Annotated in this window: 106 protein-coding genes and 1 other RNA gene (2 of these 107 cut by a window edge); 32 read left to right on the plus strand and 75 right to left on the minus strand. The window is 64.8% G+C overall.

The genetic code is table 11. The features are described 5' to 3' along the window. Positions 1 to 60, plus strand: the final stretch of a protein-coding gene (locus QN397_RS02880; RefSeq protein ID WP_323500152.1) for a histone H1-like DNA-binding protein. It extends 465 nt beyond the left edge of the window; the window shows 60 of its 525 coding nt (coding positions 466-525); its start codon lies off the left edge, out of view; its stop codon occupies positions 58 to 60. A 90-nt stretch (positions 61 to 150) separates the two neighbouring features. Here QN397_RS02880 and QN397_RS02885 read toward each other — a convergent pair whose 3' ends face one another. The 7 genes from QN397_RS02885 to QN397_RS02915 form a co-directional block, all read right to left on the minus strand. Further along, a complete protein-coding gene (locus QN397_RS02885) occupies positions 151 to 1053 on the minus strand; it encodes a carbohydrate kinase family protein (protein ID WP_323500032.1) in 903 nt (300 codons plus the stop codon). Positions 1054 to 1112: 59 nt separating this feature from the next. Then, positions 1113 to 2546, minus strand: a complete 1434-nt coding sequence (locus tag QN397_RS02890) for a zinc-ribbon and DUF3426 domain-containing protein (protein WP_323500033.1) — start codon at positions 2544 to 2546, stop codon at positions 1113 to 1115. Between the two features lie 40 nt (positions 2547 to 2586). After that, entirely contained in the window at positions 2587 to 3471 is an 885-nt protein-coding gene (gene prmA / locus QN397_RS02895) for a 50S ribosomal protein L11 methyltransferase (protein ID WP_323500034.1), read from the minus strand. A gap of 17 nt (positions 3472 to 3488) precedes the next feature. Then, positions 3489 to 4838 carry an acetyl-CoA carboxylase biotin carboxylase subunit gene (gene accC, locus QN397_RS02900; protein ID WP_187054378.1) on the minus strand — a complete coding sequence of 450 codons (1350 nt, stop codon included), beginning with the start codon at positions 4836 to 4838 and terminating at the stop codon, positions 3489 to 3491. Positions 4839 to 4840: 2 nt separating this feature from the next. After that, on the minus strand, positions 4841 to 5293 hold the full coding sequence (gene accB / locus QN397_RS02905; RefSeq protein ID WP_323500035.1) for an acetyl-CoA carboxylase biotin carboxyl carrier protein: 453 nt from the start codon (positions 5291 to 5293) through the stop codon (positions 4841 to 4843). A 163-nt stretch (positions 5294 to 5456) separates the two neighbouring features. After that, positions 5457 to 6014 carry a TlpA disulfide reductase family protein gene (locus QN397_RS02910; RefSeq protein ID WP_323500036.1) on the minus strand — a complete coding sequence of 186 codons (558 nt, stop codon included), beginning with the start codon at positions 6012 to 6014 and terminating at the stop codon, positions 5457 to 5459. Then, the gene (locus tag QN397_RS02915; protein WP_323500037.1) at positions 6011 to 6604 is read right to left on the minus strand and encodes a hypothetical protein; all 594 of its coding nucleotides are present in this window, start codon (positions 6602 to 6604) and stop codon (positions 6011 to 6013) included. The genes QN397_RS02910 and QN397_RS02915 overlap by 4 nt, the downstream gene beginning before the upstream one ends. Positions 6605 to 6692: 88 nt before the next feature. Here QN397_RS02915 and mpl point away from each other — a divergent pair, with 88 nt between their 5' ends. Together mpl and QN397_RS02925 are read left to right on the plus strand one after the other, a co-directional pair. Beyond that, positions 6693 to 8111 (plus strand): UDP-N-acetylmuramate:L-alanyl-gamma-D-glutamyl-meso-diaminopimelate ligase, encoded by a 1419-nt coding sequence (gene mpl, locus QN397_RS02920; RefSeq protein ID WP_323500038.1) that lies wholly within the window; start codon positions 6693 to 6695, stop codon positions 8109 to 8111. Then, positions 8108 to 8617 (plus strand): cupin domain-containing protein, encoded by a 510-nt coding sequence (locus QN397_RS02925; RefSeq protein ID WP_323500039.1) that lies wholly within the window; start codon positions 8108 to 8110, stop codon positions 8615 to 8617. The genes mpl and QN397_RS02925 overlap by 4 nt, the downstream gene beginning before the upstream one ends. 39 nt (positions 8618 to 8656) lie before the next feature. Here QN397_RS02925 and QN397_RS02930 read toward each other — a convergent pair whose 3' ends face one another. The 5 genes from QN397_RS02930 to QN397_RS02950 form a co-directional block, all read right to left on the minus strand. After that, positions 8657 to 9775 (minus strand): 3-deoxy-7-phosphoheptulonate synthase, encoded by a 1119-nt coding sequence (locus tag QN397_RS02930; RefSeq protein ID WP_323494849.1) that lies wholly within the window; start codon positions 9773 to 9775, stop codon positions 8657 to 8659. A gap of 223 nt (positions 9776 to 9998) precedes the next feature. After that, positions 9999 to 11459: a metalloprotease TldD gene (tldD, locus tag QN397_RS02935; RefSeq protein ID WP_187054371.1), complete on the minus strand. Its 1461-nt coding sequence runs from the start codon at positions 11457 to 11459 to the stop codon at positions 9999 to 10001. A 162-nt stretch (positions 11460 to 11621) separates the two neighbouring features. Then, positions 11622 to 12776, minus strand: coding sequence for a rod shape-determining protein RodA (gene rodA / locus QN397_RS02940; protein ID WP_187054370.1), 1155 nt, complete (start codon positions 12774 to 12776; stop codon positions 11622 to 11624). 39 nt (positions 12777 to 12815) lie between these two features. Further along, entirely contained in the window at positions 12816 to 14678 is a 1863-nt protein-coding gene (locus QN397_RS02945) for a histidine kinase (protein WP_323494850.1), read from the minus strand. Between the two features lie 4 nt (positions 14679 to 14682). Next, on the minus strand, positions 14683 to 15414 hold the full coding sequence (locus tag QN397_RS02950) for a response regulator transcription factor (protein WP_323494851.1): 732 nt from the start codon (positions 15412 to 15414) through the stop codon (positions 14683 to 14685). A 141-nt stretch (positions 15415 to 15555) separates the two neighbouring features. Between QN397_RS02950 and QN397_RS02955 the strand changes: the two genes are divergently transcribed. The 11 genes from QN397_RS02955 (at position 15556) to oxlT (ending at position 27876) form a co-directional block, all read left to right on the plus strand. Next, positions 15556 to 17715, plus strand: a complete 2160-nt coding sequence (locus tag QN397_RS02955) for an Ig-like domain-containing protein (protein WP_323494852.1) — start codon at positions 15556 to 15558, stop codon at positions 17713 to 17715. An 83-nt stretch (positions 17716 to 17798) separates the two neighbouring features. Next, positions 17799 to 18386: a YqiA/YcfP family alpha/beta fold hydrolase gene (locus QN397_RS02960; protein WP_323495012.1), complete on the plus strand. Its 588-nt coding sequence runs from the start codon at positions 17799 to 17801 to the stop codon at positions 18384 to 18386. 59 nt (positions 18387 to 18445) lie between these two features. Beyond that, positions 18446 to 20506: a ribonuclease catalytic domain-containing protein gene (locus tag QN397_RS02965; RefSeq protein WP_323494853.1), complete on the plus strand. Its 2061-nt coding sequence runs from the start codon at positions 18446 to 18448 to the stop codon at positions 20504 to 20506. Between the two features lie 16 nt (positions 20507 to 20522). Beyond that, positions 20523 to 21371: a TonB family protein gene (locus tag QN397_RS02970; RefSeq protein WP_323494854.1), complete on the plus strand. Its 849-nt coding sequence runs from the start codon at positions 20523 to 20525 to the stop codon at positions 21369 to 21371. Between the two features lie 30 nt (positions 21372 to 21401). Continuing rightward, a complete protein-coding gene (gene aroE, locus QN397_RS02975; RefSeq protein ID WP_323494855.1) occupies positions 21402 to 22238 on the plus strand; it encodes a shikimate dehydrogenase in 837 nt (278 codons plus the stop codon). A 12-nt stretch (positions 22239 to 22250) separates the two neighbouring features. Further along, positions 22251 to 23024 (plus strand): transglycosylase domain-containing protein, encoded by a 774-nt coding sequence (locus QN397_RS02980; RefSeq protein ID WP_323494856.1) that lies wholly within the window; start codon positions 22251 to 22253, stop codon positions 23022 to 23024. Between the two features lie 28 nt (positions 23025 to 23052). Then, positions 23053 to 23928 carry a lysophospholipid acyltransferase family protein gene (locus tag QN397_RS02985; protein ID WP_323494857.1) on the plus strand — a complete coding sequence of 292 codons (876 nt, stop codon included), beginning with the start codon at positions 23053 to 23055 and terminating at the stop codon, positions 23926 to 23928. 25 nt (positions 23929 to 23953) lie between these two features. Then, positions 23954 to 24988, plus strand: a complete 1035-nt coding sequence (locus QN397_RS02990) for a phosphatidate cytidylyltransferase (RefSeq protein ID WP_323494858.1) — start codon at positions 23954 to 23956, stop codon at positions 24986 to 24988. Between the two features lie 25 nt (positions 24989 to 25013). Then, positions 25014 to 25559, plus strand: coding sequence for a crossover junction endodeoxyribonuclease RuvC (gene ruvC, locus QN397_RS02995; protein ID WP_323500040.1), 546 nt, complete (start codon positions 25014 to 25016; stop codon positions 25557 to 25559). 46 nt (positions 25560 to 25605) lie between these two features. After that, positions 25606 to 26250, plus strand: coding sequence for a Pr6Pr family membrane protein (locus QN397_RS03000; RefSeq protein ID WP_323500041.1), 645 nt, complete (start codon positions 25606 to 25608; stop codon positions 26248 to 26250). Between the two features lie 342 nt (positions 26251 to 26592). After that, entirely contained in the window at positions 26593 to 27876 is a 1284-nt protein-coding gene (oxlT, locus tag QN397_RS03005; protein ID WP_323500042.1) for an oxalate/formate MFS antiporter, read from the plus strand. Positions 27877 to 27897: 21 nt separating this feature from the next. Here the strand turns inward: oxlT and QN397_RS03010 are convergent, their stop codons facing one another. From QN397_RS03010 to dksA, 21 genes are all read right to left on the minus strand, one after another. Continuing rightward, the gene (locus QN397_RS03010) at positions 27898 to 28074 is read right to left on the minus strand and encodes a hypothetical protein (protein WP_187054359.1); all 177 of its coding nucleotides are present in this window, start codon (positions 28072 to 28074) and stop codon (positions 27898 to 27900) included. A 38-nt stretch (positions 28075 to 28112) separates the two neighbouring features. Continuing rightward, the gene (gene lpxC, locus QN397_RS03015) at positions 28113 to 29036 is read right to left on the minus strand and encodes a UDP-3-O-acyl-N-acetylglucosamine deacetylase (RefSeq protein WP_187054358.1); all 924 of its coding nucleotides are present in this window, start codon (positions 29034 to 29036) and stop codon (positions 28113 to 28115) included. A gap of 104 nt (positions 29037 to 29140) precedes the next feature. Continuing rightward, on the minus strand, positions 29141 to 30358 hold the full coding sequence (gene ftsZ / locus QN397_RS03020) for a cell division protein FtsZ (RefSeq protein ID WP_187054357.1): 1218 nt from the start codon (positions 30356 to 30358) through the stop codon (positions 29141 to 29143). A gap of 168 nt (positions 30359 to 30526) precedes the next feature. After that, positions 30527 to 31756, minus strand: coding sequence for a cell division protein FtsA (gene ftsA / locus QN397_RS03025; protein WP_323500043.1), 1230 nt, complete (start codon positions 31754 to 31756; stop codon positions 30527 to 30529). 21 nt (positions 31757 to 31777) lie between these two features. Further along, complete coding sequence (locus tag QN397_RS03030; protein ID WP_187054355.1) at positions 31778 to 32626, minus strand: cell division protein FtsQ/DivIB; 849 nt, start codon at positions 32624 to 32626, stop codon at positions 31778 to 31780. Further along, positions 32626 to 33597, minus strand: coding sequence for a D-alanine--D-alanine ligase (locus QN397_RS03035; RefSeq protein WP_323494863.1), 972 nt, complete (start codon positions 33595 to 33597; stop codon positions 32626 to 32628). The genes QN397_RS03030 and QN397_RS03035 overlap by 1 nt, the downstream gene beginning before the upstream one ends. Beyond that, entirely contained in the window at positions 33594 to 35069 is a 1476-nt protein-coding gene (murC, locus tag QN397_RS03040) for a UDP-N-acetylmuramate--L-alanine ligase (protein WP_187054353.1), read from the minus strand. The genes QN397_RS03035 and murC overlap by 4 nt, the downstream gene beginning before the upstream one ends. Then, positions 35066 to 36181: an undecaprenyldiphospho-muramoylpentapeptide beta-N-acetylglucosaminyltransferase gene (gene murG / locus QN397_RS03045; protein ID WP_323500044.1), complete on the minus strand. Its 1116-nt coding sequence runs from the start codon at positions 36179 to 36181 to the stop codon at positions 35066 to 35068. The genes murC and murG overlap by 4 nt, the downstream gene beginning before the upstream one ends. Beyond that, positions 36178 to 37479, minus strand: coding sequence for a putative lipid II flippase FtsW (gene ftsW / locus QN397_RS03050; RefSeq protein ID WP_323500045.1), 1302 nt, complete (start codon positions 37477 to 37479; stop codon positions 36178 to 36180). The genes murG and ftsW overlap by 4 nt, the downstream gene beginning before the upstream one ends. Next, complete coding sequence (gene murD, locus QN397_RS03055) at positions 37476 to 39197, minus strand: UDP-N-acetylmuramoyl-L-alanine--D-glutamate ligase (RefSeq protein WP_323500046.1); 1722 nt, start codon at positions 39195 to 39197, stop codon at positions 37476 to 37478. Before murD ends, ftsW begins: the two co-directional genes overlap by 4 nt. A gap of 10 nt (positions 39198 to 39207) precedes the next feature. Further along, positions 39208 to 40386 carry a phospho-N-acetylmuramoyl-pentapeptide-transferase gene (gene mraY / locus QN397_RS03060; RefSeq protein WP_323494867.1) on the minus strand — a complete coding sequence of 393 codons (1179 nt, stop codon included), beginning with the start codon at positions 40384 to 40386 and terminating at the stop codon, positions 39208 to 39210. Positions 40387 to 40404: 18 nt separating this feature from the next. Further along, complete coding sequence (locus tag QN397_RS03065; RefSeq protein WP_323500047.1) at positions 40405 to 41871, minus strand: UDP-N-acetylmuramoyl-tripeptide--D-alanyl-D-alanine ligase; 1467 nt, start codon at positions 41869 to 41871, stop codon at positions 40405 to 40407. Next, complete coding sequence (locus tag QN397_RS03070) at positions 41868 to 43373, minus strand: UDP-N-acetylmuramoyl-L-alanyl-D-glutamate--2,6-diaminopimelate ligase (RefSeq protein ID WP_323500153.1); 1506 nt, start codon at positions 43371 to 43373, stop codon at positions 41868 to 41870. Before QN397_RS03070 ends, QN397_RS03065 begins: the two co-directional genes overlap by 4 nt. Before the next feature lie 5 nt (positions 43374 to 43378). Beyond that, entirely contained in the window at positions 43379 to 45133 is a 1755-nt protein-coding gene (locus QN397_RS03075) for a penicillin-binding protein 2 (protein ID WP_323494869.1), read from the minus strand. After that, a complete protein-coding gene (ftsL, locus tag QN397_RS03080; protein WP_323500048.1) occupies positions 45133 to 45480 on the minus strand; it encodes a cell division protein FtsL in 348 nt (115 codons plus the stop codon). The genes QN397_RS03075 and ftsL overlap by 1 nt, the downstream gene beginning before the upstream one ends. 1 nt (position 45481) lies before the next feature. Then, on the minus strand, positions 45482 to 46408 hold the full coding sequence (gene rsmH / locus QN397_RS03085) for a 16S rRNA (cytosine(1402)-N(4))-methyltransferase RsmH (RefSeq protein WP_323500049.1): 927 nt from the start codon (positions 46406 to 46408) through the stop codon (positions 45482 to 45484). 8 nt (positions 46409 to 46416) lie between these two features. Beyond that, positions 46417 to 46845, minus strand: coding sequence for a division/cell wall cluster transcriptional repressor MraZ (gene mraZ, locus QN397_RS03090; protein WP_187054345.1), 429 nt, complete (start codon positions 46843 to 46845; stop codon positions 46417 to 46419). A gap of 258 nt (positions 46846 to 47103) precedes the next feature. Next, complete coding sequence (gene hslU, locus QN397_RS03095) at positions 47104 to 48426, minus strand: ATP-dependent protease ATPase subunit HslU (protein ID WP_323494872.1); 1323 nt, start codon at positions 48424 to 48426, stop codon at positions 47104 to 47106. 28 nt (positions 48427 to 48454) lie between these two features. Beyond that, the gene (gene hslV, locus QN397_RS03100; protein WP_323494873.1) at positions 48455 to 49000 is read right to left on the minus strand and encodes an ATP-dependent protease subunit HslV; all 546 of its coding nucleotides are present in this window, start codon (positions 48998 to 49000) and stop codon (positions 48455 to 48457) included. Between the two features lie 88 nt (positions 49001 to 49088). Continuing rightward, positions 49089 to 50729 (minus strand): STAS domain-containing protein, encoded by a 1641-nt coding sequence (locus QN397_RS03105; RefSeq protein WP_323500050.1) that lies wholly within the window; start codon positions 50727 to 50729, stop codon positions 49089 to 49091. Positions 50730 to 50787: 58 nt separating this feature from the next. Then, complete coding sequence (dksA, locus tag QN397_RS03110; RefSeq protein ID WP_187054341.1) at positions 50788 to 51417, minus strand: RNA polymerase-binding protein DksA; 630 nt, start codon at positions 51415 to 51417, stop codon at positions 50788 to 50790. On the opposite strand from dksA, the gene QN397_RS03115 reads away from it, so the two are divergent. Beyond that, entirely contained in the window at positions 51407 to 51688 is a 282-nt protein-coding gene (locus QN397_RS03115) for a hypothetical protein (RefSeq protein WP_323500051.1), read from the plus strand. The genes dksA and QN397_RS03115 overlap by 11 nt on opposite strands. 254 nt (positions 51689 to 51942) lie before the next feature. On the opposite strand, the gene QN397_RS03120 is transcribed toward QN397_RS03115, so the two are convergent. The 14 genes from QN397_RS03120 to dapF form a co-directional block, all read right to left on the minus strand. Continuing rightward, positions 51943 to 53001 carry a CobW family GTP-binding protein gene (locus QN397_RS03120; RefSeq protein WP_187054340.1) on the minus strand — a complete coding sequence of 353 codons (1059 nt, stop codon included), beginning with the start codon at positions 52999 to 53001 and terminating at the stop codon, positions 51943 to 51945. A gap of 122 nt (positions 53002 to 53123) precedes the next feature. Next, positions 53124 to 54338, minus strand: coding sequence for a class I SAM-dependent rRNA methyltransferase (locus QN397_RS03125; RefSeq protein WP_323500052.1), 1215 nt, complete (start codon positions 54336 to 54338; stop codon positions 53124 to 53126). A gap of 64 nt (positions 54339 to 54402) precedes the next feature. Beyond that, positions 54403 to 55014 carry an ANTAR domain-containing response regulator gene (locus tag QN397_RS03130; protein WP_323500053.1) on the minus strand — a complete coding sequence of 204 codons (612 nt, stop codon included), beginning with the start codon at positions 55012 to 55014 and terminating at the stop codon, positions 54403 to 54405. Between the two features lie 22 nt (positions 55015 to 55036). After that, positions 55037 to 56245: a transporter substrate-binding domain-containing protein gene (locus QN397_RS03135; RefSeq protein WP_323500054.1), complete on the minus strand. Its 1209-nt coding sequence runs from the start codon at positions 56243 to 56245 to the stop codon at positions 55037 to 55039. Continuing rightward, the gene (locus tag QN397_RS03140) at positions 56242 to 57570 is read right to left on the minus strand and encodes an amidase (RefSeq protein WP_323500055.1); all 1329 of its coding nucleotides are present in this window, start codon (positions 57568 to 57570) and stop codon (positions 56242 to 56244) included. Before QN397_RS03140 ends, QN397_RS03135 begins: the two co-directional genes overlap by 4 nt. A gap of 12 nt (positions 57571 to 57582) precedes the next feature. Continuing rightward, a complete protein-coding gene (locus QN397_RS03145) occupies positions 57583 to 58305 on the minus strand; it encodes an ABC transporter ATP-binding protein (protein ID WP_323494880.1) in 723 nt (240 codons plus the stop codon). After that, positions 58298 to 60064: an ABC transporter permease subunit gene (locus QN397_RS03150; protein ID WP_323500154.1), complete on the minus strand. Its 1767-nt coding sequence runs from the start codon at positions 60062 to 60064 to the stop codon at positions 58298 to 58300. The genes QN397_RS03145 and QN397_RS03150 overlap by 8 nt, the downstream gene beginning before the upstream one ends. 64 nt (positions 60065 to 60128) lie before the next feature. Continuing rightward, on the minus strand, positions 60129 to 60962 hold the full coding sequence (locus QN397_RS03155; protein ID WP_187054334.1) for a branched-chain amino acid ABC transporter permease: 834 nt from the start codon (positions 60960 to 60962) through the stop codon (positions 60129 to 60131). Positions 60963 to 61003: 41 nt separating this feature from the next. Then, a complete protein-coding gene (locus QN397_RS03160) occupies positions 61004 to 62170 on the minus strand; it encodes a substrate-binding protein (RefSeq protein ID WP_323500056.1) in 1167 nt (388 codons plus the stop codon). A 64-nt stretch (positions 62171 to 62234) separates the two neighbouring features. Then, a complete protein-coding gene (locus QN397_RS03165; RefSeq protein ID WP_187054332.1) occupies positions 62235 to 63116 on the minus strand; it encodes a nitrilase family protein in 882 nt (293 codons plus the stop codon). Positions 63117 to 63276: 160 nt separating this feature from the next. Further along, positions 63277 to 64260, minus strand: coding sequence for a tyrosine recombinase XerC (locus tag QN397_RS03170; RefSeq protein WP_323500057.1), 984 nt, complete (start codon positions 64258 to 64260; stop codon positions 63277 to 63279). Continuing rightward, the gene (locus tag QN397_RS03175) at positions 64244 to 64849 is read right to left on the minus strand and encodes a YdcF family protein (protein WP_323500058.1); all 606 of its coding nucleotides are present in this window, start codon (positions 64847 to 64849) and stop codon (positions 64244 to 64246) included. The genes QN397_RS03170 and QN397_RS03175 overlap by 17 nt, the downstream gene beginning before the upstream one ends. Before the next feature lie 47 nt (positions 64850 to 64896). After that, positions 64897 to 65592, minus strand: coding sequence for a DUF484 family protein (locus QN397_RS03180; RefSeq protein ID WP_187054330.1), 696 nt, complete (start codon positions 65590 to 65592; stop codon positions 64897 to 64899). A 39-nt stretch (positions 65593 to 65631) separates the two neighbouring features. Next, positions 65632 to 66507: a diaminopimelate epimerase gene (gene dapF / locus QN397_RS03185; RefSeq protein ID WP_323500059.1), complete on the minus strand. Its 876-nt coding sequence runs from the start codon at positions 66505 to 66507 to the stop codon at positions 65632 to 65634. A 206-nt stretch (positions 66508 to 66713) separates the two neighbouring features. On the opposite strand from dapF, the gene QN397_RS03190 reads away from it, so the two are divergent. The 3 genes from QN397_RS03190 to QN397_RS03200 are packed head-to-tail and all read left to right on the plus strand — an operon-like array spanning position 66714 to position 69478. Beyond that, complete coding sequence (locus QN397_RS03190) at positions 66714 to 67031, plus strand: cell envelope biogenesis protein TolA (protein ID WP_323494886.1); 318 nt, start codon at positions 66714 to 66716, stop codon at positions 67029 to 67031. A gap of 24 nt (positions 67032 to 67055) precedes the next feature. Continuing rightward, on the plus strand, positions 67056 to 68732 hold the full coding sequence (locus QN397_RS03195) for an MBL fold metallo-hydrolase (RefSeq protein WP_323500060.1): 1677 nt from the start codon (positions 67056 to 67058) through the stop codon (positions 68730 to 68732). Then, the gene (locus QN397_RS03200; RefSeq protein ID WP_323500061.1) at positions 68729 to 69478 is read left to right on the plus strand and encodes an RNA pseudouridine synthase; all 750 of its coding nucleotides are present in this window, start codon (positions 68729 to 68731) and stop codon (positions 69476 to 69478) included. Before QN397_RS03195 ends, QN397_RS03200 begins: the two co-directional genes overlap by 4 nt. Positions 69479 to 69500: 22 nt before the next feature. Here QN397_RS03200 and rnpB read toward each other — a convergent pair. Continuing rightward, positions 69501 to 69837, minus strand: an RNA gene (gene rnpB / locus QN397_RS03205) — RNase P RNA component class A. Between the two features lie 64 nt (positions 69838 to 69901). On the opposite strand from rnpB, the gene cysK reads away from it, so the two are divergent. Further along, complete coding sequence (gene cysK / locus QN397_RS03210; RefSeq protein WP_187054325.1) at positions 69902 to 70840, plus strand: cysteine synthase A; 939 nt, start codon at positions 69902 to 69904, stop codon at positions 70838 to 70840. Between the two features lie 66 nt (positions 70841 to 70906). Here cysK and QN397_RS03215 read toward each other — a convergent pair whose 3' ends face one another. Beyond that, complete coding sequence (locus QN397_RS03215) at positions 70907 to 71734, minus strand: hypothetical protein (protein WP_323500062.1); 828 nt, start codon at positions 71732 to 71734, stop codon at positions 70907 to 70909. A 188-nt stretch (positions 71735 to 71922) separates the two neighbouring features. Here QN397_RS03215 and QN397_RS03220 point away from each other — a divergent pair, with 188 nt between their 5' ends. The 3 genes from QN397_RS03220 (at position 71923) to QN397_RS03230 (ending at position 75314) form a co-directional block, all read left to right on the plus strand. Further along, positions 71923 to 73572 (plus strand): NAD(P)/FAD-dependent oxidoreductase, encoded by a 1650-nt coding sequence (locus tag QN397_RS03220; RefSeq protein WP_323500063.1) that lies wholly within the window; start codon positions 71923 to 71925, stop codon positions 73570 to 73572. A gap of 70 nt (positions 73573 to 73642) precedes the next feature. Further along, complete coding sequence (locus QN397_RS03225) at positions 73643 to 74266, plus strand: flavin reductase family protein (RefSeq protein ID WP_323500064.1); 624 nt, start codon at positions 73643 to 73645, stop codon at positions 74264 to 74266. Between the two features lie 34 nt (positions 74267 to 74300). Then, positions 74301 to 75314 carry a ProQ/FINO family protein gene (locus QN397_RS03230; protein WP_323500065.1) on the plus strand — a complete coding sequence of 338 codons (1014 nt, stop codon included), beginning with the start codon at positions 74301 to 74303 and terminating at the stop codon, positions 75312 to 75314. 132 nt (positions 75315 to 75446) lie between these two features. On the opposite strand, the gene htpX is transcribed toward QN397_RS03230, so the two are convergent. From htpX to pyrC, 4 genes are all read right to left on the minus strand, one after another. Beyond that, positions 75447 to 76322 carry a protease HtpX gene (gene htpX / locus QN397_RS03235; RefSeq protein WP_323500066.1) on the minus strand — a complete coding sequence of 292 codons (876 nt, stop codon included), beginning with the start codon at positions 76320 to 76322 and terminating at the stop codon, positions 75447 to 75449. Between the two features lie 109 nt (positions 76323 to 76431). Further along, on the minus strand, positions 76432 to 77265 hold the full coding sequence (locus tag QN397_RS03240) for a DUF3025 domain-containing protein (RefSeq protein WP_323494895.1): 834 nt from the start codon (positions 77263 to 77265) through the stop codon (positions 76432 to 76434). Next, positions 77241 to 78149 (minus strand): NYN domain-containing protein, encoded by a 909-nt coding sequence (locus tag QN397_RS03245; protein WP_323500067.1) that lies wholly within the window; start codon positions 78147 to 78149, stop codon positions 77241 to 77243. The genes QN397_RS03240 and QN397_RS03245 overlap by 25 nt, the downstream gene beginning before the upstream one ends. Next, the gene (pyrC, locus tag QN397_RS03250; RefSeq protein ID WP_323500068.1) at positions 78146 to 79183 is read right to left on the minus strand and encodes a dihydroorotase; all 1038 of its coding nucleotides are present in this window, start codon (positions 79181 to 79183) and stop codon (positions 78146 to 78148) included. The genes QN397_RS03245 and pyrC overlap by 4 nt, the downstream gene beginning before the upstream one ends. A gap of 110 nt (positions 79184 to 79293) precedes the next feature. Between pyrC and QN397_RS03255 the strand changes: the two genes are divergently transcribed. From QN397_RS03255 to QN397_RS03285, 7 genes are all read left to right on the plus strand, one after another. Further along, positions 79294 to 80127, plus strand: a complete 834-nt coding sequence (locus QN397_RS03255; RefSeq protein WP_323500069.1) for an IclR family transcriptional regulator — start codon at positions 79294 to 79296, stop codon at positions 80125 to 80127. 134 nt (positions 80128 to 80261) lie between these two features. Beyond that, the gene (locus tag QN397_RS03260) at positions 80262 to 81962 is read left to right on the plus strand and encodes an ABC transporter substrate-binding protein (RefSeq protein ID WP_323500070.1); all 1701 of its coding nucleotides are present in this window, start codon (positions 80262 to 80264) and stop codon (positions 81960 to 81962) included. Positions 81963 to 81987: 25 nt separating this feature from the next. Then, a complete protein-coding gene (locus QN397_RS03265) occupies positions 81988 to 82941 on the plus strand; it encodes an ABC transporter permease (protein WP_323500071.1) in 954 nt (317 codons plus the stop codon). Positions 82942 to 82945: 4 nt separating this feature from the next. Beyond that, positions 82946 to 83863, plus strand: a complete 918-nt coding sequence (locus QN397_RS03270) for an ABC transporter permease (RefSeq protein WP_323500072.1) — start codon at positions 82946 to 82948, stop codon at positions 83861 to 83863. Next, entirely contained in the window at positions 83860 to 84978 is a 1119-nt protein-coding gene (locus QN397_RS03275; RefSeq protein ID WP_323494902.1) for an ABC transporter ATP-binding protein, read from the plus strand. The genes QN397_RS03270 and QN397_RS03275 overlap by 4 nt, the downstream gene beginning before the upstream one ends. Then, a complete protein-coding gene (locus tag QN397_RS03280) occupies positions 84971 to 85999 on the plus strand; it encodes an ABC transporter ATP-binding protein (RefSeq protein ID WP_323500073.1) in 1029 nt (342 codons plus the stop codon). The genes QN397_RS03275 and QN397_RS03280 overlap by 8 nt, the downstream gene beginning before the upstream one ends. A 20-nt stretch (positions 86000 to 86019) precedes the next feature. After that, entirely contained in the window at positions 86020 to 87198 is a 1179-nt protein-coding gene (locus QN397_RS03285) for an amidase (protein WP_323500074.1), read from the plus strand. A gap of 46 nt (positions 87199 to 87244) precedes the next feature. Here the strand turns inward: QN397_RS03285 and QN397_RS03290 are convergent, their stop codons facing one another. The 9 genes from QN397_RS03290 to QN397_RS03330 all read right to left on the minus strand — a co-directional run bounded on the left by QN397_RS03290 (position 87245) and on the right by QN397_RS03330 (position 96577). Next, the gene (locus QN397_RS03290) at positions 87245 to 87745 is read right to left on the minus strand and encodes an ureidoglycolate lyase (RefSeq protein ID WP_323500075.1); all 501 of its coding nucleotides are present in this window, start codon (positions 87743 to 87745) and stop codon (positions 87245 to 87247) included. After that, a complete protein-coding gene (locus QN397_RS03295; RefSeq protein ID WP_323500076.1) occupies positions 87742 to 89046 on the minus strand; it encodes a Zn-dependent hydrolase in 1305 nt (434 codons plus the stop codon). Before QN397_RS03295 ends, QN397_RS03290 begins: the two co-directional genes overlap by 4 nt. Before the next feature lie 191 nt (positions 89047 to 89237). Continuing rightward, on the minus strand, positions 89238 to 89975 hold the full coding sequence (locus tag QN397_RS03300) for an amino acid ABC transporter ATP-binding protein (RefSeq protein WP_187054872.1): 738 nt from the start codon (positions 89973 to 89975) through the stop codon (positions 89238 to 89240). A gap of 26 nt (positions 89976 to 90001) precedes the next feature. Then, the gene (locus QN397_RS03305) at positions 90002 to 90691 is read right to left on the minus strand and encodes an amino acid ABC transporter permease (protein WP_323500077.1); all 690 of its coding nucleotides are present in this window, start codon (positions 90689 to 90691) and stop codon (positions 90002 to 90004) included. A 1-nt stretch (position 90692) separates the two neighbouring features. Beyond that, positions 90693 to 91424, minus strand: coding sequence for an amino acid ABC transporter permease (locus tag QN397_RS03310; protein ID WP_323500078.1), 732 nt, complete (start codon positions 91422 to 91424; stop codon positions 90693 to 90695). Between the two features lie 97 nt (positions 91425 to 91521). Beyond that, entirely contained in the window at positions 91522 to 92418 is an 897-nt protein-coding gene (locus tag QN397_RS03315; protein WP_323494910.1) for a transporter substrate-binding domain-containing protein, read from the minus strand. Between the two features lie 300 nt (positions 92419 to 92718). Beyond that, positions 92719 to 93696: a LysR substrate-binding domain-containing protein gene (locus QN397_RS03320; protein ID WP_323494911.1), complete on the minus strand. Its 978-nt coding sequence runs from the start codon at positions 93694 to 93696 to the stop codon at positions 92719 to 92721. A gap of 49 nt (positions 93697 to 93745) precedes the next feature. Further along, entirely contained in the window at positions 93746 to 94684 is a 939-nt protein-coding gene (locus QN397_RS03325) for a 2-hydroxyacid dehydrogenase (protein WP_323494912.1), read from the minus strand. A gap of 36 nt (positions 94685 to 94720) precedes the next feature. Continuing rightward, a complete protein-coding gene (locus tag QN397_RS03330) occupies positions 94721 to 96577 on the minus strand; it encodes an ABC transporter ATP-binding protein/permease (protein ID WP_323494913.1) in 1857 nt (618 codons plus the stop codon). A 43-nt stretch (positions 96578 to 96620) separates the two neighbouring features. Here QN397_RS03330 and QN397_RS03335 point away from each other — a divergent pair, with 43 nt between their 5' ends. From QN397_RS03335 to QN397_RS03345, 3 genes are read left to right on the plus strand one after another with little or no spacing between them, the layout of a single operon-like run. Continuing rightward, a complete protein-coding gene (locus QN397_RS03335; RefSeq protein ID WP_323494914.1) occupies positions 96621 to 97049 on the plus strand; it encodes an acyl-CoA thioesterase in 429 nt (142 codons plus the stop codon). Further along, positions 97046 to 98110 (plus strand): NAD(P)-dependent oxidoreductase, encoded by a 1065-nt coding sequence (locus tag QN397_RS03340; protein ID WP_323500079.1) that lies wholly within the window; start codon positions 97046 to 97048, stop codon positions 98108 to 98110. Before QN397_RS03335 ends, QN397_RS03340 begins: the two co-directional genes overlap by 4 nt. A gap of 24 nt (positions 98111 to 98134) precedes the next feature. Beyond that, positions 98135 to 99202, plus strand: coding sequence for a dihydrodipicolinate synthase family protein (locus QN397_RS03345; protein ID WP_323500080.1), 1068 nt, complete (start codon positions 98135 to 98137; stop codon positions 99200 to 99202). A gap of 34 nt (positions 99203 to 99236) precedes the next feature. Here QN397_RS03345 and QN397_RS03350 read toward each other — a convergent pair whose 3' ends face one another. The 13 genes from QN397_RS03350 to QN397_RS03410 form a co-directional block, all read right to left on the minus strand. Then, positions 99237 to 100016 (minus strand): enoyl-CoA hydratase, encoded by a 780-nt coding sequence (locus QN397_RS03350; protein WP_187054299.1) that lies wholly within the window; start codon positions 100014 to 100016, stop codon positions 99237 to 99239. A 30-nt stretch (positions 100017 to 100046) separates the two neighbouring features. After that, positions 100047 to 100640 carry a 2-hydroxychromene-2-carboxylate isomerase gene (locus QN397_RS03355; protein ID WP_323500081.1) on the minus strand — a complete coding sequence of 198 codons (594 nt, stop codon included), beginning with the start codon at positions 100638 to 100640 and terminating at the stop codon, positions 100047 to 100049. Positions 100641 to 100691: 51 nt separating this feature from the next. After that, positions 100692 to 101525 (minus strand): thioesterase family protein, encoded by an 834-nt coding sequence (locus QN397_RS03360; protein ID WP_323500082.1) that lies wholly within the window; start codon positions 101523 to 101525, stop codon positions 100692 to 100694. Between the two features lie 73 nt (positions 101526 to 101598). Then, on the minus strand, positions 101599 to 102795 hold the full coding sequence (locus tag QN397_RS03365) for an acetyl-CoA C-acyltransferase (protein WP_187054296.1): 1197 nt from the start codon (positions 102793 to 102795) through the stop codon (positions 101599 to 101601). A gap of 122 nt (positions 102796 to 102917) precedes the next feature. Then, positions 102918 to 105329 (minus strand): 3-hydroxyacyl-CoA dehydrogenase/enoyl-CoA hydratase family protein, encoded by a 2412-nt coding sequence (locus QN397_RS03370; protein WP_323500083.1) that lies wholly within the window; start codon positions 105327 to 105329, stop codon positions 102918 to 102920. A gap of 17 nt (positions 105330 to 105346) precedes the next feature. After that, the gene (locus tag QN397_RS03375; RefSeq protein ID WP_323494922.1) at positions 105347 to 105781 is read right to left on the minus strand and encodes a DUF2147 domain-containing protein; all 435 of its coding nucleotides are present in this window, start codon (positions 105779 to 105781) and stop codon (positions 105347 to 105349) included. Then, positions 105778 to 107574, minus strand: a complete 1797-nt coding sequence (locus QN397_RS03380) for an acyl-CoA dehydrogenase C-terminal domain-containing protein (protein ID WP_323500084.1) — start codon at positions 107572 to 107574, stop codon at positions 105778 to 105780. Before QN397_RS03380 ends, QN397_RS03375 begins: the two co-directional genes overlap by 4 nt. A gap of 61 nt (positions 107575 to 107635) precedes the next feature. Then, the gene (locus QN397_RS03385; protein ID WP_323494924.1) at positions 107636 to 108313 is read right to left on the minus strand and encodes a TetR/AcrR family transcriptional regulator; all 678 of its coding nucleotides are present in this window, start codon (positions 108311 to 108313) and stop codon (positions 107636 to 107638) included. 120 nt (positions 108314 to 108433) lie between these two features. Further along, positions 108434 to 109297 carry an isocitrate lyase/PEP mutase family protein gene (locus tag QN397_RS03390; protein ID WP_187054289.1) on the minus strand — a complete coding sequence of 288 codons (864 nt, stop codon included), beginning with the start codon at positions 109295 to 109297 and terminating at the stop codon, positions 108434 to 108436. Beyond that, positions 109287 to 110771, minus strand: a complete 1485-nt coding sequence (locus QN397_RS03395) for an FAD-dependent oxidoreductase (protein WP_323494925.1) — start codon at positions 110769 to 110771, stop codon at positions 109287 to 109289. Before QN397_RS03395 ends, QN397_RS03390 begins: the two co-directional genes overlap by 11 nt. After that, positions 110768 to 111382 carry an isochorismatase family cysteine hydrolase gene (locus tag QN397_RS03400; RefSeq protein WP_323494926.1) on the minus strand — a complete coding sequence of 205 codons (615 nt, stop codon included), beginning with the start codon at positions 111380 to 111382 and terminating at the stop codon, positions 110768 to 110770. The genes QN397_RS03395 and QN397_RS03400 overlap by 4 nt, the downstream gene beginning before the upstream one ends. Further along, positions 111379 to 113469, minus strand: coding sequence for a hydantoinase/oxoprolinase family protein (locus QN397_RS03405; RefSeq protein ID WP_323494927.1), 2091 nt, complete (start codon positions 113467 to 113469; stop codon positions 111379 to 111381). The genes QN397_RS03400 and QN397_RS03405 overlap by 4 nt, the downstream gene beginning before the upstream one ends. Continuing rightward, a protein-coding gene (locus QN397_RS03410; RefSeq protein WP_323494928.1) for a hydantoinase B/oxoprolinase family protein crosses the window boundary here: on the minus strand, positions 113466 to 114266 show its end. Its footprint extends 879 nt past the window's final position; only the last 801 of its 1680 coding nucleotides appear in the window; the start codon falls outside the window, past its right edge — the gene reads right to left on this strand; it ends in the stop codon at positions 113466 to 113468. Before QN397_RS03410 ends, QN397_RS03405 begins: the two co-directional genes overlap by 4 nt.

The raw sequence follows: 114266 nt of genomic DNA on the forward strand, positions 1-114266 counted from the left end.
GCGCAGACGACGCTGAACCCTCAGGCTGCATGGCCGTTTCCGACGGCCAGCAAGCCCTGAGTCGGTCAGCGGCCTTAAGGCAAAAAGCCCGACACCTCACGGTGTCGGGCTTTTTTTTCGCTCAGCGAATGGACGCTGACGAATGCGCTTTCAGAGGCCGATCGCCTTCAAGTCGATCTGGTAGTTCTGCGGCCCGCGTTGCGCGATCTTGAGCGCACCGATCTGGTTGCCCAGCGCTGCACACCGCGTGAGATCCCACCCTTGTTCCAGCCCGAACAACAACGCACCGCGCCACGCGTCGCCGCAACCCGTGGGGTCGACAACTGCCTCAGGCTTGACGGCCGGAACATGCATCTTTTGCCCATCGACCCATACATCGCAACCCTCCGCGCCAAGCGTGACCACCAGCCCGCGCGCGCGACGCGAGATGTCCGCCTCGCTCCAGCCGGTGCGGTCGCTCAGCATCTTGCCTTCGTAGTCGTTCACGGTGACCCAGTCGGCCTGCTCGATGAACCGTGCCAGCTCATCTCCATTGAACATCGGCAACCCCTGGCCCGGATCGAACACGAAAGGAATGCCGGCTTGTTTGAACTGCTCTGCATGCTGCAGCATCGCGTCACGTCCATCGGGCGAGATGATGCCGATACGGATGTCATCGCGTGCCGCGATCTTGTTGAGATGGGCTTGCTGCATTGCGCCAGGATGAAAGGCCGTGATCTGGTTGTTGGCCATGTCGGTCGTGATGAAGCATTGCGCGGTGTAAGTGTCGGAAAGTTCGCGAACGAACTCCGTGCCGATGCCCAACCCCTTGAATCGGGCGACGTAGTCAGCGCCGTCGCTGCCCACCGTAGCCATCGGCAATGCCGTGCCGCCCAGTGCGTTGAGGCTATAGGCGATGTTGCCCGCACAGCCGCCGAAATCACGCCGAAGCGCCGGCACCAGGAACGACACGTTGAGGATGTGCAACTGATCAGGAAGGATCTGGTCGGCGAACCGACCTTCGAACGTCATGATGGTGTCGAATGCGAGGGAACCGCAAATCACTGCTGCCATGGGTAAACCGTTGTTGGAAAAGAAAAAAGGAGAAAAGAAGTCGGCGCCGCTCGGCCGCTTCAGGGATAAAAAGCCACCAGACGGTAACCAGCCACCGGCGGCAGACTCGCAGCTTGGGCAGCGTCGAGCGCCAGCGGCATCGACGCCACGCGTTCGCCGCGCGCGGCCAGCTCTGCCGGGGCACCGAAGTCGGCCGGCAGCAACACGCGCCGGATCACCGCCTGCTCCTGCGTATCGAGCAGCGAGAGTTCGATGGCCGGCATCGCGAGCGGCACCGACGCGGCGTTGCGCAAGGTGAAGCTGAGCCGATAGCCGTCGCCGACCTTCTCGCGGGCAAATGCGGCGCCATCGATCGTGACATCCCCGATCTGACGCAGTGCCGACAGTTGGCAACCGGTGATGGCACACACGCCGCTCAACAGCGACCGCATGCCGGGCTGTCTCGCAACGATGGCGTCGCGCTCCTGCCGCAAGACCTGCACCGTCAGCAACAGCACGCCCAGCACGACGCCTGCGACAAGCAATGCGCGTCCCTTGACACCGTGCCAGAAGGTCGGTGCCGAGGCGGCACGAAGAAGCCCGGGCAAGGTGACGCCTTCGGAGCCGGTCACCGGTGCACTCTCTGCGGTCGCCGACATGACGGCCAGCGGCATCGCATCGCTTTCGGACTGAACCAGCGGCATCGGGTTGGAGTCCTGCGCGGCAGCACTCTTTTCGCGCGAACGCGCGATCTTGGCGGCCTTGTCGCGCGCCCGTCGCAACGCCTTCTGAAACTGCACCTGGCTCGCGTTGTCCGCTTGCTCCCTGAGATGCGACGGCACGATCAAGGGAGATTTCGTCGTCGGTGCGTCGCCGTTGTTGTCGGACTGCGGCGTGACGACTTGCGGCCACGGTTCGTCCGCCACCAACCCGATCGACGGCAGACCGGGCAACGTGCGCGGCAGCACGATGGCACCGGCATGCAATGAGGGCTTGAAGGGCGCCGGCTCTGTGCTCCGGGGCGGCTCGGAGAGGTTGAGTTCGTCGGCGGGCATCGGCATGGGCATAGGCCGACGCTCGAACACGGTCTCCGAGCTATACGCCACGACATACGGCTGGCGCTCTTCTTCCGGGGCTTTGCCGGACGGATCCAGTTCGCGCGACAGGTCGGACTCATGTCCTTCATCTGCCTTGACTTCATCCACGTCGTCGTCGTCGAAGTCGGGCTCGGGCATCTCGAGCGGCGCGGGCGCCGATGCGACGGGCTCCGGCAGAGGCTCGTCGTCGAAGAAATCCGCATCGTCTGAAAGCGGCGGCGGCGATGGCACGGACGCCGCCGACGCGGGCACTGCAGGCACAGACACTGCGGGCTCAGGCAACTCTTGCAGATCGAGCGACGCATCGAACACATGGCTGCAACGACCGCAGCGCACCCATCCGTCGGAGATCCGCAATTGATCCTTCACCACCTTGAAGGTGGTCGCGCAGGAGGGGCAACGGGTGACGAGGCTCATGTCGCGCGAATTGTAGGGTCGCACCCCGCGCACCGGAAGCTCAGGTGCGCGCCGTCATCAGGATCCAGCCGTCTTCGCTATCGCTGACCGTGAGTTCGACGTACGGCGCGTAGGCCGCCTTCAGCTCGTCTGCCTGCCGCTCCAGGATGCCTGCGAGCACCAGCGCGCCACCCGGCGCAATCCGCTCGCACAGCAGCGGCGCCAGTACCTTGAGGGGCGTGGCGAGGATGTTGGCGAGCACGGTCTGATAGCGACCATCGACAGCGTCGGGCAATCCGGTCTTCAACTGGACGCCGTTGGCTTCGGCATTGAGCCGGGTCGACGTCACGGCCGCCTCGTCGATGTCGACGGCATCGATGTCTATCGCGCCGTACTTGGCCGCACCGATGGCGAGGATGCCGGAGCCACAGCCGTAGTCGAGGACGCGCTGGCCCTCGAGGCCACCGCGGGTCGCGATCCAGCGCAGACACATGCGCGTGGTCGGGTGCGTGCCGGTGCCGAAAGCCAGGCCCGGATCGAGCCGGATCACTTTGCTCGCTTGCGCCGGAGGTTCGTGCCAAGTCGGCACGATCCAGAAGTCGGGCGTGATCTCGACCGGGGCGAACTGCGATTGCGTGAGGCGCACCCAATCCTGGTCCGGTACTGCGCCGATACCCAGCACCTCGCAACCGTCAAAGAATTCCTGCGGTGTGAGCACAGCGACCGCCTCGTGCGCTATCGCCTCGGTATGGAACAGCGCCATCACGCGGGAGCGCTGCCATCCTTCTTTTGGCGGCGGCATGCCGGGTTCACCGAACAATGCCTGTTCGGCATCGGTCGCCGCGTCTGCATCTTCAACAGACACGCTGAGCGCATCGAGCACGTCGAGCGCATCGCTGACCGACTCGACGCCACTTTCAGGGACCAACAAACGCAGCTCGAACATGGACGTCACCGGCCGGCTCAGCGCTTGTGCGCCGCGAGCCACTCTTCGAGGTAGTGGATGTTGGTGCCGCCCGCCATGAACTTGGCGTCGACCATCAATTCGCGGTGCAGCGGAATGTTGGTGTTGATGCCCTCGACCACCGTCTCGTTGAGGGCCGTGCGCATGCGCGCCATGGCCTGCTCGCGCGTGTCGCCGAACGTGATGATCTTTCCGATCATCGAGTCGTAGTTCGGCGGCACGAAGTAGTTCGTGTACACGTGCGAATCAACCCGCACGCCGGGACCACCGGGCGGGTGCCACATCGTGATCCGGCCTGGCGAAGGCGTGAACTTCCACGCGTCCTCGGCGTTGATGCGGCACTCGATAGCATGACCGCGCATCTGGATCTGACGCTGGGTAAACGGGAGCTTTTCGCCCGCGGCCACCATGATTTGCGTCTTGACGATGTCGATGCCGGTAGTGAACTCGGTTACGGGATGCTCGACCTGCACCCGCGTGTTCATTTCGATGAAATAGAACTCGCCGTTTTCATATAGAAACTCGAAGGTGCCGGCGCCGCGATAGCCGATCTTCTTGCAGGCCGCCGCGCAACGCTCGCCGATCTTCTCGATGAGTTTGCGCGGAATGCCCGGTGCCGGCGACTCTTCAATCACCTTCTGGTGGCGCCGCTGCATCGAACAATCACGCTCACCGAGATAGACCGCGTTTTTGTACTTGTCGGCCAGGATCTGGATCTCGACGTGCCGCGGATTCTGGAGAAACTTCTCCATATAGACCGCCGGATTGCTGAAAGCAGCACCCGCCTCGGCCTTGGTCATCTGAATGGCATTGATGAGCGCGGCTTCGGTATGGACCACGCGCATGCCACGCCCACCGCCACCGCCCGACGCCTTGATGATGACCGGATAGCCCACCGCACGCGCAATGCGCTTGTTCGTGGCCGCGTCGTCCGACAGTTCGCCTTCGGAGCCGGGCACGCAAGGCACCCCAGCTTTGATCATGGACTGCTTGGCCATGACCTTGTCACCCATGGTCCGGATGTTTTCTGGCGTTGGGCCGATGAACTGAAATCCGCTCTGCTCGACGCGTTCGGCAAAGTTGGCGTTCTCGCTCAAAAAGCCGTAGCCCGGATGAATCGCCTCAGCGTCGGTGACTTCGGCCGCCGAAATGATGGCCGGCATATTGAGATAGCTCAGCGCCGATGCCGCCGGGCCGATACACACCGCTTCCTGCGCCAGCTTGACGTACTTGGCCTCGCGATCGGCTTCGGAATAGACCATGACGGCCTTGATGCCCATCTCGCTGCAGGCGCGCTGAATACGCAGCGCGATCTCGCCGCGGTTGGCGACCAGAATCTTCTTGAACATGGTCACTCGATGATGAACAGCGGCTGGCCGTACTCGACTGCCTGGCCGTTTTCCCCAAGGATCTGCGTGACAGTGCCCGACTTGTCGGCTTCGATCTCATTCAGGATCTTCATGGCCTCGATGATGCAGACGGTGTCGCCTTCATTCACTTTGCTGCCGACTTCCACGAAAGCGGCGGCACCCGGGCTGGACGAGCGGTAGAAGGTGCCGACCATCGGAGATTTGATGGCATGGCCAACTGGCGCTGCTTCCGCTGGCGCCGCAGGAATCGCTGCTGCAGGAGGCGCATGAGCAACTGCTGCGGACGGTGCTGCCATGGCCTGCACGTATTGAACCGGTGCGGGTTCACCGCCCTTGACGATGCGAACCTTGCCTTCTGCTTCGGTGATCTCTAATTCGGAAATGTTGGATTCAGACACCAAATCGATCAGTGTCTTCAGTTTGCGCAGGTCCATGGGGCTCCATTGCCGGCGGGGCCGGTCATTCGGGAAATCAACTCGCCTGGAATCGGTGTAGTGCGTGTAATAGCAACTTATTACCGACTACTGGCAGCTACGTCAGTCTATTCCAGCGATTTGCGACGTCAGCGCGTCGGGATCGCCGTCGGCCGCCCGCATTCTAACCGTGAACATATGCACGCCGCCATGCCTCCAGGTCAGCGGGCTCGAGCTTTCCCATTTTCCGCGCGCCGACTTTTCCATCGGCCTGCACTACCAAGGTGAAGGGCAATCCACCGCCCGTGTTGCCCAACTGCTTGACCAGTTCGGTGCCTTCAAGACCAGCCAATCCGACCGGAAAGCTCACCGGCGTCTTTTCGAGAAACTTGCGCACTGAACTTGGCTGATCGATTGCCAATCCGATCACTTGCCACCCCGATGTCGCATGATCGCGAAAAAAACGATCGACCATCGGCAGCTCCTCGACGCAAGGCGGACACCAGGTCGCCCAGAAATTGACCAGCAGCGGCTTGCCCCGAAGGTCGGCCAGTTTGAGTTCTCCGCCTTCAGGCCGCGTGAAGCTGCGAGACCAAAAGGCCGGGTCGCCCTCGTCGACGCTCCCTGCAGTGCTGGCCGCATTGGCATCATGTTTGAGCCATGCGCCACCGACACCCGCGCCGGCAGCCACTACCGCCACGCCACCGTAGAGCCAGCGTCGCCGGCTCAAATCCGTCTTCATCCCGAATCCTTTTCAATGAGGCGCCGCAATCCCGTCACGTCGCCACGCGGCGTACGCCCCTGCGCATCCGGCTTCAGTGCGCCGCGCAAGTCGTCAAGATCGTAGACCAGCAGGTGCACGCCGATGTCTTCGCCAAGTGCAAGGCTCGACGCGTGCACGCTGAGCGCCTCGACTTGCTCGCCGTGAAAGCCGGTAACCGTGCGGGGCTGGTAGTCGACGTGATGATCGATCAGCGCGATCTCGGCCGACTTGGAATCGTCGCAGAAAAGCTGGACATAAATATCCGAAAGGCGCGTTGCCGTGCCGTGCCACACCGCACCACCTACGTGCGGACGGAAAGCCGACATGCGCTCCATCCATTCCAGTGCCAGCATGCGCAACGCATGGAGCTCTTTGGGCTGCGTATCGGCGCAAAAGAGCTGGATGTAGTCACGGACTTCGACCTCGACCTCGTCGTTGTTGGGCAGCGAAGTCCGGTTCGGCAAACCCATCTCGCGCAAGGCACGACGTTTGGCCGGCCCGTACTCCAGCCCCTCCTCGACGACGAGGCGGGCCGCGGTCGCTGCGATTTCGCGCTTGGACATGTCCATCGAATCATTTTGCCCGGAGAGTGCCATTTGAAGAAGCCCCGAAGCAGCCCAGCAGATGCGCTGCCGGCGCCGTCCATAAAATCAGTCGATGCACATTCACATTCTCGGCATCTGCGGCACCTTCATGGGCGGTGTGGCCGCCTTGGCGCGCGAAGCCGGTCACCGCGTGACGGGCTGCGACGCCGGCGTCTATCCGCCAATGAGCGACCAGCTGCGGGCGCTCGACATCGATCTCATCGAAGGATTTTCGGCCGACCAACTGGCGCTGGCGCCCGACATGTTCGTGGTCGGCAATGTCGTTTCACGGGCTCGACTGGCCGACGGCACGCCGAAGTTTCCGTTGATGGAAGCAATCCTCGACGCCGGTTCGCCCTATACGAGCGGCCCGCAATGGCTCGCTGAAAACGTGCTGCAGGGCCGCCATGTGCTGGCGGTGGCGGGCACGCACGGCAAGACCACGACCACGTCGATGCTGGCGTGGATTCTCGATCGCGCAGGCAGGACGCCGGGCTTTCTCGTCGGCGGTGTGCCGCTCGATTTCGGTGTGTCGGCACGCCTGGGCTCGAACTTGCCCTTTGTCATCGAAGCCGATGAATACGACACCGCGTTTTTCGACAAACGCAGCAAGTTCGTTCATTACCGACCGCGCACCGCCATCTTGAACAACCTGGAGTTCGACCACGCCGACATCTTCGATGACCTCGCGGCGATCGAGAGGCAGTTTCATCACCTCGTGCGGACGGTGCCGAGCACTGGCCGCGTGGTGGTGAATGCAACCGAAGACAGCCTGCAGCGCGTGCTGGCGCAGGGCTGCTGGAGCGAGGTCGCACGCTTCGGCGGTGCGATCGGCAGCGCGGGCGCGCGGGCCGAGTGGCAGGCTGACGGCGAGCACAGCGCTTTCGACGTGCGCCGCCATGGCGAAGTCGTCGGGCGCGTCGAATGGGAACTGTCGGGGCTGCACAACCAGATGAATGCGCTGGCCGCCATCGCCGCCGCCGAGCATGTCGGCGTGCCGCCGACCGACGCCGCGGCCGCGCTCGGGACCTTCCACAACGCGCGGCGCCGCATGGAATTGCGCGGCGTGGTCGCGCGCGCGGGTGGCGACATCCATGTCTACGACGACTTCGCGCACCATCCCACCGCCATTCGAACCACTCTCGACGGCCTGCGTCGTCAGCTGGACATTCAGGGCAAGACCGGCGAGCGCATCGTCGCGGCCTTCGAGCCACGCAGCAACACCATGAAGCTGGGGACCATGTCGTCGCAGCTGCCGTGGAGTCTCGAAGCCGCCGATCTTGCTTTCTGCCACACCGCCGGACTCGACTGGGATGCGGCCGCAGCGCTCGCGCCGCTCGGCAACCGAGCTCGCGTGGTCGGCGCGATCGATCCCCTGGTGGCGCAAATCGTCTCTGCCGTACGACCCGGCGATCACATCGTCTGCATGAGCAATGGCGGATTCGGCGGCGTGCACGACAAATTACTGGCCGCGCTGCGGGCCGCCGCATGACGCTGAACCGCGCGCAGCAGCTGATTGAAGCGCTGCATTTGCAGCCGCACCCGGAAGGCGGCTGGTATCGCGAGACGTTTCGCTCCGGCGCAGTGTCGACGCCGGTCGATGGCCGCCCGCCGCGCAGCGCGCTAACGACCATTTATTTCATGCTCGAGGCCCATCAGCATTCGCGTTGGCACCGCGTGCTGTCCGACGAAGTCTGGGTGTTCCTGGAAGGCGTGCCGCTGGCACTGTGGACTTGCGACGCCAACTTGCGAACCGCGCCTGCGCACGTGCGTTTGGGCACCATCGATGTCCACGGCACCCGCCCGCAGCATGTGGTGCCAGCTGGTCAGTGGCAGGCGGCGCGGCCCATCGTGAGCCACGCGGCGGGGGACTACACGCTGGTCGCCTGCACGGTCGCGCCGGGCTTCGACTTCGCCGATTTCTCGTTCATGGCCGGAGACGGCGACGAAGCCGCGGCCATGCGCCACCATTGGCCCGACCTCGCCGACCTGATCTAGCTTGATCCGGTCGAGGTCGGATCGATCTTGAGAGTCCGATCAGCCGCGACGCGACTTGACCGCCTGCGACAGCGTCTCGAGTACGCCAACCGAATCATCCCAGCCGATGCAGGCATCGGTGATGCTTTTGCCGTATTCGAGCCCGGCCAACTCGTCCTTGCCGGGCGTGAACTTCTGGGCGCCGGGCTGCAGATGGCTTTCGATCATCAGACCGAACACCTGGCTGGAACCGCCCGACACCTGGCCCGCGATGTCGGCGGCGACGTCGATTTGTTTCTGGTGCTGCTTGGAACTGTTGGCATGGCTGCAATCGACCATCAAGGTGGGCGGCAGGCCGGCCGCCATGAGGTCGGCGCAGGCCGCCGTCACGCTGGCGGCGTCGTAGTTAGGCGCCTTGCCGCCACGCAAGATCACATGGCAATCGCGATTGCCGTTGGTCTGCACGATCGCGACCTGGCCGTTTTTGTGCACCGACAAAAAGTGATGGCCGCGCGCCGCCGCCTGAATGGCGTCCGTCGCAATACGAATGTTGCCGTCCGTTCCGTTCTTGAAACCGATCGGTGCCGACAAGCCCGATGCCAGCTCGCGATGCACCTGGCTCTCCGTCGTGCGTGCGCCGATCGCGCCCCAGGCGATCAGATCGCCGATGTATTGCGGCGAGATCACGTCGAGAAACTCGCTGCCCGCAGGCAGACCGAGCCGGTTGATGTCGATCAGCAACTGCCGCGCGATCCGCAGGCCTTCGTCGATCCGAAAGCTCTCGTCGAGGTACGGGTCGTTGATGAGCCCTTTCCAGCCGACCGTGGTGCGCGGCTTTTCGAAGTAGACGCGCATCACGATCTCCAGCGTTCCGGCGTACTTCAGACGCTGCGCCTGCAGCCGCTTGGCGTACTCGAGCGCTGCGACCGGATCGTGAATGGAACACGGACCCATGACCACCAGCAGCCGGTCGTCCTTGCCAGCCATGATGTTGTGAATGTTGCGCCGCGTGTCGGCAATGAGCGTTTCGGTCGCGGTGCCGCTGATCGGGAAAAAGCGGATCAGATGTTCTGGAGGGGGCAGCACGTTGATGTCCTTGATGCGTTCGTCGTCGGTCTTGCTGGTCTTTTCGACGGTCGCATACCAGCTGTCGCTGGGTCGGGCGGTAGGAAGGGTCATCGTGGGCTCCTGATCTGAAGTCTTGATTGAAAAACGAGGGGCACAAAAAAACCGCCGGGGCGTGAGCGCCGGCGGTCTTGGAGGGGTGTACGTTTGCTTTACGCGCTCGCCTCTGGGCCGCCGGAGATCCGGAACCAAAAGTACGAAAAATAGAATACGGCGCGCAAAGACATGGAGCCGCAATGTAGCACAGGGTTTTTCAGAACGACGCGACGCTGGCGCGTCAGGCCGTGCCACCGACCGTGAGCCCATCGATGCGCAACGTCGGCTGGCCGACGCCGACCGGCACGCTCTGGCCTTCCTTGCCGCAGGTGCCGACACCCGAGTCCAGCGCCATGTCATCGCCGATCATCGTGACGCGTGTGAGTGCGTCAGGGCCGTTGCCCACGATGGTCGCGCCCTTCACCGGGTACTGGATCTTGCCGTTCTCGACCCAGTAAGCCTCGCTCGCCGAAAAGACGAACTTGCCGCTAGTGATGTCGACCTGGCCGCCGCCGAAGTTGGTGGCGTACAGACCCTTCTTGATGCTGGCAACGATCTCCTTCGGGTCCTTGTCGCCGCCAAGCATGTAGGTGTTGGTCATGCGCGGCATCGGCACATGCGCGTAGCTTTCGCGGCGGCCGTTGCCGGTGGGCTTGACCTTCATCAGGCGCGCGTTCATCGAATCCTGGATGTAACCCTTCAGGATGCCGTCTTCGATCAGCACGTTGCGCTGGCTGGCGTTGCCTTCGTCGTCGACATTGAGCGAGCCGCGGCGATCGGCGATGGTGCCGTCGTCGAGCACGGTCACACCCTTGGCCGCCACGCGCTCGCCGATGCGGCCCGAGAACGCGCTCGATCCCTTGCGGTTGAAGTCGCCTTCGAGCCCGTGGCCAATGGCCTCGTGCAGCAGGATGCCGGGCCAGCCCGGGCCGAGCACGACGGTCATTTCACCGGCCGGTGCGGGCCGAGCTTCGAGATTGGTGAGCGCCGCCTTGACGGCTTGGTCGACATATTCGGCGATGTGTTCGTCGTCGAAGTAAGCGAGCCCGAAGCGCCCGCCACCGCCGCCGGAGCCGATTTCGCGGCGGCCGTTCTGCTCCGCGATCACAGTCACAGAGAGACGCACCAGTGGGCGCACATCGGCCGCCAGCGTGCCGTCGGCGCGTGCCACAAGCACTACGTCGTATTCGCTTGCGAGTCCGGCCATGACCTGCGCAATGCGCGGATCGCGCGAGCGCGCCAGCTTTTCGACTTTGCCGAGCAAGGCCACCTTCGTCGCGCTGTCGAGCGTGGAGATCGGGTCGACGCCAGCGTAGAGCGAGCGGCTCGATGCGACCTTGCGGGAAGGCGTCTTGGCGCGACCCGTACGGCCCGAGGCTGAGATCGAACGCACGGTGCGCGCCGCGTCGAGCAGCGACGCTTCTGAAATGTCGTCCGAGTACGCGAACGCGGTTTTTTCACCGCTGACTGCTCGCACGCCGACGCCCTGGTCGATGCTGAAGCTGCCGGTCTTGACGATGCCTTCTTCCAGGCTCCAACCTTCGCTGCGGGTGTACTGAAAGTAGAGATCGGCGTCGTCGACACCGTAAGAGGTGATTTCGCCGAGCGCTTTGGTCAGGTGCGATTCGTCGAGACCGAAGGGCGTGAGAAGCAACGATTGCGCCGTGGCAAGGCGCTCGATGGTGGGTTCGCGAGAGATCATCGGACATTATTGCTCGCCCCCAGGGGCGGTGCGCACTTCGTGTCGCTTCGCCCTCCCTCTACCGCGGAGTACTTGCCTCGCGCCCTACCGAAGGCGATGCCAGTCGCGCGGCAGAGCCGGTTTCACGGCATCTCACCCACAGACCGCCGCCCTACGGCGCGGTCAGGTCTGCATCAAGCGTTTGGCGCGCGAAATCGACATCAGGATGCCCAGGCCGAGGCCAAGCGTGACCATGGCGGTGCCGCCATAGCTGATGAAAGGGAGCGGGACGCCGACGACGGGCAGGATGCCGCTGACCATGCCCATGTTGACGAAGGCGTAAGTGAAAAAGATGAGCGTGATGGCGCCTGCAAGCAATCGCGAAAACAGGGTGGGTGCGTCCGATGCAATCGCGAGGCCGCGGAAAATCAGGAAGATGAAGGATGCGATCAAAAACAGGTTGCCGGCCAGCCCGAATTCCTCAGAGTACGCGGCAAAGATGAAGTCGGTGGTGCGCTCGGGGATGAACTCCAGGTGCGTCTGAGTGCCCTGCATAAAACCCTTGCCGCCGACGCCACCTGCGCCGATCGCGATCATTCCCTGGATGATGTGAAAGCCTTTGCCGAGCGGGTCTTTGCCCGGATCGAGCAGCGTGCAGATACGCTGCTTCTGGTAGTCGTGCAGCACGCGCCAGTCGAAGCCGTCGGCGCACAGCGTCGACTCGTAGCCGACGATCAGGGCCACGGCGACGAGCCCGATGAGGAACGGCGGCAATATCAATTTCCAGGACAGGCCCGCGAAGAAAATCACCGACAGCCCGGCCGACAGCACCAGCAACGCGGTGCCCAGGTCGGGTTGCTTCACGATAAGGCCGACAGGCACCACCAGGAGGATGGTCGCCACCGCGAAATCGAGCGGTCGCAACTGACCTTCGCGCCGCTGGAACCACCAGGCCAGCATCAACGGCATGGCGATCTTCAGAATCTCGCTCGGCTGTATCACGAAGCCGACATTGAGCCAGCGCTTGGCGCCCTTCTTGGTCAGCCCGAATACCGCCACCGCAATGAGCAGCGCAACGCCCAGGGTGTAGAGCGGCACCGCGCAGCTCATGAGCCGTTGCGGCGGAATTTGCGCCACCACGAACATGATGAAGCCGGCCAGGATCATGTTGCGACCGTGGTCCATGAAGCGGGACCCATGGTCGTAGCCCGACGAATACATCGTCAGCAGTCCAGCGCACGCGAGCAAAAACACGGCAAAGGCCAGAAAACCGTCGAAGCCTTGAAAAATAGGCGCGATGCGGCGCGCGAACGAGGGCTGGTTGAACACGGCTGACATGGCCGCGGATTATCCGCGCCTGCCGGGCACCACCGGCCCCTAACCGATGAATTCAAGCGAGACGACAGTGCGCCCCGGTCGGCTTTCCAGCGACAGCACCACACCGAGGGCCCCTGCGCGCTGGCCGAGCGACCGCGGCACCTGCAGTGCGTCGAAGCCACAGCCGTTGTCGATCACCCGCAAGCGGAGTACGGCGCCGTGCATCGCCGCTTCGAGTCGCAACACGCTGGCGCCCGAATGCTGCAGCACATTGGAGATCGCCTCGAACAACAAAAGCTGAACCTGCCGCATCGCCTGCCCATCGAGCGCGGCCACCGGCGTCACGTCGTCGACCGCCCATTCGAGCGCGATGCCCGATGCAGTGAAGCGTGGCGTCATGCGGTAGCGCATGCCTGCCAGCAGCGCGCCGACATCGCCGGGCGGCAGATGGATCGAGTCGATCGACAACTTGAGCTGGTCGAGCGAATCGCGCAGGGTGCGCAGTACGTCGGCATCGCTCGCCTGCCCCGACTGCAGCTGACGGATCGCGGCGCTGATGTGCGAGCCGACGCCGTCATGCATGTCCCGCAAGATGCGCTCGCGCTCGTGGGTGCGCGCCTGTTCCCGCGCCACCTTTTCTAGCTTGCCGTACGTCGACTCGAGTTCCTGTTCCCGCTCGGCCACGCGCGCCGCCAGCGTCGTCACCCAGCCGCGCGCCTGGGCGCTCGCGGCCCGAAATCGTCGCAGCACGATCAGCAGCAGCGCGATGCCGAAGAACACCGACGAATAGCGAACCCAGGTCGTACCACCATAGGAATCGCTGATCCGGATCACCAACCAGTCGCGCGTGCCGAAGGCGATCGAAACCACCGCGGCGGCCATCACTAGCAGCCGCCCGACGTCGGGCTTGCGCACGGCGGCGACGGCGAAGCCCCCGACGAAGACCACCAGTATCCCGATCTCGATGGCCAACCACCGGGTCAGCCACTGCGGCTCGTCGACGGCCATGGACAGGCAAGACGACACCAGCGTGCCGAACACGATGACCACCATCGGCCAGCGAATCCAGCGCATGCCCGGACGCGTGTCCCAGCCGGCCACGTGATAGCAGAACATCATGGCCGAAGCAATCCAGCCGGCGTAGCACATCGCCATCAGCACGCCCCACGGTCCCCAGGACAACGGAGGTTCGGCGATCACGCCGTCGGCCACCCGGAGGGCCCAGCAGAACTCGGCCAGCGCCGCCCAAAGATAGATACCCTCGCGGCGTTCGCGCGCGCCAGCACTGGTGTCGACCTGCGTCAGCCAGAGCGACAGAGCGATGCCGCCGAGGATGAGACTGAATGCAGTGAGCAGCACCGAGCCGGTAAAGCGCCACGCATAGGCGGCCTCGAAAAGTTGGGTCCGCAGCTCCGCAGCCGGGCCGAGCGTGACCGGCGACAAGCCGCCACGCCGCCCGCTGTCGGCACGAATGCGCACCTGCAGCAAGTTGTCTCCAGCATGCAGCAACCGACCCGGCACGGGCAGGTAGACGGGTGCCTTGGCATAGTCGGCGCCATTGCCGCGATCGACGTCACCGTACACCTGCAACAAGGCGCCGTTGAGCCACACGTCGAAGACGTTCCCGGTGCGCGGAATAAAAATTCCCCAGGGTGTTTCGGGTTCGTCATCGAGCTTGAAGGGCAGCTCGAAAGAGGCGAATCCAGCTTTGCCCCCGTGTTGTCGATCCCAGTTGTAGGGGAGCGTGACGGCACCTTCCTGGGTCACGCCATCGACACTCGTCGCCACCCGGCCGGCGCGCAGTTCGATGGGGTCCACTTCGTCTGCGGACGCGGCAGAAGCCATCGCCGAGGCGCACGCTGCGCACATGACAGCCAGCAAGGCGATCCGTCGCACGGCGAAGAACCACGCGCCGCGCTTCACTGGTTCAGCGCGGATGCGGCAGGAGTCCAAGCCGGGTCGCTTCGAACACCGCCTCGTTCTTGGAGTGCACCGCGAGCTTGCCGTACAGGTTCTTGATGTGCGTTTGCACCGTGTGCACGCTCAGCACCTTCAGTCGCGCAATCTCGGCATATGAAAACCCCCGCGCGACGAGCGTCAGCACCTCCTGCTCGCGGCTCGACAGCAGTTGGCGCACAACGGCCTCGGCCAGGACGGGCACTCCATCGCGCAAGCCTTTCACCGGCATCCCCGAATGCAGCAGGCGGTATTTTTCCAGCACGCGCCGGGCGATCATTGGGGAAATGGGCGATGCGCCGGCCTTCATCTCCACGATGGTCTGCGCAATGTCTTCAGGCGCAGCGTCCTTGTGGATGTAGCCGACCGCACCGGCCTCGATGCTCGACAACACGTTGTCTTCGTCGCCGAATACTGAAACGACCAGCGGATCGCACGCGGCGAACAGCGCCACCGCGATACGGATCACTTCGAGCCCGCTTCCATCCGGCAACCCGAGGTCAACCAGCACCACGTCAGGAGGCTCCGAGGTCCGTTGCATCCATGCAACGGCTTCGGCGACCGTGCCTGCTGAACCGAGCAATCGCAGGTGCTCGCTGCGACGCACGCTGTTCTCGAAAAAACCGCGGGCGCGCGCATCGTCTTCCACCACGTAGACGGTCCAACTGGGTTCCGTGCCCCGCCCGCTTTCCTCTCTTGTCATGTTCCGAGCATAAAGCCCGGAAAGAGTGAGTCGCATCGCCCTACTACCCGATTCATGGGATGGGCAACCAAGGCGCAGCACACCAGACTGGCGCCGCACCCCTGTAACGCTTCGTTAATCACTCGTACATTCGGAGATTCCATGCAACCCCACACCCCGAAAACCAAGGCCGGCCTGACAGCTGCCGTGCTCCTCACACTGACTGCCTGCGGCGGCGGTGGCAGCAGTGGCGGAGGCTTTGCAATTCCGGCGACCGGGTCTACGACAACCGCAGCCGCCACGCCTGCACCGGCCGCAGTCGTAGAGCCGAGCACGCAGGCATCGCTCGCCAAGCTAGACGGGGTCGCCGCCACCGGCGCGGCCTTTGCCGGCGCCGCCGTGACCGTGACCGACCAGACCGGCACCACGGTTTGCAGCACCACGACGGATGCCGCCGGCGCCTTCCGTTGCACCCTGCCCGCTACCACCGTGGCACCGCTGGTCATCAAAGCCAGCCGCGACGACAAAAGTTTCTACAGCACCACGCCGAGCGCCGCCGGTGGCATTGCGAACGTCACGCCGCTCACCACCATTGTTGTTGCGCAGCTGTCGCCGGACGGCAATCCGGCCAGCCTCGCGGGCGCGATCCAGACCGATCCGTCCAGCGTGACCGCCGCCACGATTCAGACGCAGGTCGCCGAACTCGTGGCCGCGCTCAAGCCACTGCTCGATGCATTGGGCCAGAGCGCCATTGACGTCATGGCGGGTGGCTTCACCGCCGACGGCACCGGCCAGGACAAGTTGCTCGACACCATATCGGTCAGCGTGCTGCCCAACGGCAGCTCCGCCAACATCGAGATCACCGTCAAGACGATTCCGACGTCCGACGGTGCAGCACCGATTTCGATCGCTTTCAACACCGCCGACACGGCGGTCACGCCGACCTTGCCACCTATCGCTGCAGCTGCCGTCGCCAGCACGCCGCCGCCGGCAGTTGTCGCCGCGCTGTTTGGTCGCATGACCTCCTGCTACGCCCTGCCGCTCACGCAACGTGTCGGCGGCTCCGGTGCCTTCGCGCAGGGCGGCGGCACGGTCAACGACACGACCAACGCCACCGGGACGGATGTCAACGTGATCGCGTCGGCCTGCAAAACGCTGTTCCTCGGCGACGACCCGTCCACGTTCTATAACAACGGGTACCGCGTCGGCAGGGACGCCGGCAACAACGGCTCGTTCACCGGGATCTTTCGCCAGGGCGCCACCGGAGTGACGTTCGATCGGGGCAATTTCGAGTTCGTGCGCAGCAGCGGGGACTTCGTGCTGAGCTACCGTACGGTCGACCGCTTCGGCGGCACGGACAACGACACGATCATTGCGCGCAACATCGATGGCACGCTCAAACTGGTCGGCAACAACTACGCCTATCGCGCCTCGGTGCGTCCTTATTCTGAAGACCGCGAACTGGTCAATTCGCCCAACTTCAGTTCGTACACCACGGGATACAACGTCTCCATCGACAACAAGACCGTTTCCGGTTCGTCGATCTTCAACAAGGTCGCGGTCACTTCGCCGTTCAGCGCGACGAAGATCGTGTTCTATCCGCAGTCGGGGCTTTCTTTCCTGGCATTGAGCAAGGACGGCACGAACACGGCGGGCCAGGTCATCTCGAGCAGCATCGTCCGTCTGGGTGGCGAGTTCCAGAACAAGGCCAATTCCGCTTCCGTAAGCGCCGCAGAGACAGGGATTTACTTCGTATCGCCCAGCTACACCGAAGCACAAATCAGCGCGATACAGAACCAGAGCGTCTGGCAGCTGGAGTTCTTCCCGACCAGCGGTCCATCCGTGATCCAGACCTACCGCACCGTATCGCGTGCGCAAACCATCGGCGAAATCCGGCAGCTCGCGTTCGTCCAGGCGACGCCTGTTCAAAAGGCGGAGCTGATCGCCGGAACGAGCGCCGCGGGTCGCTACACGTTTGGCGTCCCGAGCGTGGGCGACCCGAACATCATCGACTTCAGCAGCGAAGGGAACCTCGACGCCTGGATGCTGCCAGCGGGTGCGCTGGCACCCACATCGTTCAGCGTGATCGGGCGCGTCGCCGGCCCCGGCAGTGCGTCTTTCAACGACAGCACGAGCCTCTCCAGCACGCAACGCAAGGCCATCATCTATTGCTCCAGCCAAGGCAGCGCGGACCAGCATTGCGACCCCACGCTCACCAGCCAGTATGCGAACGGCAGCTCGTTCAACCTGCTCGAGCTGTGGGCCCGCAATTCACGGCAAGTCGAGGTGAGCAAGAAGCTTGCTCTTTACAAGCTTCAATAAGCGAACCGCTTGGAGCCCCAAGCCCCGCACTTGCGGGGCTTTTTTATTGACAGAATCGACCTGCGAATCACCTCATGCGCCTGATGCCGACGACCCATCTTCTCTACCTCCACGGCTTCCGCTCCTCGCCGCAGTCGGCCAAGGCACGGCTGGTGGCGCAACGAGTGGCAGAAGGCCATCCCAAAATGCACTTTTGGGCGCCGCAATTGCCGCCGTCGCCGCACGATGCGATGGACGTGGTCATGAAAAGCATCGCTGACTGGCCGCGCGAATCCATGGCCGTCATCGGTTCGTCGCTCGGCGGCTTCTACGCGACCTACGTCGCGGGCATGACCGATTGCAAAGTCGTTCTGCTGAACCCGGCGGTGCATCCAGCGCGCGACCTCTCCCGCTATATCGGCGAGCAGACCGGCTGGCACGATCCGTCCGAGCACTTCTATTTCAAGCCCGACTACATCGACGAACTGCGCGCGCTCGAAGTCGGCATGCTGATCCGGCCGGAACGCGCGCTGGCGATCGTCGCCAAAGGCGATGAAGTGCTCGACTGGCGCGAAATGTCCGCGCGTTATCCCGGCAGCCGCATCGAGCTGATCGAAGGCAGCGACCACGCGCTGTCGAATTTCGCCGGGGCCCACCTGGACGAAGTCATGCGCTTCGTCGATCCAATCTAGGCCGGGGCGCAGCGCATATCCGGTGCCAGGCGGCCCCGGACGGCGTTGATAATTGCGCCATGTTTGTATTGTTTGAAGAAGCCGGCAAGTACCTCAGCGGCCGCGTGCTGTCGGAGGCCGAAGCGTCGGCGCAGGTCGAGCTCGACACCGGCAAGCGACTCAAGGTCAAGAGCGCGGCCATCGTGCTGCGCTTCGAGAAACCGTCGCCGGCCGAGCTGATCGCCGAGGCTCGCACGCTGGCCGCCACCATGGACCTCGACCTGGCCTGGGAATTCGCGTCCGAAGGCGAGTTCGGTTTTCCCGACCTGGCGTCCGACTACTTCAGCGACAAGCCGACGCTGGCGCAGCAGGGTGCCGCGCTGTTCGCGCTGTTCGATGCACCGCACTACTTCCGCCGCGCCGGCAAGGGCCGCTTCAAGAAAGCGCCAGCCGACATCGTTCAGGCCGCCCTGGCCGGCATCGAAAAGAAGAAGCTGGTGCTAGCGCAGATCGCCGAATGGGCGGCGCAGCTGGTGGCCGGCGAATGCCCGCAGCCTGTGCGCGAGCAGCTCTACAAGATCCTCTTCAAGCCCGACAAGAACGCGTCCGAGTACAAAGCCGTGGTCGACGCTTCGCGTGCCGCGCAACTGGCGCCGCTCGACCTGCTGGAACGCGCGGGCGCCATCGATTCGCCATACCAGTTTCACTGGCGCCGGTTCCTCTTCGAGAACTTCCCCAAAGGCACGGGCTTCCCGGCGCTGCAGGCACCGGCCATCGTCGACGACTTGCCGGTGGCCACGGTCGAAGCCTTTTCGATCGACGATTCGCAGACGACCGAAATCGACGATGCGCTCTCAGTGCAGGGCATCGGCAGTGGCACCCTCGTTGTCGGCGTGCACATCGCCGCCCCCGGCCTGGCGCTGGTGCCGGGCGGAGCCATCGACCTGGTGGCGCGCAACCGCATGTCGACGGTGTACATGCCGGGCTACAAGATCACGATGCTGCCCGATGCGGTGGTCGATGCGTACACGCTGCTCGAAGGCAGCAACCGGCCGGCCGTGTCGCTCTACGCCACCTTCGACGAAGCCACGCTGGAATTGCGAAGCACCGAGACCAAGCTGGAACGCGTGCCGATCGTCGCCAACCTGCGGCACGATCAACTCGACACGGTGGTCACGCAGCCGTGGCTCGAAGACGCGTCGTCCGTCAGCCCGGACACCCCAGAGGCTGCTGCACGTTTACGCGGTCCGTTGTCGGTACTGTTCCGCCTGGCGAAGCACCTGAAAGCGCAGCGCGAAGTGGTTCGTGGCAAGCCCGAGAACTTCAACCGGCCCGACTACAACTTCCGTCTGATCGGAAACGATGGCGAGCCGCAAGGCAGCGAGCAGGTGACGATCACTACGCGGCAACGCGGCGCGCCGCTCGACCTGATCGTGTCGGAAGCGATGATCCTGGCCAACAGCACCTGGGGCGCCTGGCTGGGCGAACTCGGCGTGCCGGGCCTGTACCGCAGCCAGGCCAGCATGGCGCCGGGCATCAAGGTGCGGATGGGCACGCGCTCGCTGCCGCACGCCGGCCTGGGCGTGAAGAGCTATGCATGGAGCACCTCGCCACTGCGCCGCTACACCGACCTGGTGAACCAGTGGCAGATCATCGCGGCCGCACGCCACGGCAAGACAGCCGCGCTGGCTGCGCCCTTCAAGCCGAAGGACGCCGACCTGTTCTCGATCCTGTCGGGCTTCGACGCCGCCTATGCGACCTACAACGGCTACCAGGGCGGCATGGAGCGCTTCTGGACGCTCAAGTATCTGCAGCAGCAAGGCATCACCGAGCTGACCGTGACCGTCGTCAAGGACATCCAGAACGGCGCCCTGGTTCGGGCCGATTCGCTGCCGCTGGTCTTTCCGGTGGCCGGCCAGCAGGAACGCGGTGCGCACCTGCGCGTCAAGCTCGGCGAGATCGACGAGATCGCCCTCGACGTGAACGGCACCGTGCTCGAGCGGCTCGATGTGGTGGCGGCTGACATGGAAGAAGAATCGGGCGAAGAGGACGACGAAGTAGCCGGCCCGATCGCCATCGCGGTCGACATGAGCGACGGCGAGGCAGCACCAGAAAAGGCAGCGGAGAACGCACCCGCATGAGCATGAGCGCAGCGAAATGAACCTCAAGGACCTGAGCACGCTGCAGATCGCGCTGGGGCTTTCGGTCCTGGCGCACGCTGTACTGCTCACCGTGCGGTTTGTCGACCCTGAAGCCTTCAATCGCGTCTTCAGCGAGACGCCTCTCGAAGTGATTTTGGTCAATGCGCGCAGCAACGAGAAGCCCGACAAAGCCACGGCGATTGCGCAAGCGTCGCTGGCTGGCGGCGGCGACCTCGAAAAAGGGCGTGCCACCAGCCCGTTGCCGCCGAGCGAGTTCCGCGCCATCGGCGACGCCACCGAAGATGCGCAGCGCGACGTCGAGGCCATGCAGGCGCAGCAGATGATGCTGCTCACCCAGATCAAGCAGCAGCTGGCTGCCATGCCGCTGCCCGATCCGCGCCACAGCGGCAACCCGAGCGAGGCCGCGGCGCGCGAAGAGAAGCGCAAGCAGTTGGTCAACCTGCTGGCCGAGATCGAGCGCCGGGTCAACGAAGAAAACGCGCGACCCAAGAAGCGCTACATCAGCCCGGCCACCCGAGAGGCCGCGTACGCCGCGTACGTCGACGCACTGCGACGCCAAATCGAGCAGCGCGGCACCGAGAACTTCCCCGAAGCGGCCGGCAAGAAGATGTACGGCCAGCTGACGATGCTGGTTACCGTCAACTTCGACGGAAGCATCGTGAGCACCGAGATCGTCGAGAGCTCGGGCAACGCGTTGCTCGATCGGCGTGCGCAGGCCATCGTGCGAAGCATCGGCAACTTCGGCCGCTTTACCGACGCGATGCGCAAGCAGACCGACCAGATCGCGTTGCCGTCGCGCTTCAAGTTCACGCGCGACGAGACGACCGAGCTGTCGTCCAAGTAATCGCATCGAGCCAGGCCGCCCGAAACCACCATGGACCTGTACTGCGTGATGGGCAACCCGATCGAGCACAGCCGCTCGCCGTGGATTCATGCGCGCTTTGCGGAACTCACTGGCCAGGCCTTGCGCTATGAGCGCCGGCTGGTGCCGATGGACGGTTTCGATGCAGCGGTGTCGGCGTTTCGTGCCGACACTTCCGGCACAGCACGTGGCTGCAACATCACCGTGCCGTTCAAGTTCGACTCGGCGCGACTCGCGCAGCATGTGACGCCGCGCGCCACGTTGGCGCAAGCGGTCAATGTGTTGAGCTTTCGCAAGGATGGCATGCATGGCGACAACACCGACGGCATCGGCCTGGTGAACGACATTCAACGCAACGCCGACGTGGCGCTCGCAGGTTGCGACGTGCTGCTGATCGGCGCCGGTGGCGGCTCGGCCGGCGTGCTCGGCCCGATCCTCGAAGCCGGTGCGCGCCGCGTCGTCGTCGCCAACCGCACGCTGGCCAAAGCCATCGTGCTGGTCCAGCGGCATGCAGTGTTGGCGCTCCAGCATCACGCGAGCCTCGAAGCGCAAGCGCTGCACACCATCGAGGGCGCTTTCGACGTCGTCGTCAACGCCACGGCGTCTAGCCTGGCGGGTGGCGAGGTGCCCGTTGCGGCCAGCGTATTGAAGCGCGGCACCTTGGCCGTCGACATGATGTACGGGCCCTCGGCCGCCGGCTTCATGGCATGGGCGCGCGCACACGGTGCGGTGCCGCGAGACGGCCTCGGCATGCTGGTCGAACAGGCGGCCGAGGCCTTCGAGATATGGCGTGGCGTGCGGCCGCCGGCAGCGCAAGTGCTCGCTGAATTGCGTGCGCTGGTTGGGTGAGCAGCTCAACCAATGCGCGCTTTCTTCACCTGGCTCATGTGCCTCATCGTCGCGGCCATCGCGCTGCAGTTGTTTTTTGTCGCGCGCATCGCGTTGATGGCCGTGATCGATCCACAGTCGACAGCTTTCCAGCGCTCCGAAGCCTGGCAGATTGCGACACGCGGACGCAGCAACGGGGACGCGAGCGGAAGCCGCGCCGGCGACCGCGCCTGGCAGCAACGCTGGGTGCCGTACGCGCAGATTTCCGACACGCTCAAGCGCGCGGTCATTGCCAGCGAAGACGGTGAGTTCATCTACCACCAGGGCGTCGAATGGGAAGCCATCGAACGAGCCCGCCAGCGCAACGCCAAGGCTGAAGAGATTGCGGCACGGCGCGCCGCCGCCGCCATCGCGCGCGGCAAGTCGCCGCAAACGGCCAAGCTGCGCGGTGGCTCGACCATCACTCAGCAGCTTGCCAAGAACCTCTTTCTGTCGGGCGAACGCACCCTCCTGCGCAAGGGTCAGGAGCTGATGCTCGCGACGGTGCTGGAAACGCTCTTGAGCAAGCAGCGCATCCTGGAGCTGTACCTGAACAGCGTCGAATGGGGCGAAGGCGTGTTCGGCGCTGAAGCGGCATCGCAGCGCTACTTCAGCAAGTCCGCGTCGCGCCTCAGCGCCACCGAGGCCGCACGGCTGGCGGTGATGCTGCCGAGCCCGAAGTTCTTCGAGCGTCGACCCGGCTCGGCCTACATCAGCGGCCGCGCTGCGACGATCGTCGCGCGCATGCCGTCGGCCGACGTGCCCTGAACGGTACCGCCCCCTTATCATCGCGCCCATGCTGGCGAAGTTGACGGGTTGGTTGTTGTTGGGAGTGGTGCGGTTATTGACCGGGGCACAGGCACGCTGGTACGGATGCCCGCCCAAGGCCGAACAGCGCATCTACTTTGCCAACCACCAAAGCCATGCCGACCTCGTGATGATCTGGGCGGCCCTGCCCGAAGAGCTGCGCAGTATCACGCGGCCCATTGCGGCGCGCGACTATTGGGCCAACACACCGTTCAAGCGCTGGATCACGACCGAGGTGTTCAACGCGGTGTACGTGGAGCGCGGCGGAGCACCGTTAGTGCCTTCTGCGCCGGCCGCATCGGCATCCACCAAGCCTGCCGTTCCAACCCTCATACCGACCGCGCGCATCGAACCCTCGATGGACCCGATAGAGCCGTTCATGATCCAGGTGCCGCCACCGGCACCGGCGGCGTTCGCAGTCAAGGCGGTTCAACTGCCTCTGATTGCATTGCCGTCGACAGAGCCCGACGCGTCGGCTTCATCGGCAGCAACTGCAACTGCAACTGCATCCGATGCGATAGCCTCGCCCGCACCGGGAGCCGCCGACCCGCTTGCTCCGCTGATCGAAGCCCTCACCAGCGGCGACTCGATCATCATCTTCCCCGAAGGCACGCGCGGCCATACCGGCGAACCGCAAAAGTTCAAGTCGGGCCTCTTCACGCTGGCGCAGTTGTTCCCCGAGGTGGTGTTGGTGCCGGCCTGGATCGACAACATCCAGCGCGTCATGCCCAAGGGCGAAGTGGTGCCGGTGCCGATCCTGTGCTCGGTCACCTTCGGCGCGCCCATCCGGCTCGAAGAAGGCGAGGAGCGCCGCCCGTTTCTCGATCGCGCGCGTGAGGCCGTCGTCGCGCTGCGCAGCGTTTGACTCCCGCATCGATCCAGCCATCGAGATGAACCATTTCTTGCGCGACCTTTCGCCGGCCCACCAGGTCGCTGCCCTCTTCCTCCTGGTGTTCGGCGTGCTAGCCATCGTCAGCACCGTCACCTTTTTGATCAGCCTGCGCGAACGGCGCAACGCGATGCACAGCGAATCGTGGCGACGCGAGCTCAAGGTCTTTCAGCAACTGCTCAGCACCACCTGGTTCATGGTGGTCGTGTTCTGGGTCGGCTGGGCGCTTGGGGAAGGCGTCGCCACGCTGCTCTTCGCGCTGATCTCGTTCCTGGCGCTGCGAGAGTTCATCACACTGTCGCCGACGCGGCGCGGAGACCATCGCAGTTTGATCCTGGCGTTTTTCGTGGTGCTGCCGATCCAGTTCATTCTGGTCGCGACGGCGCGCTTCGACCTCTTCACCGTGTTCATCCCGGTCTACGTGTTCCTTGCCATTCCGGTGGTGAGCGCGCTGTCGAACGACCCTCACCAGTTTCTCGAACGCAACGCCAAGCTGCAGTGGGGCATCACGGTCTGTGTCTACGGCATGAGCCACGTGCCGGCATTGCTGTTGCTGTCGTTCCCGGGCTTCGAAGGCAAGAGCGCGTTCCTCGTGTTCTTCCTGGTGTTCGTGGTGCAGACCTGCATGGTGGTGCAGCACTTGATCGCGCGCCGCTTCGCCTACTCGCCGCTCGATGCAGGCCCCAAGATGTGGCGCTGGCTGCAGCGCGAACCGTTCGCGCCCAACGTGAGCCAGAGCTTCAACTGGGTCAGCTGGGCGGTCGGCATGGCGATCGCCAGCGTGGTCGGCGCGCTGATGTCTTTCATCACGCCGTTCGGCTACGGCCAGGCGCTGGCGATGTCGTTGATCGCCTGCGTCGCCGGGTCGATGGGGCACCTCGTCATGAAGGCGCTCAAGCGCGATCGCGGCATTCCCAACTGGGGTCCGAAGGGCATGGGCGTGACCGGCGCCAACGGGCTGCTCGACCGCGTCGATGCACTGTGCTTCGCGGCGCCTGTGTTCTTTCATTCGGTGCGCTGGTACTTCGGCGTCTAGCCGCAGCACCCGACACTGTTTTTTCATGCGCATCCTCGGCATCGACCCCGGCCTGCAGACCACAGGCTTCGGCGTGGTCGATGTAGACGGCCACGCGCTAAGGTACGTCGCGAGCGGCACCATCAGCACCAAGCATCTGGAGCGCACCAACCTGCCGGCGCGTCTCAAGGTGCTTTTCGACGGCATCGGCGAAGTCGCGGCGCGCTACCAGCCCGATGCATCGGCGGTCGAGATCGTGTTCGTCAACGTCAATCCGCAGTCGACGCTGTTGCTGGGCCAGGCACGCGGTGCCTGCCTCACGGCGCTGGTCACCTGCAACCTCAGCGTGGCCGAGTACACCGCGCTGCAGATGAAGCAGGCGGTGGCTGGCCATGGCAATGCAGCCAAGACGCAGGTGCAAGAAATGGTCAAGCGCTTGCTCAACTTGCCGGGTTTGCCCGGCAGCGATGCGGCCGATGCACTCGGCATCGCGATCACGCACGCCCACGTCGGGCGATCGCTGGCGCGGCTGGCCGAAGCGACGGGTTCGCAACCGCCCAGCGGCCAATATCGCGCCGGCCGCAGCCGATGAGCAGCAGACAAACCGCCGATCCACGGCCTTCGAACACAACGCACCCATGACGCCCACCGCACGCCAGTCCAGCTTCGCTCTTTGCATCATCGCGTGGTTCGCCCTGCTGTTGCAGCTGAACCTGTCGGTCGGCATGACCGCCGCGAGTGGCAAGCCGGCGCTGATGGGCATCGTGATCTACCTCGGTTACTTCACGGTGCTGACCAATCTCTTCGTCGCGCTGGCACTGCTGCTGCCACTCGTGGCGCCCGACTCCACCATCGGACGCTTCGCGGCGAGGCCCATGGTCCAAGGCTGCGCCGTCGCCAGCATCCTGGTCGTCGGCATCGTCTACCACCTGCTGCTGCGCCACGTCTGGGCGCCGCAAGGCATGCAGTGGATCGCAGACATGCTGCTGCACTACGTGATGCCGATCCTGTTCTTCCTGCACTGGCTGCTGGTGCTTCCGGGCCATCGCCTGCCGTGGTGGGCGCCGCTGGTGTGGTGCCTGTACCCGGTCGGCTACCTCGCTTACGCACTGTTGCGAGGCGAGGTGCTGCAGTCGTATCCGTATCCGTTCATCGACGTGCTGGCCATCGGCTATGGCCAGGCGCTGCTCAATGCGTTAGGGCTGCTGGTGTGCTTCGTGGTGCTGGGCCTGATCCTGGTCGCGATGTCGAACGCGCGGGCGCGACGCAAGCGCTTCGGCTGACGCACGGAGCTGGTGCGGCGTTGCCCCGCGCCTCGTTCTTTTATCGGGAATTCTCATGCCGTAAATAGGCATGAATCGTGCACCGCATCTGCTCGAGATTTATGCGTTCATAAATCAGACGCAATACCCGAGCGACGCAATCGCAATGCATCTTCCTTCTACCCGGAGCAGCCGTGGCACGGCTGCGGCACCCCACACGCTTGATGCACGGAGCGGCGTCAACCGGCAGAGCCGCGGCTGCAGCTTTTCACTCGACCCGGCGGCCCACTCCACCCGCGCAGCGACGGTAGCGTGGCCGCATGGGAACGCTTTTCGCCTCCTCCCTCCCACGATAGAAAGACCATGACCACTTTCGCCAATACCTCGGCGCCTGCCAGTGCGACGGGACTCCTGCACAACCGCTGGTTCCAGTTGCTGATCGGTTTGATCTGCATGATGGCGATCTCCAGTCCGCAATACGTCTGGACGCTCTTTACCAAGCCGCTGTCGACCAAGCTCGGCGTGCCCTTGTCGCAACTTCAGATCACCTTCTCCATGTTGATCGTGTTGCAGACATTCTTCGCCCCGTTCCAGGGTCGGCTGATCGAGCGTTTCGGCGCGCGCCGACTGATCTCTATCGGCACGCTGCTGTCGGGCCTCAGCTGGATGCTGGCCTCGCAGGCCTCCAGCATCGGCATGCTCTACCTTACCTACGGTCTGGTCGGCGGCCTCGGCACCGGCATCGTCTACATCGGCGTGGTCGGCCAGATGGTGCGCTGGTTTCCGGACCGCCGCGGCTTCGCGGTTGGCATGGTGGCTGCGGGCTACGGTATGGGCGCGATCCTGACGACCTTTCCGATTGCCTCGGCGCTGGCCGGCAAAGGCCTGGAAAGCACGCTCTGGCAGTTCGGACTGGTGTTCGCGCTCGTCGGCGTGATCGCCTCACAGGCGCTGCGCTCGCCCGACCCTGCATTGAAGCGTGCTGAACCTCTGCACGCCCAGCAGACCACGGGCACCGACCTCGCGCCGCGTCAGATGCTGCGCAATCCATTGTTCTGGCTGATGTTCTGCATGATGACCATGATGTCGACTTCGGGCCTGATGGTCACCTCGCAGATGGCCAGCTTCTCGCGCGATTTCGGCGTGGCCAGCGTGCTGGTATTCGGCCTGGCGGCGCTGCCGCTGGCGCTCACCATCGACCGCCTCACCAATGGCCTCACCCGCCCCTTCTTCGGCTGGATTTCTGATCGCGTTGGCCGTGAGAACACCATGTTCTTCGCTTTTGCGTTGGAAGCCGTGGCCATGACACTCTGGCTTCTGACGCGAGAGAACGCGGTGCTGTTCGTGCTGCTGTCTGGTGTGGTGTTCTTCGGCTGGGGCGAGATCTTTTCGCTCTTTCCATCGACGCTGACCGATACCTTCGGCACGCAGCATGCCACCGCCAACTATGGTTGGCTTTACATCTCGCAAGGCATCGGCTCGATCCTCGGCGGCCCGATGGCAGCGCTGATGCACGAGAAGACCGGCAGCTGGCATCCGGTGTTCGCTACCGCGATCACGCTCGACATCATCGCCGCCCTGCTGGCGCTGCTGGTGCTCAAACCCTGGCGCCGCCGCTATCTCGCTGACACCGCAACGATCAAGTGACGGCGATGGCGCGTTGGCCGCTCAGGCCACGCGTTCAGCGATCAGCACGGCGAAGAAGCCGAACGCAGCGAGCAATGTCCACTTCAAAACGATCCAGCCGAAGCGGCGGTACTTGACCTGGCCGGTGCCCGCGTAGAACGCAAAGGACACGCCCGCCATCAGCAGGAAAAGCAGGATAGCCCAGCGAAAAAGCAGCATCGATCGTGGCGCTCGAAAAACCGGTCGCGACCCGTCGCCTACCAGGCGCGTTCGACTTCCGCGAAGCCGGCCGGGGCCTTCTTCACGTCGTCGAACGTCACGATCTCCCACGCGTCCTTGTGGGAGATGAGTTCGCGCAGCAGCTTGTTGTTCATGGCGTGGCCTGAACGAAATGCCGTGTAAGACGCCAGCAGCGGATGACCGACGATGTAAAGGTCGCCCATCGCGTCGAGGATCTTGTGCTTGACCAGTTCGTCGTCGTAGCGGAGACCGCCAGCGTTCAGCACCTTGGTGTCGTCCATCACGATGGCGTTGTCGAGACCGCCGCCGAGCGCCAAGCCCTTGCTGCGCATGTATTCGACCTCTTTGGTGAAGCCGAAGGTGCGGGCCCGTGCGATGTCTCGGCTGTAAGAACCGCTGCCCAGATCGAACTCGAAGCGCTGACCCATCAGGTTCACGACCCGGTGATCGAAGTCGATCTGGAAGGCGAGCTTGTAGCCATGAAAGGGTTCGAGCGACGCCCACTTCTCGTTGGCGCCCTCGCCCTCGCGCACTTCGACCTTGCGCGTGACGCGAATGAACTTGCGCGCCGCCTTCTGCAGTTCGATGCCTGCGCTCTGCAGTAGAAAAACGAAAGACGACGCCGAACCGTCGAGGATCGGTACCTCGTCGGCCGTGATGTCGATGTAAAGATTGTCGATGCCCAGCCCGGCACAGGCCGACATCAGGTGCTCGACCGTTTGCACCTTGGCGCCCCCAGTCGAAATGGTCGAGGCCAGCCGCGTGTCGGTCACCGCTTCGGCCGTCATGCGAATCTCTACGGGCTCTGGCAAATCGGTGCGTCTGAAGACGATGCCCGTATCGACCGGCGCCGGCCGCAGCGTCAACTCGACGCGTTGTCCGCTGTGCAGCCCCACGCCGACGGCGCGGCTGATGGTCTTGAGCGTTCGTTGTTGCAACACGACGACGATTTTAGAAGCGCCAGACGCCAGGCGCGCCGTGCGCCTGGCTATGTCCGCAATAGTCACGCGGAAGTCACGTTGAACTCACGCCGCTTTTGCCGTCATCAATCCGCCTGGCGGCGGAGGAAAGCGGGGATTTCGAAGTCGTCCATGCCGCCCGAAGACAACGCATCGACCTTGGCCGCGGCCATGGTGCGGTTGGTGCGCCACACGCTCGGCACTGCCATGCCTTCGTAGTTGGGCTTGCCGTGCGCGCCGGTCTGGCCCATGCCGCCCAGCGTCGGCACGTTGAAAGGACCATCGGTGCCCGTGCCCATGCCGGTGCGGATGACTTCCAGCGTCGGCGCCTGACGGCGCGCGTCTTGCCGCGACAGGCCGGTGGCGACCACGGTCACGCGCATTTCGTCGCCCAGCGTTTCGTCGTACGCCGCGCCGTAGATCACGTGCGCATCAGGCGAGGCGTAGGCGCGAATGGTGTTCATCGCGAGCTTCGATTCGTTCAGCTTGAGCGAGCCCTTGGATGCCGTCACCAGAACCAGCACGCCCTTGGCGCCCGACAGGTCGATGCCTTCGAGCAACGGGCAAGCAACGGCCTGCTCGGCTGCGATGCGCGCACGGTCGGGGCCGGCCGCCGCAGCGGTGCCCATCATGGCCTTGCCCGGCTCGCCCATCACGGTGCGCACGTCTTCGAAGTCGACGTTGACGCCGCCGTACTCGTTGATGATTTCAGAGATGCCGCCGACGGCGTTCTTCAGCACGTCGTTGGCGTGCGCGAAAGCTTCGTCCTGCGTGATGTCGTCGCCCAGCACATCGAGCAGCTTTTCGTTCAGTACGACGATCAACGAATCGACATTGGCTTCGAGCTCGGCCAGGCCGGCATCGGCGTTGGTCATGCGGCGACCGCCTTCCCAGTCGAAGGGCTTGGTGACCACGCCAACGGTCAAGATGCCCATCTCCTTGGCGATGCGCGCGATCACGGGCGCAGCGCCCGTGCCCGTGCCGCCGCCCATGCCGGCGGTAATGAAGAGCATGTGCGCGCCGTCGATGGCCGCGCGGATGTCGTCCACCGCGGCTTCGGCGGCTTCACGGCCCCGGTCGGGCTTGCTGCCGGCGCCGAGGCCGCTGGTGCCGAGCTGGATGATCTTGTGCGCGTTGCTGCGTGTAAGCGCCTGCGCGTCGGTGTTGGCGCAGACGAACTGCACACCCTGAACGCCGCGCTCCATCATGTGGGCGACCGCGTTGCCGCCGCCGCCGCCGACACCGATCACCTTGATCTGCGTGCCCTGGTTGAATTCTTCGACTTCGATCATTTCGATGGCCATTTTTTAACTCCGTGAATTTGCAGTTGCCGTTTGTTTAGGGGATGAATTCTTTTGAGATCTAGCGAGTCACCGGATGACGTCAGGATGGCGGCCCGGTGCGTCGCCATCGCTCGTTGAAATGACGTGGAGGCCCGGCCCGTGCCAGCCAGAGTGTGTGGATCTTCATGGTCAGAAGTTCCCCACGATGAAGTCTTTGAAACGCCCGAAAGCAGTTTTTACCGAACCGTTCTTTTGCGCCACCTTGAAGCCCCGCATGCGTGCGAATCGGGCTTCTTCGAGCAGGCCCATGACGGTTGCGGCGCGCGGCTGAGCGACCATGTCGGACAGCGCACTCGAGTACTTCGGAATGCCGCGCCGGACTGGCTTCAAAAAGATGTCTTCGCCGAGTTCGACCATGCCGGGCATGACCGCGCTGCCGCCCGTGAGCACGATGCCCGACGACAGCACTTCTTCGTAGCCGGATTCACGGATCACCTGCTGCACCAGCTGAAAGATCTCTTCGATGCGCGGCTCGATCACGCCGGCCAGCGCCTGCTTGCTCAACATGCGCGGGCCGCGGTCGCCCAGGCCGGGTACCTCGACTTGCGTATCCGGGTCGGCCAGCAGTTGCTTGGCGTAGCCGTTCTCGACCTTGATGTCCTCCGCGTCCTTCGTCGGGGTACGTAGCGCCATCGCGATGTCGCTGGTGATCAGGTCACCGGCGATCGGGATCACCGCGGTGTGACGGATCGCGCCGTTGGTGAAGATCGCGACGTCGGTCGTCCCGGCGCCGATGTCGATCAGGCACACGCCCAGTTCGCGCTCGTCTTCGGTCAGCACCGCCTGGCTTGACGCCAGTGGATTCAGCATGAGCTGGTCGACTTCCAGGCCACAGCGGCGCACGCACTTGATGATGTTCTCGGCCGCACTCTGGGCACCGGTCACGATGTGCACCTTGGCTTCGAGCCGCATGCCGCTCATGCCGATCGGTTCCTTCACATCCTGGCCGTCGATCACGAATTCCTGCGGCTCGACCAGAAGCAAACGCTGGTCGCTCGAGATGTTGATGGCGCGCGCCGTCTCGACCACGCGGGCCACATCGGCGGGCGTTACTTCCTTGTCCTTGACCGCCACCATGCCGCTGGAGTTGATGCCGCGGATGTGACTGCCGGTGATGCCGGTATAGACCCGGGTGATCTTGCAGTCGGCCATCAGCTCGGCCTCTTTCAGCGCCTGCTGGATGCTCTGCACCGTGGCGTCGATGTTGACGACCACGCCGCGCTTCAGGCCATTGCTGGGCGCGACGCCGAGCCCGGCCAGCTTGAGTTCGCCCCCCGGCAGCACTTCGGCCACCACCACCATCACCTTGGCAGTGCCGATGTCGAGTCCGACGACGAGGTCTTTGTATTCTTTGGGCATGGAAGATGTCCTCGGTGTTCTTTAATTCTTCTTGGGGGCCGGCTTGACCGAAGGCTTGGCTGCAGGTTTGGCCGTTGGCTTGGCCGCTGCAGCAGGCTTCGGTTCGGGCGCGCCCGTGGTGACGCCGCGCAAGCGCAGCGCGTAAGCATCGTTGTGTCGCAGGTCGGCACTCTCGACAGAAGAGAGCGAGCGGCCGTACTGGCCCGCGACCTGCGTCACGGTCTTCAAGAAGCGCTGGGTCCGTGCCGCCACTTCCTCGCTCTGGCCGCGGCCGAGTTCGATCACGGCGCCGGTGTCGAGCGTGGCTTCCCAGCTGCCACGGCTCGACAGCGCGAGCTCGTCGATGACCAGGTCGTAGGGCGCGAACAGCGGCTCGAGTACGCGGTACATGCCGAGGACAGGGCCGGCCTTGTCGCCGGGCCCTTGCAGACGCGGCAGAGAATCGTCGACCTCGGCGACGTTGGCTTCGAACACCTCGCCGAAGCCGTTGACCAGTTTCGAATCGGCTTCTTCGCCCCAGTGCGCGACCGGCACTTGTTCGGTCAACGTGGCACGCAGCTTGTCGGGGAACTCGCGCCGCACCACTGCCTTGCGGACCCATGGCACCGACTCGAATGCCGTCCGGGCCTTGGCCAGATCGACGGTGAAGAAGTTGCCCGCCAGTTGCGGCGCGACATTGGCGCGCAGCGTGATGGCGTTGTTGTGCGTCACCTCGCCGTCGACCTTGATCGCCGCGATCGGGAAGAACGGCTGACGCAGCACCCACCACGCGCCCGCCGCCAGCAACATGACGGCCACCAGCGCGAACATGAGCGTCGCGGTGATGTTCATGATCTTGACGTCGAACGGCACGGGAAGCGCATCTGCCATCAATGCACTCCCTTCGAATCGAGCGAAGCCGACGCCAGGATGCGCAGGCACAAGTCGGGGTAGTCGATGCCTGCGGCGCGCGCCGACATCGGCACCAGCGAATGCGTGGTCATGCCGGGAGACGTATTCATCTCGAGCAGAAACGCCTTGCGGTCGCTGGCGCGGATCATCACGTCGGCACGGCCCCAGCCGCGGCACCCGAGCGTGCGGTAAGCCGCCAGCGCGATCTGCTGAACGTGGCGCTCTTCGGCTTCGGGCAGGCCGCTCGGGCAGTGGTACTTGACGTCGTCGGTGAAGTACTTGTTCTGGTAGTCGTAGGCGCCTTCGGGTGCGGCGATGCGCACCACCGGCAACGCTTCCGCATCGAGGCCGTGGCCGAGCAAGGCGCAGGTCACTTCCTCGCCTTCGATGAATTCCTCGCACAGCACATCGGTGTCGTACTTCGCGGACAACGACACCGCGTCCTGCATTTCCGAATAACCCCTGACCTTGGTCACGCCGATGGACGAGCCTTCGCGTGGCGGCTTGACGATGAGCGGCAGGCCCAACACATCGGGCACGGCGAGAATCTGCTCGCGGCTTTGCTGATCGAACGCCAGGCGCACGTACTTGGGCGTCGGCAGGCCATCTGCTTGCCAGATGCGCTTGGTCATGACCTTGTCCATCGCCACGCTCGAAGCCATCACGCCCGAGCCCGTGTACGGAATGCCGAGCAGTTCCAGCGCGCCCTGCACCGTGCCATCTTCTCCATGGCGACCGTGCAGCGCGATGAAGCAGCGCGTGAAGCCTTCGTGCTTGAGCGCGACCAGCTCACGCACCGACGGATCGAACGCGTGCGCATCGACCCCGCGCGATTGCAGCGCCTGCAGCACGCCGGCGCCCGACAAGTTCGAGATTTCGCGCTCGGCCGAGGTACCGCCGAAGAGCACGGCGACCTTGCCGAAAGCAGCCGGTTCGTGAAAGAGGTTCATAGCGCCCGTCCTTCGCGCGTGAAGCGCTCGTCTTTGGCCGGCACGGCACCCGCTGCGCCACCGCCGAGTTCGACAACCTTGCCCGGCACCGCACCGATCGATCCGGCTCCCATGCAGATCACGACATCGCCTTCGCGCGCATTGTCCAGAATGGCTCGCGGCATCGCGAGGATGTCGTCGACGAACACCGGCTCGACCTTGCCGGCGACGCGCAGTGCGCGCGCCATCGAGCGGCCGTCTGCGGCGACGATCGGCTGCTCGCCCGCGGCATAGACCTCGCCCAGCAGCACCGCATCGGCTTGTCCGATGACCTTGACGAAGTCTTCGAAGCAATCGCGCGTGCGGGTGTAGCGATGCGGCTGAAACGCCAGCATCAAGCGGCGGCCGGGGAAGGCACCGCGCGCCGCGGCGATGGTCGCGGCCATCTCGACCGGGTGGTGCCCGTAGTCGTCGATGACGGTGAAGCTGCCGGTGGCGTGCGTGCCTTGCACGGCCTGCACCGGCACATCGCCGTAGCTCTGGAAGCGGCGGCCCACGCCCTTGAAGTCGGCCAGGCCGCGCTGCACCGCTTCGTCTGGCACGTTGAGCTCGACCGCGACCGCGATGACAGACAACGCGTTCAGCACGTTGTGCTCACCCGGCAGGTTCAGCACGATGTCCAGGTCCGGCAGCGTGATGCCGTTGCGGCGCTGCGCGGTGAAGTGCATCTGGCCGCCGACGGCACGCACGTTCACACCGCGCACTTGCGCGTCTTCGTTGAAGCCGTAGCTGGTCACCGGGCACGACACCTCGGTCACGATGGTGCGCACCGCCTCGTCGTCGGTGCAAAGGATGGCAACGCCGTAGAACGGCATCTTGTGCAGGAAGTCGACAAAGGCTTTTTTCAGCTTCGCGAAATCGTGCCCGTAGGTCTCCATGTGGTCGGCGTCGATGTTCGTGACCACCGCCATGATCGGCAGCAAGTTTAAAAACGAAGCGTCCGACTCGTCTGCCTCGACCACGATGTAGTCGCCGCTGCCGAGCTTGGCGTTGGCGCCCGCGCTGTTCAAGCGACCGCCGATGACGAAGGTCGGGTCGAGCCCCGCGGCGGCGAGCACGCTCGCGACCAGGCTCGTCGTTGTCGTCTTTCCATGCGTGCCGGCGATGGCGATGCCCTGCTTCAGGCGCATCAGTTCGGCCAGCATCAAAGCACGCGGCACGATGGGAATGCGCTTCTCGCGCGCGGCCAGCACTTCGGCGTTGTCGGCCTGCACGGCGGTCGAGGTGACCACCGCATCGGCGCCGGCGATGTTCGACGCGTCGTGCCCGACGAAGGTCGTGATGCCGAGGCTCGCCAGCCGCTTGAGCGTGGCGCTGTCGGACAGGTCGGAGCCCGAAATGCGGTAGCCGAGGTTCAGCAATATCTCTGCGATGCCGCTCATGCCGACACCGCCGACGCCGACGAAATGGATGTGACGAATGGCGTGCTTCATGGGCGAGCCTCCTTCTTCAACGACTTCTTCTCCGCCCGCTTCGCGGCGAGTTCTTCACAGGCGCGCACGACTGCTTCGACAGCCTCGGTCTTCTGCATCGTCTTCGCCCTGGAAGCTTTGTCCAGCAGCGTGGCGCGTTCGGTTTTTTGTAGCAAGTCGGCCAGCAATTCAGGGGTCAGTTCAGATTGTTGAACGATCCATCCGCCGCCCGCGTCGACTAGAAAGTGCGCGTTGGTGGTCTGGTGGTCGTCCACCGCCGAAGGAAATGGCACGAACAGCGCTGCTGCGCCGACGGCCGCGATTTCAGTCACGGTGCTGGCACCGGCTCGCGCGACGATGAGGTCGGCGTCGGCATAGGCACGAGCGGTGTCTTCGATGAAGGGTGTGAGTTCGCCCTGCACGCCGGCGGCCGCGTAGTTGGCACGCAGCTCGTCTATCTGTTTGGCGCCGCTCTGATGTACGACAGTCGGCCGAACGGCCGGCGCGATCATTGCGAGCGCTTTCGGCACGATGGTGTTGAGCGCCTTGGCGCCCAAGCTGCCGCCGACCACCAGCAGCTTGAGCGGCCCGCTGCGGCCGGCAAAACGCAGGGCCGGCGCCGGTTGCCGCACGAAGGCCTCGCGCAGCGGATTGCCGATCCACGTCGCGTTCTTCAACACATTGGGGAACGCGGTGAAAACGCGGTTGGCAACGCTCGCCAGCACCTTGTTGACGAGGCCAGCCACCGAGTTCTGTTCGTGCAGCACCAGCGGCTTGCCGAGCAGCACGCTCATCAGGCCGCCCGGGAAAGTAATGTAGCCACCGAGGCCGACCACCACGTCGGGCCGCACGCGGCGTAGCACCGCGATACTTTGCAGCAAGGCGCGCAACAGGCGCATGGGTAACAGCAGCAAGGTGAGCGGACCTTTGCCGCGGACACCGCCAAACTGCACCGGCTCGAAAACGAAGCCGCGCGGTGGCACGAGCTTTTCTTCCATGCTGCCCGGCGCGCCGAGCCAATGCACGTTCCAGCCGCGCGTGCGCAAGGCTTCGGCCACGGCCAGTCCCGGAAAGATGTGTCCTCCGGTGCCGCCGGCCATCACCAGCGCGGTGCGATGGATGACTGCGCTCATACGCGACCGCCGCGCATCAGCACGCGGTTCTCGTAGTCGATGCGCAGCACCACAGCCAGCGCGATCAGGTTGAACAGAATGGCCGAACCACCGAAGCTCATCAACGGCAGCGTGAGGCCCTTGGTAGGCAATGCGCCCAGGTTCACTCCCATATTGATGAAAGTCTGAAAGCCGATCCAGATACCGATGCCCTGTGCGACCAGGCCGGAGAACACGCGGTCGAGCGCGATGGCCTGGCGGCCGATGTGCATGACCCGGCGCGTCAGCCACAAGAAAAGGCCGATGGCGAGCAGCACGCCGACCAGGCCGAACTCTTCGCCGATGACAGCCAGCAAGAAGTCGGTGTGCGCTTCCGGCAACCAGTGCAGTTTTTCGACGCTGCCGCCCAGACCGACGCCCCAGATCTCGCCGCGGCCGATAGCGATCAGCGAATGCGACAGCTGGTAGCCCTTGCCGAGCGCGTTGTGCTCGCTCCACGGATCGAGGTACGCGAAGATGCGCTCGCGGCGCCATGAACTCGACGCCACGATCGAGGCAAAGGCCACCACCACCAGCATGGCGATCACGAAGAACATGCGTGCGTTGACGCCACCCAGAAACAGGATGCCCATCGCGATGACGGCGATCACCATGAAGGCGCCCATGTCGGGCTCGGCCAGCAGCAGCATGCCGACCACCACGACTGCAACGCCCATCGGCAACACGGCGCGAAAGAAGCGCTCCTTGATCTCCATCTTGCGCACCATGTAGCTGGCGGCATACAAGACCATCGCGACTTTGGCGAGCTCCGACGGCTGGAAGCGCATGAAGCCCAGCGGCAACCAGCGGCGCGCGCCGTTGACGCTGATGCCGACGTGCGGAATGAGTACCGCCACCAGCAGCAGCAGCGAGACGACGAACAGCCAGGGCGCAACGCGCTCCCAGGTCTTCATCGGTATCTGGAAGGTCAGCAATGCGGCGATGAAGGCGACGATCAGCGAGGCGATGTGGCGCGTCAAAAAGAAGTAGGGGCCGTAACCCTGGCGGATGAAGCGCGGGTTGTCGGGCAGCGCGATGGACGCCGAATAGACCATCACCATGCCCCATGCGAGCAGGGCAATCGTGACCCAGACCAGCGCTTGGTCGAAGCCGAGCACGCGCATCGGCGCGGCTTTGGTTTGCGTGGTGCCGGCGCTGCCGAGATGCACCGGCAGATGGATCGGCAACGCATCGATGCTGCGTTTGGCGCGGCCGAACCAGCCGCCGAAACGGCCCGGTGCGGCATCGGAAGTGTGCAACGTCGCGGAACTGGTGTTCATGCCGGCGCTCCCGAAGTTTCGCGCGGCATATCGGCCAGCGCCTGCACCGCGTCGCGGAACACCGCCGCACGGTGGCCGTAGTCGCGGAACATGTCGAAGCTGGCGCACGCCGGCGACAGCAGCACCGCATCGCTCGGCCGCGCGCTACGGGCTGCGAGCAGCACAGCTTCGTCCATCGATGCGGCCTGGACCAAGGGCACGTTGGTAGACGCGAGTGCCTCGGTGATGAGTGGCGCGTCGTGCCCGATCAGCACCACGGCACGCGCGAAGTTACGCACGGGTTCGGCGAGCGGCGAAAAGTCCTGCCCCTTGCCCTCGCCCCCGAGGATCACGACCAGCTTGCGTTCGGCACCCAGGCCATTGAGCGCGGCCACGGTCGCACCGACATTGGTGCCCTTGCTGTCGTCGAAGTACTCGACTTCGTCCACGGTGGCGATCGACTCGACGCGGTGCGGCTCGCCGCGGTACTCGCGCAGGCCGTAGAGCATCGGCGCAAGCTGGCAGCCGGCCGCGGTGGCGAGCGCCAGTGCGGCGAGCGCGTTGAGCGCGTTGTGCTGGCCGCGAATGCGCAGCGCGTTGGCCGGCATCAGGCGCTGCATGAAGATCTCTTCTTCGACCGCCGCACCACGTTTGCGCTTTTGCGTTTCGTCGGCTTCGAGTGCACGCACCAGCCAACCCATGCCGTTGATCTGCTCGATGCCGTAGTCGCCCGGACGCAGTGGCATGGTGCCGCCGAAGGTCACATGCGCGCGCACCTGCGGGCGCTGCAGCTTGGCCCGAACGGGCGGCGGCAACATCGCCATCACCGTGGCGTCGTCGCGATTCAGGATCATCGGGCCACGTGCGCCGAAAACGCGCGCCTTGGCAGCCGCATAGGCCACCATGTCGCCGTGCCAGTCGAGGTGGTCTTGCGTGACGTTAAGCACGACGGCAGCCGTTGGCTCGAAGCCCTGCACGCCGTCGAGCTGGAAACTGGAAAGTTCGAGCACCCACACCTGCGGCAGCGTGTCGGCATCCATGTGCGCAGCCAGCGTGTCGAGCAGTGTCGGGCCGATGTTGCCGGCAACCGCGACCGTCTTGCCGGCGCGCTCGACCAGTTGACCTGTGAGCGCAGTGACGGTCGTCTTGCCGTTGGTGCCGGTGACAGCAAGAACGGCGGGTGTGTAGCCTTTGAGCGCTTCAGGCGGAACGATGACGGGCAACGGCGCTACGGCAGCTTCTTCATCGTCTTCGGCCAACGCGACGGCAACTTCGAGATCGGCCTCTACGTCGTCGTCCGTCTGTTCGCCGGCTTCGGCTTCCGGTTCGACCGGCGTCGGCTCCGCGACGGCTTCCTCGACAGGCACTTCAGGCACTTCAGGCACGTCCGGCGCGATGCGCAGATCGGCGAGCGCCTGCGCGAACAGGTCGAGTTCACCGGCGACCGGCAGGCCTATCGCGCGCGCCGCATCGGCGACCGGCGCGATCGCTTCCGGCGACAGCCCCGGCGAGCGATACACCGCACGCACCGGCGTGCCCTCCACCAGCGCTGCAGTGAACGCGCCGCCGACGAAGGTCGCGCCAGGCACATCTTGCTGCAGCGTCGCAAGTTGCGGCGGCGCTTCACGCGTGTCGGCGACGGTCACATGCGCGCCGTGGCGCGCGCACCAGCGCGCTATCGCCAGGCCCGACGCACCGAGGCCCAGAACGAGCACGTGAAGATCTTGAAGGTGCTTCATCGGTTCTTGTCTAGCGCAACTTCAGTGTCGACAGGCCGACGAGGCACAGCAGCATCGTGATGATCCAGAAACGCACGACGACCTGCGTCTCTTTCCAGCCGCTTTTCTCGAAGTGGTGGTGCAGCGGCGCCATCTTGAGCACGCGCCGCCCGGCGCCATAGCGCTTCTTGGTGTACTTGAAGTACGTGACCTGCGCCATGACCGAGAGCGCTTCGACCACGAAGATGCCGCCCATCACGAAGAAGACGATTTCCTGCCGCACGATGACCGCGATGGTGCCGAGCGCGCCGCCCAAAGCCAGTGCGCCGACGTCGCCCATGAAGACCTGCGCGGGGTGTGTGTTGAACCACAGGAAAGCGAGCCCCGCGCCGGCCATCGCCGAGCAGAACACCAGCAATTCGCCCGAGCCCGGGATGTGCGGAAACAGCAGGTAGCGCGAGTACACCGAGCTGCCCGTGACGTACGCGAACACGCCGAGCGCCGAGCCCACCATGACGACCGGCATGATCGCCAGCCCGTCGAGCCCGTCGGTCAGGTTGACCGCGTTGCTGGAGCCCACGATCACGAGGTAGGTGAGGATGACGAAGCCGATGCCGCCGAGTGGGTAGCTCACCTCTTTGAAGAACGGCACCAGCAGATTGATCTTGGGCGGAAAGCTCAAGTCGAACCCCGAGCGCACCCAGGCGTAGAACAACTCGACCACGCGCCAATTGGAGCTTTCCGAAATGCTGAAGAGCAGATAGAAGCCGGCCACCAGACCGACCACCGACTGCCAGAAATACTTCTCGCGCGAGCGCATGCCTTCGGGGTCTTTGCGCACCACCTTGCGCCAGTCGTCGACCCAGCCGATGGCGCCGAAACCCAGCGTTACCCAGAGCACGATCCAGACGAATCGGTTCGACAGGTCGAACCACAGCAGCGTCGCGAAGGCGATCGAGAAAAGAACCAGCACCCCGCCCATCGTCGGCGTGCCGCTCTTGGTCAAATGCGAGTCCATGCCGTAGCCGCGAATCGGCTGCCCGATCTTGAGTGCGGTCAGGCGCCGAATGGCATACGGGCCCACCGCCAGGCCGATCAGCAACGCAGTGGTCGCGGCCATTAGCGCCCGAAACGTCAGGTACTGGAACACGCGCAAAAACCCGAACTCGGGCGACAGCGTTTGCAGCCATTGGGCCAGGCTCATCAGCATGGTGCGTGCGTGCGCGGTTCATGCGTCATGTCCGGCCTCCTCGTTGTTGCTCGTTGTTTTGGTCGTTGCCTCTATGGCCTGCACTACGCGCTCCATGCGCATGAAGCGCGAGCCCTTGACGAGTACGCTGGCCACGTTCGGCAGCGCGGCGAGCACTGCGGTGTTGAGCGCTGCGATGTCGCTGAAATGCTCGCCGACCAAGCGGCGCGTGACGTCGGTCCGCGCATCGAAGGCGTCGATGCTGTGCCGCGAGTCCTGCCCGAGTGCAAAGAATGTTTCGATGCCGCGCTGGCGCGCCCAGGCGCCGACCTCGGCATGAAAGCCCGCACCCTGATTGCCGACTTCGCCCATGTCGCCCATCACCAGAAGGCGCGGCCCTGGCAATGCCGAGAGCACCTCGATAGCTGCGCGCACGGAGTCGGGGTTGGCGTTGTAGGTGTCGTCGATCAGCGTGATCACCTGTTGATTCGCGAGCCGCAGCGCGCTGGCACGCGAACGCCCCTTCACTGGCTCGAACGCATCGAGCCCTTCGACGATCTTTTCGAGCGAAACGCCACTCGCCAGCGAACAGGCGATAGCCGCCAGGGCATTGATGACGTTGTGCCGACCGGCGATGCGCAGCGTGCATTGCAGCGACCCGATCGGCGTGCGCGCCGCGAGGCGCCAGGCACCGTCTTGCCAGTCGGCGGCAAGCAGCGCGATGTCGGCACCCTCGTGCTCGCCAAATGTCAGGCAGCGGCGCGAAGCACCCGCTCGCGCCAGGTCGCTCCAGAGCGCGGTGAAGACATCGCCAAACGGAAACACGGCCGTACCGTTGGCCGGCAGCGCGGTCAATACGGCACCGTTTTCTTGCGCCACGGCTTCCACCGTCGCCATGAATTCCTGGTGCTCGCGCTGGGCGTTGTTGACCAGTGCGATGGTCGGACGCGCCATCGCGGCAAGGCGCGCGATCTCGCCCGGATGGTTCATGCCGAGTTCGACGACCGCACGCGTGTGGCAACCACGCAAGCGCAGCAGCGTGAGCGGCACGCCGATCTCGTTATTGAAGTTGCCAGCGGTGGCCAGCGCACGATCGTCGCAGGCCGCGAACAGGATCGCCGCGATCATCTGGGTGACGGTGGTCTTGCCGTTGCTACCGGTCACCGCTACCAGCGGCAGCTCGAACTGCGAGCGCCAGCCGGAGGCAAGCTCGCCGAGTGCGGCGAGCGAGTCGGGCACTTCGAATCCCGAGAGGCCTGCGGCTTCTAGCCCACCGTGCGCGATGGCTGCGACCGCGCCGGCTGCCTTGGCATCGGCCAGGAAGTCATTGGCGTCGAAGCGCTCGCCCTTGAGTGCGACGAACAAGTCGCCGACACCCAGCGTGCGGGTGTCGGTGTGCACACGCTGAATCGGCGTGGCGGCGTCACCGATCAGCTTCGACCCAGGCAGCCATTGCTGAACCTGACCCAACGTCATCATCGGCGAGTGCATCGGCGCGGCGCTCATGCGGCACCTCGTCGCGTGAGCGCGTCGACCGCATGCGTGCGATCCGAAAACGCGATGCGTTCGCCAGCGATCTCCTGCCAGGCTTCGTGGCCGCGACCGGCAATCAGCACGACGTCTTCGGGCTTCGCCTGCGCCAGCGTTTCGGCAATGGCAGCGGCACGGTCCACCTCGACTTGTGCGGCATCAGGATTGGCCAGCCCGAGCAGGATCTGACTGATGATCGAGCCTGGCTTTTCGCTGCGCGGGTTGTCGCTGGTCACGACCAGCCGGTCGGCGCGCGTCTCGGCCACGGCGGCCATCAGCGGCCGCTTCAGGGCGTCCCGATCGCCCCCGCAGCCGAACACGCACCACAGCGCGCCGCCACGTTGCTGGGCGAGCGGCTGCAGTCCGGCCAGCGCCTTGTCGAGCGCGTCGGGCGTGTGCGCGTAGTCGATCACCGCGAGTGGATGACCCGGCACGCTGATGCGCTCCATGCGGCCAGGCACGCTGCTCAAGTGGCGGCAGGCATCGACAGCATCGGCCAGGCCCACGCCCAGGGCGCGCAAGGTGCCGAGTACGCCGAGCAGGTTGTCGACGTTGTATTGGCCGATCAGTTGGGTCGCGAGCCGCTGGCTCGGCGCACCCTGCTCGATCACAGAAAACTGCAATCCCGCCGCGTCGTAGCCGATGTCTTTTGCCATCAATCGAGCGGGGGCGCCGGCAGCCGACACGGTCCACACATCGAGCGAACCGACACCGGCCTCGACGAGATTGCCCACCAGGCTCGCGCCGTGCACGTCGTCGAGATTGACCACCGCCGCGCGCAGGCCAGGCCAGAGAAATAGCTCGACCTTGGCCTTCCAGTAGGCGTCCATGTCGCCGTGGTAGTCGAGGTGGTCCTGCGTGAAATTGGTGAACACGGCGACGGCGATGCGCGTGCCGTCCAGACGTCGCTCGGCGATGCCGATAGACGACGCCTCGATAGCGCAGGCGCCAAAACCGCGATCGACGAAGCCGCGCAGTTCACGCTGCAACACGACAGGGTCGGGCGTCGTCAGGCCGGTGTAGTTCAGATCCGGTGGCACGCCGATGCCGAGTGTGCCGACGACACCGCACGGCGCCTTGCGCGCCTGCATCAGCGCCTCCGCCAGCCACCACGCGGTGGATGTCTTGCCGTTGGTGCCGGTCACTGCCAGGATGTCGAGCGCGCGCGATGGCGCCTCGTAGTAGGCGGCGGCAATCGGGCCGGTCGCCGCCTTCAGGCCTGCGTAGCTGGCAATGGCTTCACTGGCACTGGCATCGTCTTCGAATCCGAAAGCCTCGACGCCCTCCTGCTCGACCAGGCAGGCCGCAGCGCCCTGCGCCAGTGCTGCCGCCACATGCTTGCGGCCATCGGTTGCCGCACCTGGCCAGGCGATGAAGCCGTCGCCCGCGCCGACCGGCCGGCTGTCGGCATGCAGCACGCCGCGCACGCGCGACTTGAGCCATGTAGCCGCTTCGGCCGGGTTGGTGAGCATCGTCATCGGCATCAGAAGCTCTCGTCCACGCCATTGGTCGTGACCAGCGGCTTGACTGCGAGATCGGGCGGCACGTTCATCATGCGCAACGTCTGCTGCACCACTTCGCTGAACACCGGCGCAGCGGCCAAGCCGCCGAAGTACACGCCGTCGCTGGGCTCGTCGATCATCACGCCCACGATGATCCGAGTCTTCTCGATCGGTGCCATGCCGGTGAACCATGCGCGGTACTTGTTGCTCGCATAGCCCTTGCCGACCTGCTTGTGAGCGGTGCCCGACTTGCCTCCGACCGAGTAGCCGACCGTCTGCGCGAGCGGGCCAGTGCCGCCGGGCGCAGCGGCCATCTGCAGCATGCGGCGCACGGCGCGCGCGTTCTCTGCGGAGAACACACGCACGCCGACGGCGGGCTGGTCGGACTTCAGCATCGTGGTCGGGATGACCATGCCGTCGTGCGCGAACGAGGTGTACGAGTGCGCCATCTGAAAGAGCGATGCCGACAGGCCGTAGCCATAAGCCATGGTGGCTTGCTCGACCGGCTTCCAGCTCTTCCACGGGCGCAACCTGCCCGTCACCGCGCCGGGAAACTGGATCACCGGCTTCTGGCCGTAGCCGAGCGCGGTGTACGTGTCCCACATTTCATGCGGCTGCATCTTCTGCGCGATCTTCAGCGCGCCCACGTTGCTCGACTTCTGGATCACGCCTTCGACCGTCAACGTGCCGTAGTTGTGCGTGTCGCTGATGGTGAAGCCGCCGATCTGGAACCGGCCCGGCGCGGTTTCGATGATGGTCTTGGGCGTGACACGGCCGGCTTCGAGCGCCATGCCGATGGTGATCGGCTTCATCGTCGAGCCGGGCTCAAAGGTGTCGGTCATGGCGCGGTTGCGCAACTGCTCGCCGGTCAGGTTTTGGCGCTTGTCGGGCACGTAGCTCGGGTAATTCGCAAGCGCCAGCACCTCGCCGGTCACAGAGTCGAGCACCACGACGCTGCCGGCCTTCGCCTTGCGTGCGATCACCGCGTCGCGCAGCTTCTGGTAGGCGAAGAACTGCACCTTGCTGTCGACGCTGAGCTGGATGTCGCGGCCATCGAGCGGTGGCACGGTCTCACCAACGCCTTCGACGATACGACCAAGCCGGTCCTTGATGACGCGGCGCGAACCCGCCTTGCCCGCCAGTTGCTTGTCGAACTCGAGCTCGATGCCTTCCTGCCCGTTGTCCTCGACATTGGTGAAGCCGACAACGTGCGCGGCGGCTTCGCCTTCGGGGTACTGGCGCTTGTATTCCTTGCGCTGGTACAGGCCCTTGATGTTGAGCGCAGCGATCTGCTTGGCGATCGGCATGTCGACCTGCCGCTTGATCCAGACGAACTGCTTGTCTTCGTCTTCGAGCTTCTTGTCGAAGTCCTTCTGCGGCATCTCGAGCAGCTTCGCGGCCAGCTTCAACTTGGCCTTGACGTCCGGATCGTCGCGCTCGATGTCTTCCGGAATCGCCCAGATGCTCGGCGCCTCGACGCTCGATGCCAGGATCAGGCCGTTGCGATCGAGGATGCGGCCGCGACTCGCAGGCAGCTCGAGCGTGCGGGTGAATCGCACCTCGCCCTGGCGCTGAAAAAAGGCGTTGTCGAACACCTGTACGTAAGCAGCGCGGCCGGCCAGCACGACGAAGCCGAAAGCGATGCCGGCCACGATGAACTTGCTGCGCCACACCGGCGTCTTGCTGGCCAGCAAGGGGCTCGATGCGTATTGCACGCTGCGGCTGTTGCGGCGCATCAGTGCTCCTTCTTGCCGGTGTTGGCGGAAGATGCGGACGACGGCACCGGCGGCGGCGCTTGCACCACAGCAGGAATGACCGAACCGTCGGGCCGCACGTACTGCGTGATGGCCGGCGTGGTGGTACGCATCTTCAGCTGCTCCTTGGCCAGCTTTTCGACGCGCAACGGCGTGGCCTGCGCGCGCTTTTCTACCTGCAGGCGCTCGTTGTCGAGCTCGAGGCGACGCGCTTCGTTCTGCACCCGGTCGAACTCGGTGAAGAGCTGGCGCGACAGGTACTGCGTGTGCACCAGGTACAGCGCCGAGGCGAGCACGGCGAGCAGCAGCAAAAAGTTGAGCCGCGCCATGTCAGTTCACCGCCGTGCGTTCGGCCACGCGGAGGATGGCGCTGCGCGAACGCTTGTTGCCAGCCACCTCGATCGCGGACGGCTTGATGCGATCGAGCACGTGCAATTTCATAGGCTGCGGCACGGCAAACGGAGCACGGCGGTCGTACACCTCGCGCGAGTGTTTAGCGATGAACTGCTTCACGATGCGATCTTCCAGCGAATGGAAACTGATCACAGCGAGGCGCCCCTGGGGTTGCAGCACGGTGAGGCTCGCCTCTAACGCCTGTTGCAGCTCTTCAAGCTCGGCGTTGATGAAAATCCGAAGAGCCTGAAATGTGCGCGTTGCAGGGTTCTGGCCCTGCTCGCGGGTTTTGACCGCGCCAGCCACGAGGTCGGCCAGCTCGGTGGTGGTTGAAATTGGGCCCCGTTCTTGTCGGCGAGCATCAATCGCCTTTGCAATCTGAACAGCAAACCGTTCTTCGCCATAGTCACGAATCACCTCTGCAATCTGCTGAGTGTCGGCCGTTGCCAGCCAGTCGGACACGCTCTCGCCGCGCGTGGTGTCCATACGCATGTCGAGCGGACCGTCGAACCGAAATGAGAAACCGCGTGCCGGGTTGTCGATCTGCGGCGAACTCACGCCGAGGTCCAACAGCAGGCCTGCGACACTGCCCGCAGGCAGCTCGCGCAGGTCTTTGAAACCCTGGTGACGGATAGAAAAACGCGCATCGGTGATGCGCGCTGCTTCGGCCACCGCTTCCGCATCTTTGTCGAATGCGATCAGCCTGCCTTCCGGCGCCAGCCGGGCCAGGATGGCCCGGGCATGTCCACCGCGCCCGAACGTCGCGTCGACGTAGGTGCCGCGCGCAAGCGATGTCGTGTCGGCAAAAAGCGCATCGGACGCTTCTTTCAACAGGACTGTGGTGTGGGTCCATGGCTGCTCCACTGCCGGCCTCAGAACGAAAAGTCCTGGAACACGTCGGGCATGTCGCCCTGCGTGGCCTCGGCTTCCTTGGCGTCGTACGTCGCCTTGTCCCACAGCTCGAAGTGGTTGCCCATGCCGAGCAACAGTGCATCGCGCGTGATGCCGGTGGCGGTGCGCAGTTCGGGCGACACCAGCACGCGGCCGGTGCCGTCCATTTCGACATCCATCGCGTTGCCGAGAAAGACGCGCTTCCACCACTGCGCCGACATCGGCAGCGCCGCGATGCGGTCACGAAATTTTTCCCACTCCGGGCGGGGAAACACCATGAGGCAACCGTGCGGGTGCTTGGTGATGGTGAGGTGGCCGGCCGCCGTCGCGCTCAGAACGTCACGATGCCGGGTCGGCACCGCGAGCCTCCCTTTGGCATCCAGACTGAGCGATGAAGCGCCTTGAAACACGAGAACGAAACCTTGGTTGTGAGACGTCACCGACATCCACTACGGATGTCAGGCGACACTTTTTCCCACTTATATGCACTTTTCGCCACTTTATCAGGAAGGAACACCCGCGCAAGAAGGCCCTTGCGGAGAATTTTGTAATGGAATCAACGACTTAGCTGTACTTTTGAACAGTCGAAGTAATGAAAATCGTTGCAAATGAAGCACTTAGCTCACGCACTGCATGTGATGCGTGAAGCGCCGTTGCGGCGCCCTACTTCAAAGAATGAACCGCGAAAGGTCTTCGTCGTGACTTAGTGCCGCAAGTCGGGTGTCGACGTAAGCGGCGTCGATGTGAATCGACTGGCCTTCGAGTTGGGTCGCGCCGAAGCTCACCTCGTCGAGCAGACGCTCCATCACCGTCGACAACCGACGCGCGCCGATGTTCTCGGTGCGCTCGTTGACTTCGAAGGCGATGCTCGCCAACCGCTGGATGCCATCCGGCGTGAACTCGAGCGTGACGCCCTCGGTCGCCAGCAGCGCCTGGTATTGCTTGACCAGCGAGGCACGCGTCTGCGTCAGGATGCTTTCGAAATCGGCGATCGACAACGATTGCAGTTCGACGCGGATCGGAAAGCGCCCCTGCAACTCCGGAATCAGATCGCTCGGCTTGCTCAGATGGAAAGCGCCGCTCGCGATGAACAGGATGTGATCGGTGCGAATCACGCCGTACTTGGTGCTCACCGCAGTGCCTTCAACCAGCGGCAGCAGGTCGCGCTGCACGCCTTGGCGCGACACGTCGGTGCCCTGTGCTTCGCTGCGCGTGGCCACCTTGTCGATCTCGTCGATGAAGACGATGCCGTTCTGCTCGGCGTTGGTGATCGCCTGCGCCCGAATGTCGTCTTCGTTGACCAGTTTGGCGGCCTCTTCGTCGATCAGCAGGCGCATCGCTTCCGCGATCTTCAGCTTGCGCGTCTTGCGTTTGGTCTGGCCCATCTGGCCGAACATGCCCTTGAGCTGCTCGGTCATTTCTTCCATGCCGGCCGGGCCCATGATTTCGAGCGGCGCGCGGGTTTCGGCCAAGTCCAGTTCGATGTCCTTGTCGTCGAGCGCGTGCTCGCGCAGCTTCTTGCGAAAGGCCTGGCGCGTGGTGTTGGCGGTATCGGGCACCGCGCCTTCGGCGGTGCGCGCGGGCGGCAACAGCACGTCCAGAATGCGGTCTTCGGCTGCGTCTTCGGCGCGCGTGCGCACCTTCGCGCTTTCGCTCTCGCGGGTCTGCTTCACGGCAATTTCAGCCAGGTCGCGAATGATCGAATCGACGTCTTTGCCTACATAGCCGACCTCGGTGAACTTGGTGGCTTCGACCTTGATGAACGGCGCGTCGGCAAGGCGTGCGAGCCGGCGCGCGATCTCGGTTTTACCGACGCCTGTCGGGCCGATCATCAGGATGTTCTTGGGCGTAATTTCAGAGCGCAGCGAGCCCTCGACCTGCTGCCGGCGCCAGCGATTGCGCAGCGCGATGGCGACGGCACGCTTGGCTTGCGGCTGGCCGACGATGTGGTTGTCGAGTTCGGAAACGATTTCTTGGGGCGTCATGGACATGGCGTGCTTTTGTCTGTCTGTGCCCGGTTCAGAGCGTCTCGATCGTATGGTTCATGTTCGTGTAAATGCAGAGTTCGCCGGCGATCTCCAGCGATTTCTTGACGATCTGCTCTGCGGTGAGATCGGTGTTGTCGAGCAATGCCTTGGCGGCCGACTGGGCATAGGGGCCGCCGGAACCGATCGCGATCACGCCACTCTCGGGTTCGAGCACGTCGCCGTTGCCGGTGATGATGAGCGAGGTGGTGGCGTCGGCGACCGCCAGCATGGCTTCGAGCTTGCGCAGCACGCGGTCGGTACGCCAGTCCTTGGTGAGTTCGACCGCAGCGCGTGTCAGGTTGCCCTGGTGCTTTTCGAGCTTGGCCTCGAAGCGCTCGAAGAGCGTGAAAGCATCGGCCGTGGCGCCGGCGAACCCAGCAATCACCTTGCCGTGATAGAGCCGCCGCACCTTGCGCGCCGTGCCCTTGATGACGATATTGCCGAGCGTGACCTGCCCATCACCACCGATCGCGACCTGGTCGCCAACGGGGGTCTTGCGGCGCACGCTGACGATGGTGGTGCCGTGAAACTGTTCCATCGGAACAAGATAGGACGACGCAGGGATTTTTCAAGCCCTCTCACAGCGGGGTTATGTCCCGCCGGACTCTGACCGGGCTCAATGCCGATCAGCGCTGGCGTGGCGAAACCGCAGCGTGGTCAGCGATGCCGATGACGCCGAAAAACGCTGTGACGAGCCGGTGCGCATCGACGAACTGCACGCGCTGACCGCGCTCGTCGCGTGCGGTCACCCAGTTCAGAAGCGTACCCGCCGCGGCAAAGTCGATGCGAACCAGCGCCGCGCACGAAATCGTCGGCGCCACCGCGTCGGCCAGTTCGGCATCCAGCCGTTGCCAGACCGCCGCCGACTCACCCGTGAGTTCACCGATGAGCGAGGGCAGCTTCCGGCCGATGTCGACCGGCACTTCGTCGCTCATGCTGGCGAGCGCGAGCGTCGACGCCGCCGGCTTCTGTGGTTTTGGCGCTTCGATGACTACCTCGATTGACGCGAATTCTCCCTTGGGGTCGGTCCATGGCGGTGGCGACACTTCGTAGGTGATGCAGTAGTTGAGCGCAACCAGTTCGAAGTCGTCGGCCGCATGCATCACGCGCAGCGCTTCCATGCGCAACTGCCACCAGATGGCATCGACAGTGCGTTCGTTCGACGGCGTGGCCTGCTCCAGCACCGCGGTCAAGTGGCCCATGCCGACGAACTGAATCTGCACGGTGGAATCGGCCCAATGCGCAAGCAGCGCCTTCAACGGTGCAGCTGCTTCCTCGTCGATGTTGCGAAGGGCACGCCAGTCGAGCGTCCACTTCGGACCGCTCGCTGCGGCAAGTGCACGCGTCAGTTCGCCGAGCGAAGGGCGCGTCAGCACCGCCGGAGCGAACCAGTCGGCCACACCAAGCGGCCGATCGGCGTCGGCGGAATTCTGCGCAACGCTAGCAGCCACTTGCAGGTCACGCGCCAGCGAACGCAGCGAAACCCACTCCGGCCCCTGCCGCTTGAGGCGCTGCGCATAGCGCGTGTTGGCGGCAACGAACTTTTCGGAATCGCCGGTGGCGCGGTACAGGTCGAGCAGTGCGAGCCAGCTGTCGTTGTGCTCGGCCTGCGCGCTATCGGGCGCCAAGGTCTGCAGCAGGATCGCTTCGGCACCGGCGTCATCGCTTTGTGCAAAACGAATGGCCGCTTCCTCGATGCCACTTTCATAAACCTGCCGCCCGGCGTGTAACGCGTCGTCGTCGCTCGACCTGCCCCTCGAAGCCGAATCACCCTGCGCGCTTTCGTGCGGCGTGACACCGGGAACTGTGTCGGCGTACGCACGCACATGTTCCCCAGCCATGTCGGCGGGCACTTCCGGACCGGAACCCGGAACCGCGAGCGCCGCTGCGCTGTCACCCGCGGGCCCGCGGCTTTTCCACCATTGCTGCGACATCTGCTCTTCGATCTCGTCGATCTTCTTGAGCGTGAGCGCGCGGCCCTCGGTCTTACCGGAGGTGCTGCTGACGTTGAACTGCGACGGCGTGCCGCCGTCGTCGCGCCCGCCGGCAGCGTCGCGGCGCCGCAGTTTGCGCAGCATGTCGAATTCACGGCGACGCACGAAGTCGTTGCGCTGCCGCCGTTCGATCATCTCCTTCAGCATCTCGCGGCTGTAGCCGTTGTCAGGTGCAGCCGAATCCTGCGCGTCGAGTTCCGACCAATCCTTCAGCGGATTGCGGACGAACTTGGCCACCTTGGACAAAAGTCGACCGGGTTCTTCCTTGGCCATGGGTGCGCGCGGATTTTGTACGGGGAATCGGGAAGGGGAAGGAGTTTTGTCAGCCGGCTTAGTCGCCGAACATTTTCTGCTTGAGTTCGCGGCGCTGTTGCGCTTCGAGCGACAGCGTGGCGGTCGGGCGGGCCAGCAGCCGGCCGACACCGATTGGCTCGCCGGTTTCATCGCAGTAGCCGTAGTCGCCGGAGTCGATACGCTGGATCGATTGTTCGATTTTCTTCAACAGCTTGCGTTCGCGGTCGCGGGTGCGCAGTTCGAGAGCGTGCTCTTCTTCGATGGTGGCGCGGTCGGCCGGATCGGGTACGACGACGGTGTCTTCGCGCAGATGCTCGGTGGTTTCACCCGCGTTTTCGAGAATGCCGCGCTTGAGTTCCTGCAGCTTCAGGCGAAAAAACGCCATCTGCTTGTCGTTCATGTACTCCGCGTCGGGCATCGCGATGACTTCGGCATCGACCAACTGTTCGGCCGTCTTGGTCTTCCAGTTGTTCAGCAACTTCGGGTCTTTCTTGACCGCGACCGGCGGCGGCGGCACCAGGGCCGTCGACACGATCTGCGAGAAGCTCGACTTGGCAGCCGTCGAGGCGATCGATTGAGGCATCGAAGGCACCGTGAGTTGCGACAACCGCGACACCCGGCCACCGCGCGCCGGCACGGGCGTGGCGGCGATGGTGGTGATCGGCATCACCGGGGTCGGCGTGGTGGGAAGGGAGGCAGCAGCCGTTTTTTTCATGGGAATCGAAGGAGAAGATGAGTCGGCGGGCCGGCCCACCGATTTGGAAGGAGAAGACGCCGCCGCGGTGGTGGTCGTGATCGTGGATTTCGCGGACTTGTCCGAGACAGCGTTTTTTTTGGCTGGCGCGGGAGCCGTTGCCGAAGCTTTTTTAGTCGCCGACGCCGCCGGCTTGGAGACCGCCGGCTTGGACGCGGCGGGCTTTGAAGCTGACTTGGCCTGAACGACAGGTTTCTTCACGGTGGCTGGCTCCTTGGACGAACTGGAACGCGCTTTCACGGGTGTCTCCTCCCATGTAGTCAGGATGCTCGCCCTTGGCGGCTCAGGGGTTATACCTCTGAAAACACGCCAAAAACTCGCTCTCTCCTGTGCCCGAAGCCATGCCTCAGCCCCAAAGGGCCAAAGCACGTCGCCGGAACAGGCGGGCGATTGTATATAGAGAAGCCGAAAGTCAATGCGCTGAAAGCAAAGGTCCGCTCAAACGAGACACTGATCAAGGCCCTGTTCGAGAATTTCACGCGGAAGTTCGATGCCGATGAACACCATCCGGCTCTGGCGCACTTCGTCCGCGCCCCACTCAGGCCCCAGGTCGCTGCCCATCAACTGGTGCACGCCCTGGAAGATCACCTTGCGGTCCGTGCCTTTCATGCTCAGCACGCCTTTGTAGCGCAGCATGCGCGGCCCGTAGATATTGACGATGGCGCCCAGGAAGTCTTCCAGCTTCGCAGCATCGAAGGCGCGATCGGCCCGGTAGACGAAGCTTTTGACGTCATCGTCATGGTGGTGATGGTGGCCGTGACCTTCGTTGGCATGCGACGGGTGATCGCAGCTCTCCCCGTGTGCGTGGTCATGATCGTGGCCTGCGTGCGCGTCGTCTTCCTCTTTCAGGAAATCCGGGTCAATGTCGAGCTTGGCGTTCAAGTTGAAGCCGCGCAGGTCGAACACGCTAGCCAGTGGCACCTCGCCGAAGTGCACTTTCTGCTGCGGCGCCCGCGGGTTCATGTGCTTCAAGCGATGGATCAGCGCCTCGGTTTCTTCGGCCGAGACCAGTTCGCTCTTGCTGATGAAGATCTGGTCGGCAAAGCCCACCTGGCGGCGCGCTTCCTGCCGGTCGTTGAGCTGCTGCGGCGCATGCTTGGCATCGACCAACGTCAGGATCGAGTCGAGCAGATAACTCTCGGCGATCTCGTCGTCCATAAAGAAAGTCTGCGCCACCGGTCCCGGATCGGCCAGACCGGTCGTTTCGATCACCACGCGGTCGAAGTCGAGCAGCCCCTGGCGCTTCTTGGAGGCCAGCAGTTGCAAGGCTTCGCGCAGGTCTTCCCGGATGGTGCAGCAGACGCAGCCGTTGCTCATCTGGATGATCTGCTCTTTCGACTCGGTGACGAGGATGTCGCTGTCGATGTTCTCTTCACCGAATTCGTTCTCGATCACCGCGATCTTCTGGCCGTGCGCCTCGGTCAGGATGCGCTTGAGCAGGGTGGTTTTGCCGGAGCCGAGAAAGCCGGTAAGGATGGTGGCAGGGATAAGGGCCATGAATTGCTCCGGTCAAGGGAAAAGCGGGGGGCTGAAAACGGGAGAGGCAGAAGTTTAGCCAGCACGACAGCGTGGCGCCAAGGAAAGGACATCCACTGCATGCGTCGTGCCGACAGCGACTGCTATTTGCGTACGACGACCAGCCCCTTCAAGTACTCGCCTTCCGGAAACTCGATCGTCATCGGGTGATCCGGCGCCGCGCCCAGACGCTCGCTGATGTAGCCATCGACTGCGGCATCGATACCGGCCCCGGCGACGATCTTGTGGAACAGGTCGGCACCGATACCACCCGAGCAAGAAAACGTCAGCAGCACGCCGCCCGGAACCAGCAGTTTGAGCGCCAACCGGTTGATGTCCTTGTAGGCGCGTGCGGCGCGCTCGGCGTGCGCGATGGTGGGCGCGAATTTCGGCGGGTCGAGCACGATCGCATCGAAAGTCTGGCCCTCTTCGATGAAGCGGCGCAGCGTGGCGTTGACGTCGGCATCCAGAAAGCGGGTGTCTGCAGCTTCGAAACCGTTGAGCGCCACGTTGGCACGCGCCATTTCCAGGGCGGGCAACGACGAATCGATCGACGTCAGCTCGGCGCCTTCGAGCGCACCGGCAGCCTTCAACCCCGCCAGTGCTGCGATGGTGAAACCACCCGTGTAGCAAAAGCAATTGAGCACGCGTCGAAACTTGCGGTGCTGGGCAAGTTCGGCAAAGCGCTGGCGGCTGTCGCGCTGGTCGAGGTAGAAGCCCGTCTTGTGACCGGTCGCGATGTCGAGCGACAGCTTCCAGTCGTGCTCGCGGATGGTTCGGACGGTGTCGACATTACCCTCGGCTTCCCCGCGCAGCCAGCCCGTCACCGGCTTCAGCCCTTCGCGCTCCCGGCCATTGGCGTCGGAACGTTCGTAGAGCCGTGCGAGCCCCGTCGCCTTCAACAGCGCATCCGCCAGCACGTCTTTCCAGCGCTCGACGCCGGCCGACAGAAACTGCGCCACCAGCGTGTCGCCATAACGGTCGACGATCAGTCCCGGCAGCCCGTCGGCCTCGCCATGCACCAGCCGCATGCCTTCGCTGCGGATGTCGAACAGCGCGCGCGCATCGACCGCCTTCTTGCACAGCGACGCCAGAAAGCCAGCGTCGATGCGCTGCGTCTCGACGAAGCTCCAGGCCCGCGCGCGGATTTTCGATATCGGGCTGAAGGCGGCCCATGCCAGAAACTGGCCTTCATGCGATTCGACACGCACGGTTTCGCCTGCATCGGCCGAACCGCGGGCGATCGCCGATTCAAAGATCCAGGGGTGCCGGCGTGCGAGAGAGCGCTCTTTACCGGGCTTGAGGCGAAGTATCTTCATACGCCGATTGTCGACGGCGTGGAAATCGCCTTCGAACGGAAGATTCGATGCCTTCGCTGCGACCTCAGCGGTCCAGCGGCCAGAGTCCGTCCAGCACGGAGCCCGCGCTGTTGACTGCGGCGCATACCTCCACCACCGAAATGCGCTTGTTGCTGGCCTGGCGACGGATTTGCTCGTAGGCCTGTATGTCGGTCAGCCCCTGGCGTTCGGCCAGCAGCTTTACCGCGCGCTCGATCTCGCGCCGCGAGCGCAACGCCTCTTCCAGCTTCGTCACCTTGAGCAGCAGCCGGTCCTGATAGCCCTTGCTCGCGCGGGCAAGAATCAGTGTGCTCAATACCCCGGTCGGGCGAAACGGCTTGTTGATGACTGCCTGTGCATTCAAGTCGAGGATGCCTTTCAGCACCGTCGGATTCTCGTAGTCGACCAGTGCAATCACCACGGCCTCGCAATCGACTCCGCTCCATAAGTGTTCGCTGCCGCGCTCGGCCGCGACAAATACAAAAACCACATCAATGGTGGCCGGCGGCGATGGCGGACATGGCCATAGCGACTTCACGTTGCAGCCGATCCGGCGCAGCTGGTCGACCAGCACGTTGCAATCGGCGCCAGGCGGATGGATCACGGCCACCGACGTGCCGCGCAACTCATCGAATAGACGCTTGATGCCGGAACTCATTCGTGCCCTGTCGTGCGGCGAATCAATCGCCCGCAATGTCGGCCAGACCGTACATCGTCATGTACGGGTCGGGCTTGATGACCGAGGCAGCCTCCCACGCAATGTCGAACTGGCCATCGGCACGGACCCGTCCGATGCGCGGACGCAGCCAGGCATGCTGATTGTCGGAATCGATGCGCAGCTCGCCCGACGGCCCCTCGAAACTCACCTGCATGGCCGCGGCGACAAGCTTCTGCGTGTCGAGCGTGCCGGTCACCTCGAGCGCGCGCGCGAACAGGTGCACCTGGCTGTAGGCGCCTTCGGTGTACTGGCTGATCGGCAAGTCCGCGCCAAAGCGCTCCCGAAACGCGGCGACGAAGCGGGCGTTGCCGGGCGTATCGAGCGAAGCGAAGTACTTGGCCGAAGTGAAGTGGCCCGTGCACAGCTCAGGGCCGACCGCCTTGATTTCGCCCTCGGCCATGGTGAGGCTGGCAATCGGCGTTTGCTGCGGGTCCATGCCGAGTTCACGGTAGAGCCGGTACAACTCCCGGCCGGGCCGTCCCACCAGCGTCGAAAAGACGACATCGGGCTTGGCCGCCTTGATCGATTCGACCAGCCGGCTCACAGCCCCGGTATCGACCTGATAGTCAAGGTAAACCTCGCCCGTGATCTCGCCGCCGTGCTGCTCAACCACGTCGCGCATGATGCGATTCGATTCGCGCGGATAAATGTAGTCGGAGCCGACCAGGTGCCAGCGCTTGCGTCCTTCGCGGAGCAAGAAGCTCGCCAACTGAAGGCTGTTCTGGTTGGGCGCCGCGCCGGTGTAGATCACATTCGGTGAGAACTCGAAGCCCTCGTACAACGAGCAGTACCAGAGCAAACCGTTGCGGCGCTCGATGGCCGGCAGCACCGCCTTGCGCCCTGCCGAGGTGTGGCAGCCGAAGATCACGCTGACGCCTTCGTCCTGCAGCAACTGATCCGCCAGACGGCGGTACTCCGTCGGATCGGAGCCGGGGTCGAGCGCCACCGGCTCGATCTGCCTGCCGAGCACTCCACCGGCACGATTGATCTCTTCGATGGCCAGTACCGTGCCGTAGAAGTGTTCGCTCTCGGAAATGGCCGTGACGCCCGACCGCGAGAACAGCACGCCGACACGCCAGGGATCGCCTGCCGGAGCGGTATCCGGCAACGTAGAGGCATCGCGGCGTGGATCCTGGCGCGGGTCGCTGCGAAAGTCGTCGACTGGCGTCATGTCGTGGTGGGTGAGTGATCAGGGGTGCCAGTGGCAGCCATCGCAAGGGCTTGCTGCAAGGCCGCCGCGGCCCTCAACAATGGGCCATCCTCACCCGGCGCGCCGATCAGTTGAAGCCCCATCGGATGGCCGTTGACCCCAACCGCACCCGGCACGCTCACGCAGGGAGATCCGAGCAGGGTCCATGCCCGGTTGTACGTCGATGGCCCGGTGTTGGCGAACCCGACCGGTGCTTCGTCCGGCGCGCTGGGCGTGAGCAGCAAGTCGCAGGGCGCCAGCCAATCGGCAAAGCGCGCACGGGCAAGGTGTGCTGTGGCCTGCGCAGCGGCATAGGTCGAGTCGTCCACCTGGCGGGCTTCGTTCAAGTAGCTGCGCAACTGCAAGGACATGCCCTGCAGGTGGCTCGACGCCATGTCGAGGTCGCTGGCGAGCGAGCGCCAGGCTTCCCATCCCTGCACTGCCGCGTGTGCGCTGAAAAGTGCCTCGGCCATGGGCGGCAGCTCGACCGTGCGAATCGTCGCACCGGCACGGCGCCACGCCTCGATGCCTTGCGCCATCGCGGCCGCCGCGCTCGGCGACACGTCGCCCCACGGATACGCTGCGGGCACGCCGACGGTCCAGCGCCTTGGCGCCGGCAGCGCGGCAAGCGCCAGCGGCCGGCCGCTCAGCGCCTGCGCCAGCCAAGCCACGTCGCCCATATCGCGCGCGAACAGCCCGACGGTATCGAGCGACCATGAAAAGCATTTGAGTCCGGCAGTCGGCAACAGGCCAAAGCTCGGCTTGAAACCGACGATGCCGCAATACGAGGCCGGGCGGATCGTCGAGCCGCCGGTTTGCGTGCCGATGGCCCACGGCACCAGCCCCGCCGCGACGGCCGCCGCGGACCCGGCCGACGAGCCACCCGGCGTGCGGCCGGGCGCATTCGGATTGCGGGTGGCGGTCGGCTCGAGGTAGGCGAATTCGGTGGTGGTCGTCTTGCCGACGACGACACCGCCGGCGCTGCGAATGACACCGACGATGGCGGCGTCGCTACGCGGCGGCGCGAGACCGGCATACAACGGCGAGCCATAAGCCGTCGGCAGGTCGCGGGTGTCGAAGATGTCCTTGACCGCGACCGGCAGTCCGGCGAGTGGCCCCACAGCGTGCGTTGCCCCGTCGATCGCGAGTCTGGCTTCGGCGAGGCACGAGAAAGCGCCTATCGCGGGATCGTGTTGCGCGATGGCGCTGTACGTCTGCTCCATGGCATCGGCCGCTTTCCGCACGCCCGCGGCCACTTGGGCCAGGGTGGCGAGCGCGGTGGTGGAAGTCCAGATCGTCGATGTCATCGTCGCACCGTATCAGACGCGCAGCTGCGCGCGAATGATTTCAGCAGCGCCAGGCGCACGCGTGTCGCCTTCGACCACGATCTCGCCGCGCTTGAGCACCGCGTACCGGTCGGCGACGGCGAGCGCGAAGCCCACGTTTTGCTCGACCAGCAGCATGGAGGTACCGTTGCGGTCGCGCTCTTGCCGCAGCGCCGCGCCCACCTTGTCGATGACCGAAGGTTGCAACCCTTCGGTGATCTCATCGACCAGCATCAACGACGGCCGCGCGACCAGCGCACGGGCCACCAGCAGCATCTTTTGTTCACCCCCCGACAGCGTGCCCGCGCGCTGCGCCATGCGGCCTTGCATGAAAGGAAAGATCTCGTAGATCGCCGGGAGTCGGTCGTTCAGCAACGCGTCGCGTGCGAGGCCGAGGCGCAGGTTGTCTTTGATGCTGAGGTCGACGAAGAGGGCCTGCTCTTGCGACGTATATGACACGTCGAGGCGAGCGATGCGGTGCGCCGGCAGGGTGGTGATGTCGACGCCCGCCATCGAGATGCGGCCTTGGCGCTTGGGCAAAAAACCCATCGCCGATTTGAGCAGCGTCGTTTTCCCCATGCCGTTCTTGCCCAGCAAAGCGACGATGCTGCCAGCCGGCACCGAGAGGTCGAGGCCGCGCAGCACCATCAGTTCACCGTAGCCCGCGCTCACACCTTTCAGGGTCAGCGCGGCCTCGCTGGAGCGCAACTCAGTCATGGCCGGCGCTCCCCGAGTAGATCGTCTGAACGAGCTCGGAGTCGACCACCTCCTGCACCGTTCCGGACAGCGCCAGCCGCCCTTGGTGCAGCACCACGATGCGTGTCGATATCTCGCGCACGAAGTCCAGGTCGTGCTCGACCAGCAGCAGGCACAGGTTGAAGCGCACGCACAGGTCGGTGAAGACCGCGCCGATGCGGCTGCGCTCTTCCAGTGAAAGGCCCGCCGTGGGCTCGTCGAGCAGTACGACCTGCGGCTCCAGCGCAAGCACCATCGCGAGCTCCAGGGCCTGTTGTTCGCCGTGCGACAAGTGCCGCGCTTCGACGTGCAGTTTGCGGTCGAGCTCGGTCGCCTTCAGCACCGCCAGCGCGTGCGACGGCAAGGCCAGCGTCGTGCTCCGACGCCACAGCGACGGCTTGTCGACGCGCACGCGCGCCATGCGCAGGCATTCGGCCACGGTCAGCGTTTCGAAGACGTTGGCGGTCTGGAACTTGCGCCCGAGGCCGAAGCGCACGCAGGCGTGCGGTGGCGCGTGCGCGATATCGTGTCCATCGATTCGCACGGTGCCGGCGCTGCGCTCGGCACCGTCGCTCATGCAGCGCATCAGCGTGGTCTTGCCGGCGCCGTTGGGGCCGATCAGGCTCACCAGTTCGCCGCGGTGCGCGACGAATTCGATGCCCGACAGCACCTTCAGGCTGCCGAAATGCTTCGACACGCCAGCCAGCTCGATCACCGGTGCCCCGCTGTCCATGACGGGCCGCACGGGCGACTCGGCCAGCATGGCGGTGCCTGCTGCCTGCGCCATATCCGCTGCAGCGGCGCCGCTTCGCCGGCCCAACCGGCGCAGCAGGCGCGCCAGAGGAGGTAGCAAGCCCTGCGGCAACAGCACGATCACCAGCACGAAAGCCACGCCGAGAAACAGCTTCCAGATAAAGGGCAGGCTGCCGCTCAGGTAGGCGCTGCCCCACTCGATCAGAAGAGCGCCGAACACCGGCCCGATCAAGGTGCCGCGCCCGCCGAGCGCGACCCAGATGATCACTTCGGTGCCGAATACGAAGCCGGCCAACTCCGGCGCGACCACGCCGCTGAAACTTGCATAGCCGAAACCTGCGAGGCCGGCGATGGCGGCGGTGGCGACCAGCAACACGATCTTCAGGCGAGCCGTGTCGATGCCCAGGTAAGAGCAGCGCGTTTCGTTGTCGCGAATCGCTGCCAGCAAGCGCCCGCCATCGCTCCGCACGAAGAGCCAGGCACCGGCAGTCAGGAACACGAGCACACAGCCAGCGATGCGAAACCAGGCCTCCAGACTCAGGTCGGGCACGGTGTAGCCGGTGAGGCCGGAACTCGAGCCCGTAAAAGTGCCGCCAGAGAACAGCAATTGCGTCACCACGATGGGCAGCACCAGCGAAATGACCGAGGCATATAGCGCTGTGGAGCCGTGATAGAACGACAGCCAGCCCGTGATCAGCGCGAGGACGGCAGCAGCCGACACCGCAAGACCCAACGCCACCCACACCATGCCGGGGCTGAAGCCGAGGTGCGTGAATACCAACCCGGCCGCGTACGCGCCAGCCCCAAAAAAAGCCGACTGCCCGAAAGTCAGGAAGCCGGTGTAGCCCCACAGCACATCGACCGTCAACGCCAACATCGCAAAGAAGATCGCTCGAATCAGGATATTGAGCGTGTAGGTGTCCAGCAGCGACGGCGCGACCAGCGCCACGCCAGCGCATGCGGCAGCCACAGCGACCACCCGACGCATCGAACGCACCGATCGAACGTCTGCCAACGGCGCAACCGCAACGGCAACCGAGCCCAGTACGGGGTCAGTCACGGGAAAATCCTTTCGGCCGGATACGCAGCGTGACGGCTGCGAGCACAGCGATCGCCAAGCCGCCCAGAACCGGACTCACATAGGTCGAGAGCAGCACCTGCGCCGCGCCGAAGACCAGCGTGGCGACCAGCAAGCTACCCATCGACACGCCCGACACCATGACCAGCATGAAGGCGTTGACCAGCCACGGCACGCCCATGTTGGGATCGACGCTCGACAGCGGCGTGATCAGCGCACCGGCGAGGCTCCCTATGCCAGCGCCCGCCGCAAAGGTGCAAAAGCGCACCATGCCGGCATGAATACCGAGACCGCGCGCCAGCTGCTCGTTCATGATCACCGCACGCGTGACAAGGCCGATGCGGGTCCGCGTCAGGATCAGCGCGAGGGCTGTGCCGAGCACGGCGGCGGCGGCGACCAGCAGCAAGCGGTACGCCGAGTACTCGCCGCCAGACCAGGCGAAGGTGCCGTTGACCGGGCTCGGCACCAGTTGCACCTCGCGCCCGAACACCAGGGTAATGACCTGCCCGATGACGATCGCCAGGCCCCAGGTCGCGAGGATGGCGTCGAGCGGCCGTGCGTAGAGCGGCCTCACGACGACGCGCTCGATGAACATGCCGACCAGCGCGCCCACCAGCAGCGCGAACGCGAGGCCGAGCAGCGGCGACAGGCCGATGCGTGAGGCCACCAAGCTGGCATAGGCACCGACCGTGAGGAAGGCGCCATGCGCGAAGTTGATGATCTTCATGACGCCGAAGATCAGCAACAGCCCGGCAGAGACGATGTACAAAATCGCCGCCGTCGTGACGATGTCCAGCAACAAGTCCATTGGCGATCTACGTCATTTGAAGCGAAGTTGCAGCCGTCGTTTTATTTGAGATTGGGGCACTGCGTGCCGACAGCGACATCCTTGAAGCTGTCGATCACCTTCACACCGCCATCGGCTTGCACTTGCGCAAGATACATCGTGAGCGGCGCGTGGTGCTGCTGGTTCATCGTGATGCGGCCGCGCGGGCCTTCGACTGCCACTTCACCCAACGCCTTCAGGACCTTGTCGGCGTCGGTGCTCTTCGCCTTTTCGACCGCCGCCTTGTAGGCGTAGACAGCTTCGTATTCGGGCACCGACAGATCGTTGGGCGTCTTCAGGTCGGCACCGAATTTCTTGGTCAGCGCGTCGAGGAATTTCTTGTTGGCGGGGCTGTCGATGCCGGTCACGTAGGACGCCGAGATGTAGATGCCTGCGGCATCGGCGCCCATGCTCTTTGCCGTGCCTTCGTCGACCGCCAGGTTGCCGTACGGAATGTTGATGCCGGCCGCGCGCAGCTGCTTTGTGAGCGTCACGTTGGGGGCGCCGCCCGCGGTCGAGGTGATCAACGCGTCGGGCTTGGCCGCGCGGATCTTGCTGATGACGGCGGTCCAGTCGCTGCCGTCCATCGGCAGGTATTCCTCGCCGACGATCTTGGCGCCCTTGCCTTCGGCGTACTTCTTGGTGAACTCGAGCATGCCGCGACCGAAGGAGTAGTCGCTGCCGACCAGGAAGATCGTCTTGGCGTTCTTGGTCTTCATGAAGTAGTCGACCACCGGCGGCACCTGCTGCTCCGGCACCCAGGCGTTGACGAACATCCACGGGCTGCACGAGCGGCCTTCATAGAACGATGTGTAGATGTAGGGCACCTTGCCGCGTGCCACGATGGGCAGGCCGGCATTGCGCGCAGCGCTGGTTTCCATCGAGATCAGCACGTCGACTTTCTTCTGGAACACGAGCGAATCGAAAGCCTTCTGCGCACCGACCGCGCCCGACGCATCGTCGGCCACTTCGAGTGCGAGCTTGCGACCCAGCACGCCGCCCGCAGCGTTGATCTCTTCGATGGCCAGCTCTGCCGATTGCACCACCGATGGCGCGACCACGCTGTTGGCGCCGGACAGGCCGACCGGCAGGCCGATGCGGATCGGCGCATCGCCTTGCGCGGCGGCCAGCAACGGAAAGGCGACCAGCGTCAAAGCGGCGGTGAGGATGCGGATTTTCGGTTTGAACATGAGAAGACTCCTGCGGGTTGAATGAATGGATGAACGGAAAAGGGAACGAAGAATCCGAGGGCGCTCAGTACCAGCCGGGCGCCTGCCCACTGCCAAGCATTTCGCTGTAAACGTCGGTGCGTCGGTCGCGCAGAACCTGATTGAAAGCGTTCCAGTTGCGCGAGCGCCGGGCCTCACCCAGGTCGACATCGGCGATGACGATTTCTTCCGCCACGCGGCTCGCGGGGCCGGCCACCGGCCAGCCCGTGCAACCGACGACCAGGCTCTGTCCTTCGAACAGCTGGCCGCGCTCGGTGCCGACGCGGTCAGCACAGGCGATGAACATCGAGTTGCTGTGTGCCGCCGCCATCGTGAGGATCGTGGCCATCGCTTCGCGCCCCGGCGCCTGGCCCGGAATCGGCACCCAGTTGGTCGGCACGCAGACGATGTCGGCGCCCTTCAATGCCTGGATGCGAAAGGTCTCGGGGAACCAGATGTCGTAGCAGATCGCCACGCCGATTCGCCCGTGCGGCGTGTTGAAAACCGGAAAGCCCAGGTTTCCCGGTTCGAAGAAAAGGTTCTCGGCGTTCCAGAGGTGCACCTTGCGAAAAGTGCCGATGTAGCCGTCAGGGCCGATCACCACTGCCGCGTTGTAGAGCGCGTTGCCGTCGCGCTCGGCGATGCCCGCGACCAGGGTGACGCCGAGCCGTTGGGCAACGGCGATCCACGTCGCGCAGCTCGGTCCGCCGGGCACCGCTTCAGCCAGTGAGAAGGCCTCTTCACGTGTCTCGAAAACATAGCCTGAATTGCACAGCTCCGGCAGCACCATCAGTCGCGCACCCTCTGCGGCGGCAGCTTCGATCAGGCGCACGCTGGCGTCGAGGTTGCGCTGCTTCTCGCCGACGAGCGGCTCGAACTGAAGGCATGCCACGCGGGTCTGCTGCGCGGTCGAAGGCGAGAGGGCCATTTCGAAAATCCAAAAAAAAAGCCCCCTGCTGCGCGTAAGCGCCAAGCAGAGGGCAGTGTTGCCGGTGATGAGTGCGGCGATGTTGCCGCGGCTGGCATTGTTGCCAGCGAACGCCCGACTCTAATGAGCGTCAGCGCGCATTGTCAAGAAGGCTCGACGGTTATTTTTTTGAGCCGCTTTCCGGCGTCGGGCGCGCCCTGGCACGCGGATGAAATTCGTCGTAGGTCTTCGCCAGATGCTGGAAGTCCAGCCGCGTATAGACCTGCGTCGTGGTGATGTTGGCGTGGCCCAGCAGCTCTTGCACCGCACGCAAATCGCTGCTCGACTGCAGCACGTGGCTGGCGAACGAATGGCGCAGCATGTGCGGATGCACGGGCGCTGCAAGGCCGGCTTTGAGGCTGCGCGCGCGCAACTGCTTCCACACCGCATGAGGGGACAGTCGCGTGCCCTTGGCGCCGAGGAACAAGGCCGCGCCATCGGCCGGATCGCGCTGCGCGGCGGCATCGAGCGCGGCGCAATCGGCACGTACGGCCAACCACGCGAGTAGCGCTTCGCCGGCCTTCGAGCCGACCGGCACGCTGCGCCGTTTGCCGCCCTTGCCGAGCACGCTGGCTTCCATGGCATCGAGGTCGACCCAGCCGCGCGCGGTCGCGCTGGCGTAAACATCGAGCCCCGTCAGTTCGCTCACGCGCAGGCCGCAGCCATAGAGCAACTCGACGACGGCGCGGTCGCGCGCTTCGGTCCACGGGTCGGCTTCGGTGTCGTGCAGGTCGGCCAGCCGCACCGCGTCGTCGACGGCCAACGCCTTGGGCAGCGGCCGCGCCGCCTTGGGCGCCTTCACGTCCTGCACCGGATTGCCCGCAACCAGCCCTTCGTTGCCGAGCCAGCGAAAGAAGCTGCGCCAGCAAGAAAGAATGAGCGCAATGCCACGCGGCGCATGGCCGGCACTGTGCAACTGCGCCATCCAGCGGCGGACGTGGGTCGTTTGGACCTTGTCGAACGCCAGCCGGGCTTCGGCCGCCTTCTCCGACAACGTCGTCAGATGAATGGCGTACAGCTCGACCGTGCGCGCCGCCAGCCGGCGCTCCACGCGCACATGGTCCAGGTATCTTTCGACCAGGGCGAGATCAGCGCAGATAGCCATGAGCCGCATTGTTGATGATGGCCAGCGGCTCGCGCAACGCACCCTTGAACGCCATGCCCCAGCGCAACCAGCAACGCGTCGGCGCGGCGGCGTACTGGACGTCGAAAAGCCGATCGAATCCACCGGCATGCGCGAGACGCTGCGCGCGCCACAGGTGATAGGGCTCCGTCACGACGATCACGCTCTTGACGCCTGCGGCCTGTAACACCGCAGTCGACAACGCCAGGTTTTCACGCGTCGATTGGGAAGCCGGTTCGAGCAGCATCGGCCCGGCATAGCCCGACTGGACAGCATGGGCACGCATGACCTCGGCTTCGATGCGGCCGTCTTCGCTGTCGACGCCGCCCGAGAACACCAGGCGCTGCACACGGCCCGCTGAAGCCAGCGCCAGAGCGGCGTCGACACGGCCGGTCAGGCACGGGTTTGGTTTGCCGCGCAAGTACGCTCGGTTGCCCAGCACAAGCGCCGCGTCGGCGGTGCGTTCAGGCGGGTGGGCCAACCGATCGAGCGCATCGCGCCAGACCGTGATGCCGATGGCGACGCAGACGAACACCAGCGCCGCCAGCAACAGGGCCGCAATGCCTGCCACGGGCGCGACCCAAGGTGCGGTCCGCGTTGCGCGTCGCAGCCAGCCGATCAAGGCCGCAGTCGCGACAGCGCGCCCGACGCCAGCTCGGCGATACGCTCCAGAAACTCCGTGCCCATGTCTGAATTGAAGCGATGCGCATCGGGCGACGAGAGGATCAACATGCCGAAGGCTGGCGACTCGGGCTCGGCCCGCAGCGGGATCATTGCGATCGACACGGCGGCACGCGGCTCGGCCAGCCATTGGGTCGCCTCGAAGCCGGAATTGAGGCCGCAATACGGCTCGGTCAGTGACGTGGCGAGCGCCTTCACGTCATCGCTCACCCATTGCGCGTAAGGCTCGTTGAGGTAGCTGGTTTCGCAGTCCCACACCTTGATGGCCGCCTGCGGCACCAGAAAGAGCGACTGCAACTCGTCGACGATGCGATAAGGCACGCCACGCGGGTCGCGGGTGGTCAGGAGCCCCGCGGTCCAGCGCTGAAGCCGGTCGGACGCGACCACGTTTTCGGTGCCGTGCCGGATCATGTCCATGACGCGGTGCTCCAGCGCCTTGATTTTTTCGCGCAGCATTTCAGCCTGGCGTTCCTGCAGGCTGACTGCCCGGTTGCCGTGCGGGCTGGTGAGCTGTACCTGGCCCAGCAACTGCGCATGCCGCTCGAAAAAGTCGGGCGTGTTGACCAGGTAGTTGGCGATGTCGTCCTCGGTGATCGGGTTCATGGCGGCGTTGTCGTGGATGTTGTGGGGCATGTCGGATCAGTCGATCAGGTCAGAAGAGTTCAGGAGCCATCAGGCGAAGTCGGGAACTTCGATGTCGCCTTCGAAGACGGTGGTTGCGGGGCCGGTCATCAGCACGGGCCGACCTTCGCCGGCCCATTCGATCGTGAGCACGCCGCCGTGAGTCTGCACGTCGACCTGCGCATCGAGCAGGCCGAGACGGATGCCTGCAACCACAGCCGCGCAGGCGCCCGTGCCGCAGGCCAGCGTCTCGCCGGCACCTCGCTCGAACACGCGCAGCGCAATGTTGGCGCGATCCACCACCTGCATGAAGCCGGCGTTGACGCGTTGCGGAAAGCGCGGGTGGTGCTCGATGAGCGGGCCTTGCACAGCGACCGGCGTGGCTTCGACATCGTCCACCACCTGCACCGCATGCGGGTTGCCCATCGACAACACTGCGACGGAAACGATCGCGCTGTGGGCGTGGGTGCCGAGCGCCAGACGCCATCGCTCCCAGCCACCTTCGACCACCGGTGTGAGGCCGGCCGTATCGAAAGGCACGCGCGGCAGCTCGAAGATCGGGGCGCCCATGTCGACCGTCACGCGGCCGTCGGCATTCATGCGTGGCTCGATCACGCCAGAGAGCGTTTGCACCCGCACTGCAGCTTTGGTCGTCAGCCCGTGTTCGCGCACGTAGCGCATGAAGCAACGCGCGCCGTTGCCGCATTGCTCGACCTCTCCGCCATCGGCGTTGTGGATCACGTACTGAAAGTCGATGCCCGCACCGGGCGACGGCCGCACGGTCAGGATCTGGTCCGCGCCAACGCCGAAGTGACGGTCGGCCAGGAAGCGGTACTGGGCCCTCTTCAGCGCCAAGGCGCCTCGCGTCTCGTCGATCACGACGAAGTCGTTGCCGGCGCCCTGCATCTTGGTGAAACGGATTCGCATCTGCGGATTATCGGCGGCGGGCCGGCACCCCCAAGCGACTGGCGTGAAAGCCTTATGACAGCCGAAAGCGCCATCGTCCTACCGTTACGGCCGGCATCAATCGCGATTTCGCAAATCCTTCTGGGGCCAGCATCCGTATAAAGGTTGCAGCGGCGGCGCTTTGACGCTGCATCTTTCATTCTCAAACCATTTCTGGAGCTTCTCTCATGACGAAAACACTTTCCATTCTTCTCGCGGGTCTGTTTGCCGCAGGTGCTTATGCACAACCCACCCCGCCCGGCGTGCCAGTGCCACCCAATACGCCCGGCTACGCCACCGACAAATCGACGCAGGCGGGCGAGATGCGCAAAGACCGGCGACCAGCCGGCATGTTGAAGGCGCCCGGCGGTGACGAGCCCAAGGCCCCTGAAGGCGGCGCCATCGGGACCGACAAAGCGGCGGTTGCCGGCGAGGCCCGCGCCGAAACCCGTGACCAGCGCCGGCCCGGCAAGCGCCCGAGCACGCAAGGCGGCACGCCCAAGTAATAAACCGCCGCAGATAATGCGGCGATGGTTCGTTCAACCCAACAACTCCATCCTCCGCGTGAGTCGGCGCCGTTGCGCGCAGCCGCGACGGTGCTCCTGCTGCGCGACACACTCGACGGCCTCGAAGTCCTGATGACTCGGCGGTCGTCGAGCGCCAGTTTCGCGCCCGGGGCCTACGTGTTTCCGGGCGGTCGAATCGACGAGGCCGACACGTCGGCACGACGCATCGCGACACGACGCCGCACCCAAAGCCGTTTGCAGTTGACACAGGCGATCGCGGCCATCCGCGAAAGCTTCGAAGAACTGGGCGTGCTGCTTGCGCACCACGCCGATGGCAGCCCGGTCACGGCTGCCGAGATCGACGACATGGATCGCAGCACCGCATCGACGACGGTCGCCTTCGCCGAGCAATGCGCCGCACGCGGTTTGCTGCTGTCCACCGACAAGGTTTTCACTTTCGCCCACTGGATTACCGACCGCGATTTGCCGAAGCGATTCGACGTGCCGTTCCTGATCGCGCGCATGCCCGAAGGCCAGACGCCGGTCGCGGACGAAACCGAGCAGTTCGAGCCTTGCTGGGTGCGACCTGCCGATGCGCTGGAGCGCCACAAGTCCGGCAGCTTCTTCATGATCTTCCCGACGGTACGGACGCTCGAGCGGCTCGCCGCCTACGGCAACGTCGATGCAGTGCTCGGCACCTGCGCCAATCGCTCGGAAGGGGAAGGCCCGCTCTGGACCAGTTGCCCGCGCGCCGGCCTGCTCGACGGCGTCGACGCGCGCTACATGGAGACCGATTCGCCGTACGGCGAGCTCGCGATGGTGTGCCCCGATGGCCAGATCCTGCATACGCTCGACTGGCAAAACGAAGTTCCCGTGCCGCTGCTGAAAAACCTGCAACGGCTCACCGCACCCAATCCGAGCGCCATGACCGGCCCGGGCACCAACAGCTACATCGTGGGCGACGCGACGACCGGCTACATCGTGATCGATCCGGGTCCGAACGACTTCGATCACATCGGCCGGCTATGGCGCGCGACGCAGGGCGACATCCGCATGATCGTGTGCACGCATTCGCACGCCGACCACTCGCCGGGCGCTGCGCCGCTGCAGGCGCTGTGCAAGACGCGGCCGCCGATCCTCGGGCTGCCCTCTGCGACAACTTCACGTCCGACCGCGCGTTTCACGCCGGATCGCGCGCTGCACGACAACGAGCGCCTCACGCTGGCGGCGCCAGCGCGAACCGACACGTCCGCTCACAGGCACACGCTGCGCGTCATCCACACGCCCGGCCATGCCGCCAACCACCTGTGCTTGCTGCTCGAAGAAGACGCCCTGCTCTTCTCGGGCGATCACATCCTGAACGGCAGTACGACAGTCGTCGATCCGCCGGACGGCGACATGACGGCTTATCTGAACTCCCTCGACACGCTCGACATCGCCTGCACCAACGACAACGTCGGGTTCATCCTGCCCGCGCACGGCTACGCGATCGGCAGTCCGCGCGAGGCCATCGCGATGTTGAAGGCGCACCGCCTGCGGCGCGAGGCCAAGGTGGCCGCCGCCATGCGCCACCTGCCGGAGGGCAGCGTTGAAGACTGGGTGCCGATTGCCTACGACGATGTGCCGGAGCGCATGTGGCCGGTGGCGGCTCGCTCGCTGGCAGCGCATGTCGAACGGCTGCAGCGACTGGCGGCGCAATGAGCGCCCTGGACGACAAACGCAACAGCCGCGAGAGCCGCAGCGGCTCTGTAGACGAAGGCGTCCGCCTGGCCAAGCGCGTGGCCGCCGCCGCAGGCTGCTCGCGACGCGAAGCCGAGCTGCTGATCGAAAGCGGCGCAGTGCGGGTCGACGGCGAGCCCGCGCTGGTCCCGCAATCGCGCGTACGCGAAGGCCAGCGCGTCGACATCGAACCCGGTGCGCGACCGCAGCCGGTGATGGCGGTGACCCTGCTGCTGCACAAGCCGGCCGGTACCGAAACCGATGCGGCGCATCGCCTGCTGTTCGCGGCCAACCACCACGAGCCGGAGCGCGCCGGCCTGCGCTTTCTGCCGCACCACGTGAAAGCCCAGCGCGTGATGACGCCGCTCGAAACCGGCGCCAGCGGGCTGATCGTATTCACGCAGGAGTTCCGCATCGAACGCAAGCTGCAGGAAGACGCCGGCGTGATGGAACACGAGGTCATCGTCGACGTCGAAGGTCCGGTCGGTCCTGAAATATTGGATCGCCTGGAGCGCACGCCGGCACGCGTCAGCGTCGGCCAGCAGGGTGAGGGCCACACCGGTTTGCGCTTTGCGCTGAAGGGTGCGCGACCAGGGCAGATCGCTCACATCTGCGATGGCGTGGGCCTGCGCATCCTGTCGATGAAGCGCATCCGCATCGGCCGTGTGCCGCTGGCCGGGCTGCTGCCAGGCCAATGGCGCTACCTGCTGCCGAGCGAGCGGTTCTGAACACGGCTCGTCGGCTGAATTAGTGTGAAGCGCGCCTGTACGCCGGATTCTGTGTACCGGCGTTCTTGCGAACCCCGGCATGACCGCCATTACTCTGGGCCGTTTGTCGCCAAACAGCTCGATGCCACCTACCCGCCAGCTCAGCGGAACCACCTCGATACTGGCCTACTTGGTGTTGCTGCGCGCAGAGATTGCCCGTTTCACCCGGATCGGGGTTGCCCCTTCACCGACTCGTCTCTGTTGCTCTGATCCTCACCTCGCGGTGGAGAGCCGTTAGCTCCTGCGCTGTCCTGTGCAGTCCGGACGTTCCTCCAGTGCCTGGTTTCCCAGATTGCACCAGCGGCGGTCCAGCGTGCTTCACGCCGCGATTATCGCCACAATGATCTTCCACCCCATATCGCCCAGATCAACGAAGGAGACTCCATGAAAGCCGACACCATCCTCGCCACCATCGGCAACACGCCGCACATCCGCATCCAGCGCTTGTTCGGCAACCTCGCAAAGCCGGGGCAGCAGGTCTGGATCAAATCGGAGCGCGCCAATCCCGGTGGCTCCATCAAGGACCGCATCGCCCTCGCGATGGTCGAGGACGCGGAGAAATCGGGTGCGCTCAAGCCCGGCGGCACCATCATCGAACCGACCTCCGGCAATACCGGCATCGGCCTTGCCATGGTCGCAGCGGTCAAGGGCTACAAGCTGATCCTGGTGATGCCCGATTCGATGTCCGTCGAGCGGCGTCGCCTCATGCTGGCCTATGGTGCGACTTTCGATCTGACGCCACGCGCCGGCGGCATGAAGGCCGCCATCGCCCGCGCCGAAGAGCTGGTCGCCGGCACCCCGAATTCGTGGATGCCGCAGCAGTTCAACAACCCGGCCAACGTCGAGGTCCATGTGCGCACCACGGCCGAAGAAATCGCCGCCGACTTTCCCGGTGGTATCGACGTGTTGATCACCGGCGTCGGCACTGGCGGCCACATCACCGGCGTCGCCAAAGTGCTGAAGGCGAAGTGGCCGAAGCTGAAGGTGTTTGCAGTCGAGCCCGTCGCATCGCCAGTGCTCTCCGGCGGCAGTCCGGCGCCGCATCCGATCCAGGGCATCGGTGCCGGCTTCGTGCCGAAAATAATGGACATGGCGTTGATGGATGGCGTGATCCAGGTCGACGCCGAACCGGCCCGCGAGATGGCGCGCCGCAGCGCCGCAGAAGAAGGCACGCTGGTGGGCATTTCGTCCGGCGCCACGCTCGCCGCCATCGCGCAAAAGCTGCCCGAACTGGCAGCCGATGCCGTGGTGCTGGGATTCAACTACGACACGGGCGAGCGGTATCTGTCGGTGGAAGGCTTCCTGCCCGCGCTTCCGGGTTGAAGTTCAACGTCGCTGGCGCGCTCACGGCGGGGGTGCCGCCCGCCCTGCGTCGATCTCAGACAGCCGCTACCAGTTGGCGGCGATATAGGCACCCAGGTCGGTGGTGCACCGTGTCACCGCCTTGGCCCGCTCCTCGCGCAAGTGCTGCCAGCCATCGACCTGCCAGGCGGCCCACCCCAGCGGTTCCGACACGTAGCCGCACACCACCGGGCCCTTGAAGGTTCGGCCCAGTTGGGCGCCGAACTTGAGACGATAGAGATCGTCGCCGGAGGCAATGTTCTCGTACACCAGCTGCCAGCCGGTCGGGTTCAGCGCGGTCCCCAAGTCCTTGGGTATCTGCGAGGCGTCTGCAATTTCTTCGGGAGTCGATCCATCGGTCTTGGCCACTGCGACCGCCTCGATCGCGCGACGTGCGTAGAAACGCGTCGCCATTCGGCCGAGGCCGTTCGCGACGTCCTGGCTCGCGGGATTCGCGGAGACGGGATCATTCGCGAGTTCCGGCATCGCATCCCCGGCCAGCTCGTCCTTGGAGAAGCCCTGCACGGCGGCGCCGCGTGTCAGTGCGATCAAGGCGATATTGAGCGCGACCTGCGCCGCTACATTGTTGACGGTGTTTTGCCGGCGCACGACACGCAGCCGCTCGATGCCCGGTTTGTACATGCCGCGGTTGAACACCACGCGGGTCACGATGGGCGAATCGTCCGAGGTGTCGCTGGCCAGGACGGCCAGCCGCTGCTCCTGGACTGCGAGCGCCGTGGCCATCGCAGCAAGCCGATCGGCCGATGGAGGCGGTGCGGGCTTGCGCGTGCCGCAGGCCGCGAGCGTCAAGACAATGGCGACGACAAGGGCGCAGCGAGGAGCAGCGCAAGAGGGAAAGGAGCGTGTGTGTGACATGGGCAGGAATTGTCCGAGGCCCCGGTCCCTGCGCTCAGCGTGCGCCTGCGCAGTCGGTCACGCTTCCCCAAGGTTTGTTCGGCACCCGGTCGAGTGCACGCCTCCACACGCTCGCACGACTCGTCGTGCGCACCTCGCATGAGACTGGCCTATATTCACGCCCTGCTTGATGAACACGAGCCTTTACGATGATCCGACTTTCAGAACTCAAATTGCCGCTCGGGCACGCCGAAGAGGCGCTACCGGAACTGGTGTTCCGCACCCTAGGTGTCGCGTCCACCGACATCGCCACTTTCAACGTCTTTAAACGCAGCTTCGATGCTCGCAAGGTCGACCTGCTCACGGTCTACATCGTCGACGTCGCACTGGCCGACCCGCAACGCGAAGCGGCTCTGATTGCGCAGCACGGGTCCAATCCGCACATCCAGCCTGCGCCCGACATGGTGTGGCGCGCGCCGTCTCATGCGCCGGCCGACATGCCGCTGCGCCCGGTGGTCGTCGGCTTTGGGCCGTGCGGCATCTTCTGTGCACTGGTGCTGGCGCAGATGGGCTTTAAACCCATCGTGCTGGAGCGCGGCAAGTCGGTGCGACAGCGCACCCTCGACACATGGAAACTGTGGCGCAAGGGCGTGCTCGATCCGGAGTCGAACGTGCAGTTCGGCGAAGGCGGTGCCGGTACGTTTTCGGACGGCAAGCTCTACAGCCAGATCAAGGACCCGCGCTTTCTCGGCCGCAAGGTAATGGAGGAATTCGTCAAGGCAGGTGCGCCGCCCGAGATCCTCTATGTCGCGCATCCGCACATCGGCACCTTCAAGCTCGTGAAGGTGGTCGAGACGATGCGCGCAGAAATCGTCGCGTTGGGCGGCGAGATCCGCTTCGAGCAACGCGTGACGGACGTGCGCATCGAAGACGGCCACATTCGAGGCCTGTCGGTGCTCGATCGGGCCACCGGTGCGACCAATGAGCTGCGTGCCGACCACGTCGTGCTGGCGCTCGGCCACAGCGCGCGCGACACCTTCGAGATGCTGCATGCGCGCGGCGTGCACATCGATGCCAAGCCGTTCTCGATCGGCTTCCGCGTCGAGCATCCGCAAGGGCTGATCGATCGTGCACGCTGGGGGCGGCACGCCGGTCATCCGCTGCTCGGTGCTGCGGATTACAAGGTGGTGCACCACGCGAGCAACGGACGTGCGGTCTACAGCTTTTGCATGTGCCCGGGCGGCACGGTGGTCGCGGCAACCAGCGAGCCTGGGCGCGTGGTCACCAACGGCATGAGCCAGTACTCGCGCAACGAGCGCAATGCCAATGCGGGCATCGTGGTCGGCATCGAGCCGCGTGATTTCCCGGGTTGGACTGCCACTGAAAAGGGCGACGCGTTGGCCGGCATGGTGCTGCAACGCGAGCTCGAATCCAACGCCTTCGTGCTCGGCGGCAGCGACTACCGCGCACCCGGTCAACTGGTCGGCGATTTCGTCGCGGGCAAGCCATCGAGCGCGCTCGGCAGCGTGACGCCTTCGTACCAGCCGGGCGTGACGCCGACCGATTTGCGCGGAGCCCTGCCCGCTTATGCCATCGAGGCGATGCGCGAGGCGTTTCCGGCATTCGGCCGCAAGATCAAAGGCTTCGACCTGCACGACGCGGTGTTGACCGGCGTCGAGACACGCACCTCGTCGCCCATCCGCATGACGCGCGGCGACGACTATCAGAGCCTCAACGTGCGCGGGCTGTATCCAGCCGGCGAAGGGGCTAGTTATGCGGGCGGGATTCTGTCGGCGGGGGTGGACGGCATCAAGGTTGCCGAGGCAGTCGCGCGTGGCGTGCTCGCGACCTCGAACTGAACCCACGTCACTGAAATTGCAGCCGAAGCCTTCAAGGCCAACGAACAAAAGACCTCACGAAAGCGAAAAGATGATCGAAGACGACTTTCACTACTACGAGCCTGCCAACGGTCACGGCCTGCCGCACGATCCGTTCAACGCCATGGTCGGTCCGCGACCGATCGGCTGGATCTCGTCGAAAAGCGCGGCGGGCGTGTTGAACCTCGCGCCCTACAGCTTCTTCAACGGCTTCAACTACACGCCGCCGATCATCGGCTTCTCGAGCATCACCGCGAAGGACAGCCTGCACAACATCCGCGAAACCGGAGAGTTCGGGTGGAACCTGGTAACACGGCCGCTGGCGGAGCAGATGAACCTGTCGTGCGCTTCGGTGCCTGCCGATGTCGACGAGTTCCAGCTTGCCGGCCTGACACCCGTGGCATCGCGAAAGATCGACGTGCCCCGCGTGGCTGAAAGTCCGGTGTCTTTCGAGTGCAAACTGACACAGATCGTGCAACTGCAAGCCGCCGATGGCACCGCCATTTCGAGCTGGCTGGTGCTGGGCGAAGTGGTCGCGGTGCACATCGCGCGGCGGCTGTTGAACGATGGCATCTACGACACCGCGGCGGCCGAGCCGATACTGCGTGGCGGCGGTCCGGCGGACTACTTTGCAGTGACCGCCGACAATCGCTTCCTGATGCGCCGTCCGCGCTGATCCGAGACAACCGATTTTTCTTGCAAGCGACCCCATGACCGAAGACGCCATCCAGACCGAACCCACCGCGGTGAACACGCCCGTTGCGCCGGCCCAAGACACGACCGCCGCATCCGAGGGCGCCCCTTCGAACGCAGCGACGGAACCCAACGAGCCACGCCGCAACTCGCGGCGGCCGCGCTCTGGTCGAGGTGGGGGCCAAAGGCCGACCGCCGGCCAGGAACAGCAACAGCCAGGGCGGCAACAGGGACCGCAAGGGCAACGCGGTCAGCAGCCACACCAGGGCCAGCGCGACCAGCGCGCGCCCCGTCCGGCGCGCCAGGTGCATCCGGTTTTGGAGCAGCTGTTCGAACTGCACCCCAAGCTGTTCGGCGCCCGCTTCCTGCCGCTGAAGCTCGGCACGTACGAAGACCTGATAGCGCGCCATCCCGACACCTTCAAGACCGAAGAGCTGAAGGTCGCGATGGGTCTGCATGCCCGCTCGACCCGCTACCTGGAGAGCGTCGCTGCCGGCCATGCGCGCCACGACCTCGACGGCAATGCGGTCGAGCCAGTTGCGCCAGAGCATGTGCACCACGCGATCCTCGAAGTGTTCAAGCGCCGTCAAGCCCGCTCGAAAGACGATCTGCGTCCGCAACTGCAGGAACGGATCATCGCGGCGATCGAAGCTTCGGGGATGCCGCGCGAGGTCTATGCCGAGCGAGTGCGAGCACGTGACGCGGGCGCCAATGCGGCGCTCGATGAAGCGCTGGCCGAGCTCGGTCGTCAGGCCGCCAAGCGTGAAGCGCTGCTGCGCGCGTTCGAAGCCAGCGGCAAGGACGAAGCAGGGTTCGCCGACATGTACGGCATGGACCCAGTCGAAGTAAAGCGAATCCTCCAACGCGCTCGCAGCGACAAGGCTGCGGAGGCGGAGCGTGCTGCGGCTGCGGCTGCGGCTGCTGCTGCTGAAGCTGAAGCTGTTTCAGCTGCTGAAGCAGAAGCAGAAGCAGAAGCAACGACGAATGCTGTGCCGTCCGACGATGCGAAAGATGCTGGCCACGCCGAATAGAGATCCGGCGATCCAGTAAAAAAAGCCGGCAAGAGGTTGCCGGCTTTTTTCGTTTTGCAGAGGAGACAGCGGGGCGTGTTCGGGGACATGAGCGGAAGGGGTGCGCCAGACGCTATCCCCGCACTCAAAGTCTCAAGCCTTGGCGTTCTGCAGCGCAGCGATGCGCTCTTCGATCGGCGGATGCGTGGCAAACAGCTTGCCGATGCTGCCGGTGATGCCCATTGCCTCGACCGACTTGGGCAACTGGCCCGGAGGCAACCCACCCAGCCGTGCCAACGCATTCATCATGGGTTGCTTCCTGCCCATCAAGCTGGCTGATCCTGCATCCGCGCGAAATTCTCGGTGGCGCGAAAACCACGCGACGACGATCTGCGCGGCGAAGCCCAGCACGATGTCGAGCACCAGCGTCGTGATCATGTAGCCGATGCCGGGCCCGGAATTGCGGTCATCGCCGCGTCGCAGAAAGCTGTCGACGGCGTAGCCGATGACCCGCGACAGGAACACGACGAAGGTGTTCATCACGCCCTGGATCAACGCCATCGTGACCATGTCGCCATTGGCCACGTGTGCGATCTCATGGCCGATGACGGCCTCGACCTCTTCGCGCGTCATGTTCGTCAGCAGGCCGGTCGACACCGCGACCAGCGACGAATTCTTGAACGCGCCCGTCGCGAAGGCGTTGGGCTCGCCCTCGAAGATGCCGACCTCGGGCATGCCGATCTTGGCGGTGTCGGCGAACTTGCGCACCGTCTCCACGATCCATGCTTCATCGGCCGACTGTGGGTTGTTGATGATGCGGATGCCAGCCGTCCACTTGGCCATCGGCTTGCTGATGAGCAGCGAAATGATCGCCCCGCCAAAGCCCATCACCAGCGCGAAGCCGAGCAGTGCAGGCAGGTTGAGCCCGCTGGATGTCAGGTAGCGGTTGAAGCCGAGCAGGCTCGACACGACGCCAAGCACCGCGACGACCAGCACGTTGGTGAGCACGAACAGAAGAATGCGTTTCAAGTTGATTTCTCCGTGGGGAAAGAAGGCGACAACAGACCGCGACAACAAACCGGAAGATGGGAGCCGAAACGTCCCGCTTCAAGCTTCACGCCCTGCGAGCGCAATGGTTTTAAAGGCGCCGGCCCTGTTTGTTGGTTGCTTCTTCTCGGGGTCGGAAGGGACGAAAGATGTCCGGGTCATCATAGAAGGAAAAGTTCTCGTTATCGACCCACCAGCCCGGTATCCCGAGCACCGGCAAAGGCACGAAAGGCTTGGTGGCCAGGTGCGCCGGATCGAGCGCACGCGCTATCGCGGCATCGTCGGCTCCGATCGATCGGGTCGAGTCGAAAGCGCCGGGCGCGAGCAACACGTGGGCCGTCATTCCCTTGCGCGGTCGACACAGCTTGTCTAGCAGCGCATGACCAAACACGAGCAACCGCGCCTCTTGCCACGCCGCACGTTCGGTGACAAAAAGTCGTTGCCAGTCGCGCGCCAGCAGCGCTTCCCACACCGCAGGCGGCGCATCGAGTACCGCGCCGTTCTCATCGAACAGCGTGAGCGCATCGCGCAATGGACCGCGCGCTGCGCCGACGCCGGCGCGTTCGATTTCAGCCGCCTGCAATGCGTTGAGACGCTTCTTTGTCAGCGGGAATGCGAGCCAGATGAGCCCATTGAAGAAATCGTGCAGGTTGTTGCGCGTCGGCACGGTACCGGTCTCGAAGATGTGCGCTTCGTAGGCACGATCGGGTGGCAGATGGCTTTGCGGCACGAAGGCCGGAGCGCAGAGCCCGCCCATACCGCCAGTATCGATCGGCATACCGAACGAGACCGCTTGCAACGCCTGCGCCACGGAGGTTTTCTGCGATGACTGGGCCACTGCCTGACCGATGTCGCGACAGTGCGCCAGCCAGGGCCGGGCCCAGTCGACCCCGGACAGGTTCAGCGGGTCGGGCCGCCGGTCCATCGAATCCTGTCCGGGTGCTGCAGCACGGCGAACTCGTCGGTGAGCTTGTCGAAGAGCTTGAGCGAGCTGCCGTGCTTGCCGAGCAGTCCTGCCGTGCGCAGTGCCTTCGCGACATCGTTGAGCGGCACGTCGGTGCCATTGCGCAACGCAGGCGCGGCGTTCAGGATGAACTCCGCCGCCTCGGAAGGTGCGGACACTTTCACGGGCGCGTTCTTGCGGGCGGCGGAGCGGCTCGCAGTTTTGCGGGGCGCTGCGGGCGCACGTGGAGCGACTGGTGTGCTCTGTGCGTTCGGTGCAGGCGACGTAGCTCGGGCAACCGGGAGTTCTTCGGCCTGCGATGCCTCGTCGGAAAACTTGGCAGCCGAACGGTTCGACGCTGCCTTTCGCGCTGGTTGACGCGGAGCTGCAGCCGCGCGTGGAGCCGCGGCCGACGCCACACGCGTTGTCGCCAACGACGCACTCTTGTGCGCCAGGTCGATGAACTCGTCGTACACGCCAATCGTCTCTTCGCCCGTCTTGCCCTGCTGTCCGATGCCACACACGCGGCAGCCTTTTTCGCGCAGGCGGATCACTAGCGGCGCGAAGTCGGAGTCGGACGACACCAGCACGACGACGTGCGGGCGTTCGGCGATGACCAGGTCGATGGCATCGACCGCGAGTGCGATGTCGGTGCTGTTCTTGCCGGCCGAGATGTTGACCATCGGCCGCACCGACAAGCGCTTGAACAGCGCCTGCTGCTTCAGCGCGGTCTCGGCGTTGCAATAGGCGCGGCGCACGTGAATGGCGCCGTACACGGCCATCGTGCGTTGCGCGGCCTGCTCGATGACATCGGACGAAACGTTGTCGGCGTCGATCAGCAGCATGACGCGGGGAGTGGGGGTCATGCCAGCTTCCAGTTGAGGGTTTCGCCGCCGCGCAGTGGCTTCACCGTGGCCTCGCCGTACGGTACTTCTTCCGGCACGGTCCAGGGCTCGCGCTTCAGCGTGATGGTGCCGGCGTTGCGCGGCAGGCCATAGAAATCCGCGCCGTGAAAGCTGGCGAAGCCTTCGAGCTTGTCGATGGCGCCGACGGCGTCGAAGGCTTCGGCGTACAACTCGATCGCAGTGAGCGCGGTGTAGCAGCCGGCGCAGCCGAAGGCGTTTTCTTTCAGGGCCGCAGCGTGCGGTGCGCTGTCGGTGCCGAGAAAGAAGCGGTCGCTCCCGCTGGTCGCTGCTTCGACCAGTGCCACGCGATGCGTTTCGCGCTTGAGCACCGGAAGGCAGTAGTAGTGCGGGCGAATGCCACCGGTGAAGATGGCGTTGCGGTTGTAGAGCAGGTGATGGGCGGTGATGGTGGCGGCGGTGAATCGATCGGCATCGCGAACGTAATGCGCGCCCTCTTTCGTCGTCAGGTGCTCGAATACGACCTTGAGCTCGGGCATGTCGCGCCGCAACGGGATCATCACGCGATCGATGAAGACCGCCTCGCGGTCGAACAGATCGATGGCGGGGTCGGTCACTTCGCCGTGGATCAGCAAGAGCAAGCCGTGCTTCTGCATGGCCTCGAGCGTCTTGTAGGTGTGGCGGATGTCGGTCACGCCTGCATCGCTGTTGGTGGTGGCGCCGGCCGGGTACAGCTTCAGCGCGCGCACGCCGGCTTCGGCGGCGCGGGCGATTTCGTCGGGCGGCAGTTTGTCGGTGAGGTAGAGCGACATCACCGGCTCGAAGTCGACGCCGGCCGGCACGGCCGCGCGGATGCGGTCGCGGTACGCGAGCGCCTGCTCTGCAGTGGTCACGGGAGGACGCAGGTTGGGCATGATGAGCGCGCGGCCGAACTGGCGTGCCGAGTGCGGCACCACGGCTTCGAGCGCGGCGCCGTCGCGCACATGGAGGTGCCAGTCGTCGGGGCGCGTGATCGTGAGGGAGGAGATGCTGGTCATGGTCCGGCATTGTCGTCTGGCCTTGTCCCGGAGCGAGGTACACCCGGCACGGAACCTGCTCGAGCGATGCACCTTCAAATCGATTACCGATTCAGCGGTATCCAGATTCAATGACAACCAAGCCCACACGTCGGGCAGCACCACCCGCATCGCCGCCGCCTGCCGCGGCGCCCGCGCCGGACTCCGACCCACTCTTCAACCAGTCGCTGGAAAAAGGTCTCGCGGTGCTGCGCGCTTTCGACGATGCGCATCGCACCATGACGCTGGCCGAACTCGCCGAGCGCACCGACATGAGCAAGGGCTCGGCGCAGCGCACGGTGCACACCCTGCAGGTGCTGGGCTACATCGGCAAGCATCCGCAGACGCGGCGTTTTCAGCTGCTGCCGCGCACCATCGAGCTCGGCTTCAATTACCTGGCAGGCAATGCGCTCATCAAGAGCGCGCACCCGTACCTGTCGCAGCTGGCGAACGCGAGCGGAGAGACCGCAAGCGTGACCGAGCCTGTCGGCGCGGAGATGGTCTACGTCGCGCAGCTCATGACATCGAAGTTCATTCCGGTGCTGACGCCCGTCGGCATGCGCATTCCGATGTACTGCACCAGCTCGGGCCGGGCGTGGCTCAGCAGCTTGCCCGACGACCAGGTGCTGGCGCTGTTGCAAATGGCGCCGCGCCCGGCTCGCACCCCGTCCACGTTGACCGACATCAAACCCATCATGGCGCGCATCGCCGAATGCCGTCGCGTCGGCTACGCGACCAACGCCGAAGAACTCTTCCTCGGCGACATGGGCATCGGCGCACCGATCCTCAACCGACAAGGCGACGCGCTGGGCGCGGTGCACCTGTCGCCGCCGACCAGCCGCTGGACCATGGAAGACGCACGCAAGAAGCTCGCGCCGATGGTCATCGAATGCGCCCGTGCCATCGCGAGCGCTATCGCGCACTGAGTCGCCGCACCGCACCCATTCGCATCGCGCACCAAATTGATTCTTCAATATCGACTATCGATTTCATCAGGGCGATTCGATTGGCATGTCGCTTGCTTGAACAAAGGCATTCCGAAACTCAAAGGTCGCTCTTCATGAACACCCCTACTTCGCCGACCCGCATTGCCGCACCACGCCGTGGCCTCGGCCATGGCTTCGGCGTCCGCTCGGGCGCGCTGCTGGTAGCCGCGCTGTCGCTCATCAGCACTGCAGTGCTCGCCCAGGAAAAAGTCATGCGCATCGCCATGACGGCGGGCGATATTCCGCGCACCTCGGGCCAGCCCGATCAAGGTTACGAAGGCAATCGCTTCACCGGCATTCCGATGTACGACAGCCTCACGCAATGGGACCTGACGTCGGCCACCAAGGCCAGCGTCGTGATTCCCGACCTGGCGCTTTCGTGGGCCGTCGATGCCTCCGACCGCACCAAGTGGGTGTTCAAGCTGCGCCCGGGCGTCAAGTTCCACGACGGCTCGCCCTTCAATGCCGACGCCGTGGTGTGGAACGTCGACAAGGTACTTCGCAAGGACGCACCCCAGTTCGACCCCGCGCAGATCGGCGTGACCGCATCGCGCATGCCGACGCTGCGCACTGCCCGCAAGATCGACGACCTGACGGTCGAGCTCACCACGTCGGAGCCCGATTCGTTCTTGCCGATCAACCTCACCAACCTCTTCATGGCCTCGCCCGTGCAGTGGGAAAAGAAGCTGGCCGCCCTGCCCGCCACCGTGACCGACAAGGCCGAGCGAAGCAAGGCCGCTTGGACCGCTTTTGCCGTCGATTTCTCCGGCACCGGCCCGTTCAAGGCATCGAAGTTCGTGCCGCGCGAACGCCTTGAAATCGTGAAGAACCCGGACTACTGGGACGCCGCCCGTCGCCCCAAGATCGACCGCGTCGTGATGCTCCCGTTGCCTGAGGCGAGCTCGCGCACCGCAGCGTTGTTGTCGGGCCAGGTCGACTGGATCGAAGCCCCCGCACCGGATGCGCTCGAAGCCATCAAGGGCCGCGGCTTCAAGCTGTACTCCAACCTGCAGCCGCACCTCTGGCCATGGCAGTTCTCGATGCTCCCGGACTCGCCCTTCGCCGACAAGAAGGTGCGCTACGCCGCCAACCTGTGCCTGAACCGCACCGCCATGAAAGAGCTGCTCGGTGGCCTGATGGTCGAGGCCACCGGCGTGGCCGAGCCCGGCAATCCGTGGCGCGGCAACCCGACCTTCCAGATCAAGTACGACCCCTCCGCCGCCAAGAAGCTGATGACCGAAGCGGGCTACTCTGCAAGCAAGCCGGTCAAGGTCAAGGTGCAGACCTCGGCATCGGGCTCGGGCCAGATGCAGCCGCTGCCGATGAATGAATTCATCCAGCAAAGCCTGAAGGAGTGCTACTTCGACGTGCAGTTCGACGTCGTCGAATGGAACACGTTGTTCTCCAGCTGGCGCCTCGGCGCGAAGGACCCGGGCGCCCACGGTGCGCACGCCACCAACGTGAGCGCTGCGACCATGGACCCGTTCTTCGCGATGGTCCGCTTCGTCAGCACCAAGGCCTTCCCGCCGGTGTCGAACAACTGGGGCTACTTCAGCAACCCGGAAGTCGATGCACTGGTCGACAAGGCCCGCACCACCTTCGACGAGAAGCAGCGCGACGTCGCACTGGCCAACCTGCACGCGAAGATCGTCGACGAGGCCCCGTTCCTGTTCGTCGCTCACGACGTCGGACCGCGCGCGCTGTCGCCGAAAATCAAGGGCGTGGTACAGCCGCAGAGCTGGTTCATCGACCTGGCAACGATGAGCATGGATTGAGCTCGCCCCCAGCTCGCGGCGCCCCATGATTTCTTATCTCTTGCGCCGCATCGGCTACGCCCTGCCCATCATGCTGGGCGTGTCGTTCCTTTGCTTCATGCTGGTGCACATCGCGCCGGGCGATCCTCTGGTGTCGATCCTGCCGGCCGATGCCTCGGCCGACCTGCAGCAGCAGATGATGAAGATCTACGGCTTCGACAAGCCGTGGCCCGTGCAGTTCGGCCTGTGGATCTGGCGGGCCTTGCACGGCGACCTCGGCACCTCCATCGCGACGGCGCGTCCGGTCACGCAGGAGGTTTTCAAGGCTGTTGGCAACACCTTCATGATCGCCGCGCTGGCGACGCTCATCGGCTTTGCCTTCGGTTCGCTGTTCGGCTTCGTCGCGGGTTACTTTCGCAACTCGTGGATGGACCGCGCGGCCTCTTTCATCTCGGTGATCGGCGTCAGCCTGCCGCACTACTGGCTCGGCATGGTGCTCGTCATCATCTTCTCGGCCAAGCTCATGTGGCTGCCGGCCACCGGCGCCGGACCTGACGGTTCTGCGCTGTGGAAGTGGGACGTTGAACACATCAAGTTCCTCATCCTTCCCGCCGTCACCATGTCGTTCATTCCGATGGGCATCGTCGCGCGCACCGTGCGTGCGCTGGTGGCGGACATCCTGTCGCAGGAGTTCGTGATCGGCCTGCGTGCGCGCGGGCTGAGCGAATTCGGCGTGTTCAGGCACGTCGTCAAGAACTGCGCACCAACGGCCCTCGCGGTCATGGGCCTGCAGCTCGGCTACCTGCTCGGCGGATCGATATTGATCGAGACCGTGTTCGCCTGGCCGGGCACCGGCTTTCTGCTGAACCAGGCGATCTTCCAGCGCGACCTGCCGCTGCTGCAGGGAACCATCCTCGTGCTCGCACTGTTCTTCGTTGCACTCAATCTGCTGGTCGACGTGTTGCAGACCTTGTTCGATCCTCGCATCGAGAGGGCCTGAAGCCATGTCGACGACTTCTGTCACCGCACCTGGCTCCCCGACGGCCGGCACACTGCCGGTCCAACTCACCCACGCCGTGCGCTCCGCCAGCCACGGCGCCAATGTCTTGCGCCGCCTCGTGCGCAATCCGATCGCGATGACCGCCGCCGGCATCATCGCGCTGCTGATCCTCGTCGCACTGCTGGCGCCGTGGATCATGCCGAGCGACCCGTTCGCGACCTCGATGTTCAAGCGCTTGCGGTCGGTCGGCACGTCGGGCTTTCCGCTGGGCACCGACGAGCTGGGGCGCGACATGCTGTCGCGCCTGATGCTCGGTGGCCGACTCTCGCTCTTCATGGGGATCGCGCCGGTGATCATGGCTTTCGTCATCGGCAGCGGCGTCGGAATCCTGGCCGGCTATGCGGGCGGCAAGGTCAACACCGTCATCATGCGGTGCATCGACGTGCTGTATGCCTTTCCGTCGGTGCTGCTGGCCATCGCGCTCTCGGGCGCGCTCGGCGCCGGCATCACCAACGCGCTCATTTCGCTGACCGTCGTGTTCGTGCCGCAGATCGCGCGCATCGCAGAAAGCGTGACGACGCAGGTGCGGCGCAGTGACTACGTCGATGCGGCGCGCGCATCCGGTGCGCCGGCCTTCACGATCGTGCGGCGGCATGTTTTCGGCAACGTGATTGGGCCGATCTTCGTGTACTCGACCAGTCTCATTTCAGTGTCGATGATCCTGGCTTCAGGCCTGTCGTTTCTCGGCCTCGGCGTGAAACCGCCGCAACCCGAATGGGGCCTGATGCTCAACACCCTGCGCACTGCCATCTACAGCCAGCCGCTCATCGCTGCACTTCCCGGCGTGCTGATCTTCATCACCTCGGTGTCGTTCAACATGCTGGCCGATGGCCTGCGCGCGGCTATGGAGGTGAAGCAATGACTAAGGCCGGCAGCAATGCCGACGTCGGCGGGCCGCGCCAGCCGCTCATGCGCGTGCAGGACCTGAAGAAGCACTTTCCGCTGAAGCGCAGCGGGTTCGGGTTCGGCCGCGGTCCCAAGCCGGCCGTGCGTGCGGTCGATGGCGTGAGCTTCGAAATTCTCAAAGGCGAAACGCTGGGCGTGGTCGGCGAATCCGGCTGCGGCAAGTCGACCACCGCACGCATCCTGATGCAGCTCATCGTGCAGGACAGCGGCGAGCTGGTCTTCGATGGCGCGACGGTCGGCGCACGCGATCTGCCGTTGCGCGACTTCCGGCGCCAGACGCAGATGGTGTTCCAGGACAGCTACTCGTCGCTGAACCCGCGCATGACGATCGAGGACTCGGTCGCCTTCGGGCCGACGGTGCACGGCGTGTCGGGCCGCGATGCGCTCAACCGCGCGCACGACCTGCTGGCGCGCGTCGGGCTCGACCCGGCGCGTTTCGCGGGGCGCTATCCACACGAGCTGTCGGGCGGTCAGCGACAGCGAGTGAACATCGCGCGTGCGCTGGCGCTGGAGCCGCGGCTGGTGATCCTCGACGAGGCGGTGTCCGCCCTCGACAAATCCGTCGAAGCGCAGGTGCTCAACCTGCTCGAAGACCTGAAGCGCGACTTCGGCCTGACCTATCTCTTCATCAGCCACGACCTGCACGTGGTGCGCTACATGTCGGACCGCGTGCTGGTGATGTACCTCGGCCAGGTGGTCGAGATCGGCACATCGGCGCAGGTGTTCGATGCGCCGCGCCATCCGTACACACGGGCGCTGCTGCGCTCGATGCCGAGCGGCGATCCGATGCAGCGCACGACGGAGGCGCCTTTGTCGGGCGATCCACCGAACCCGATCGATCCACCATCGGGTTGCCGCTTTCACACGCGATGTGCGTTCGCGCAGGCGGTGTGCAGCCAGAAGATGCCGGCCTTTGCGGAGACGGCGCCGGGCCATGGCGTGGCGTGCTTGCGCTGGCAGCCGGGCTCGGGCTATGTGCCGACGGCGGACTTTCCGGACATGCCAGAACCCGCGGCGCTGCATGCTGCGACAGCCGCGACAGCCGCAACAGCGGAGCCGGCGCATGTCTGACGCATCGACCAAGGTCGCCGGCCTCGCCGTCGAACTCAAAGACCTGCGCGTCAACTTCATCGCACCCGGCAAGAAGATCGAGGCCGTCAACGGCGTCGACCTGCAGCTGCAGCAAGGCGAAGTCGTCGCGCTCATCGGCGAGTCGGGCTCCGGCAAAAGCGTCACGCTGCGCACCGTGATGCGGCTGCACAACGAGCGCAGCACACGCATCACCGGCAAGCTCGAAGTCAACGGGCAAGACGTGCTCGGCATGAGCCCACGCGCGCTGCCGGACATGCGCGGCAAAGAAGTCGCGATGATCTTCCAGGAGCCGTTGCTCGCGCTCGACCCGGTCTACACGGTCGGTGCACAGATCATCGAAACGATTCGCCGACACGACGGTGCGAGCCGGTCCGAAGCGGCGGCACGTGCGCTGGCGCTGTTCGATAAGGTGCGCATCCCGAGTCCGCAACGGCGCCTCTCGGCCTACCCGCACGAGATGTCCGGCGGTATGCGCCAGCGCGCGATGATCGCGCTGGCGCTCGCCTGCAACCCGAAGGTGCTGCTGGCCGACGAGCCCACCACTGCACTCGATGCCACGGTGCAGATCCAGATTCTTTTGCTGTTGCGCGACCTGCAGCGCGACCTGGGCCTGTCGGTCATCTTCGTCACGCACGACATCGGCGCGGCGGTCGAAGTGGCCGACCGCATCGCGGTGATGTACGCCGGCCGCATCGTCGAAGAAGGCACTGCACGCGACCTCATCCGGACGCCGCGGCATCCGTACACGATCGCTTTGCTGAAGAGCCGCGCCGAAGGTGCGATGGCGCGGGGCGTGAGGCTGGAGACGATCGGCGGTGCGCCGCCCGACCTGTCCGATTTGCCACCCGGCTGCGCGTTCGCCGCGCGGTGTGCGCTGGCGACCGATGCCTGCCGCGCCGCGCAGCCGCCGTCGATCGAAGTCGCACCGGGGCATCATGCGCGGTGCATCCACACGGATCAGGCGGCGGCGATTGCGCCTGTTGCGCCTGTTGCCGTGTGATTTCCAAAGGAGCCTAGACCATGCCACTGCACGACCCTGCCCACGCCTTCGTTCCCTATCCCGATGTCGCCGTGCCGCGCGCAGCCACCGGCTCGCTCGCCGATCTCAGCTTCGCGGTCAAAGACCTGTACGACGTGGCCGGCTACCCGACCGGCGGCGGCAGTCCGATCGTGCTGGCGATGTCCGGCATCAAGACGCGCACTGCGCCGTCGGTGCAGAAACTGCTCGATGCCGGTGCACGCTTCGTCGGCAAGACCGTGACCGACGAACTCGCGTTTTCGATGAACGGCAACAACGCGCACTTCGGTGCACCGATCAACGGTGCCGCGAAGGCCCGCATCACTGGCGGCTCGTCGTCCGGCTCGGCCTCGGCGGTGTCGTCGAGCCTGTGCGACTTCGCCCTCGGCAGCGACACCGGCGGCTCGGTGCGCGCGCCGGCGAATCATTGCAACCTGTACGGCATCCGACCGACGCACGGCCGCATCAGCCTCGAGGCGGTACTCGATCTTTCGCCGAGCCTCGACACGGTGGGCTGGTTCGCGCGCGACGTCGGCACCTTCGCGCGAGTGGGTGAGGTGCTGTTGGGTGACGATGCACACCCGCTGCCCGACACCGTTCGCATGCTGTGGCCCGAAGACATCTGGGCAATGCTCGACGCGCCGGTGGTCGAGGCGCTCGACGAGGTGACGAAGCAGGTTCAGTCGGTGCTCGGGCAAGCCGAGCCCGTGGAGATCGCGCTCGAGTCATGGGACGCGATGTACTGGAACTTTCGCTACGTGCAAGCGCGCGAAGCATGGCTCACCGATGGCCCGTTGATCGAGCGCTACGCGCCGCCACTCGGTCCCGGCGTCGCCGAGCGCTTCGCCTGGTCACGCGATGTCACGGACGAACAAGTCAGCAAGGCCCGCGTCTTCCGTACCGCCTTCAAGACCAAGCTGACCGAGCTGCTCGGCAATGACGGCGTGCTGCTGATGCCGACGATGCCCGACATTGCACCGCTGCGCGCGGCCACCGACGCAAGCCTCGAGGACTACCGCAACAAGGCGATCCGCATGCTGTGCGTTGCAGGGCTCAGCGGCTTTCCTCAGTTGTCGATGCCGCTGGCAAAACGCGATGGCGCACCGCTGGGTATTTCGTTGCTTGGACCGGCGGGCTCGGACCGGTCGTTGATTGCACTGGCTGAGCGCATCGCGACATAGCGAGCACTTGACGGGAAGGTCGTCAGCGCCAGGACGCCTCACGAACTTAACCAGCCCACGTCACGCTAACGGTCGGGTTCACATCGGATACATCGCAATCGACCGTGGCAGCGACTCGCTCCACCACGACGAAATCCCCCGCGTCCACAGCCAACAGCGCGTGATGCCATGTGCCCGGCGCGAGCATGACCCCTTGACGACCATCGGTGACGAAGGCGGTCAACGCATTGGCACTCGGCGCCGCACCCGCCCGAGCGACCACGATCACGAAGCGTCTCTGACCACCCATCGGCACGAAGGTCTGGCTGCCGAGTGCGTGCCGTTCCATCTCCGTCACCGCATGTGGAAAGCTGCGGGCCTGTGCTCGGAACAATGCGAGCACGGGCCGCCCGCCGTCGGCACCCAAGTGCAGATCGTCGATCAGATCGAAGCGGCGCGTCGTACCGCCGTTGATGAGCCGACCACCCTCGAAATCGTCATGCACCGCGATCATCGTGCCGTAGGGCGCAAAGCCGTCGGCGGTGAGCGGCTGCGCGATCAGTTTCATGCAGCGATGCCGGCCTGGTCGAGCATCGCGTGCAGCAGCACGTTGCAACCCGCGGCCAGATGCTCGGGCTTGGCGTCTTCGATCTCGTTGTGCGAGATGCCGTCCTTGCACGGCACGAAGATCATCGCCGCCGGCGCGACGCGGGCGACGTACACAGCGTCGTGGCCGGCGCCGCTCACGATGTCCTGATGCGCGAGCCCTGCGCGCGCGGCGCCGTCGCGTACCGCGCGCACCAGCTGCTCGGCGAACTTGACGGGCGGAAAGTACACCGTCTGCGCCACGGTCACCTCGAGTCGGCCATCGACTCCGAGAGCAGCGCAGGCTTTGCGCAAGGCGGCGTCCATTCGGCTCAACCCTGCGTCGTCCGGATGACGAAAATCGACAGTGAAGGTCACACGCCCCGGAATCACGTTGCGCGAGTTGGGGTGTACCTGAACGTAGCCGACGGTGCCGCGGCCGTTGGGTTGCTCGTTCATCGCGATGTTGTTGACGGTCTGCATCAATCCGGTGGCGCCCTGCAGCGCATCGCGGCGCAAGCCCATCGGCGTCGGGCCCGCATGGGCTTCCTGGCCGGTCACGACCACGTCGTACCAGCGCTGGCCGAGCGCACCCGTCACCACGCCAAGCGGAATGTCGGCGTCTTCGAGCACCGGCCCTTGTTCGATGTGGGCCTCGAAGTACGCGCCGAAGCGCGGTGCGCCGGCCTCCACCGATGCCGCATCCTTGCCGTCGAAACCGATGCTTTTCAACGCGTCGGCCACGGTGACGCCTTCGCGGTCCGCGGCGGTCAAGGCGTGGTCGAGCGTGAAGGCGCTGGCATAGACACCCGAGCCCATCATCACCGGCACGAAGCGCGAGCCCTCTTCGTTGGTCCAGACGCAGATCTCCAGCGGCGCCACGGTGCGTATGCCAGCGTCGTTCAGCGTGCGCAACACCTCGAGCCCCGCCAGCACGCCGTAGTTGCCATCGAACTTGCCGCCGGTCGGCTGCGTGTCGATGTGGCTGCCAGTGGCCACCGCCGGAAGCGATGCGTCTTGCCCCGCACGGCGCGCGAAGATGTTGCCGATGGCGTCGACGCGCACCGTGCAACCGGCCTCGGTCGCCCACTGCACGAACAGCTCGCGCCCCTGCCGGTCGAGATCGGTCAGCGCAAGACGGCACACGCCGCCCTTGTCCGTCGCACCGATTTGCGCGAGCGTCATCAGCGATTGCCAAAGCCGCTCCGAGTCGATGGCGATGGAGGCAGCGGGGGTAGCAGAAGTGGCGGAGGCAGCGAGCGTCGGAAAAAGTGTTTCGGTCATAAAGATTAAGCAGCAGAAACCGTGCCGACAATTGGCATCGAAAGCAACCATGATCCCGCAAAACAGAAGCCCCGCACAGCGGGGCTTTTTGTTGGTGAGACACCGCGGAACCGGCTCCGCCGGGCCGCTGGTGTCGCCCCCGGCAGGGGGTGGGAGCAGCGACACGAAGTGCGCAGCGACCTGGGGGCGAGCTAGTGCTGCAGGATCTTGTTCAAGAAATCCTTCGTCCGCGGCTGACGGTTCTCAGGATGGCTGAAGAACTCGTCCTTGGCGCAGTCTTCCAGGATGCGGCCGCCTACGTCGATGAAGATCACGCGGCTCGCAACCTTGCGGGCGAACGCCATTTCATGCGTCACGACCATCATGGTCATGCCTTCCTTGGCGAGCGTCACCATCACGTCGAGCACCTCACCGACCATCTCGGGGTCGAGGGCGGACGTCGGCTCGTCGAACAGCATCACGATCGGGTCCATGCTCAGCGCGCGGGCGATCGCCACGCGTTGCTGCTGTCCACCGGAGAGCTGGCCCGGGAACTTGTCCTTGTGGACCATCAAACCCACGCGGTCGAGCATCTTCATGCCGCGCGTCTTGGCTTCGGCAGGGCTGCGGCCCAGCACCTTGATCTGCGCGATCGTCAGGTTCTCGGTCACCGACAGATGGGGGAACAGTTCGAAGTGCTGGAACACCATGCCGACCTTGGAGCGAAGCTTGGGAAGGTTCGTCTTGGGGTCGTGAAGGGCAATACCGTTGACGGTGATCTCGCCCTTTTGAAAAGGCTCGAGTGCGTTCACCGTCTTGATAAGCGTCGACTTGCCGGAACCCGACGGGCCGCATACCACCACCACGTCGCCCTTGGCGATGTTGACGGAGCATTCGTTCAGCACCTGAACCGGGCCGTACCACTTGGATACGTTCTTGATTTCGATCATGTTTTCAGACATCTTTTATCTCCAGGTCAGCGAATGATGGCGATCTTCTTGTGCAGCTGCTTGACGCAGAAGGAGAGCGCATAGCACATGGCAAAGTACACGACGGCGGCGAGGAGGTAAGCCTCGATAGGCCGGCCAAAATTCTTGCCGGCCGTCTCGAAGCCCTTGAGCATGTCGTAGGCGCCAATGGCGTACACCAGCGAGGTGTCCTGAAACAGGATGATGGTCTGCGTCAGCAGCACCGGCAGCATGTTGCGGAACGCTTGCGGCAGCACGACCAGCTTCATGTTCTGGCCGTAGGTCATACCGACCGCCTGGCCCGCATGCACCTGGCCGCGCGGAATCGACTGGATGCCCGCCCGCATGATTTCACTGAAGTACGCCGCCTCGAAAGCGATGAAGGTAATGACCGCCGAGATTTCCGAGCGGTAGTTGGCGCCCCAGCCACCGAAGGTGGAATAGAACGCGGCCGGTACAAGAAGGAAGAACCAAAGGATCACCATCACCAGCGGAATACTGCGCATGCCGTTGACGTAGAGCGTGGCGGGTAAGTCGAGAAATTTCTTGCCCGAGAGCCGCATCAGCGCCAGCACGGTGCCGAACAGCACGCCGCCGATGGTGGCCACGATGGTCAGCATGATGCTGAAGTAGAAGCCCTTCAGGACGAACTTGCTGATGATGTCCCAGTTGTAGAAGGACAGGTCGAGATTCATCATGCTAGTGACCTCCGCCAGCGCTGGCCGACACGATGAAGCCCGGTACACGCGTCTTCTTTTCGATGAACGCCATGATGCGGTTGATCGCAAAAGCCGAGATCACATAGAGCACCGTCACGGCAAGATAGACCTCGATGCCGCGCGATGTTTCTTCCTGCGCCTGCATCGCGAACATGGTGAGTTCGGTCACAGACACCGCGAACGCCACCGATGAATTCTTGAAGATGTTCATCGTCTCGCTGGTGAGCGGCGGCAGGATGATCCGGTAGGCCATTGGCAGCAGAACGTAGCGGTAGTACTGCGGCGTCGTGAAGCCGACCGCCATGCCCGCGTAACGCTGTCCCTTGGGCAACGCCTGAACGCCGGAGCGAACCTGCTCGGCGATGCGGGCCGAGGTGAAGAAGCCCAGTGCCAGCACCACCAGCACGAAGGGTGGCACGCCCTTCATGACAGGAATCAAAGCCGGGATGACGTGATACCAGAGAAAGATCTGCACCAGCAGCGGAATGTTGCGAAAGAGCTCGACCCACGCGTTGCCCAGTCGAACCAGCCAGGGGCTGTCGGGCAAGGTGCGGATGATGCCGATCAGCGAGCCCATGACGAGCGCGACGATCAACGCCAATATGGAGACGGACACGGTCCAGCCCCAAGCGGAGAGCATCCATTGCAAGTAAGTTGGGTACTTGCCACCCGGGTCCGTCAAGAAGACCTGCCAATCCCAGTTCGATCCCATCGAAGCGCTCCTGTTCCTCGTTCATTGTTCTGACGCGCCGTATTGAAAAACGCCCACCGAAAGGGTGGGCGTGGCGCGATGTTTCAGGGGAGGCGAATTACTTCTTCGCGTAGTCTTCCATTGGCTTGTCGTTCGGGTTGGCCCACGCTGCCTTGGTCGCGTCGGAAAGCGGCAGGCCGATCTTCACGTTGGCGGGCGGAATGGCCTGAATGAACCACTTGTCCCACAGCTTGGCGAGCTCGCCGCTCTTGATCTGCGCCTTGATGCTGTCGTCCACTGCCTTCTTGAACGCAGGGTCGTCCTTGCGGATCATGATCGCGATGGGTTCGACGCTCAGCACTTCGCCGACGATCTTGTAATCGGAAGGCGTCTTGGCCTTGGCGATGTTCGACGCCAGGATGGACCCGTCCATCACGAAAGCATCTGCGCGGCCCGATTCGAGCAGCAGGAAGCTGTCGGAATGGTCCTTGCCGTAGAGCTCCTTGAAGTCGATGCCGCCAGCGCGTTCGTTCTTGCGCAAGGTCTGAACCGAGGTCGTGCCCGTGGTCGTCGCGACGGTCTTGCCGTTCAGGTCCTTGATGGACGTGATGCCCGAATTTGCCTTGACCGCGATGCGCACTTCTTCGACGTACGTGGTGACGGCAAATGACACATCCTTGGCGCGCGTGGCGTTGTTGGTGGTCGAGCCGCACTCGATGTCGACGGTGCCGTTTTGCACCAGCGGCACACGGTTCTGCGAAGTGACCGGCTGGTACTTGGTTTCGAGCTTCTTGCCCATCGTCTTTTCGAGGTCTTTGATGATGTTGGCGCAGACGTCGTAATGGAAGCCCGTGTACTGCCCGTTGCCCAGCGTGTACGAGAGGCCCGACGATTCGCGAACACCTTCCGTGATGCTGCCTGCTGCCTTGATCTTGGCCAGCGTGTCGTTGGCCTGTGCAAATGCCCCACCTGCGAGCAGCATCGAGATTGCCGTCACCACTATTTGCTTTTTCATTTAATCCACTCCTGAAAGAAAACCGAAAGAAAACCAACTAAATTTTAGGCATTCACGTTTTCGGGAACACCCGGGCCAACCCGGTGCACAGTGCACCACCGCCAGCCTTGCCCATCGCCGTTCGCATCGCCTTGGTGCGGTCAGGCGGTACTCAGTTGATCACAAACAACTAAGCAGTCTTTGTGCCTGCACACACGCTGAAGGAAATTGGCACCACTGTAGGACGAGACGCAACCAGGGCCAATGCCATTTGCGGGCCTCGTTATGCGCATCCCTCATGATTTCTGCGCGCCCTGAACATCACGGCGCCGGCTGCCGCGACACCAGATACGCCCAGAGCGCGTCGGCCGCCGTCTTGGGTTGCACGCTCGCCTCGGCAGCGGCTTTGCCCCGGCCGGTCTTCGCCGCTGACGGTGCGGTCGGCGTTTCGCGGTAGGCCCGGATTTCCATCGTGACTTCGAGCGTGTCGATCTCGGGCGGCAAGGCGCTGACCAGCTTGCGCGCGCGCACTTCTTTTCTTACCGCGCTGTAAGGCAAGAAGGCGATGCCATGGCCTTCGAGCGCCATCGCCTTCAAACCTTCGGCCATGTCGGTTTCATACACACGGTCGAGATGGATCGGCGTCGCCGAACTCTTCAGCAACTGGTCGACCATGCTCCCCAGATAGGCCCCCGGCGCGTAACCCAGATACGGCAACGGCTGCCCAGGCCGGCCCGGCAGGCGCCAGCGCGGCGCGCCATCGGCGTCGGGCTTGACCCACGGCGCCATGACCTCTTCCCCCAGGCTCACCTGCTCATACCGATTGGCATCGAGTTGCAGCGGCAGCGACGGATGTTGATAGGCGATGAGCAAGTCGCAACTGCCTTCGACCAGCCGAAGCACCGCGTCATGCACGTTGAGCGCGATCAGCCGGCTCTTGAGCGGCCCGAACTCCGAGCGCAGGCTGGTCACCCAGGCCGGAAAAAAAGTGAACGCCAGCGTGTGCGGCACGGCGAATTCGATGACGTCGTGCGCCGCCGCCGAATGGCCGCGCAGCATGGCGCGGGTGCTCTGCAGGCCCTGCAGCATTTCGATGGCCTGGCCATACAAAGTCTGCCCCGCAGGTGTCAGCCGCGTGGGGTACGAGGTGCGGTCGACGAGATCGGTACCGGCCCATCCCTCCAGCGCCTGGATGCGGCGCGAAAACGCCGGTTGCGTCACGTGCCGCAGTTGGGCGGAGCGGCTGAAGCTGCGGGTTTCAGCCAAGCTGACGAAGTCTTCGAGCCACTTGGTTTCCATGGAAGCGGATTATGTTCTTTGGGCATGAGCGCCCAAAGCGGCGCGCCCCTCAAATGGGCGTGACCACGCCGCGCCCGGCGAAATGCCCTTCGACGTTTTCCAGGAAGCGCTTGAACGACGCCTCGGTGGCCTCCGGCGACCAGCCCGCCAGATGCGGTGTGAGGATCAGGTTATCGAGCCCGATCAATGCTTCAGGACGCTTCGGTTCGCTTTCGTACACATCGATGCCGGCGCCTCCGAGGCGGCCATCGCGCAGCGCCGTCGCCAGCGCCTCGGTGTCAACGATGCTGCCGCGGCCGATGTTGACCAGGAAGCCCTTCGGCCCCAGCGCGTCGAGCACTTCGGCATCGACGATGTGCTTCGTCGCCGCGCCGCCCGGTGCCGCGCAGACCAACATGTCGGACCATTCGGCCAGTGCTTTCAGGTTGTCGAAGTAGCGGTGCGGCGAGCCCTCTTTCGGCTTGCGGTTGTGATAGCCGATGGTCATGTCGAAGCCGGCGGCGCGTTTGGCAATCTTCTCGCCGATGGTGCCCATGCCGAGGATGCCGAGCCGCTTGCCCGACACGTTGGGCGGCTGCGGGATCGCCAGACGCCAGACGCCTTCGCGGCACAACCGGTCGAGCATGTGAAAGCCACGCACCGCGCCGATCAGGAGCCCGAAGGCGTGGTCGGCCACGCAATCGTCGTTGGTGCCCTGGCCGTTGGCCAGCGCGATGCCCCGCGCACGCGCCGCGTCGACGTCGACCAGCTCGTAGCCCGCGCCCATGCAGCACACCACTTCGAGCGCCGGCATCGCGTTCATCTCGGCGGCCGTCAGCCCGAGCACGCCGATGGTGAGCACGGCGCGAAACTTCGGCCCGTGTGCCGCGATGGCGGCTGCGCGCTCTTCGTTCGTCGGCGCGTAGGTCAAGTCGTAAAGCTCGGCGATGCGACCCTGATGCTCGCTCGACAGCGTGTTGAGCGACAACACGGAAATCTTCTCGGACATTGTTGATTCAGCTCCTGGAAGGATGGCGAAAAATATTCAAAGCACCACCGGTGCCGCTTCGATCTTTTGCAAGGTCCACATCTGGGCGTACTTGCCCTTGCGCTCCAGCAGATCGGCATGCGTGCCGCGTTCGACGATGACACCGCTTTCGAGCACGAGGATCTCGTGCGCATCGACCACCGTCGACAGTCTGTGCGCGATGACCAGCGTGGTCTTGTTCTGCGCAGCGCTTTTCAATTCGCTCTGGATGGCGCGCTCGTTGGCCGAATCGAGCGCCGAGGTGGCCTCGTCGAAGATCACGATCGGCGGGTTCTTGAGCAGCGTGCGCGCGATGGCCACGCGCTGCTTTTCACCGCCCGACAACTTGAGCCCGCGCTCGCCCACCGGCGTGTCGTAGCCCTTCGGCGTGGCGACGATGAAGTCGTGAATGCGTGCGGCCCTGGCTGCCGCCTCGACCTCTTCGCGCGTCGAGCCCGGTCGACCGTAGGCAATGTTGTATTCGACGCTGTCATTGAAGAGCACCGTGTCTTGCGGCACGATGCCGATCGCCTGCCGCACGCTCGATTGCGTGACCTCGCGAATGTCTTCGCCGCCGATGCTGATGCGCCCTTGCTGCACGTCATAGAAGCGATAGAGCAGCCGCGCCAAGGTCGACTTGCCCGAGCCCGAAGGGCCGACGACGGCGACCGTCTTGCCGGCAGGGATCTCGAAGGTGACGTGCTTCAAGATGGGCCGCTCCGGCTCGTAGGCAAAGCTGACGTCTTCGAAACGGACGGTCGCGTCGCGCCCTGCCAACGGGCGCGAACCCGGAGAATCCTGGATCTCGCGGTCTTTCTCCATCAGCACGAACATCTTGTCGAGGTCGGTCAGGCTCTGCTTGATCTCGCGGTAGATCACGCCCAGAAAGTTGAGCGGAATGTAGAGCTGGATCATGAAGGCGTTGACCATCACCAGGTCGCCCAGCGTCATGCGCCCTTCGACCACGCCCGACGTCGCGCGCCACAGCATCAGCACCAGGCTCACCGCGATCAGCAGTTGCTGGCCGGTGTTGAGCATCGACAGCGTGCGCTGGCTCTTGATCGCGGCCTTGCGGTAGCGGTCGAGACTGGCGTCGTAACGCCTGGCCTCGAACTCCTCGTTGTTGAAGTACTTGACCGTCTCGTAGTTGAGCAACGAATCGACCGCACGGCTTTGCGCGACCGAATCCAGCTCGTTCATCTGCTTGCGAAACTGCGTGCGCCACTCGGTCACCGTCACGGTGAAGCTGATGTAGATGACCAGCGCGACGCCGGTGATCCAGACGAAGAGCGAATCGAACTTGACGCCCAGGATGCTCAGCACCAGCACCAGCTCGATGATGGTCGGCACGATGCTGTAGAGCGACATCGAGATCAGCGAGTGCACGCCACGTGTGCCGCGCTCGATGTCGCGCGTCATGCCGCCGGTCTGGCGCTCGAGGTGAAAGCGCAGGCTCAGCGCATGCAGATGCCGAAAGACCTCCAGCGAGATGCGACGCGCTGCACCTTCCGTCGCCTTGGCGAACACCAGCTCGCGCAACTCACCGAACAGCGATGTCGAAAAGCGCAGCAGTCCGTACGCCAGCAAAAGGGAAATCGGCACGATCAGCAGCGCCTGCGCCATGTCGGGCTTCGGCGTCATGGTGTCGACCAAATTCTTCAGCAGCACCGGTACGCCGACGTTGGCGACCTTGGCGCCGATCATGAATGTCAGCGCGGCAATCACCCGCCATTTGTATTCCCAGAGGTACGGGAAGAGACGGCGCAGCGTGGCCCAGTCGGATCGGTCGCTGCGGGCGGGAGGGTGCCCGACCACGCCGGAGGCATCGGTAACCGGCATGGAAGGGGGGGGCATGGTTTCGCCGCTTCGACGCATGGGTAGACAATCGTGTTTGTAGTTATTGCCTCAGATTGTGCCCATGTCCGAATCTCCAAGTGCCAACGCGGTCGCCACCCTGAAGAGCCTGCCGCTCGACCAGGAACTGGTGCTCAAGGTCATCCCGATGCCAGCCGACGTCAACGCCAACGGCGACATCTTCGGCGGCTGGGTCATGGCCCAGTGCGACCTGGCCGGATCGGTGATTCCCGCGCGCTATTCCAAGGGGCGCATGGCTACCGTGGCGGTCAACGAATTCGTCTTCAAGCAGCCCGTGCGGCTCGGCGACATCCTGTCGTTCTATTCGAAGCTGGTGAAGATCGGCCGCACCTCGATCACGGTCACTGTCGAGGTGTTCGCCGAGCGGTTCACCGCGCAGGGCGACTATCTCAAGGTGACGCAGGCCACGTTCACTTATGTGGCGATCGACGACAACGGACGGCCCCGGGTGATCGAGCGGGACAACGCATGACCGCCACCACACCGCCCACCGCGTTGCTCCATGCGCGCGACTTCCCCACGCACTTCGAAACCGAACAGGCGCTCGAAGACTTCCTGGCCACACCATCGCGTGACCTGATCGACGACCTCGCCAAAGTCGACGGCGACCTGATCATCCTCGGCGTTGGCGGCAAGATGGGGCCGACGCTGGCACGGCTCGCGCGCAACGCGCTGCCACTTTCGCGCCGTGTGATCGCTGTCGCCCGCTTCAGCGAAACCGAGGTGCGCACGATGCTCGAAGCGCACGGTATCGAAACCATTGCCTGCGATCTGCTCGACGCCGTGGCCATCGCCGCGTTGCCCAAGTGCCCCAACGTGATCTTCATGGCCGGCCGCAAGTTCGGCGCCGACGCCAACAACCCGCTGACCTGGGCCATGAACACGCACGTTCCGGCCCTCGTCGCCGATGCCTTCAGGGCCTCGCGCATCGTGGCGTTCTCGACGGCCTGCGTGTACCCGTTCGTGCCGGTCATCGGGCAGGGCGCAGCGGAAGATCTGCCGCCGAATCCGCCCGGTGAATACGCCAACTCGTGCGTCGGGCGTGAGCGCATGTTCGAGTATTTTTCGCAAACGCATGGCACACCCGGCCGACTGCTCCGGCTCAGCTACGCCATCGACATGCGCTACGGCGTGCTGGCCGATGTGGCGCTCAAGGTGTGGCGCGGCGAGCCGGTGGACGTCACGATGGGCCACGTCAACGTGATCTGGCAGGGCGACGCTAACGCGCAGGCGTTGCGATGCCTCGCGGTCGCCACGGTGCCGACCTCGCCGATCAACGTGAGCGGGCCCGAGACGACTTCGATCCGCTGGCTTGCCGCCGAGTTCGGACGCCGCTTCGACAAGCCGGTGCAGATCAAGGGCGTGGAAGCGCCGACCGCCTGGCTCATGAACACCAGCGAAGCCGAGCGGCTCTTCGGCTACCCCAAGGTGCCGTTGTCGCAGCTCATCGGTTGGGTGGCCGACTGGATCGCACGCGAGCAACGCTTGTATGGCAAGCCGACCAAGTTCGAGGCGCGCGATGGCAAGTATTGAACGCCGATTCTTGGAGGTCGATCCATGCCGCTGAACCGATCCGATCTGCCCGCCGATGTACTCGCGCTTTTGGCGCAAGGCACGGTGATTCCCGCCCACCCGCTCGCGCTCGACGCGCAGCGCCAGTTCGACCGCCGTCGCCAGCGCGGACTCACGCGCTACTACGTCGATGCCGGTGCCGGTGGTCTTGCGGTAGGCGTGCACACCACGCAATTCAGCATTCGCGAGCGCGGCTTGTATGAACCCGTGTTGCGCGCGGCGATCGAAGACCAGCGCGCCTGGACCTCACGGCCGATGGCGATGGTGGCCGGCCTGTGCGGTGGCACGGCGCAGGCACGCGCCGAAGCGCAGACGGCCGTCGGTCTCGGCTACCACGCCGGCCTGCTGAGCCTGGCCGCACTGGCATCGTCGTCAGAAGACGAATTGATCGCGCATTGCGAGTCGGTGAGCCAGGAGATTCCGCTGGTCGGCTTCTATCTTCAGACTGCGGTCGGCGGGCCGATCTTGTCCAGCGACTTCTGGCGCCGCTTCGCTTCGATCCCCAATGTGCTGGCGATCAAGGTCGCGCCGTTCGATCGCTATCGCACGATCGACGTGGTGCGCGGCGTGGTCGATGCGCGGGCCGAAGACCGCGTGTTTCTCTACACCGGCAACGACGACCACATCGTGCTCGACCTGGCGTTGCCTTTCACGGCGATGCGCGACGGCGAGCCGGTGACGGTGCGGTTTCGCGGCGGGTTGCTCGGCCATTGGTCGGTGTGGACATCGAGTGCGGTCAAGCAGCTGGCGCGCATCAAGGCGGAGCTGGCTGCGAACGGCGGCATGCTCAGCCCCGAACTGCTGGCGCTCGACTCGCGTGTGACCGACAGCAACGCGGCGTTCTTCGACGTGCGCAACAACTTTGCGGGCTGCATTGCCGGCTGCCATGAAGTGCTGCGGCGTCAAGGCTTGCTTGAAGGCATCTGGTGCCTCAACTCCGCAGAAGGGCTCGGTGCGGGCCAGGCCGAAGAAATCGACCGGGTCTACCGCCTGCATGGTGATCTGGGGGACGATGCCTTCGTGCGTGCCAACCTCGCGCGCTGGCTGGACTGAACAGCGCAGCGCCACGCCACATGGCGCAGGCGCCTCAGACGTTCGAGAAGTCCGGCTTGCGCTTTTCCATGAAGGCGGTGAACGCTTCCTTTGCCGCCGGCGAACGCATGGCCGTCGCGAAGCTCTTGCCCTCGACACCGATGCGCTCCTGGACGGCAGCCTGCTGCGACAGCTTGAGCAGGCGCTTGGTCTCGACCAGCGCTGTCAGCGGTTTGGCCGCCAGCTTGCGTGCCTGCGACTGCGCGATGCCGTTGCATTCCATCGGCGGAACGACACGGTTGACCAGCCCGACTTCGAGCGCGGCCTCGGCCATGAAAGGCTCGCCCAGCAGCAGCGCTTCGGCCGCGCGGTGGTAGCCGAACATCTGCGGCACCAGCATGCTCGACGCTGCTTCCGGCACCAGGCCGAGGTTGACGAAGGGCAGTGAAAACGCCGCGTTGTCACCCGCGTAGACCAAGTCGCAATGGAACAGCAATGTGGTGCCGATGCCGACGGCGGGGCCGCAGACGCTGGCGACCAGCGGCTTGGGGAACGCCGCGATCACACGCAGGAAACGAATCGCAGGCGAGTCGGCTTCGGTCTGCTGCGCCGGTGCGGCGGCGGCCGCCATGAAGTCGGCGATGTCGTTGCCGGCGCTGAAGATGGTCGGGTCGCCCTGGATCAGCACGGTGCGCACGGCGTTGTCGTCCGCCGCTTTTTCGAGCGCGGTGGCGAGCGTGTCGTACATGGCCCCGGTGATGGAGTTCTTGCGCGCGACGCGGTTGAAGGTGAGCGTCAAGACGCCGGCTTCGGTGTGGCTGAGGATGTCGGTCATGTCAGTGTTTCGATGGGGAATTGATTAGGGTCAGGCCAGGGCTTCGCGCACGAAATCCAGGCGGTCCTGGCCCCAGAACATGTCGTCGCCGACGAACATCGTCGGGGCGCCGAACACGCCGCGCGTCACGGCTTCTTGCGTCGTGGCCTTGAGCTGGTCTTTGGTCGCTTGTGCGTTGGCCAGCGCGACCACTTCGGCCGCGTCGAAACCAGCGGCCTGCAACACGCCGCCTACCGTGGCGGGGTCGTTCATGTTCAGGCCGTCGACCCATATCGCCTGGAACACCGCGTCGGCATAGCTGGCGAAGCGTTCGGGATGCTGCATCTGCACGCCGGTCGCGCCGCGCATCAGCAGCAGCGTGTTGATGGGGAAGTGCGGGTTGTGCGCGAACGGCACGCCGTAGCGCTTGGCAAAGCGCTTCAGGTCGGCGTTCATGTACGGCCCTTTGGGCTTGATGTCGGCTGGCGAGTGATTGCCGGTGGCCTGGAACACGCCTCCCAACAGCATCGGCTTCCATACCAGCGTCGCGCCGGTGTCGGCCGCGAGATGTGGCAGCTGGGTTGCCGCGAGGTAAGCAGCCGGGCTGCCGAAGTCGAAGTAGAACTCGATGGTCTTGTCTGTCATGGTGTTTCCTCTTTTGCCGTTCGTTCCGACATTCTTGCCGTCATTCTTCGATCACTCTTTGTAGTAAACGAGCTGGTTTGAAGTCACCAGTAGCGCACCGGTTTCTTCGCTCCAGAGTTCGGCCGTCTGATCGAAAAAGCCGTTGCGAAACTGCTGTGCGCTCGCGCGGCCCAGCAGATAGCCGGAGCCGACCTCGGCCAGTTGCGCTGCGCTGGTGTGGAAGTAGGTCGTGATCGACACCGTGCCGGCCGGCACGACCTTGGCGCGACGCAGCCAGACGCGCGGATAGAACATGTCGCTCATGGCCGTGAGCGAGGCGAAATCGAGCGCGCGCGGTTGGGCGTCGCGCAGCCACAAAACAGTTTCGCTGTGCTCGCCGCTGCCGTCCCACATCGTCGGCACCGCACCGCTGACCGGACGCATGTCGTACAGCTGAATCCACGCGACGCCTGCCGGGCCGATGCTCATGCGCGACACCTTGTCGGGCGGCGGCACGTCGGGCATGGGCAAATCGTTCTGACTCCAGGTCTCGCGCCGCACGGCGGTGACGACCGTCGCGGTGGTGTTCACTTGCGGTGTACCGTCGGCGTCGGGCTGGCTGATTTGCACCGTCCAGTGCTGCGTCGACCGATTGGTGCGCACTGCGATGGCTTGCACTTCGAACGGCCCAGCCGAGATGGCCGCTGCGAAGTTGACCGTCAACGCGATCGGCGAGCCCAACAGGTCCGGATGCTGGAGCACGGACTGCAGCACGAGCGCCGCGGTCATGCCGCCGAACGGGCCGACCATGTTCCAGTAATCCGGGCTGGTGGCGCCAGCGAACTGGCCAACGCGCAGATCGCTGTGCTTCAGCGCCAATGCCTTGTCGAAGGAGTGCTCTGTCATCGGTGTCCGTCTCTTGGTTGTTTTCGTTGTTTGCAGCGCCGTCGTTTTCCGATGTGGCCGATGGCCTCGAGGCTCAGACTCTTTCGAAAATTCCCGCGGCGCCCTGCCCCATGCCCACGCACATCGTGACCATGCCGTATTTCAGATTCTTGCGCCGTAGCGCATGAACGACTGTCGCCGAACGGATAGCGCCCGTCGCGCCCAGCGGATGACCGAGCGCGATCGCGCCGCCCATCGGATTCACCTTGCTCGGGTCGAGTCCGAGCGTGTTGATGACCGCCAGCGATTGCGCCGCGAAAGCTTCGTTCAGCTCAAACCAGTCGATGTCTTCGTGCTTCAGTCCGGCATATCGCAATGCAGCTGGAATCGCCTCGATCGGTCCGATGCCCATGATGTGCGGTGGCACGCCCTTGCTGGCGAAGCTGACGAAGCGCGCGAGCGGCGTCAGGTCATATTGCTTGCAGGCTTTTTCGCTGGCGAGGATGAGCGCGCCGGCGCCGTCGGAGGTCTGTGAGCTGTTGCCGGCCGTGACCGTGCCGCGGGCGGCGAACACGGTGCGCAGCTTGGCCAGGCCTTCGATCGACGTGTCAGGGCGCGCGCCTTCGTCGAGGCTGACGATGCGGCTCTTCGCGATCGACTCGCCGGTTTCCAGATCGGGCGCACGATCGGTCACTTCGATCGGCGTGATCTCGTCGGCGAACTCCCCGGCCTTCTGCGCGGCCAGTGCCTTCTGGTGCGATGCGAGCGCGAACGCATCCTGCGCGTCGCGGCTCACCTTCCATTGCTGCGCGACCTTCTCTGCCGTCAGGCCCATGCCGTAGGCGATGCCGACGTCGCCCTCGCGTTCGAAGATCGATGGCGACAGCGACGGTGCGTTGCCCATCATCGGCACCATGCTCATGCTCTCGACGCCGGCCGCGATCATCACGTCGGCCTCGCCCACGCGAATGCGGTCGGCCGCCATCTGCACCGCAGAGAGGCCCGACGCGCAAAAACGATTCACCGTGATGCCGCCGATGCTGTTCGGCAACCCTGCCAATACCGCGCCGATGCGCGCGATGTTCAAGCCTTGCTGCGACTCCGGAATGGCACAACCGCAGATGATGTCTTCGATGGCCTTAGGGTCGAGCCGCGGCACCTGCGCGAGTGCGGCGCGCAAGGTGGTCGCGAGCAGGTCGTCGGGGCGGTAGTTGCGGAAGAAACCACGGTGCGATTTGCCGATGGGCGTGCGCGTGGCGGAGACGATGTAGGCGTCCTGGAGTTGTTTCATGGCGTTGATTCCTTTGTATGGGTCCCCTCTCCCGCAAGCGGGAGAGGCATCAGATTTGTCCCCTCTCCCGCTTGCGGGAGAGGGGATTCGACAAGGACGTGCGCGCGGTCATGCTCTCTTGCTCAGTTCCGCACCGGCTTCCCGGTGCTCAGCATCCCCATGATCCGTTCCTGCGTCTTCGGATGGACGATCAGCGAGCAGAAGGCCTTGCGTTCCAGCGTCATCAGATACGCCTCGGTCACCAATGAGCCGGCATCGATGTCGCCGCCCGTGACCACGCCGGCGATCAGGCTGGCGATATGGAAGTCGTGCGCGCTGATGAAGCCGCCGTCGCGCATGTTGACCAGCTGCCCCTTGATCGTCGCAGCGCCGCTTCGGCCGGCCACGCGGAATGTGCGGCGCAACGGCGCGCGGTAGCCGGCATCGGCCATCGCCTTCGTCTGCTGCAGCGCGACGTAGAGAAGCTCGTCCTTGTTCGGCACGATCACGTCGCTGTCGAGCAGGTAGCCGAGCTTCTTCGAATCGAGCGCGCCGGTGCCGACCTTGGCCATCGCGGCGGCCGTGAAGCCTTCGGTCAGGAACGGCAGCAGGTCGCTGCCAGTCGATGCTTCGGCGTTCTCGGCCGCACGGCGCGCGATGTACGTCAGGCCACCGGCGCCGGGGATGAGGCCTACGCCGACCTCGACCAGGCCGATGTAGCTTTCCATCGCGACGACACGCTTTGCCGAATACACCGCCAGCTCGCAACCGCCGCCCAGTGCCAGGCCGCGAACGGCCGAGACCACCGGCACGCTCGCATAGCGGATCTTCAGCATGACGTTTTGCAACTCGGCCTCTGCCCCTTCGACCGCGCCGATGCCGGCGACCACGAAGGCCGGCAGCATCGCCTGCAGATCGGCGCCGACCGAGAACATCTCGTCGGGCGACCAGATCACCAGGCCCTTGTATTCGGCTTCGGCCAGCTCGACCGCGGCGCCCAGCGCCTCCGCCACGTCGGGGCTGATGGCGTGCATCTTCGAGTGGATGCTCGCAATGAGCACGTCGCCATCGAGCGTCCACACGCGCACATCGCCTTCGTCGCTGATCGTGGTGCCGGCCTGGTTGGCGTCCAACGCGTTCGAACCCAGCACACTCTCGGGGAACAGCTGGCGCGCATGCACCGGCAGCTTGCGTTGCGGCACGAACTGACCTTGCGACGCGCTCCACGAACCTTCGGGTGTGTGCACGCCGCCGGCCTTGGCAACGGCACCTTCGAACACCCACTTCGGCAGCGCCACCGTGCTCAGCGCCTTGCCGGCATCGATGTCTTCCTGAATCCACTTGGCGACTTGCAGCCATCCCGCCTCTTGCCACAGCTCGAACGGACCCTGCTTCATGCCGAAGCCCCATCGCATCGCGAAGTCGACATCGCGCGCGCTCTCGGCGATGGTCGCCAGATGCACCGCGGCGTAGTGAAAGCTGTCGCGCAAGATCGCCCACAGGAACTGGCCTTGCGGGCCCTCGCTTTCGCGCAGCAGCTTCAGCCGCTCCGCCGGCGGGCGTTTCAACATGCGGCCGTAGACCTCGTCCGCCTTCTCGCCGGAAGGCACGTAACCACCCTGGCCTTCATTGGCCTTCAGGTCGAAGCGCAGGATGTCGCGACCGACTTTCTTGAAGAAACCCGCTTTGGTCTTTTGCCCCAGGTTGCCCAAATCCAGCAACTTGGCGAGCACCGGCGGCGTCGTGAAGTTGGCATAGAACGGATCGCTCTCGGCGTTCAGGTTGTCCTGCAAGGTCTTGACCACGTGCGCCAACGTGTCGAGGCCCACCACGTCGGCCGTGCGGAAGGTACCGGAACTCGCGCGGCCCAACTTCTTGCCCGTCAGGTCGTCGACGATGTCCGGCGTGAGGCCGAACTTCTCGACCTCCTTCAGCGTCGCCAGCATCCCGGCGATGCCCACGCGATTCGCGATGAAGTTGGGCGTGTCGTGTGCGCGCACCACGCCCTTGCCGAGCGTACTGGTGACGAAAGTTTCAAGCTGATCGAGCACCACGGGCTGCGTGGTCGGCGTGTTGATCAGCTCGACCAGGAACATGTAGCGCGGCGGGTTGAAGAAGTGAATCCCGCAGAAGCGTGGCTTCAATTGTTCGGGCAACGCCTCGCTCAACTTGGTGATCGAGAGGCCCGAGGTGTTCGACGCCAGGATCGCGTGCTTGGCGACGTGCGGCGCGATCTTCTTGTACAGGTCGAGCTTCCAGTCCATGCGCTCGGCGATCGCTTCGATCACCAGGTCGCAATCGCCAAGCTTGGCCAGGTCGTCTTCGTAGTTGGCGATTTCAATCAACGCCGCATCGGCCACGTCGCCGAGCGGGGCCGGCTTGAGCTTCTTCAGGTTGTCGATGGCGCGCGTGACGATGCCGTTCTTAGACCCTTCTTTCGCGGCGAGGTCGAACAGCACGACCGGCACGCGCACGTTGACGAGGTGCGCCGCGATCTGCGCGCCCATGACGCCGGCACCGAGCACCGCGACTTTTTTTACATTGAATGTGGACATGATTTGTTCGGCGTGGGTCACTGGGCTCTCACCCATGTTTGCGTGCGCCAGAAGGGGCCGAGGTAGCCGCGCACTTCCAGCTTCCTGCCGCCGTCGATCGGCGTGAAGGCAGCGCGGTATTCCTTGCCGTTTTCAGGGTCGAGGATCTTGCCGCCTTCCCAGACGTCCTTGCCTTCGACCTTCTTGCCGCCGCGGATGATGTCGAGCCCGACGATGGGCTTGCCCTTGCGCTCATCGGTGCATTCGTCGCACACCGAATCGGCGGCCGCGTCCTTCTTGAGCGTCTTCTCGATGCGGCCGTCGAGTGCGCCTCGCGTCTCGACGATGCGGATCTCGGCGTGGACTTCGCCGGTCTTGTCGTCGACGTTGCGCCAGAGGCCGACAGGTGAGCTTTGTGCCAGCGCGGCGCTGGCGCCAGCGAGCAGCGCGAGGGTGACGAGCGCGGTCTTCATGCCAGCGCCGCGTCGGTGTCCATCAGCACCTTGCTGCCGGCCCGCGCGGTGCGCATCAGCGTCGCGGTCTCGGGGAACAGCTTGGCGAAGTAGAAGCGCGCCGTCTGCAGCTTGGCGACATAGAACGGGTCGGTGTTGCCAGCGGCGATCTCGCGCAACGCGACCTGCGCCATGCGCGCGAACAGATAGCCAAACACGAAGTGGCCGGCCACGCGCAAGTAGTCGACCGCAGCCGCACCCACTTCGTCGGGGTTCTGGAATCCCTTGAAGCCGATCTCCGTGGTGAACTTGGTGAGTTGCTCGCCCAGCATCGCAACCGGGGTGATGAACTCGCTCATCTTTTCGTTCACGCCTTCTTCGGCTACCAGCGCACCGACCAGCTTGCCGAACTTCTTGAGCGAAGCGCCATTGTTGCCAAGAATCTTGCGGCCCAGCAGATCCAGCGACTGGATCGTGTTGGTGCCTTCGTAGATCATGTTGATACGGTTGTCGCGCGTGAACTGCTCCATGCCCCACTCCGTGATGAAGCCATGGCCACCGAACACCTGCATGCACGCGTGGGTCGCGATGTGGCCGTTGTCGGTGATGAAGGCCTTGACGATGGGCGTGAGCAACGCGACCAGTTCGCCCGAGTCCTTGCGCACCTTCTCATCCGGATGGTCGTGTTCCTTGTCGAGCAGCAGGGTGCAGAAGATCTGCAGCGCGCGACCGCCTTCTGCGTAGGCCTTGGCGGTGAGCAGCATCTTGCGCACGTCGGGGTGCACGATGATCGGATCGGCTTCCTTGTCCTTTGCCTTCGGGCCGGTCAGCGAGCGCATCTGGACGCGGTCCTTGGCGTAAGCCAATGCATTTTGGTACGCCACTTCGGTCAGTCCGAGCGACTGATTGCCGACGCCGAGCCGCGCCGCGTTCATCATCACGAACATGGCAGCGAGCCCCTTGTGCGGCTGCCCCACCAGCGAGCCGATGGCGCCGTCGATCACGATCTGCGCGGTCGCGTTGCCATGAATTCCCATCTTGTGTTCGAGCCCGCCGCAATAGATCGGGTTGCGCTCGCCGAGAGAACCGTCGGCGTTGACGTGGTACTTGGGCACCGCGAACAGGCTGATGCCCTTGCTGCCCTTCGGCGCATCCGGCAGTCGCGCGAGCACCAGGTGAATGATGTTGGGCGCCATGTCGTGCTCGCCGGCGGAGATGAAGATCTTGTTGCCGGTGAGCTTGTAGGTGCCATCCACCTGCGGCTCGGCCCTGGTGCGCAGCATGCCGAGGTCGGTGCCGCACTGCGGTTCGGTCAGGCACATGGTGCCGGTCCACTCGCCGCTGGTGAGCTTGGGCAGGTAGGTCTTCTTTTGCTCTTCGGTGCCGTGCGCGACCAATGCTTCGTACGCGCCGTGCGAGAGGCCCGGGTACATCGTCCACGCCTGGTTGGCGCTGTTCATCATTTCGAAAGTGCACTGGCTCACCACGAAAGGCAGACCCTGACCGCCGAATGCCGGGTCGCACGACAGCGCCGGCCAGCCGCCTTCGACGTACTTGGCGTACGCCTCCTTGAAGCCCTTGGGCGTGGTCACTTCATGCGTCGTCCGGTCGAGCATGCAACCCTCCTGGTCGCCGGTGATATTGAGCGGGAAGATGACTTCGGACGCGAACTTGCCGGCCTCTTCGATCACGGCGTTGATGGTGTCAGCGTCGGTGTCGGCATGGGCCGGCAAGGCCTTGAGCTCGTCGGCAACGTGAAAGACTTCATGCAGCACGAATTGCATGTCACGCAGCGGCGGGTTGTAGATCGGCATGGGGAAAATGCTCCTGGGCAGTTCGAAGAGAAGAAAAAAGAAAGCGAAAAGACGGGGCGACTCAGCGCACGCGCTTGAGCGGCGGTTTGGCGGCAGCCGGGCGCGGTGCTGCCGGCGTCGCACAGCGCTCGAGCAGGTTGTCGAAGCCGCGACGGGCCCGCTCGATCGAGCCGGGCACGCGCAGAAAGCGCGCTTCGTAGTGGAGGGCGAGGATCAGGCCGTGGATTTCGAAAGCGATCTGCCGCGCGTCGGCGTCGGCCGCCAGGTGCGCTTCGTCCTGTGACTGCACGATGGCGCGCAGCACCGCGGCCTGCCAGATGCTGACCGACTCGACCAGCGCATCGCGCACGGGGCCGGGGCGGTCGTCGAACTCGGTCGCGCCGCTGATGTAGATGCAGCCGGAGTCGATTTCTTCCGACGTGCGCTTCATCCAGTTGTCGAACATGGCACGCAGCCGCGGTAGCCCGCGGGCAACGGAAAGCGCGGCGTAGAACACTTCCTGCTCGAAACGCGCGTGGTACTCGCGCACCACCGAAATCTGCAGTTCCTCACGCGAGCCGAAATGGGCGAACACGCCCGACTTGCTCATCTTCGTGATCTCGGCCACGGCGCCGATCGACAGGCCTTCCAGGCCAATCTGCTGCGCCAGGTTGAGCGCGGCGTCGACGATCACGGCCTTGGTCTGCTGCCCCTTCTGGGCCGCGCGGGCGTTTTTGGCGGGAACGGCATCGAGGGACATGGGTGGTACAAAATAAAACGAACGGTCGTTCTATTTTGCACGCATTGACTCCACGCCGACCAAAGTCCGACGGTCACGAAAGGTTAATCAGAAGCCTGTGCGGGGACGCTCAGCCGAGCGTCATTCGTACTTCTGTCCGTTCCGAATCAGCTCCGGCGTGCCGATAACTTCGTTCAGCCCGTCGAAATCCAGCATGCGATCGCGCCACGGCTGCGTGGTGCGATGGGCCTGCAGGCTGCCGTAGTAGCCCTGCAGCGTATGCACGACGGCGCGCGCGGTGCCGCCCGGAAAGATCGCGATACGAAAGCCGTGCGCCTGCAATGCATCGGCGTCGTGAATCGGCGTCTTGCCGCCTTCGACCATGTTCGCCAGCAGCGGCACGCGATGCGCGAAGCGGCTGCAGGCCGCGTCCATCTGCTCGGGCGAGCGCAGCGCCTCGATGAACAGCGCGTCCACGCCGGTCGCCAGATAGGCCTCGGCGCGGTCGAGCGCCGCGTCCAATCCTTCGACGGCCGCAGCATCGGTGCGCGCGAGGATCAGCGTGTCTGCGGAAGTGCGCGCGTCGAGTGCCGCCTGCAGCTTGCCGACCATCTCGCGCACCGGCACCACGGTCTTGCCGTCGAGGTGGCCGCAGCGCTTGGGAAAGGTCTGGTCTTCGATCTGGACCATCGCGGCGCCCGCGCGCTCGAAGCCGCGCACCGTGCGCTGGGTGTTGAGCGCGTTGCCGAAGCCGGTGTCGGCATCGACGATGACCGGCAGTCGCACCCGCTCGGTGATGCGCGAGAGCGTGTCCTCGACCTCGGTGAAAGTGGTGAGGCCGATGTCGGAACGACCGAGCCGCGTGTAGGCGATCGAGGCGCCCGAAAGATACAGCGCCTCGAAGCCTGCCTGCTCCGCCACCAGCGCGCTGAGGGCGTCGTAGACGCCGGGCGCGAGCACGATGTCGTTACGCGCCAGCCGGGTCTTCAAAGTTTCATTCGCCATTCGATTCCTTCGGGTTGCCGATGAGCTTGGCCGCCGTGGTTGCAGTCGCTGCAGTCGCTGCGGCAAGGTAGCCACCCGCCACCGCGCTCAGCAAGCCGTTGCCGGAGAGATAGCCCCACACCGCATTGCCCGACACACCGCCGGCCGCACCGCCCGCGGCCAGCAGATTGGGCAGCACGCTGCCGTCTTGGCGCAGCACGCGCATGTCGGGTGCGACATCGAGCCCGCCCTGCGTATGGAACAGCGCACCCGTGACCTTCACCGCGAAGTACGGCGCCACGAGCGCGCGCGAAAAGCTGCGGCCATCGGGCTGCGCTGACGCGTGCCCCCTGTCCATGCCCATGCCAATGCCCATGCCCATGACATCGAGCGTGGCTTGCAAAACGACCTCGTCGCAACCGATGCACGCGGCCAGTTGCGCCACGGATTCGCAGCGGCGCAACGCACCCGCTGCCTCCGCTTCGCAGAAGTCCGGAAAGCCCCGCGCCAGCGCGAGCAGCGGCGCGTCGAACACGTTCCAGGCGATGCCATCCGGCTGCGCCAGCACCTGCACCGCGGCCTCGGAGTAGCCCCGCGTTTCGTCGTGAAAGCGCCGGCCTTCGCGGTTCACCTGGATGCCGCCTTCCATCATCACGGCCCAGGTCATCAGTGCCCCCTGCGGCGTCACCCAGGAGCCGTGGCCCTGGTAGCCGCCGAGGTCACGCGACCGGGCACCCAACGCTTCGCCCCAAAGAACGGCACTGCCGTCGTTGCCGGCATGGCCACCGAAGGTCGCATCCGCCATCTCGGGCAGCAGCATGCGCACCATCTCCGCATTGCCGCCAAAGCCGTTGCAGGCCAGCAGCAGCACATCGCACGCCAGTCGTTCTTCACGGCCATCGGGGCGCCGGTAGCCGACGCCGATGACGCGGTCTTCCTCATCGAGCCACAGCGTGTCGACCAGCGCCTGTGTGAGCACCGGAATGCCCGCCGCTTCCACCGCGGCCTGCAACCGCGCCATCAATGCCGCGCCGGTCTTCTGCGGCAGCGCGTGCATGCGGTGCCGGCTGTGGCCGGGATAGAGAAAGCCATCGAGCACGATCCAGTCGAATCCGTGCCGCTCTTGCAGCGCGTCGAGCGCGGGGCCGATCGCTTGCGCGTACGCCTGCACCAGCGCAGGGGCTGCATCGCCATGCGCCTTGGCCTGGATGTCGGCGGCAAAGCGATCGGCGCTGTCGTCGACGATGCCCTGCGCCCGCTGCGCGCGCGTGTCCGGCGCGGGGATGAAGCCCGACGACAGCGCGGTCGAGCCGCTCGGCACTGCGTCGCGTTCGAGCACCACGCAGTCGATGCCGGCGTCGTGCAGCATCAGCGCCGCGGTGAGGCCGCAAGCGCCGGCGCCGACGATGGCGACCGAGGTTTGCACCTCTGCATCGATTCGGTTGGCGCGGCGTATCTCGCGCTTCAAGGCAAAGGTCGATTCCGTCGCGGTCATGCCAACGCGCCCACGAAGCCCGCGCAGTCAGTGACCTCCGCCACGTTGCGCATGTCGGCCAGCGATATTTGATGTCGCTCGTCGCCGAAAGCGGCGCAGCCATCGCCCAGCACCAGGGTGCGGTAGTCGCGCATGTGAGCGTCGCGCACCGTGCTGGCCACGCCGCCGTTGGTGACGATGCCGCAGACCGCCACCGTGTCGATGCCGGCGCGCCGCAGCACCCAGTCGAGCTGCGTGTTGAAGAAGGCCGAGTAGGCGACCTTGCTCACGGTCACATCGATCAGCCCGCCCAACGCATCGACGTTGGCCTGGCCCCAGCTGCCGGGCGCGAAGTCGCCCTGCTTCAGGTACGGGCGCAGCGCCATCAGGTGCGGCGAGATCATCGGCGCACCCGACGCATCGGGCCACAGCGTGAACTGGCTGGCGACGACGAGCCCGCCCGCAGCCTTCAGCGCGCGTGCGACTGCCGCGACCCGCTCGGGCAAGAGCAACGCCGGCGGGTTGGTGTCGCCGCCGCGTGCGTAGGCGCCCTTCGCATCGAGGAAGTCGTTTTGCAGGTCGATGATGACCAGCGCGGTCTTCAGCGCGACAAGGGTTGCGCCGGTGCTCATGACAGCCGCACCAGCAGGTTGCCGAAGGCATCGACCTCGGCGTGAAAACCAGGCTCGAGCCACACGGTGGTGTCGGCCTGCTCCAGGATCGCGGGCCCGTCGATGCGCGCGCCGACCGGCAAGTCCAGCCGCGCATAGCGTGTCGCGTCGTGCCATCGGCCTTGATGAAACACGCGCTGCGTTCCCAGCGGCGCGGTGCTGCCCGTGCCTTCAGGCGCCAGCACCGCCAGGTCGAACTTGGGCCGCACGCCGATGCGCGCGTAGCGCAGGTTCATGACGCGGATCGGGATGCCATCGAGCACGCGACCGAAGGCGACGGCGTACGCGGCCTCGAAGGCGCTGCGAATCGACTCGCGCGTCAACGTCGCCCCGCTGCCCTCAGGCAAGGTCACGGGCAAGGTGTGGGTCTGTCCCGCATAGAGCATGTCGAGCGCCACCACCTCGCGCACTGCATCGAAGCGGACGCCCGATGAGTCGAGCCGGGCCTGGCACGATGCCGCGAGCGTCGCGACACGCTGTCGCAGATCGTCGACGTCGACATCGGCCAGCGGCCGGTTGATGGTCTGCACCGCGTCGTGCCGCATGTCGGCGATCACGCAGCCCAATGCCGAGGTGACGCCGGGATAGCGCGGCACGATGCCGGTCGACACACCGACCTCGCGCATCATGGCGCACACATGCAGCGCGCCGCCGCCGCCGAACGGCATGTAGGCGAACTTGCGCGGATCGTGGCCGCGCTCGATAGACACCAGCCGGATCGCACCGGCCATGCGTGCATTGGCCACCGTGAGGATGGCTTCGGCCGCCGCATACACCTCGAGCCCGAGCGGCTGTGCCACATGCAGCTCGATCGCTTCGCGCGACTTCTCTGCATCGAGCGCTGCCAGCAAGCCACCACCGAGTGGACGATCGGCAGCGATGCGACCGAGCAGCACGTTGGCATCGGTGACGGTCGGGCGCATGTTGCCGCGGCCATAGCAGGCCGGGCCGGGCACGCTGCCGGCCGACTCGGGACCGACCTGCAGCATGCCGCTTGCATCGACCGAGGCGATCGAACCGCCACCCGCACCGATGGTTTCGATCTGGATCATCGGCGAGCGGATCACCATGCCGAACTCGATGGCGGTCTGCGCGGCCAGCGCCGCTTCGCCGTTGGCGACCAGCGAAACGTCGAACGAGGTGCCGCCCATGTCGCCGGTGATGGCGTCGGGGAAGCCGGCGGCGCGCGCGATGGCGGCGCATGCGATGACGCCCGCGGCCGGGCCGGAGAGCGCGGTGCGCACCGGCAGGTCGCTCGCGGTCTGGCGCGACATGACGCCGCCGTTGCTTTGCACCACCAGCAGTTCGCCGTCGAAGCCTTGTGCGCGCAGGTCCGACTCCAGTCGCGCGAGGTAGCTACCGACAACGGGCTGCAGCGCGGCATTGAGCGTGGCGGTCGAGCAGCGCTCGAACTCACGGATCTCGGGCAACACTTCGTGCGCCGATGTGACGTGCGCGTTGGGCCAAAGTTCGCGCACGGCGGCCACCGCCTGTTGCTCGTTCACCGGGTTGGCGTAGGTGTTGATGAAGAAGACACAGACCGCTTCGCAACCGGCTTCGAGCAGCGCACGGGTCTGCTGGCGCACCTGCTCCAGATCGACCGGCGTGTGCAGCGTGCCGTCGGCCAGCACGCGCTCGTCGACCTCCAGCCGCAGGTCGCGCGGGACCACCGGCAGGAAGGCGCCGCGCAGTCCCCAGGTTTGCGGCCGGTCGCGGCGGCGCATCTCCAGCACGTCGCGGAAACCGCGCGTCGTGATGATGCCGGTGCGCGCCACCTTGCGCTCCAGCAACGCGTTGGTGCCGACGGTCGTGCCGTGCACGATGGTGGCGATGGCCGCGGCCGAATCGGCCACGCGCGCCACGCCGTTCATGAAGCCGCGCGCTTCTTCGCCGCGGGTCGACGGCACCTTGACGATGCGCGCCGTGCCCTTCGCTTCGTCGAGCACGAAGAGGTCGGTGAAGGTGCCGCCGACATCGACGCCCACCACGAGTCCGGACGCCAGACCGTGCGCTGGGCCGGACGTGCTCTCTTTGTTGGTTTCCGTCATTTCACATAGCCCATTGCGTGGTCGTTCTTCTGCGCTTCTTCACTGCGTTCGGCGAATGGACCCCAGCCACCGCCGCCCGGTGTCTCGAGCCGCACGCGCTCGCCCTGCGCCAGCCGGATGCCGTGCATCTTCGACACCATCGGCGGCGTCTGCCACTCGCCGTCGTTCTCGTAGCGGAACACGTTGAGCGCGCCGCTTCCGCCGCCGGCGATGCCCTTGGGCGGCGAGCTTCCGCGCTCGCCGAACAGGTAGACCTCGGCATCTTTTTCGAGCAGCTCGATCTCGTAGACCGCGCCGAGCCCGCCGCGGTATTGGCCCTCGCCGCCCGAATCGGGTCGCAGCGACCATTCGGTGAAACGTACCGGGTATGCCGCCTCGAGGATTTCGAGCGGCGGGATGGTGGCGGTGGAGATCGGCGCGTTCGCGTGCGACAGCCCATCGCCTGCCGAGTGGCCACCATGGCCGCCGCCGAAGAAGCTGAACAGCACCCAGCGCTGACCCTTGCGCGCTGCATCGGTGCGATGCCCGGCGATCGACAGCGCGTTGATGGTGCCGTAGGCATGCGCCACCGCGCGTTGCGGATCGGCCTGTGCGGCGGCGCTGAAGATCACGTCGATCATGCGCAGGATGGTCTCGGTGTAGCCGCCGACCGGACGCGGCCGCTCGCAGGTGATCACCAGCTTGTCGGGCATGACGAAGTCGACCGCGTCGAGCACGCCGGCGTTGGCCGGCACGTCCGGGAACAGGTGCTTGAGCGCGACATAGCAGGCCGCCACCGACGTAGCGCGCGAAATGTT

The organism is Variovorax sp. RTB1 (assembly GCF_035018765.1).
In the GTDB taxonomy this organism is placed as follows: Bacteria; Pseudomonadota; Gammaproteobacteria; order Burkholderiales; family Burkholderiaceae_C; genus Variovorax.

Bases quoted from the DNA above. Each gene is read 5' to 3' on its own strand.
- pyrC (WP_323500068.1), bottom strand. From the start codon at position 79,183: ATGACCAGCATCTCCTCCCTCACGATCACGCGCCCCGACGACTGGCAC.
- QN397_RS03010 (WP_187054359.1), bottom strand. From the start codon at position 28,074: ATGCTGCTTTTTCGCTGGGCTATCCTGCTTTTCCTGCTGATGGCGGGC.
- QN397_RS03075 (WP_323494869.1), bottom strand. From the start codon at position 45,133: ATGCGCCGCAACAGCCGCAGCGTGCAATACGCATCGAGCCCCTTGCTG.
- QN397_RS03000 (WP_323500041.1), top strand. From the start codon at position 25,606: ATGACGCCCACCGCACGCCAGTCCAGCTTCGCTCTTTGCATCATCGCG.
- QN397_RS03315 (WP_323494910.1), bottom strand. From the start codon at position 92,418: ATGAAAAAGCAAATAGTGGTGACGGCAATCTCGATGCTGCTCGCAGGT.
- QN397_RS03400 (WP_323494926.1), bottom strand. From the start codon at position 111,382: ATGAGCACCGGCGCAACCCTTGTCGCGCTGAAGACCGCGCTGGTCATC.
- QN397_RS03070 (WP_323500153.1), bottom strand. From the start codon at position 43,373: ATGACGATGCTCACCAACCCGGCCGAAGCGGCTACATGGCTCAAGTCG.
- oxlT (WP_323500042.1), top strand. From the start codon at position 26,593: ATGACCACTTTCGCCAATACCTCGGCGCCTGCCAGTGCGACGGGACTC.
- QN397_RS03255 (WP_323500069.1), top strand. From the start codon at position 79,294: ATGACAACCAAGCCCACACGTCGGGCAGCACCACCCGCATCGCCGCCG.
- QN397_RS02955 (WP_323494852.1), top strand. From the start codon at position 15,556: ATGCAACCCCACACCCCGAAAACCAAGGCCGGCCTGACAGCTGCCGTG.
- ftsL (WP_323500048.1), bottom strand. From the start codon at position 45,480: ATGGCGCGGCTCAACTTTTTGCTGCTGCTCGCCGTGCTCGCCTCGGCG.
- tldD (WP_187054371.1), bottom strand. From the start codon at position 11,459: ATGATCTCTCGCGAACCCACCATCGAGCGCCTTGCCACGGCGCAATCG.
- QN397_RS03245 (WP_323500067.1), bottom strand. From the start codon at position 78,149: ATGACCCCCACTCCCCGCGTCATGCTGCTGATCGACGCCGACAACGTT.
- QN397_RS02985 (WP_323494857.1), top strand. From the start codon at position 23,053: ATGCTGGCGAAGTTGACGGGTTGGTTGTTGTTGGGAGTGGTGCGGTTA.
- QN397_RS03320 (WP_323494911.1), bottom strand. From the start codon at position 93,696: ATGGAAACCAAGTGGCTCGAAGACTTCGTCAGCTTGGCTGAAACCCGC.
- QN397_RS03370 (WP_323500083.1), bottom strand. From the start codon at position 105,329: ATGTCCACATTCAATGTAAAAAAAGTCGCGGTGCTCGGTGCCGGCGTC.
- QN397_RS03200 (WP_323500061.1), top strand. From the start codon at position 68,729: ATGAGCGCCCTGGACGACAAACGCAACAGCCGCGAGAGCCGCAGCGGC.
- QN397_RS03345 (WP_323500080.1), top strand. From the start codon at position 98,135: ATGCCGCTGAACCGATCCGATCTGCCCGCCGATGTACTCGCGCTTTTG.
- QN397_RS03105 (WP_323500050.1), bottom strand. From the start codon at position 50,729: ATGGCCAAGGAAGAACCCGGTCGACTTTTGTCCAAGGTGGCCAAGTTC.
- QN397_RS03275 (WP_323494902.1), top strand. From the start codon at position 83,860: ATGACTAAGGCCGGCAGCAATGCCGACGTCGGCGGGCCGCGCCAGCCG.
- QN397_RS03300 (WP_187054872.1), bottom strand. From the start codon at position 89,975: ATGATCGAAATCAAGAACGTATCCAAGTGGTACGGCCCGGTTCAGGTG.
- QN397_RS03160 (WP_323500056.1), bottom strand. From the start codon at position 62,170: ATGTTCAAACCGAAAATCCGCATCCTCACCGCCGCTTTGACGCTGGTC.
- cysK (WP_187054325.1), top strand. From the start codon at position 69,902: ATGAAAGCCGACACCATCCTCGCCACCATCGGCAACACGCCGCACATC.
- QN397_RS02890 (WP_323500033.1), bottom strand. From the start codon at position 2,546: ATGAGCCTCGTCACCCGTTGCCCCTCCTGCGCGACCACCTTCAAGGTG.
- QN397_RS03130 (WP_323500053.1), bottom strand. From the start codon at position 55,014: ATGAGTTCCGGCATCAAGCGTCTATTCGATGAGTTGCGCGGCACGTCG.
- QN397_RS03360 (WP_323500082.1), bottom strand. From the start codon at position 101,525: ATGACAGAGCACTCCTTCGACAAGGCATTGGCGCTGAAGCACAGCGAT.
- QN397_RS03035 (WP_323494863.1), bottom strand. From the start codon at position 33,597: ATGAACCTCTTTCACGAACCGGCTGCTTTCGGCAAGGTCGCCGTGCTC.
- QN397_RS03065 (WP_323500047.1), bottom strand. From the start codon at position 41,871: ATGAGCGCCGCGCCGATGCACTCGCCGATGATGACGTTGGGTCAGGTT.
- QN397_RS03405 (WP_323494927.1), bottom strand. From the start codon at position 113,469: ATGACGGAAACCAACAAAGAGAGCACGTCCGGCCCAGCGCACGGTCTG.
- mpl (WP_323500038.1), top strand. From the start codon at position 6,693: ATGCACATTCACATTCTCGGCATCTGCGGCACCTTCATGGGCGGTGTG.
- QN397_RS03030 (WP_187054355.1), bottom strand. From the start codon at position 32,626: ATGGCAGATGCGCTTCCCGTGCCGTTCGACGTCAAGATCATGAACATC.
- QN397_RS03310 (WP_323500078.1), bottom strand. From the start codon at position 91,424: ATGGGATCGAACTGGGATTGGCAGGTCTTCTTGACGGACCCGGGTGGC.
- QN397_RS02950 (WP_323494851.1), bottom strand. From the start codon at position 15,414: ATGACAAGAGAGGAAAGCGGGCGGGGCACGGAACCCAGTTGGACCGTC.
- QN397_RS03190 (WP_323494886.1), top strand. From the start codon at position 66,714: ATGACGAAAACACTTTCCATTCTTCTCGCGGGTCTGTTTGCCGCAGGT.
- murD (WP_323500046.1), bottom strand. From the start codon at position 39,197: ATGAAGCACCTTCAAGATCTTCACGTGCTCGTTCTGGGCCTCGGTGCG.
- QN397_RS03170 (WP_323500057.1), bottom strand. From the start codon at position 64,260: ATGGCTATCTGCGCTGATCTCGCCCTGGTCGAAAGATACCTGGACCAT.
- QN397_RS03225 (WP_323500064.1), top strand. From the start codon at position 73,643: ATGATCGAAGACGACTTTCACTACTACGAGCCTGCCAACGGTCACGGC.
- QN397_RS03280 (WP_323500073.1), top strand. From the start codon at position 84,971: ATGTCTGACGCATCGACCAAGGTCGCCGGCCTCGCCGTCGAACTCAAA.
- ftsZ (WP_187054357.1), bottom strand. From the start codon at position 30,358: ATGGCCATCGAAATGATCGAAGTCGAAGAATTCAACCAGGGCACGCAG.
- QN397_RS02980 (WP_323494856.1), top strand. From the start codon at position 22,251: ATGCGCGCTTTCTTCACCTGGCTCATGTGCCTCATCGTCGCGGCCATC.
- QN397_RS03240 (WP_323494895.1), bottom strand. From the start codon at position 77,265: ATGGACCGGCGGCCCGACCCGCTGAACCTGTCCGGGGTCGACTGGGCC.
- QN397_RS03335 (WP_323494914.1), top strand. From the start codon at position 96,621: ATGTCCGAATCTCCAAGTGCCAACGCGGTCGCCACCCTGAAGAGCCTG.
- QN397_RS03295 (WP_323500076.1), bottom strand. From the start codon at position 89,046: ATGACCGAAACACTTTTTCCGACGCTCGCTGCCTCCGCCACTTCTGCT.
- QN397_RS03305 (WP_323500077.1), bottom strand. From the start codon at position 90,691: ATGATGAATCTCGACCTGTCCTTCTACAACTGGGACATCATCAGCAAG.
- accC (WP_187054378.1), bottom strand. From the start codon at position 4,838: ATGTTCAAGAAGATTCTGGTCGCCAACCGCGGCGAGATCGCGCTGCGT.
- QN397_RS03385 (WP_323494924.1), bottom strand. From the start codon at position 108,313: ATGTCCCTCGATGCCGTTCCCGCCAAAAACGCCCGCGCGGCCCAGAAG.
- QN397_RS02885 (WP_323500032.1), bottom strand. From the start codon at position 1,053: ATGGCAGCAGTGATTTGCGGTTCCCTCGCATTCGACACCATCATGACG.
- QN397_RS02965 (WP_323494853.1), top strand. From the start codon at position 18,446: ATGTTTGTATTGTTTGAAGAAGCCGGCAAGTACCTCAGCGGCCGCGTG.
- QN397_RS03180 (WP_187054330.1), bottom strand. From the start codon at position 65,592: ATGCCCCACAACATCCACGACAACGCCGCCATGAACCCGATCACCGAG.
- ftsW (WP_323500045.1), bottom strand. From the start codon at position 37,479: ATGAACACCAGTTCCGCGACGTTGCACACTTCCGATGCCGCACCGGGC.
- QN397_RS03215 (WP_323500062.1), bottom strand. From the start codon at position 71,734: ATGTCACACACACGCTCCTTTCCCTCTTGCGCTGCTCCTCGCTGCGCC.
- murG (WP_323500044.1), bottom strand. From the start codon at position 36,181: ATGAGCGCAGTCATCCATCGCACCGCGCTGGTGATGGCCGGCGGCACC.
- QN397_RS02990 (WP_323494858.1), top strand. From the start codon at position 23,954: ATGAACCATTTCTTGCGCGACCTTTCGCCGGCCCACCAGGTCGCTGCC.
- QN397_RS03390 (WP_187054289.1), bottom strand. From the start codon at position 109,297: ATGGCGAATGAAACTTTGAAGACCCGGCTGGCGCGTAACGACATCGTG.
- QN397_RS02960 (WP_323495012.1), top strand. From the start codon at position 17,799: ATGCCGACGACCCATCTTCTCTACCTCCACGGCTTCCGCTCCTCGCCG.
- QN397_RS02910 (WP_323500036.1), bottom strand. From the start codon at position 6,014: ATGAAGACGGATTTGAGCCGGCGACGCTGGCTCTACGGTGGCGTGGCG.
- QN397_RS03395 (WP_323494925.1), bottom strand. From the start codon at position 110,771: ATGACCGCGACGGAATCGACCTTTGCCTTGAAGCGCGAGATACGCCGC.
- QN397_RS03350 (WP_187054299.1), bottom strand. From the start codon at position 100,016: ATGACCGACATCCTCAGCCACACCGAAGCCGGCGTCTTGACGCTCACC.
- QN397_RS03325 (WP_323494912.1), bottom strand. From the start codon at position 94,684: ATGTCCGAGAAGATTTCCGTGTTGTCGCTCAACACGCTGTCGAGCGAG.
- ruvC (WP_323500040.1), top strand. From the start codon at position 25,014: ATGCGCATCCTCGGCATCGACCCCGGCCTGCAGACCACAGGCTTCGGC.
- QN397_RS03330 (WP_323494913.1), bottom strand. From the start codon at position 96,577: ATGCGTCGAAGCGGCGAAACCATGCCCCCCCCTTCCATGCCGGTTACC.
- ftsA (WP_323500043.1), bottom strand. From the start codon at position 31,756: ATGCCCAAAGAATACAAAGACCTCGTCGTCGGACTCGACATCGGCACT.
- dksA (WP_187054341.1), bottom strand. From the start codon at position 51,417: ATGCCGATCACCACCATCGCCGCCACGCCCGTGCCGGCGCGCGGTGGC.
- QN397_RS03230 (WP_323500065.1), top strand. From the start codon at position 74,301: ATGACCGAAGACGCCATCCAGACCGAACCCACCGCGGTGAACACGCCC.
- QN397_RS02915 (WP_323500037.1), bottom strand. From the start codon at position 6,604: ATGGACATGTCCAAGCGCGAAATCGCAGCGACCGCGGCCCGCCTCGTC.
- dapF (WP_323500059.1), bottom strand. From the start codon at position 66,507: ATGCGAATCCGTTTCACCAAGATGCAGGGCGCCGGCAACGACTTCGTC.
- QN397_RS03270 (WP_323500072.1), top strand. From the start codon at position 82,946: ATGTCGACGACTTCTGTCACCGCACCTGGCTCCCCGACGGCCGGCACA.
- QN397_RS02970 (WP_323494854.1), top strand. From the start codon at position 20,523: ATGAACCTCAAGGACCTGAGCACGCTGCAGATCGCGCTGGGGCTTTCG.
- QN397_RS03120 (WP_187054340.1), bottom strand. From the start codon at position 53,001: ATGGCCCTTATCCCTGCCACCATCCTTACCGGCTTTCTCGGCTCCGGC.
- prmA (WP_323500034.1), bottom strand. From the start codon at position 3,471: ATGTTCGAGCTGCGTTTGTTGGTCCCTGAAAGTGGCGTCGAGTCGGTC.
- murC (WP_187054353.1), bottom strand. From the start codon at position 35,069: ATGAAGCACGCCATTCGTCACATCCATTTCGTCGGCGTCGGCGGTGTC.
- QN397_RS03145 (WP_323494880.1), bottom strand. From the start codon at position 58,305: ATGACTGAGTTGCGCTCCAGCGAGGCCGCGCTGACCCTGAAAGGTGTG.
- mraY (WP_323494867.1), bottom strand. From the start codon at position 40,386: ATGCTGATGAGCCTGGCCCAATGGCTGCAAACGCTGTCGCCCGAGTTC.
- QN397_RS03150 (WP_323500154.1), bottom strand. From the start codon at position 60,064: ATGCGTCGGGTGGTCGCTGTGGCTGCCGCATGCGCTGGCGTGGCGCTG.
- QN397_RS03340 (WP_323500079.1), top strand. From the start codon at position 97,046: ATGACCGCCACCACACCGCCCACCGCGTTGCTCCATGCGCGCGACTTC.
- aroE (WP_323494855.1), top strand. From the start codon at position 21,402: ATGGACCTGTACTGCGTGATGGGCAACCCGATCGAGCACAGCCGCTCG.
- QN397_RS02930 (WP_323494849.1), bottom strand. From the start codon at position 9,775: ATGACCCTTCCTACCGCCCGACCCAGCGACAGCTGGTATGCGACCGTC.
- QN397_RS03195 (WP_323500060.1), top strand. From the start codon at position 67,056: ATGGTTCGTTCAACCCAACAACTCCATCCTCCGCGTGAGTCGGCGCCG.
- QN397_RS03155 (WP_187054334.1), bottom strand. From the start codon at position 60,962: ATGGACTTGTTGCTGGACATCGTCACGACGGCGGCGATTTTGTACATC.
- QN397_RS03285 (WP_323500074.1), top strand. From the start codon at position 86,020: ATGCCACTGCACGACCCTGCCCACGCCTTCGTTCCCTATCCCGATGTC.
- QN397_RS03265 (WP_323500071.1), top strand. From the start codon at position 81,988: ATGATTTCTTATCTCTTGCGCCGCATCGGCTACGCCCTGCCCATCATG.
- QN397_RS03260 (WP_323500070.1), top strand. From the start codon at position 80,262: ATGAACACCCCTACTTCGCCGACCCGCATTGCCGCACCACGCCGTGGC.
- QN397_RS03380 (WP_323500084.1), bottom strand. From the start codon at position 107,574: ATGCCGATCTACAACCCGCCGCTGCGTGACATGCAATTCGTGCTGCAT.
- hslU (WP_323494872.1), bottom strand. From the start codon at position 48,426: ATGTCCATGACGCCCCAAGAAATCGTTTCCGAACTCGACAACCACATC.
- accB (WP_323500035.1), bottom strand. From the start codon at position 5,293: ATGGACCTGCGCAAACTGAAGACACTGATCGATTTGGTGTCTGAATCC.
- QN397_RS03165 (WP_187054332.1), bottom strand. From the start codon at position 63,116: ATGGCCCTCTCGCCTTCGACCGCGCAGCAGACCCGCGTGGCATGCCTT.
- QN397_RS03140 (WP_323500055.1), bottom strand. From the start codon at position 57,570: ATGACATCGACGATCTGGACTTCCACCACCGCGCTCGCCACCCTGGCC.
- QN397_RS03375 (WP_323494922.1), bottom strand. From the start codon at position 105,781: ATGAAGACCGCGCTCGTCACCCTCGCGCTGCTCGCTGGCGCCAGCGCC.
- QN397_RS03290 (WP_323500075.1), bottom strand. From the start codon at position 87,745: ATGAAACTGATCGCGCAGCCGCTCACCGCCGACGGCTTTGCGCCCTAC.
- QN397_RS03220 (WP_323500063.1), top strand. From the start codon at position 71,923: ATGATCCGACTTTCAGAACTCAAATTGCCGCTCGGGCACGCCGAAGAG.
- rodA (WP_187054370.1), bottom strand. From the start codon at position 12,776: ATGTCAGCCGTGTTCAACCAGCCCTCGTTCGCGCGCCGCATCGCGCCT.
- QN397_RS03365 (WP_187054296.1), bottom strand. From the start codon at position 102,795: ATGAAACAACTCCAGGACGCCTACATCGTCTCCGCCACGCGCACGCCC.
- QN397_RS03355 (WP_323500081.1), bottom strand. From the start codon at position 100,640: ATGACAGACAAGACCATCGAGTTCTACTTCGACTTCGGCAGCCCGGCT.
- QN397_RS03135 (WP_323500054.1), bottom strand. From the start codon at position 56,245: ATGACGCCAGTCGACGACTTTCGCAGCGACCCGCGCCAGGATCCACGC.
- QN397_RS03125 (WP_323500052.1), bottom strand. From the start codon at position 54,338: ATGAAGATACTTCGCCTCAAGCCCGGTAAAGAGCGCTCTCTCGCACGC.
- QN397_RS02925 (WP_323500039.1), top strand. From the start codon at position 8,108: ATGACGCTGAACCGCGCGCAGCAGCTGATTGAAGCGCTGCATTTGCAG.
- hslV (WP_323494873.1), bottom strand. From the start codon at position 49,000: ATGGAACAGTTTCACGGCACCACCATCGTCAGCGTGCGCCGCAAGACC.